Genomic DNA, 115,343 nt, shown 5'->3' with positions numbered 1-115,343 from the left:
GCAGATTCATAGAGCGGTTCAAAGTCACGGCCATTTTTCAGATTGCGAAACCCTTCTTTGATGGCTTTATCTGTAACAGATGAAATCCATAATCTCTTTATTGGTTTTTTGACATGCGCTTTTTCAAGAATCCATCTTGCTACAAGCTCGCCTTCGCGGCCGGCATCCGTCGCAATGACGATTTCACCGACATCGGGACGGCTGAGCTGATTTTTCACAGCCTGAAATTGTTTACCTGTTTTCTTGATCACCACAAGCTTCAACGGCTCTGGCACAATTGGCAGATCTTCTAAACGCCATGATTGATACTCATTTCCGTAGCCTTCAGGATCCGCTAATGTAACCAGGTGACCGAGCGCCCACGTAACAATGTGGCTTTCTCCTTCAAAAAATCCATTTCCTTTTTTAGTGCAGTTTAATACCCGTGCTATGTCTCGTCCTACAGACGGTTTTTCAGCTAAAACAACAGTTTTTTTCATTCCACAATTCCTTTCCGTCGCTCATACGCTAATGGTATCATTATAGCAGATTCTACTTACTCTTTCAGTGGAGCAAAACGAACAGCCATCCCTCGAAATTGGAAGGATGGCTGTTGAAAAAGTATAAACTGTCCTTATGAGGATGCTGATTTGAATCCTTTAGGGCACTTATTTATTCATACGAATACTTATAGAGATTGAATAGAAAATGTTTTCGGGCAGCTGCAGAGAAACGTTTTTAAAGCTTATGCAAAACTGGTCTAGCACTCCATTACTTGCTATTAAACTCAGCTGATCCAATATTTGCAGACGCTGTTTTTTTCCGTTTCCCAGAGAAAATTTTATAAATGACAAAGCCTACTACAGCCGTATTAATCGGAAATTGATATTGCAAATAAAGCTCACTTAAGTATCTTCCATGCGGACCCAAAGCATAATCTACAAATGTTTCTACCATACGATCACCCTAACTTTCTATTTCGTTTCTAAAAGCTTATCACGTGACTCAATTGATCATCAAGGAGGAATAAAAGCCCTTGGAACAAAGCCTTTTATTCCTCACTAGATTTGATCAAATCACCATTCATTAGTTAAAAACCGCAAAGAATTTGTATATCACATAGTTAATCAAGTTTCCACCCTGGTCAAGACTTGATACAAGGTTTGTTCCTTCAGGCATATTGAATTGGCCATTAACTGCCATCTCTGTATGAATAACTGCCAGATCTGTAGCCATGTATAGTGTCAATGCAATTAATACTGTACCAACAATTACCGAGTGAACAATATTTCCTCTTGCAGCACCTACGATAAATGCCACAATAAATGGAATGGTTGCTAAGTCACCGAATGGAAGTACATTGTTTCCAGGAAGGAAGACTGCTAGAGCGACTGTAATTGGTACTAAAATTAAAGCGGTAGAGATAACAGATGGATGTCCAATTGCTACTGCAGCATCAAGCCCAATGTAGATATCCCGATCCCCAAATCTCTTCTTTAAAAACTCACGTGCTGATTCTGAAACAGGTGTTAATCCTTCCATAAGGATTTTTACCATCCTTGGCATCAAGACCATAACGGCGGCCATTGCCATACCAATTTGGATTACTTCCCCTGCTGAATACCCCGCCAGCAAGCCTAGGGCGGCTCCAAGGAATAGTCCCATAAAGATGGATTCTCCAAAAACACCTAATCTTCTTTGAATGGTTTCCGGATCCGCATTCCAATCCTTTACTACTGGTACTTTTTGAAGAAGCTTTACAAATGGAATACCAAGCACTGCATAGGATACTGTACTTCCAGTTGCGATCGAGATACCCGGTAAATCAAAGAAATCTCTTAACATAGGGGCTGTCCAGTCAGCTATTTTCAAACAAGCAATTTGGAAAATGACTGCAGCGATTAAACCTTGAATCATGCTTCCGGAAAGCGTATAAACAATAGCTCCAGTAAAAGTAAAATGCCAAAAATTCCAAATATCTACGTTCATTGTTTTAGTCGTTCTCGTTACAAGCATGATGACGTTAACTAATAATGCTAAAGGAATAATAAAAGCCGCGATTGGAGAAGCCCAAGACATCGCCGCAGCCCCTGGCCAGCCAACATCAATCACATTTAGTTCAATCCCAAAGCGGTCAACCATGCCGTTTGCCGCTGGTCCTAAGTTACTTACAAGCAAATCTACAACTAAGAAGATCCCGACAAATGCAACACCAATGATTAATCCTGATCGAAAAGCTTTTCCAGGTTTTTGTCCAAATCCAATACCGATTAGAAATATTGCAACCGGTAAAATAACTGTAGGACCTAAAGCTAAAAAGGCTTGAAGAAATTCAACCATTCTATCCATAACAGACTCCCCGCTCTCCATTACTATCTATTTATGAAAATATTTCTCGATTCCCTCCTCATAACAGCTGGAATCGAGAACATTTTCTTTCCATACAGATGTTGTTGTTCAAATAAATCACTTTATTTTTTTAGTTCCTCTAAAATTTTCGCTTCTACTTCTTCCTGACCAATTCCTGTAAGAAATGCTCTCGCATTAATAACAGGGAATGAATATTCTTTTTGTACAATGGTGGTTGTAACCAATAGGTCCGCAGTGTCTTCATAAGAAGGAACCTCTGTAATTTTACATTGAATCAGGTTTGCATCAATCCCATTTTCTTTACACATTTTTTCAAGTGCTAAGTTAACAATTGTAGAAGTAGCAATACCAGCACCACAAGCAACCAATATTTGTTTTTTCATAATATTTACATCCCCTTTAAATTATTGTGTTTTTAATTTTGCATTAAGCAGGTTTTTTACTTTTGCTTTAGAATCCTCATTTGCCAGGAATTGCAATGTATCTTCATCTTGAAAGATTTGCATCAGCTTTTGAAGAAGCTCCAATTGTGAATGTGCTTGCTCCATCGCCAGCATAAAGACTAGTTTGACGGGAGTTGTAGCACTTTCTTCACCCATAATTCCAAAATCAACTGTATTTTTTAATATCCCGACACTGATCGCTTTTTTGTTCACATGCTCAATATCAGTATGCGGGATTGCGACCGAATAGCCTTTTGTCGGCAGGCCTGTTGCATAATTCTTCTCCCTTTCAATAACGGCCTCAATATAGCTTTCTTTAACAAAACCTTTATTAACTAAATTTCTCGCCATTACTTCTAAAACTTCCGCTTTACTGTCCACGTCTATTTCTCTTAATATGAGTGTTTCATCAAGATACATGTTGCTCTTCCCTCCTTGCGCTCCCTATCATAACGGCTTGATAAATTTTTTTCTTCACTTTTTGATAAAGTTAATATATTACTTCCTTGAATTAATAATAACACCTAAAACCCTCATAATGTATGCGTTTTCATCCCCATTCATTGATTGTCAATTGTACAACATTGTGATGAAAAAATAATGATTACAACAACAAAAAACACTTTGCCGATTTCGGAAAAGTGTTTTTAAAAATGAATAATTTTAGAAAAATAATCGTTTTTTATGATTCTATAATAACCTTAATCTCATTTCCAGCCATTACGGCCTCAAAGCCCTGACGCCAGTCTTCTAATGGCACAACCTTTGTAATCATTTTATCTATATCGATTTTCTGATCTTCTAATAGCTTCAATGCTGTATGCCATGAGCTTGGTTTTTGAGAACGTGTGCCGATATAGTTAATCTCTCTCTGGATGATGGATTCTTGATCTAAAGGATTCATTTTATTTGCAAAAATACCCACTTGTACAAATGTTCCTTTTTTCTTAACGAGCGGCAATCCCTGGTTAAGAGCCGGGACTGCACCTGAGCATTCAAATACTTTATCAACACCATATCCGTTTGTATGCTTCAATACAACCTCTTGCAGATCTTCCTGCAATACATCGACAATCACATCTGCTCCGATAGATTTGGCTAATTCTAAACGTTCCCTATCCTTTGTAATCCCTGCCAAAATCACAAATGCGCCTTGAGCCTTTGCAACCTGACATTGCAGCAATCCAATAGGACCCGGGCCAAAGATAAGGACCTTGTCATCTTTATTAATTGTTGTTTTTTCCAATCCTGCATGAACACAGCAAGCAAGCGGTTCTGTTAAGGCAGCTGCTTTAAGGCTGATTTTATCTGACAGGACGTGTACACTTTCTTCACGGGACACCACATATTCTGCCATGCTCCCATTCACCTGTGTCCCAATTCCTTTGCGGTTTGAACAGAGATTATAGTCCTTTTCCATGCAATATTCACATTCACCGCATGTTGTAAAGGTTGTTTCACTCGTCACTCTATCTCCGACCTTAACATTCTTCACATGTTCTCCTACTTCTGTCACCACTCCAGAAAACTCATGCCCAAGCACAACAGGGGTTTTTGCGTTTCTATACTCACCTGTGAATGTATGAATATCCGTTCCGCAAATACCGGTAAAAGCAACCTTTATTTTAACGTGATCACCTTGTACTTCCGGTTCTTCCATTGTTTGCAATGACATATTGTCATGACCAGGCGCTGCTTTCATAACTGCTTTCATCTTATTCACTCCTCATTCGGTAGTATTAATACTTTTCCATACTTTTCTTCACGATTGATCATCATGTCAAACGCTTTCTGTGTGTCTTCCAGCTTGAATCGATGAGAAATTAGTTCCTTTAGCTTGATTCGGCCATTCTTAATAAATTCAATGCTTTTGGTCCATTCTTCCCCTGGAAACGGTGCAGAATAGGAGTTCCAAAATCCTTTTAACGTTAGTTCTCTTCTGAAAATATTTTCAAAAGCCTTTTCTGATAGATGTACGTCCGAATAAGCAATTCCTAAATAACCTATTTTTCCTTGCTTACGTGTAATCAACAGGCATTGCTCTTGCGTAATTTTAGATCCTGCACATTCAAAAGCAATGTCTACTCCCATCCCATTTGTATATTCATTGATCTTTTCGAGTAAATCCTCATTAAGCGGATTAATTGTCCTTTCACAGCCCATTGCTCGTGCATCTGCGAGTTTTTCATCTGATAGATCGATTGCGATTATTTCTTTTGCTCCAGCAATTTTCAACCACTGAATGGTTAACATCCCGATTGTACCGACGCCAAATACTGCCGCTACATCTCCAACACGGGGATGTATATTTAATACGCCGTGCAGCGCAACCGCAAGCGGTTCAATCATTGCTGCTTCTTCAAACTCCATATCACCAATTGGCAGGACATTGGAGGATTCAATATTCACATACTCCGCAAAACCCCCAAAAGACTTTGAACCAACCATTCCGTGATCTTCACAAAGCGAAAATTGACCACGCTTACAATATTCACAGTCGTTGCATGGAAGGAAAGGAATCGCGACAACCCGATCACCAATTGCTGCATTGGTCACATTTTTCCCTTTCTCGACAATGTAACCAGAGAACTCATGGCCCATTACCGCAGGCAGCGGGTACTTCCATTTGCCCGTCATTTTGTGCGTGTCTGAACCGCAAATTCCTGTTGCTATTACTTTTATTTTCACTTCATCATCCTGACACGGAGCGATGTCAATTTCTTCATAAATAAAATGATTTTCTGAATGTAAAACTGCCGCTTTCATAGGATCGACCTCCTTTTGACTGCAGAGATTATCAACATTTTCTGAGTCTTTTTTGATTCTGCAACTATGTGTGTCCCCCGATAACATTACTTATAGTAGGAATAAATACCTATTTATTATATATAGATATAAAAGCTACTTAATTCCTAAGGCATATTTCCCTTTGAGATGATCAAGAATTTTTTGATCCAGCTCTTCCATCCCGATTCCTGTTATATATGGAGTCGCTCTTAAAGCTGGAATGTGATAAGTTGTTGGTAGAATCGTAGTGGACACGATTAGATCGGCACGGTCTTGAAGTGAGGAGATTTCCGTAATTTTGCATTGAAAAACCTCTGCCTGTACTCCATTTTCCTTCACTAAATTCTCTACTCTCTCACATACGACGGTTGATGTGGCAATACCTGCACCGCAGGCTACAAGAATGGTCTTTTTCATCATGATCTTCCTCCCTTTTTTAGATGGCTGCTGCTTGATTAAAAATAGAATGAATGTCTTCACTGGTTTTTGCTTTTGACATGTGCTCAAGACTCTCTTGGTTTTGAAGAACCTGCATTAATTTTTGTAAAACGGTTAATTGACTGTGAGGCTGATTCAACCCCAGCATGAACACGATACTTACCTCCACTTTTTGTGCGGCATCATCCATCAGAGAAAATAACACAGGTTTTTCGAGCGTGATGACCCCAATAAATTGTTTATAGACATATTCTGCATCTGTATGAGGAATCGCGACATTCATGCTTGCCATATTCAATCCAGTAGGAAAGGCTGCTTCCCTCTCTTTTATTTTTTCAAAAAAGAATTCGCTCACATACCCGCGTGCGTAAGCTTCTTTATACATCACTTCAAAACTTGTCCATAGCTTTCACAATGAACGTTCAGCATGATCAGCTCATCTTTTAAAAACTGATTTAGTGGCATTCTTGTTCCTCCGCTCTTATTCGTTTAGCGTAATTATTTGGAATGCGATTGAATCACACCACAGATTTCCTTTGTGTCACCCATATGAATAATTTTGTTTAATACCTCATTCATATCAGAGAATTTCATTAGCTGAAGCAAAGCATTCAAGTGCCGACTTTTATCAACCGCTGCGATCACAACGATAAAATGCACTTTTTGATCCTCATTAAATGGAAGACCCTCTTTTATTTTAAGTAGGCTCATCCCTACTTCATTGACTCCGTCCTCTGGGCCTGCATGAGGAATCGCTATATTCATACGCAGAACCATATGTGGTGCCATTTCAGGATGCTGACGATGCATCGCTGCTACATAATTTTCAGTAATAACACCTTTTTTTAAAAGCGGTTCAGCAGCAATGTTAATAGCATTCTGCCAATTTTTTACACGGTCTTTAAGAATAATGGTCTCCGGCGTGATTAAATCTGATAAAATGAAATCTTTTTTATTCTTTACTTCACTTGATACCTGGAATGAAAAATAATCCTGCAATGATTTTGCCAGCGCCTGCTTTTCTTCTATCTTCGCGTGTTTTTCAATGACATTCATCAGTTGTTCAATATTTACAACCGAAGAATTTAATCCAAATATCCCTTGCATGACACGTTGTCTCAATTGCATTTTTTCAAAATCAGAAATAAATTGATCAACGATAAATAGATGTTTATCTGTCTGCACTGGGACTGGAGAGAAAACAATGTCAAAGTCCAGCTTTAACTGTTCAAACTCTCGGATCGAAAATGCTTGGTAGAAGTAAAACTCCGGAAACAAATCCCGCAGTGTGTTTTCCATCAATCTAGAGATCGAAACACCATTCGGACAAACAACAGCAGCTCTTTTTTTCAGTTGAATGGTTTCCCCGCTATTGATTAAATGGCCGCCTATAAAAATAGTGATAAACTTTATTTCACTTTCAGGTATTTCACATCCGATATATTCTTCAAAAGGTTTGATCGAATCCTTTACAATATAATGGATGGCTTCAAATTCCTCGCTTACTTTTTCAAGAACTGTATAATTTGTTGTCAACGAATACTTGATTCTGTAATAGGCCGGTTTCATATGCAGCACCAGCTTTTCAAGCAATGATTTTCTTTCTTTAAACAAAATCAATGCTTTTTTCTCAAACAGATCCAAGCTTTCCTCTAATGCTTTTTTCAATTGCGGCAGTTCTCGATCCGTTAAAAATTGTGATGAAAATACATTTGAAGTGAGAAGCTGAAGTGTAATAAATAAACGCTCTTCTTTAGGAATGTTTTTTATATCCTGAATAAGAATCTCAGCGGCTTCATACTCCTTTGTATCCGATAATGCTTCGTAATCAATATGATAGGAGTCTGTAATCAGGTTGCCTTTCTTAATTCTTTTTAATAGTGCCGCCATGATATATGGCAAAATTCTGATTCTTTCATCGATAAACTTGAGATGCAGTCTAGTTTCTACATCTTCCATCTGTCGCTTTAGTTTTTTGATATCAGCAGTTGATATTCGCGCCAGCCTTTGAATATAGGCTTCACCCTGATAAATATCAAAAATTTTACGCAGGACTTCTACCAATAGCCTTCTTTTATTCCATTCATTCCCCACAATGTCATAGCCGTGAATTCTGGAATACACAATTTCCAGCTGATACGTGCTGACGATCGAATGGGCGAATTTCATATCGCGAAGAATCGTATTTTTACTAACCTCCAATGCACTTGAAAAATGAACGAGGGACAATTCTTCCTCACTGCTCAGCAGCATCAAAATGATAAGCTCTGCCCGTTCTTTTTCAGAAGGAATGTAGTTGGCAGTGACAGCCCCATCAATTTTTTCTGCAAACAAATCAATTAATAGCGGACTAACAATAAATTTCCCTCCATTGGTCCTCTTAATAAGAGGGTAATTATTGTCAGCTAGCCAGTCATTTATTTTCGTAAAGCTGTAGCTAATCTGTCTTCTAGACAAATGATATTTGTTTTCTAGCTCTTTATTGGAGATTTCAGGATTATTCAAAACTCCCTTTAGTATTAAATTGCTTCGTTCATCTAAATACATAGGTCGTTTCCCCCTTGCTTACTTCTTATTTTAACAGTTGAAAGAGCATAATGATTACGCTTTCAAACACAATTGTTGCGTATAGATTGTTCAACTTGATGATTATTTCAAATGACTACATACATGAGTTGGAGTCAATATTTCTCACCCTGCCGCATTTCTGCTTAGAAGGTCTGGTCTTTATCTATTTTTATAAAAAATGAGTTCTTTTATCTTATATTGATAGATTATCACTCTTTTACAATTTTTTAACTGCACGTATTCCATTTATTCGATAGCCTCTATTAAACTTGCCTGTTGATTTCCGCTTCAGGCGTTCGCTTCGCGCCTCTATGGGGCTCCCCTTGACTCGCTTACCCGCAGAAGTCTCACGTATCCGCTCATCAACATCGTGCAAAAATCAACAATGATCTTTAACATAGCATTTCGATAAACAAAAACAACCGAGATTTACATCCCAGTTGTTCATTGATCCGTTCATTACTCAATCCTTTTGATTATTCTTAAAGAAATCTTCCCTGCTCATCTCTTTTTTTAATACTTCTTTTACTGGACGCTCGACTTTTTCGATGTCAGCAGACGTGTGGATAACTACTGGGCGCTTGGCTGGTGCTAATGCTTTTTCTACCATTGCAAGTGCCACCTGCTCCGCTCGAATGGCACGATAGGATTTTAAAGGCCCTACCATGGCCCAGCCAATTGCACTTGCGATCTTTCCTCCGATCGTTTCGCCTAAACGAAACTCCTTGCGATCCCCAAGTAAAATGGACGGGCGAAAAATTTGGAGACGTGGGAGCTCAATCTCCTTTAACTGTTCTTCCATCAATCCTTTGATTCGATTATAAAAGATGGGTGAGGACGGATCTGCTCCCATAGCTGATACAACAAGAAACTGCCTCACATTATTTTTCTTTGCAATAGAAGCGAACTGAAGCGGATAGTCAAGGTCAACCAGACGAAATCCTTCTTTGGATTTCGCCTTTTTCATCGTGGTTCCTAAACAGCAAAACACATCATCAACGAGACCGATATGTGCGCCTTCCAGATAATCAAAATCGATTTGTCGCACTTGAATTTTGGGATGATTAAACTCAAAGGCCCTTCTTGTGACAACAATAATCGATGCGTATTCCACTCTTTCACACAGCTCTTTTACTACCTGCTGTCCTACTAAGCCTGTAGCACCTATAACGAACGCGGTGCGCATTTGCATATGTTTCTCTCCTCATTAAAAAATTCCAATTATGTTCAACGTGAGCGCTTCATAAGTCATTCCTTATACCGTTAAAAGAAGTCAAAAAATGCTGTCCCCCCGGCTGGTAATCGTTTTTCTAATTGATCCACGGCTTCTGGGTTTGCATGCAGCAGTTCTATTTCATGCAATGTCCTCGGATGTATATATCCAACCATCATGGAAGAAAAATGCTGGATCCCAACCGAAATAATCTCTTCTGAAACAAACGAATCTTCCAGTTTTTCAACACTTCCATTTTGAAGAATCTTAAATATTCCATTATTCCAAGGAGCCAGCTCGTCCTGCACCTTAAAGGTCAAACCTGATGCATCTCCTTGGAAGGGATATTGTAATAAAAACGCCTGAACATCCACCACCCTGCCCATAAAATAAGGGGTTGTTGTCTGCTCACTTTTAGGCTGTTTCATAAGGAACGGCAGCGGCTCTTGCTCATCCAGTCTTATTTTGACCATATCTATCATTGAATCGTGCTGGCATATGAAATTCCATAACCCTTTTCTTGCCTCTTGATTAAGCGCGACAAACTCATTCACTGTTAACCTCTTATTTTCTATTTCATAAGTTAAATAACCCGTTGCTTTCCCGCTTGGATCTTTATAGGTAGCGAACGAATCCTCCTGGCCTCCATATGTTTTTTTCCACCAATAATCAGTGCGTTCAAGCATCCCACTTCTCTTAAATCGAAACTGGTCGTAGACCGCATTTGTTTGTTCAAGATGATCCCCGATTCGATGCCTGCTAATTTCTCCTTGCACCGATTCCATAAAGTGCATATCATTTGATCTTATCTTTATTTCTTTATATCCAGATACAATCTCCCAGCCCATACGGCGGTAAAAATCCACTGAAAACGGATGAAGATAACTAATGGTCTCACCGTTCTTTTTCATTTCCTTCAAAGCATGAACAATAAGGCTTTTCGCTTCTTTATTCCTTCTGTATTCAGGATAGGTTGCAACACCTGCAATTCCACCCATTTTAAAATCCGCACCTGCGATTTTTATATGAAAATGTAATAGATGCAGCTTAGAGTGAAGCTTCTCTCCGTCGAAAATTCCCCATACATCCTGTTGATTAAACGCTTCTTTCATTCCATCCAGCATGTCTTCAGCCGGGATATATTGAAATGCATAGCTTGAAAGAGCTAAGCTTTTTTCAAAGTCAGCTACTGTTAATAAACGGATTTCTGTCATGACGATTTCCTTTCTTCTATCGTATACTCACTCACTATCATTATCGGATCATAATGACTATGTTGTTAGCATTCGCTTAACATCCCCCTGTATTAAATCGGTTTTTCGTATCTCCTCTAAACTGCACGTTTTAAAAAAGACGCCCCCGAAAAGGGCGTCTTTTATCTATTATTGATCCATTATACTTACACTTACTTTTACATCAAGGGTATGTTTTCCACCGCGGTAAACACCTTGCAGCGGACTTACATCCGCATAATCTCGTCCAACACATACACGAATATGATTATCCAGAGACTCCACATTATTGGTAGGATCGAGACCAACCCATCCAATTCCAGGCACCATGACTTCAACCCATGCATGAGTAGCCGAGTCACCTACTAAAGCCGAATTTTCTCCAACATAGAGATAGCCGCTTACATACCTGGCTGGGATTCCTCTGGCTCTAAGGACACCAATCATTACGTGGGCGTAATCCTGACATACGCCCCTTCTCCCTTCGATTGATTCTGTTGCTTTCGTATTCACATCTGTCGCATTCGGATCATATGAAAATACCTCGTGGATATACTTCATTAAATCCATTGAGAATTTTACTGGATTTTCCGTATTACCAATCTCGCGCACAATATGCTCTACTTGATAGGGTTCAATATACGTATATGCTGTTTGATTTAAAGAAGCTAAATAATGTCTTCTAAATAGGTCTGAATGAAAGATTGATTGCATTTCAGGAGAATAGTCAATCTGTTCAATAAAAGGACTTTTTTGGATACTGACAACAGAAGTAGTCTTCACTTCAAGGGATTGGTGAATTTCAGCAATGAAAAAAGTTTCAACAGAGTTTCCCCATAAATCAGTAGATTCTTTTGCAAGAGAAACAGGGCTGATATCAGCACGATAGGAGATCAGTCGCTGGCACTCATCGGTTCTCGGCTTTAGGCGAATATTATTCATACTCTGGTCAACAAGCGTTTCATAATGGAAGGTGTTTATGTGTTCAATTTTATATTTCATATAACTCTCACGTCCTCGCTGATTGTCAGTAGCAAATTTTATCTTTCTCGTAAAATGATTCTTTCAAGGAACATGTGCAGGCTCAATGAGATAATACGTCTCAGAAAACACAAGACCGATTTTATTGCATTGATCCTGAAAGTCATCCAGGAACTTGCTAATCCCTTCAATCGGAAGTGCTTGCAGCTTTATTTCATCAAACTCATCCATTAAACGATCCAAGGCAGCATACATCCTCCATGAGTAATGAGACACCTTCCCCCCTTCAAGTGCTATGAGTCCTTCCCTCACATGATCCATGCAGTACTGAATGGATCTCGGGAAATCGGAATCAGCAATTAAAAAAGTAAGTACATCTTTAGGATCCATACGCGGCTGATATTGTTTTAAGTACTCATCATACCCATTTAGCAGCTGGAGTGCTGAACGCCAGTAATAATAGTTTTCCCCGTAGACACGGAGGCTCTCTTCTTTTGATTTATCACTTAATACATTTAAAATTCGTGTTGTTTTTTCGGCACGTTCAAGCCATTTTCCGATTTTTATAAAACGGTATGGAACCCCTCGAGACATAGAGGATTCAATCACGCCTTGAGAAGTTAAAGAAGCAATTTTCACCCGTTGTATAAAATCATGAATATCCCTTAGCGACCCCTCCGGAATTCTCAAGCTATTGCTTTCCAGGTATAGATCGTTCCATACTTCGAAAAGATCAGTCGGAATAATATCACGAGTGGTTCTAGCATTCTCTCTCGCCATTTTTATACAGCTTAAAATAGAACTGCTATTAGACTCGGAAAACGCTAAATAATGGATGATATTATTCATATTAAATTGATCATACTGATTGTTAAAATCCTGCAGTGAACCGCAAATTTCGATTACGGGTTCCCAATCATACTTTGCCAATGATTCTCCAGAGGAGGCCTCAAGCATTTGGATCAGCTGTACACCAAGAACACGCGCATTATTTTCAGCCCGCTCAATATTTCGTGACATCCAATATAGGGAATCTGCTACTCTGCTTAACATTTAGAGCTCTCCTCCTTTCTTTAGCACCCACGTATCTTTTCCGCCGCCGCCCTGAGAAGAATTGACAACAAGGGAGCCTTCTTTGAGCGCAACCCGGGACAATCCCCCTGGCAGTACATTCGTTTCCTTCCCTCTCATAACAAATACACGCAGATCAACATGGCACGGGTAGAAGCGCCCTTCTTGAAAAGCAGGTGCACGGGATAGCTGGATGGTTGGCTGCGCTATATATTGGTGCGGATTTTCTTCAATTTTCCCTCTAAATACCGCCAATTCTTCTTCAGATGCATGAGGGCCAATGAGCATGTCATATCCTCCCGAAGCACCTACATTTTTTATAACAAGCTGATCCAGATGCTCCAAGACCCATCTGCGCTGCTCTTCTTCCCGAAGAAAGTAGGTGTCTACATTTGGAATAATCGGTTCTTCATTTAAATAATAGCGAATCATCTCAGGTACATACGCATACATCGCCTTATCATCCGCTACTCCATTTCCAATCCCGTTTAAAATGGCCACGTTGCCTTTTCGGTAAGCATCAAGCAGGCCTGGAACACCAAGTGCTGAGTCAGAATTGAATACTTCTGGATCCAAAAAGTCATCATCAACACGACGGTATATGATATCGACTCGCTGCATGCCGCGAATTGTTTTCATATAAACAACGCCATTTCGGACGTGTAGGTCTCTCCCCTCCACTAATTCAATTCCCATTTGCTGAGCTAAAAACACATGGTCATAATACGCCGAGTTATACATCCCCGGCGTGAGAAGCACAGCCCTTGGCTCTCCTTCACATCTTTTCGGTGAGTGAGAAAGAACAGCTTCATTGAGATTAGATAATTGATGCTCTAAGGAATGGATTCTCTGTCTGTTAAAAAACTCTGGGTAGACCTGCCTCATCACATAACGGTTCTGATATACGTAAGACATGCCTGAAGGATTGCGAAGATTATCTTCCAGCACTCGGTACGTTCCCTGCTGATCCCGAATCAAATCAATGCCTGCTAAAAATATATGATTGTTTAACGGTATATTGATTCCGCCAACTTGCTTTCGGTAATAGTGTAGATTATGTTCGACCAATTCTCTCGGTACAACACCATCCTGTAAAATCTCCTGCTCTTTATATATGTCTTCAAGAAATAAATTAAGTGCCTCAACACGTTGCTTCATTCCTTTTTCGATCATGCTCCATTCATCCGGCGGAACAATGATTGGTATAAAGTCAAACGGCATCGTACGCTCTGTACCAACATTATCGTTATAGACAGTAAATGTAATCCCTTGCCGTAAAAAGCTTAACTGCGCTGTTTCATGCTTTTCTCTAAGCTCTTCTTCGGTAAATTGGTTCATCATGTCATGAAAAGCTTGATAATGCGCTCTTGTAGTACCGTTTTCTTGAAGCATTTCATCAAAAAAGTGCGTAGATTGATACGGTTTAAACATGCATGGAGAACCCCCTTTCAATATGAATCTATTTATTCGACATTGATAGATTGAATTCCTCTTAATATTCTGAAATCTGTTCTTTATCATATACCCACAACAAACAGATATATGTTATAGAGAACAATCAATTTTTGCATTGCCTCTCTATTTTCGCTAAACTTATGACTAGTAGACGTACGATTAGGGGGAATAAATGGTGAAAAATTATACAGAAGAGCGAATCAATGAGCTTAAGCTAGAGTATATCCGAACACAAGGAGATCTTGAAAAGCTAGAATCAGTGGGCGGAGATATAAAGGCAGCCGAGAAAAAGCTGGCTGCGATTGAAAAGGAGCTTCAGGAATTAAGAGAGTAATAGGTTCAGTAAAAAATTCACCGTGGAAATGATTTCTTGGTGAATTTTTTGTTTCGATCCCAAGAAAGCGGCTTTCAAGGCTTCATTTGGCATTTGAAAATCATTTGTGTGCAAAACCTATAAACTTATGGGCCTTCATCATAGATTTATGTGCCTAAATCAGCCATTTGTGTCTCTTTCTAGTTCCTTTCTAGACAGAAAACGCAATCATAACCAAAACTTATACGATCAGCCGTTTCCGCCTGCTGAGATAGGATATGATGGAAAATATTTTACGACAGAAAGCAGGTGTTCTATCCATATGACCGTACCTTTCAATGAGCCCGTTTTAATTTTCGGTTTATCCATCATTATTTTTCTTATTTCACCTATTATAATGAGTAAATTGAGACTACCGGGAATTATTGGTCCCATAGTTGCTGGTGTTATTATAGGTCCAAACGGGGTCGGCTTGCTGGAGCGCGGAGAAACCATTCAAATGCTTGGAATGGTTGGGCTGCTCTTTATTATCTTTATCGCAGGCTTGGAATTAGATATTGATGGGTTTAAAAAATATCGCAGCCGCAGTATTTCATTTGGACTCCTGTCTTTTAGTATTCCAATGGCGTTAGGTGTGGCCGTTGGATTCTATCTTGATTTCGGATTGGCTGCCTCTATTTTACTGGGTTCTATTCTTGGATCGCATACGCTGCTTGCCTATCCAATCGCTTCGCGGCTCGGCGTTGCCAAAAACAAGGCCGTCACCACTGCAATCGGTGGAACACTTATGACAGATTCTTTAGCGATGTTGATTTTAGCCGCTGTTGCAGGTGTAGCTGTTGGAGATGTAAGCATTGGTTTTTGGGCCAGGCTCATTATTTCTACGATTGTATTTGCCGTCATTGTCCTTGTAGGAACTCCTTATCTTGCAAAATGGTTTTTCAGGAATTCCAACAATGAAGGACAAATTGAGTTTAATTTCGTGCTGACGGTTTTGTTTGTTGCAGGAAGTCTGGCGCTGCTTGCAGGACTGCAGCCAATCATAGGCGCCTTTCTATCTGGATTAGCACTCAACCGCTATATTTATGACCATGGTCCATTAATGAACCGTATTCGCTTTATTGGAAACGCACTGTTTATCCCATTCTTCTTATTATCAGTTGGGATGTTAATGGACCTCTCCATTTTATTAACAGATCCTACAGCGTGGATCTTTACACTGCTTGTCATGGTGTCCCTGCTTGTTGGGAAAGGTCTGGCGAGTTTTATTACGAGTCGAATCTATGGTTATAACGCGATTGAAAATCGTGTAATTATCGGCTTAACCATCCCCCAGGCCGCTGGAACTTTAGCCGCAACCCTCGTCGGCTTTGACCTTGGCTTGCTTGACCAGACGGCAGTAAATGGATTTATTGTTATGATTCTTGTTACCTGTGTGCTTGGTCCCTATTTGACCGAGAAATATGGACGTCGTTTAGCAGAAAATGAGGATATCGAAATTCAAGATATTGATGATCGCCCGGAACGAATTTTAATACCGTTGGCGAACCCAAGCACGACGGAAGATTTACTTGGATTAAGCTTTATCGTAAGACAGGCAAAGGCGTCGCTTGAGCCCATTTATCCGCTGAGCGTTGTTCAAAAGGATGTTAAATCGGTTGAAGGAAAAGTAGCATCAGCTGAAAAAATGCTCACACAAGCAATTGCTTATTCGGCTGGTGCAAACATTCCTGCACGCTCGCTAATTAAAGTAGATCGCAATATTGGAAGCGGGATTGAACGGGCCGTTACCGAAGAGCGGATTACAACCATTATCGCCGGGTGGAATGGTGAACGTTCAGCAAAAACAAGACTTTTCGGGGGAATTATTGATAATTTTCTGGACCATACGAGTGAGCGGGCCATGATTGCAAAGATCGGCCATCCGCTAAATACAACCGATCGAATTGTCTTAATCATTCCTAACGGTTCACGCCACAAACCAGGTTTTCTCGACGCAATACGCATCGTAAAAGGGATCGCCGTTCAGCTCAATGCCGCCCTTGAATGCCTCGTAGTGAATGGAAATGCAGGACGCTACAAAAAAATCTTTGCTGGCATAAAACCGAGTGTAACAACCTACATGCATCGACTTGACTCCTGGGAGGAGCTTTATGAAAAGCCTGTTGGTTCACTAAAACAAAATGACTTAGTCATCGTAATGAGTGCACGAAAAGGGACGATTGCTTGGCATCCTCAGCTTGAAAGAGTACCAAGAAAGCTGGCAAAAGCAAATCCAGAAAGCTTTATTATTTTTTACCCTACTGAAGCCGGAGAACCGGATCAAAGGGGAACGAAAGGCATTGATGTACCAAACAGTGTTCTTTTCAAACGTGATTACGATCAATAATTCATACAAAAGCCGCAAACAGATAAACTGTTTGCGGCTTTTGCCAGGCTGTTGAAATTTAAAAACCGTGCCGGCCCATTCCTTCGCTATCCGCGGACAAACGTTCGAGCCTCCTCGTGTAGAAGATTGCTGCACTGCGGAGTCTCTCTCGATCGTTTTTCCGAGGAGGTCTCGGGGATGAGCCGGCACTTTATTTCTCTTCCTCCTTACGAATATTCAATAGAACAAATCAGGAACACAATAGAAAGAAATAGAAAGGAACGATCCATCATGATGGGACAATCTCAAAACGCCCGTCACAATCGTCAAATGGTTTCCATTGATCAACTAGTGCCAATCGATCACTTACTTCGCTCTGTCGATTCCTGCATTGATTTTTCCTTTATTAATCAGACCGTTTCTCCTAAAAAGAGAAGGAAAGGTGACATCATAATCAAGATGTGTGCTCGATCATCATTCGATCCCACACTTCAATTCGCTTTCAGGCGACAATTATCTTACATAAGTTAGAAATTCAACACTCCAATGCTACAATTTCTACTTTAATTCGATCTGGGTCTTCCGCAAATAATGCGTAATGTTCTGATCCGCCTGCATACGGGAAGCGGTCTTCATAAAGCAATCGAATTCCTTTTTGCTTCATTCTTTTTGCTAAATTGTCTACTTGTTCTTTAGATTGTGCATGAAAGGCAAGATGATTTAATCCAACTCGCTTACGGTGATAATTAGGTTCGTCAAAACCGTCTTCTACTGGAACAAACACAATATATACATCACCATGTTTATAGCTAATTCCCCGATCCCACTCCTGATAAACCGTGTAATTAAGCTCATTCAGCAGCCAGCTCCAAAAGCTTTTAGATTTTTCAAGATTAGATACATAGAGCTCTATATGATGAATCATGTAACGACCTCTCTTCCCTGCTATTCAAGTTATCCTCGGCAAGAATTTCCTCATCTATCCATTCATCTTCGCTTCTCTTAGCTTTGCGGAAACCGGAGTCTTTTGAAACAGGGTCGAACGGTCTCGCAAGACAAAGAACAGAGAAAGCATAAATGCCAGCAGATCCGCAATGGGAAACGCAATCCAAACCCCAGCCAGCCCAAAAAATGACGGCAGAATCAAAACTAATGGAATTAAAAACAGCAGCTGTCTTGCCATTGAAAGAATAAAAGATATTTTTGCCTTCCCTAAAGCTTGATACAAACCGCCTGATACCATCTGGAATCCGAGAATAGGCGCTGCGAGGAAAATCCAGCGCATGGCTTCCTCTCCTCCATCAACGACCGCTGCATCAGTTGAAAAAATGGCCATCATTGCTGCAGGGAAAATCATTACTACAGTCCATACAAAAATGGCCAACATGGTTGAAACAACAATACCAAGCTTTAACGTATCACTCACTCGATGATATAGCTTGGCACCGAAATTGTAACCGATGATCGGCTGCATTCCTTGAACAATACCGAACATGGGCATGATGGCAAACATCATAATGCGGTTTATAATTCCAAATATTGCGACGGCATAGTCTCCCCCATGGACGATAAGCATCCAGTTGACCGCAATAAACATGATGCTTCCAGCTACCTGTCTGACAAACGTTGAAGAGCCAATTCCTACAATTTCTTTGACTACTTTCCAATTCGGCATTACCCCAATCCATCTAAACGTTAGAGAGCTTTTCCCTGTTTTAAAGTAGAAGAAAATCCACGCAGCTCCTATTGCTTGTGAAATAACCGTTGCAATGGCGGCTCCGCTTACCCCCATATCCAGCCAAAAGATAAAAATGGGATTTAGAATAATATTTATTCCTGCTGAAACAATCATCGTCAGCATGGCCACTTTCGCATTCCCTTCTGACCGTATAATATTATTTGCGGCCATCATAAATGCTTGAAAGAGAGATCCGTATAAAATGATGGATACATAGTCTCGCGCATATGGCAATACGTTTTCAGTTGCACCGAATGTAATTAAAATGGGATCTAAAAAGGTTAACGCGAGGGCTGCCATGATAATACTTAAAAAACCGACCAGCCAGATTACGTGACCAAATACTTCATTTGCATCATGCAGTTTACCTGCACCAAGACGCCTTGAAATTATGGAAGCCCCGCCTATCCCAATGGCAGCCGCAAAAGCGGTAACGATAAGCTGCAATGGAAACGCAATAGACAAAGCCGCAACAGCCAGCGTGCCGACTCCTCTTGCAATGAAAAAGGTATCAGCAATATTGTAAAAAGCCATGACAAACATTCCAATGAAAGCTGGAACAGAAAAGCGAACCATTAATTTTGGAATTCTTTCCGCACCAAGCTGACTACTTTGCTGTTTCAATCATCCCTCACCTCTTCCTTTTCCCTGATAGCCTTTATTGCATTCGTCGCCATTCTCTTTAGCAGTCGAATGGTCATTTCTCTTTCCTCATCCGTAAAATCAACGGTTAACGCTGCGGTCCACTCATCAAGAATAGAGCGGATTAACGGTTCCATTTTTTTTGCTTTATCTGTAAGACAAACGAGATGCGAACGGCGGTCACTTGCATGAGGCTTTCTCGTTACATAGCCTTCAACCTCAAGCTTTCTTACTGCTCTAGCCGTTGTCGTTTTATCAATGGACAGCGTATTAGCCATTTGATCCTGTGTTTGCTGGTCAAGATGGAATAAAACCATTAAAAACTTCACTTGTCCTTGCCCTAACCCATATTCATCAAATATTTTGCTAAGATGCATATATCCATAGCGATGTACGGTCGATACCCAGCGACCGACAGATCCTGTTGTATTTTCATTCACACTGGAGTCCTCCTTCAATTCCGGAACACTTTTTCTAGCTCTAAGTATAATAAAAAGTAGTTGCAAACACAACTTTACAACTTCCGAAACATCTACCGCTTTATAATTCTTTCAATGAACACAATAATTCACTGCACTTTTCCTCTTCAGTTAGTTATGACGGTAAACATGAGTGTAAATAGTCCTTCCCATTAAAAAGAAAGCAGAAGATCCTTTCCTCTTTCTGTCACTTTTTGTTGCTCATGTGCTATGATAAATAGATAAGAAAAAGCAGAGAATCGGCGTTGATGATTCTCTGCTTTTTCGTTTGTACATCAAACAAGCCATCTTCAGTAGAAAAAATTCCTACTAGGAGGAAGCTTTAAAATGACGTATGATGGAAAAAGATCTTTTAATATCGGAGGAATAGAAAAAAATGAGTGTATTAAATGTAGAGAATCTTGGGCATACGTTCGGTGATCGTACGCTTTTCAGGGATGTTTCTTTTCGATTGCTGCCAGGTGAACATATTGGATTAGTCGGCGCAAATGGTGTCGGAAAGTCCACAATGATGAATATTTTAACAGGTGAATTGATTCATGATGAAGGAAAGGTTGAATGGCTGCCAAATACTCATTACGGCTATTTGGACCAGCATACAAGACTAACTCCTGGAAAGACCATGCGTGACACGCTTCGCGATGCGTTCTTGCCTTTATTTAAGAAGGAAGAAGAATTAAATGAAATCATAGCAAAAATGGCCGATGCAACACCGGAAGAGCTTGAACAGCTGCTTGAAGATATGGCAAATATTCAAGATGCGCTGGATGCAGGTGATTTTTATACGTTAGATATGAAAGTAGAAGAGGTAGCTAGAGGTCTCGGTCTTGATGCAATCGGACTTGAGCGTGACGTTGCATCGCTCAGCGGCGGTCAGCGTACTAAAGTGTTACTTGCCAAGCTGTTATTAGAAAAGCCTAAGGTTTTGCTTTTAGATGAGCCGACTAACTATCTGGATGTCGAGCATATCCACTGGCTTTCCATGTATTTAAAGGACTACCCGCATGCATTTTTGCTGATTTCACACGATACCTCCTTTATGAATGGCGTCGTGGATATCATTCTTCATCTCGAATTTGCTAAAATGAATCGCTACACCGCGACCTATGATAAGTTTTTAGAGCTTGCTGAGCTGAACAAAAATCAGTATCTCCAGGCTTATGAAAAGCAGCAGGAGTTCATTAAAAAACAAGAAGATTTCATTGCCAAAAACAAGGCACGCTACTCCACAACAGGTCGAGCAAAAAGCCGTCAAAAGCAGCTTGACCGGATTGAACGGATCGACCGTCCTGATACCGCTGTAAAGCCTACCTTTGACTTTAAAGAATCTCGCGGAAGCAGCCGTTATGTCGCAGAGGCGGAAAATCTCGAAATTGGCTATGATCAGCCTCTCTTGCCAAAGCTCAACATAACGATTGAACGCGGTCAAAAAATAGCGATTGTCGGCTATAACGGCGTTGGAAAATCGACATTGCTCAAAACAATTATGGGTAAAATTGATCCGCTTGGAGGAAAAGTGATCCTTGGAGATTTCCTCTTCCCTTCTTATTTCGAGCAGGAGATGAAAGCTAAGCCAATCACACCGATCGATGATGTGTGGAATGAGTTTCCGTCTATGGATCAGCACCAGGTACGTGCAGCACTCGCACGATGCGGACTAAAAAATGAGCATATATCCCGTCCAATGAATCAGCTGAGCGGTGGTGAACAAGCAAAGGTTCGCTTATGCAAGCTTATGATGTATGAAAGCAACTGGCTGCTATTTGATGAGCCGACCAATCACCTTGATGTAACAGCAAAAGAAGAGTTAAAACGTGCCATGAAAGCATATAAGGGAACGATTGTGCTTGTTTGTCACGAACCTGAATTCTACGAAGATTGGGCAACCACGATTTGGAACGTTGAAGAGTGGTCAAACGATTATCAAAACACCAAGTAATTTTCACATAAAAAAACTGACGCGAAAGCTCACACTCCCTCTTAAAACTTTCCACTTGAGAAATGTGCAGCTTTTGAGTCGGCTTTTTTTATGATCGTAATGATCAACAACTGGGATTGTAATAGTAAAACAGCTGCCTTTCCCTATTTCACTTTCTACTTCTATTTCTCCTCGCAACGCCTTAACAAATTGTACCGAGTCCAGTTCCTTTGTCTCGTGCCGTATAAAATGGTGTGCCCAGTCTTTCAATTTGTTCATGATTTATTCCAAAACCCGCGTCTTTAACTTTAATCACAGCTTTCTCATTCTCTCTATGTAACCTGATGATAATATTCCCACCCTGCGGCATCGCTTCAATGCTAATTTGATGATGTTAATTAAACATTGATGGAGCTTCTCACCTTCTCCACCAATATAAATTTCCTCTTCTTTTTCTATTTTGGTATATACATTGTTTATCACAGCGAAAGGGTTTACAAACTTCAAAATATAACCAATTTCCTTGTTTAACTCTAGTATTTCTGAATTTTCTAGAGAAGGCTTAGGTAAGATAATTCGTAATGGTCCGTTCAGCTCGATCTAGCTCTTAAAGAGAAAAACTGATATAAAAGTTCTTTTTCTCCTCTGTAAGGTCTAGGTCCCTTAATAATTGTATAAGCCCCTTTGTAACCGTTAGAGGATTTCTTATTTTAGGCGATATACTTGCAGCAATTTCACTCACGGTTTTTAGTTTTTCAAGCTTTCTTACTTGTATATTAGGCGATATTTCTCTTCTTGCTTTTTCAATAAAACTAACAAATAAGATGACACCGGTAGATTGAGCAATCGAAAAAATGATTAAAAAAGCCATATAGCGCATGTCCATGATCTCCGGGAAGAACAAGAAAATCACAACCATCATATAAAACACACCAAGTAATGAAGCAAGGATAGCAAGATGGACTCTTTTATTTATTTTAACGACATTATTAAATTTAGGGATAATATACCATAATGATATAAGCAGTAAAAGCCAGTCATAAAGACTAGCTTTTCCATCATTAAGAATGATCCGTAAGTCGATAAGTTTCACCAGGCTCCAATCGAATGATGCGATCTCTTTTCTCCCCTGCTGCTATGTATAGACGCTCTAACAATTCTTCACTTTCTCTATGTGAAAGCGAGGGGTGATCGAATAAAATCGGAAAAAGACGGGCAGCTCCACTATCAGAGAATATTGCCCAAGCTTCTTCAGGTGTACAATGAACGAAGCCGCTTCCTCCAATTGGTATGACCGCAACCTCCTTCTTTCCTAGAAAACGCAATTGCTTATACGAAGATACATAAGCAGAATCGCCTGCATACCAGACTCGCTTTTTACCTTTTCGGACTAAAAACCCACAATATCCAAACCGCTCATCCCATGGAAACGGACCTTCGCGATGTTCCACTTTAACACCTGTTACAGTTAGATCATCTCTGAGCTGGTGCTTTTCGCGTATGGATAATTCTTTGATTTCGCTATCCTTTATCTCGTCTAGTAAACGGCTTGCATTTTCCACAGTAATAATCGTCGTTGAAGGACCGGCCAGCTTATTCAGCAGTGCTGAATCCAACTCTGGTATGTAGCCATGCGATAAAAGGATAAGATCTAGATCTCCTATCTCTTTTTCAGACAGTACTGGACGAATATTAATGATAGAGCCATCTCGCTGTTCATGAGTCGATTTAGAAAGATTGGGATCTGTAATGATCCTCACACCGTTCAAATTCATTAAGACGGTTGACTGACCGAGCCATGAAAATGTAATATCCTCTTCCGACCATTCATGAGGCTTAGGCTTATGCACTGGTTCTAATTCCTGCTGTTTTCGTTTAATGACGTGACTGCTGTAATGGGCAGCTGCGGCGAGAAGAATGCCTCCGCTCAACCATGCGATTGCTTTGAGTAAAGAAATAATTCCTTTCAAGTATTGCCACCCCCTTCTCTCTTTCTATCATTCTGAAAGAATTGAGTTTCACCAAAAATATCAAAGATTTACAGCCTTCCCCCCACCTTATTGCTCACTCGCCTTTTTAATCACTTCACTCAGAACTTTTACGCCAATGACGCAATCGTCAAGCGTGGTCCATTCCTCTGGACTATGGCTTTTCCCGTTTACGCTTGGCACAAAAATCATACCGGCATGCGTGTATTTTCCGATATTCATCGCATCATGTCCTGCTCCGCTGTGAAGCTTCATGGAGCCAACCTTAACTTGTTCAGCTGCTTCTTGAATCCAGCTTTGAATATGATCAGGGACAAGCATTGGATCAACGGTCACACCGTCCTTCACTGACACTGTGAGTCCACGTTTCTCGGCAATTTCATGCGCTTTTTTCGTGATTTCTTCTACTAATCGATCACGTGCTGATGCGTCGATATCCCGGACATCCACATCCGCTTCCACGTGACCGGAAATCACATTTGTTCCGTTAGGTGTCACGACCATGCGCCCCACTGTTGCAACAGCTGTTTCACTAAAGAGCGCTGGAAGCTTTTCGATTTCTGTAATCCATTCAGCCGCGGCAGCGACACTGTCCTTACGGCTATTCATAGGGGTATTTCCTGCGTGGTCCGTACTGCCGTGGAAGGTAAATGTACGCCAGGAAGGACCTGCAATGCCCGTTACAACACCGATTTTCTTTTGCTGCTGCTCCAGTTTTTTCCCTTGTTCTATGTGGAGCTCGAGAAAGCATTCAATGGTTTTAGGATCACGATAGCAAGATGCAGCCTCTTTTGGAAGATATCCCTCTTTCTCCATCGCATCGTACATACTTATTCCATTATCATCGACAAATTGATGCAAGGATTCAGCCGTGATTTCTCCCATTAACGCTCTGCTCCCAAATAAACCGTTGAAAAACCTTGTTCCTTCTTCATCACGAAAGACCACGACTTCAACCGATCGTTTCGGTTTATAGCCTGAAGCTTTTAATGCTTTGACAGCGAGCAAGCTGCTAATACAGCCAAGTGGTCCATCAAAGGCACCGCCATGTGGAACAGAATCCAAGTGCGATCCTGTTAGCACAATCGGAAGCGAAGGATCCTCACCCTCCCATCGTCCAAAAAGATTTCCTACGGCATCCTCATGAACATCCAGTCCCAATTCTTTAAGCCACTCTTTAAAGCGGTTATGTGCCAGAATTTCTTGTTCTCCAAAAGGAGGACGTGAAAACCCCCCGGATTCCTGCTGACCAAACTCATTAACGAGAGCCAGCTTTTCTGCTACTTCCTTTGCATCAATAAAAGGATACGACAACTCCTCATTCATTGATGCCATTAAACGATCACGCGAAAAAATGTTTTTCATGACGACAGCTCCGATCTCACTCATAGTAATGGTATTAAGCCTTTCCCTGCTTACCCGCTTTTTCAAACAATTTAATAATAGAAGCCGTGACAACAGCTACTCCATTCCCTATCGCTTGAAGATTAAATTTCATATTAGGATGATGAAGCCCTGGCTCCAAATCTGTTCCCAGCCCGATCATCGTTGCTTGAAGATTTGGTTTTTCCTTTGGATAAAAATGAAAATCCTCTCCTCCCGGAGTAACGGGTGATGCTGCGAGTGATTTTTCTCCTAAAACGTCTTTTATTGCGCTTCCAACAATGGTTTCCATCAACCGATTGGGCTTTGCCGCTGCCATTTGTGCACCAATATTTATATGTACAGTCGCTCCATTTGCCTCACCTCCAGATTGAACAGCTTTTATCACTCGCTCAACCAGCCAATCCATCGCTTCATTGGTCTGAGCCCTCATATCAATACTGAATTCGGCTTCATCCGGTATAATATTGATGCTATCTCCTCCAGCTCTTACTTGTGTGACCTTCGCTGAGCTTGGTACGGTAGGATCTACTTTGACGGCATTGACTGCTGCAATAATCGCACCAAGAGAGTCCACCACATTAATCCCTTGGTTAGGCCTTGCTCCATGCGCCTGCAGCCCTTTGATTGTTCCTTTTAACATCGCAGCAGCTCCATGATAAATGGCCGGCGATACTTCATTAAATCTCAGCTCATTTATGGGACGGACATGGATTCCGAGCAAATAATCAATGTCCTCGATTACCCCATTTTTAATAAGTGCTTTTGCACCATTTCCAGATTCTTCAGCAGGCTGAAAAATCACTTTGAAGCAGCCATTCTCCGGCTGAAAATTAATCTCTTTCAAGCATCGAATTGTATTAAGTGCAATGGTCATATGTGCATCATGTCCACAGGAGTGATTAGCTTTCCACTCACCATTCACATTTTGCCATAACGCATCCATGTCAGTACGCAAAGCAATGGTCGGACCAGCTTCAGAAACCCCCTTCCACGTTACCACAATGCCATAATGACCCTCAAATGTCTCATAGGAAACCCCGATTTTGTCCAACTGACTGCATAGAAAGTTTCTAGTATTTTCTTCTTTCCAGCTAACCTCTGCCAGCTCATGAAGCGACGCATAGGTATCCAACAGAAGCTGATTATTTTTCTTTACCCAATCGTTAATCTTTTTCATACGATCACATATCCCTTTCTCATCTAAAGTGCTTATGTATGCGTTCACTACTCTTCAAGTAAGTTGAAAATCTCCTTGAAGAATGTCTGTTTATTTTATCATTCATATTTCGATAATAGGCACTATTCTATGTTTTTAATCATTTTTTGTTCCATTTATTTTATAAGACAAAAACATTTTTATTCTCTCGTATGTTCGGTATGCTAAAAGAATGACCGGCAGATAGGAGAACGTAGAATGAACCGAACATCAGATTGGTGGTTAGGTGTTTTATTTACTGCCTTTATAGCATTTTTAGGCTATGGAGCAGCATTAATTCCAGGAGTAAATTTTTTAGGGCCGATGGCGTGTGCAATTTTTATCGCCATTCTTTTTCGTCAGATTTTTGACTATCCTGAAAAATGGAGAAGAGGAATCGAATTTTCAACGAAAACATTACTGCGCCTGGCGATCGTGTTATATGGCCTTCGATTAAGCATGGATACCGTATTCGAAGACGGCCTTTCACTATTAGTTTTTGGTGTGCTTAGTATCGTTTTATCAATCGTATTAATGATTTTTCTAGGTAAATGGTGGAAAGCTGATCCATCCATTTCATTATTGACAGGAGTAGGCATCGGCGTGTGCGGTGCTGCAGCGATCGCAGCGATTGCACCTATTGTGAAAGCAAAGGATGAAGACACCGCGCTCAGCGTTGCTATTATCGCATTGATCGGGACTGTTTTTGCGGTCATTTATACGATTATTCAGCCGATCATGCCACTCACCGATTCACAATACAGTGTATGGACTGGACTCAGCTTACACGAGCTTGCGAATGTTGTTCTTGCCGGTGCTGCTGCAGGTGATGAAGCATTGGCACTCGCTCTTCTTGCAAAACTGGGCCGGGTATTATTGTTAATCCCGCTGAGTTTTATTTTTATCTTATGGATGAAAAACAAACACTCAAGTAATGCTGATTCAAACATCTCTTTCCCTTGGTTTTTGCTTGGATTTATTGGTATGAGTTTAATTGGGAGCTATGTAATAGACGAGGTCATTTTTGTTCCTGCAGCTGTCCTTGACAGCATCACGGCTTTTTCTAGCTTTATTTTAACAATGGCTATGGTCGGTCTCGGTTTAAATATAAGCCTGGCTGATTTGCGAAAGCGGGCGTGGAAGCCATTTTTACTCGCGATTGCCGTATCTATCTTTCTTTCGATTATAATGTTCGGCGCTGTAAAACTGATGAATATTTGATTCATAATGTCCTCCCTTTTTCTCCATACTAAGGAAATCCCGAATTAAGAAAATTGGAGGCAACGAAATGAATGATCAAAATGAACAAAAATCGTATTGGCTATCGGCTGACTCAGAGCCAGAATATCCTCCTTTGGAAGAAAGTCACGAGACAGATGTTGTCATAGTCGGAGGCGGGATTACAGGCATCACCGCTGCCTACATATTATGCAAGCAAGGAGTCCGCGTCACCGTTGTGGATGCAAGTCAAACTCTTTCTGGCACAACAGGCCATACAACAGCCAAAATCACCGCGCAGCACGGTGTTATTTATGACGAGCTAATCCAGCATTTTGGCGCTGAACGAGCTCGGCATTTTTATGAGTATAACCAACAGGCCGTTGATTGGATTCGCACCACTATTCAAGAAGAACAATGGGATTGTGACTTTGAGACGCAGGACGCTTGGATTTATGCGGAATCGGACGCATCGGTTCCACAGCTAGAGAATGAGATAAAAGCATACGAACAATTAAAGATCCCTTATCGTATTGAAAAATCACTCCCTTTTTCGATTCAAAGCGAAGGGTCGCTTGTAATGGAAAATCAAGGCCAGTTTCACCCAGTAAAGTATTTAAAAGCGATGATGGGCAGGATTACAGCAATGGGCGGCAAGATTCATGAAAATACGAAAGCCATCGATATTCACGAGGGAACAAATATTCAGGTGACGTTAGAGAAGGGACATGTATTAACGTGCCAGCATGTCATTGTAGCCAGCCACTTTCCGTTTTATGACGGGCTTGGATTGTATTTTGCCAAGATGAAACCAGAACGATCTTATTTAATCGCGGGACCCTGGCAAGGAAATAATACCGGTGGAATGTACATATCAATAGGGCAGCCGGTTCGTTCTATTCGTTTTTTTACAATGAATGGAACAAAAGGCATTCTTGTCGGAGGGGAGCAGCATGCAACGGGGCAAGGAAAGCCCATGCATCTTCATTTTGAAGCGCTGCGCGAGTTTGCAAAAGAAAATTTAAGTGCCGCCGCAGACTTTACCTATCAATGGTCTGCGCAGGATTATACAACACTTGATAAGCTTCCTTATATTGGCTCCATCACCAATCGGCATTCAAGAATTTTAGTTGCTACAGGTTATCGAAAATGGGGAATGTCTCAAGGCACCATGGCAGCTCAAATATTAAGCAACCGCATCATTGGAAAATCCGAGCATAAGTCATCTCTATTTGATCCTAGCCGTTTCCATCCTGACCCCGCCATTAAAAAGGCCATCTCCATTAATGCTGATGTGGCGAAGCATTTAGTAAAAGGAAAACTTGAAATGCCCAGCATCAATCTGGAAGACCTTCCAAGCGGGGAAGGTGCACATGTCAGCTGGAATGGGCAAACAATCGGCGCCTATCGTGACGACAAGGGGAAAATCTGTGCTGTAGATATCACCTGTACGCATCTAGGCTGCTCGGTAAATTGGAATAAAGCGGAGAAATCATGGGACTGTCCATGTCACGGCTCTCGTTTTACTGTGGAAGGAGAAATCCTTGAAGGTCCAGCCATGAAGCCGCTTGCTGTTATTCAAACAGAGCCTGCTGACCAATAAAAAGAAGGCTGATGTTATGCTATTGAAAGGTCCTCCGATCAACGGAACTCTTTTCTTTGCATTCGTCAGCCTCTTTTCTATTTTCCAAGCTCTTTTACTTTATCTGTACAGCTCTCCATCGCACTTATGATTGCCCCGCGGAATTGCTCCTTTTCAAGAGTGGAAACCGCTGCAATCGTCGCCCCTCCCGGAGAACAAACCTGATCTTTTAAAACTCCAGGATGAAGACCAGTATCAAGCACCATTTTAGCCGCACCTAAAACGGCCTGCGCTGCCAATTTATATGCCTGATCACGCTTTAACCCTTGTTTTACTCCCCCGTCCGCCATTGCTTCAATCATCATATAGACATAGGCAGGCGATGATCCGCTGATTGAAGGAATCGCATCCATCAAAGACTCAGGAATCACTTCTACCTCTCCAAATGTTTGAAATAGTCGTTTTATCTCCTCAGCTTCTCGCTCCGTCACTTGGTCATTTGTACACATCGCACTCATGCCTGCTCCTGCCAATGAAGGAGTATTAGGCATTGTGCGTACAACCTTTACGCTGCGGCCAAACATCTTCTCAATTTTTTCTGTCGTTATACCTGCTGCAATTGTCACAATAATGTCGCCCTCTTGAATGAAATCTTTTATTTCATCGATCACTTCGGTATGTAAATTAGGTGCAACGGCCAGAAAAAGAATAGATGCTTTCTTTGCGGCCTCAATATTTTGTTCAAAAGGCTTTATCCCGTATTCACGCGCTGCCTTCTCTCTTGTTTCAGCTGTTTTTGACGTAATGACAATGCTTGACGGCTGAACAACGTTCGAACGAATCATCCCGGCAATCATCGCTTGAGCCATTTTTCCACAGCCAATAAATCCTATCTTCTTTTCCATCTAAAAAGCCTCCTGAATTGTTGTCTTTGACCAAATCATATAAGAATTTGGTTAGAAAAGCGATGGAAAACTTTGAAGAGAACAAAAATTTTATACACAATAAATAAACCGCAAAGAAGCCTTAACTTCTATGCGGACATAAAAACCTACCTTCTTTTTGATCTTGTCAGCATCCAGGCTATACCACCGCCAACGATTAAAATGGTTATAATGATCGTGACAAGCGACATACTAAAAAACGGCAGTTCCTCCATAAAATCCTCTCCTTTAAATATCTAAGCCATTCCCTTTTCCTTTAAAAATAAAACCTTGACAGATCTCCAACTTCTATATGTGTAATTTCCTTCCTTATCAAGGATAATATTCATCCTTTTCCATGAAAATTATTTTTTCCTTATTTATAAGGATATACCTATTTCACACTCGTTTTGAACGATTAACCAAAACAGGTGAATAAAATGACCAGTTCCAAGGAGGAACTGGTCATTTATGATTTATTTCTGTTCATCTCTGTTATCTCTGTTCGCTAAAAACATTTCCAATTCCTTTATATATCAATGGTTCGTGGATGCTTTAGTTCGTTGAAGGGGTCAGGCCCCTTCAACGAACTAAAGGATTTACACGTTAAATTTTGCAATCTCACTTTGCAGTTCTTGAGCAAGTCTGCTTAGAGAGTCAGCTGATGCTGTTATTTCTTCCATGGATGCCAGCTGTTCTTGCGCCGCAGCTGCTACTCCTTGTGTATTCATTGAGATGTCGGCTGAGGTTTGTGTAACTTGGTCCACAGATACGGTTAGCTGTTCTGTGGTTGCCGATATTTCCCTCGTTGCAGCTGATACTTCCTGCACTTGTTCAGTTACCTTTTGAATGGAACGTAAAATATTTTGGAATGCTGCTCCTGCTTGGTTAACGATAGCTGTTCCAGACTCAACCTCTTCTGTTCCTTTGTTCATTTCATTAACTGCTTTATAGGTGTTCTCTTGAATATTTTGAATTAATGCAGCAATCTGCTCTGAGGATTTCTGGGATTCCTCCGCAAGCTTCCTTACTTCATCTGCCACTACCGCAAAACCTTTCCATGTTCTCCAGCTCTTGCCGCCTCTATTGCTGCATTTAGCGCAAGAAGATTGGTTTGATTTGCAATATCACTGATGACTTGAACAATTTGTCCAATCTGTTTTGAATTTTCCCCTAAACTTTGAATAACAACAGCAGTTTCCTTTACGGAATTATTTACTCCCTGCATTTGACGAATAGTTTGATCAATGACCAGATTCCCCTGTTCAGCTTCTTTCAGTACCTCTTGCGTTGATTCAGAAACCGCCACAACAGACTCAGCCATTTGCTGTAGACCGACAGCACTTTCATCCATCACTCGCTTATTTTCTTCCATGCTTCTAATTTGCCCATCAGCCGCACCTGATATATCCTGTACAGCTTCAGCTACTTGATTTGCTGATTGAGAGGATTGTTCTGAAGCAGCAGACAGTTCCTCCGAGGACGCTGCAACCTGCTCAGCGCCCTCGTTCACTTTTCGGATCAATTCCCTCAAGTTTTGTTTCATTTGATTAAATGATAACGCCATTGCTCCGATTTCATCTTTGTTTTTCACTTGAACATCTTGTATCGAAAGGTTTCCATCCGCAATTTGTTCAGCTGCTTCAGCAACTTCTATAACTGGTTTTGAAATGATGCGGCTAATGTAAAGAGCGATGGCAACTCCGATTAATAAGGCAATAATTGAAACGATGAGAATAAAATTTCGTGCTTCTGCTGCTTGTGCAGTCGTATCAATATTTCCTTGATCCAATTCTGCCTGATTATATTCTTCTAATTCTATCGCTTTTTCAGAGAATTGAGCAGTGAGAGGAACGATCACATTCGCAAAAAGCTGATTATAACCATCTGTGTTTCCTTCAGCCTGGTAGACGATGATTTGTTCTGCAGCTTCATTATATTCAGCTTGAAATCCTTTTAATTCGTCCAGCATCTCTTTTGCAGGACCGCTTTCAGTAAGAGTTCCGAGCTCTTCAGCAGCTGCATAGTATTGCTCGCTCGCACTTTTATAGCTTTGCAATGCTGAATCAGCACCTGTCGTCACATATCCTCTAAGATGTCTGGATTCCTCTGACACCTGATATTTCATTTCTTTTGCAAGCAGTACTTTTGCTGCCTGCTCTTCCACTAATTCTGTGTACGAAGAGTTAATGGATTGGATTTGTACGATACTAAATGCTGTGATGATCCCTAAAAGGAAAAGTACGCCAAAAAAACCGCTAAATAATTTTTTTCTAATATTCACACCGTATTACCTCCAGTGACATTTTCATATATAGTTTGATAAAACTATTCCCTATATAGAGAATATATTACTATTCTGATATACTTATCAAGCAAAATTTATTATGGTACTTTATATTGAGTTTACATTTTTAAAATAATATAAAAGACCTATTTATTATAGAATATAATTATTATTTTCAATTATCAATTTCTACGCCTCGTTTATAAACATCATACCTATTACCTTTTTCTTTATATTGCTCACAAAAAACCTGAGCCCTTCAAAGAAAAGAGCCCAGGTTATAGTAATCGAACGTATTGTTGTCAATTTGTTTCTGTCAGTTTCGGAATATGTCCCATCTTATTAAGCTCCTGCTCTAGGAATTTAGCCAACTCAAGCATGCCGTATATTCCATACTTCGCTTCTGCATCCGCGTTATAGTTTGTATTCGTATTGATATCGTACGTATAAACCGTACCTTCTGCATCACGAATAAATTCAATTCCTGCAACAGAGATTTCATTTGCTGCTAAAAAGGACTCAAATTGAGCAATGATTGGATCCTCAAAGTTTTCTACGACTTGAAATTTGGGCTTTTCTTCTGCTTCTTCGCCGACCGGGCAATATACATCTCCTATCTGGCAAACGTCAGCAGGGCATAGCTCAAACCCTTCTGACGTATCCACTCGAACAGCATAAACAAACCTCCCGCCGACAAACTCACATCTTGTAATGTATGGTTCAGGCGCCTGAATGTATTGCTGAATTAATGTAATGCCGTCAACAGGCAGTTCAAAATCCTCTCCGTTCACATACTCTTTTACCCCTTCAATCGAATGAAAAAGCTGAACGCCAAGTCCTTTACCTGCACGGTTATGTTTTGTAATAAACGATTTCTCACCAAGCTTTTCTGCTGCTTCAATTATTTGTTTTCTGCCTACAGCTGCTATGGTTTTAGGTGTCTTAATTCCATGGGCGTTCAATGCCATATATTGATTTACTTTACTGACTTCAAGTCTTAATGCCCTGCTGCCGTTATGGACTCTTCTTCCGTGACGCTCAAGCCACGCGAGCACCGACTCAGTTAATTCTGGTGCATAACGATGACCCCGTGTATGGGAAGAAGCACTCATACGGCTGTAAAAAACTCCTTCAGGCGGTTCCTCTGTAAGATCCACAATCCCCTCATCCAAATGCCATGTTTCAAAAGGAACACCAATTTCCTCAAAACGCTTTGTCAAATGAACCGTCCATTCATCATTTTCATGCAGTATATACACTTTTCCCATCTTAAAAAACGCCTCCTTTTTAATTTTGTGCTATTGATCGATTGGCAAGCTCTCGTTTTTTCTCAACAAGCGGCATTACTTTCTTTGAGAATCGCTCCATTTCTTCCAGCTGAGGTGAAAATTGCAGCAGCAATAGATCAAGCCCGGCTTTTTCAAAGGCGACGATGCGATCTGCAATCTGTTCTGGTGTACCGATCAAGTTGGGTCTCAAGCCTCTGTTAGATACGGAATAATCCATTAGCTTTACCTGCTGCTCCAGTTGCGATTTGCTGACAAAATCGTTGTATCCTGCATAGCCGCTTCCTTCTTTCACATCCGTGATTCGTGTAAGTTCTTTCTGCACTTCCTCTTCTGTATCGCGGCAGATGATATAGGCAGCCATCCCGAATGAACGGAATGGTTCTTTTTTTGCCGAAGCACGACGCTGTTTCATATCGTTGATTTTGATTTCGATTTCTTCTAGCGTTCCGCCGTGCATCACATACGCGTCGCAATGCTCCACAATGGTTTCTTTTCCACGCGGGCTTTCTCCGCCTGCATAAAGAATGGGATTTGGACGCTGCACTGGCTTCGGTTCAAGCTTCGTACCTTCCAGATCATAGAATTTACCGTTATAATTGAATGTCTCTTCTGTCCAAAGACCTTTTAGCACCTGCAAAAATTCTTCCGTTCGATCATATCGTTCATCATGCTCTGTAAAAATTCCTCCGTACTGCTTCGCTTCTTCCGCCCACCAAGCAGACACAACATTAAGCGTAAATCTACCATTACTGATTTGATCAATATTGGCAGCCATTTTTGCCGCAATTGCCGGGTTATGAAAGCCCGGACGAACCGCCGTCATAATTTCAATTTTATCTGTAACTGCGGCTAGCGCAGCGGCAGTCGACCATGCTTCTAGTGAATCCCGTTCAGGACCCTTAATATCATTTAAATAAAGCTCCGCAATCAATGTTGTATCGTAACCCCATTGCTCTGCTGATTGAACGACTTTTTTTGCGTAATCAAAGGTTGGGGGCATGTACTCTTCTTCAACATTGCGCAGCCATCCTCCAAAAATGGGAAGCCAAAATCCATATTTCATTATACAATTCCTCCATTTCCAAATAACAAAAAAACTTCTCCTAAGATAGAAGAAGTTAAGCTTTAGGGGCTTCTATCTTATCTCTCAGGAAACAAACAAGCTCCCGCTGGATGTAGCACCTTTCTGACAAACGTCAGCGGCTGCCGGGCTTCATAGGGCCATTCCCTCCACCACTCTTGATAAGAAATGATTTACTTATTAAATTAATCCTATAACAGCAGTAGGTTATTCGTCAACTTCCGCTTGAAGCATTATGATTTATTGCATAATTATGGTGCCTGAAAATAAAAAGCATGCTGAAAATAAATAAGATGTTTTATGTATTGTCATTCGTGAAATATTTTTTAAAAAAAGCACAAAATAGATGGGGATTCTTGAAAAAGGAGAATTCTAAGAGTAAAGTAAGGAGAAATAAACTAATTGGTTGACCGTATTTACGAGAATAAAAACTTACATAACACCTAAGACAACGAAAGCCCTACCTCTCTTTCGTCCTTACGGCTCCTCGACCGTGCCAGTGTGAATCAGACATTACTACAATAAATGGATAACCATTTATGAGTATCTGGATTTTGGGCTGAAAGGGTTCAATTACTGAAACCAATAGTTAAGAAGTAAAACATGGAATGGTCCTTTGATACGCAGAAAATAGTGGATGCCGCTGATTCATGCAGGAGCGCATGGCGACATGCTTAGAGGTTTAGTTACCTATAGACGGTGTCAAACGAACTTTTACTGCTCTGTGACCTCACTCATTAGCGAGTCAACATCATTCAGGCCTATAAACGCCAGACCTTTTATTAAATTTAGATTGGATATTGAGAACCAATCAATACTCTCGTAAATCGATCAACCTTTATTGTAACTCACTACCCTTTTTTTGTCAAGTCTGTATGATTTGTATAAATTGAAAATCATTTTTTAGGAGGGATCATTGATGCAAAATACCATTAATGACTATTTAGCAAGTAACCGAGAAAAACATTTAAAGGAACTAACAGAATGGCTATCCATTCCAAGTATCAGCTCACTCTCAGCGCATAAAGAGGATACAATAAAGGGTGCTGAATGGCTTGCACAAGCTTTAAAAGATATAGGGATGGAAAACGTGGAGCTTTACCCGACAAAAGGTCATCCCGTCGTGTATGCTGACTGGCTCCATGCTGAAGGAAAGCCTACAGTTTTAATTTATGGCCATTATGATGTTCAACCGGTTGACCCGCTGCATCTTTGGGAAACTCCTCCTTTTGTGCCGACTGTTCGAGAGGATAAAATCTATGCTCGGGGGGCTACGGACGACAAGGGACAATCCTTTATGCACCTTAAAGCAATCGAAGCCATCATGCAGACTCAAGGAGAGCTTCCTGTTAATGTGAAATTTTTAATTGAAGGGGAAGAAGAAATCGGGAGTGTTCATCTTCCTGAATTCGTTGAAAAGAATCAAGAGCTGCTTGCTTCTGACGTCATTTTGATTTCAGATACCGGGATGCAGGAAAAAGGAAAGCCTGCTATTTGCTACGGGCTGCGCGGACTTGCAGGTGTCCAAATAGACGTAAAAGGAGCAAAGGGTGATCTTCATTCTGGTCTATACGGAGGTGGTGTGCAAAATGCCATTCATGCTCTAGTGCAGTTGCTTGACTCCTTCCGGGACGAGAATGGGGTCATTCAGGTAGACCGGTTTTATGAGAAGGTCGAGCCAATTACAGATGAGGAAAAGAAAGCATATGAGGCATTAAACTTTTCAGAGGATGAACTAAAGAAAGAGCTTGCTGTATCTGAATTGTTCGGTGAAGAAGGCTTTAGCTATCTTGAACGGACATGGGTTCGCCCGACATTAGAGGTTAACGGTGTATGGGGAGGCTTCCAAGGGGAAGGAATCAAAACCGTTTTGCCGAACGAAGCCCATGCAAAAATTACTTGCCGCCTTGTTCCCCATCAGGACCCTGATGAAATCGTAATGCTGCTGACAAAACATATTCATGCGCATATGCCAGCAGGCGTCGAAGTAACGGTTACGCCTTTCGATAAGGGTGCTCCTTATGTAACTCCTTATGATCACCCTGCTATTCAAGCTGCTGGCCGATCATATGAAAAAGTGTATGGCGTGCCGACAGCATATACTCGAGGAGGCGGCTCGATTCCAATTGTTGCTACCTTTGATCAAATTCTGAAAAAGCCAATTGTATTAATGGGATTCGGTCTTCCAGGTGAGAATTTCCATGCACCGAATGAACATTTCCACTTAGAGAATTTTGACCAAGGACTCCGTGTGATTGCAGACTATTTATATGAAATTGTTCAATCACTTGATTAAAAGCATTTAAATAACAGTCTGAGAGCCGCTTGTGAAAGCGGCTCTCAGACTGTTGCATTATTTATTTTTTTCTTACTGCTCGTGCAATTATTACGAGCAAGAACACAACAATGATTGCACCTATAAGTGCAGGGAATATATAAAATCCGCCTAATTGAGGACCCCAAGCGCCAAGGAGTAAGCCCCCTAACCAAGCCCCAACAATCCCCGCTACGATATTTCCTATAATTCCACCCGGAACATCCTTACCAATAATAATACCGGCTAACCAGCCTATAAGTCCGCCCACAATTAATGCAATAATAAGTCCCATAAATGACCCTCCTATATGATTGTTATATCATTCACTTTCCCTCTAAACATTAGTGCTTAAACTATATTTTGAAAATAAAAAACAATCTTTTGATTTCATCGAATGAAGTTCATGATTGCATTAATCTATTGCTGGCAATCACACGATACAGCGTACTAATTGGTTTATTTTCCTGTTCCCATTCTTCTGTAATCACAACTGGAATTTCAAATGTTTTTTCCATTTTTATCATTAACTCCGCATAAGATTCATCCAGGTGATTACCTGATGTAACACGGGCATATAGCTCCTCAAATTCATCCAAAAATGCTTCAATTTTCATTCTATTGCTTCCTTTCTTTTGCATGCTAATAAGCAAGCCATTCTCTCTTTGATATTCTATTCCCATATAACATTCAATTTAAAACCTAACTGTACATATTGGTTCTATTTTCTTTTTCATATAAAATTGATTGATTTTTCAGTATAAATCAACATATCGAAGTTCGTCTTTTTATGTCAATTACTTGTGAATCAAACCTTCTTCAGCTATGATATAAGCAAATTTAATGGAAGAGGATGATAGCAATGGCTGATAAGAAAAAAAGCGAGGAATTGCTGGATAAAGCGGTTAAAACGGTTAAAAGCGATTCAGACGAAGAAAAGACAGCTGTAGAAAAAACAGTTGAAGAATTGCGTGAATACAATGAAGAAAATGAAGAAAAAGAAAAGGATAAATAGTAAAATAAGCCGCTGGATTCACGATGCAACGGCTTTACTTGTATGAGCTATTTTATTTTCTTGAAATCCACAACACAACATCCGATTTTGTTTGCTTGATTATCAAAACTACTTCCTATGAAAAGGACAAAAAGCCCCAGTATGCACCGGGGCTTTAATTGAATTGAAATTATTGCCTTACATTATAATGTCTCACGGTAACCCGTGTCTGCCTTAACCTTAACCTCAGCATATTTTTTAGTATCTTCTTGCTTACTAGACACTAATGTCCCAATTACAGCTCCTATAAAGCCAAGCGGGACAGAAACAAGCGCTGGATTCGTTAATGGGAAGATTGGATCGCCGGTAATCATGGCCGTTCCTTCAGGGCTAAATACATTCGGACTTAAAATAACGAGAATGAGAGATGAAATAAGCCCCGTTAACATACCAGCCATTGCTCCTGTTGTATTAAACTTCTTCCAATAAATTGTGAAAATAATAACTGGTAAATTAGCACTTGCCGCTACACAGAAAGCTAAAGAAACAAGGAAAGCAACGTTTAGATTTTGTGCAAATAGAGCAAGTAAAATTGAAAATATTGATACTCCAAGAGAAGCATAACGCGCTGCAAGCATTTGCTCTTTCTCTGTAATTTTTCCTTTTTTAATGATTTGTCCGTAAATATCATGCGCGAAGGCTGAAGCCCCTGACAGTACGAGCCCTGCAACTACCGCCAAAATCGTCGCAAAAGCAACAGCTGCTACAAAGGAAAATAATAGGTCTCCTCCTAATACTTGAGCGAGTAAAGGAGCGGCCATATTCCCTGCAGGATTCTCACTAATAATCGCTTCTCTGCCAACAAAAGCTGCTGCTCCAAAGCCTAAGAAAATGGTCAATACATAGAAAATGCCAACAATCCATGTCGCCCACATTACTGAACTTCGAGCGGTTTTTGCATCTCTAACTGTGAAAAATCGCATTAAAATATGAGGTAGTCCAGCCGTTCCAAGTACGAGCGCAATCATAAGCGAAATCGTATCCAGCCCAACCGTGTATCTCGCACCCGGATTCAAATAATCTGCTCCAAGCGGTGTTGCCGACTGCATCTCGCTAAACATTTGAAATAAATTAAAATCAAAGCGAGAAAATACCAGGAAGGAAATAATGACGGTTCCTACCATTAATAGCACAGCTTTAATGATTTGAACCCAGCTAGTTGCGGTCATCCCGCCGAATATTACATAAATCGTCATCATAATACCAACAAGTAAAACGGCCATCCAATACTCAATTCCAAAAAGTAATTGAATTAATGCTCCGGCCCCAACAAGCTGTGCGATCATATAGAAAATAACAATGGTAATGGAACTAAGTGCGGCAGTGCCGCGAACCTTCTTGGCCTGAAAACGTGCATTGATCATATCCGCCAGCGTATATTTTCCAAGGTTGCGCAGCGGCTCGGCTACAATAAACAACACAACAAGATAGGCAACAAGATATCCAATACTAAAAAAGAAACCATCAAAGCCAAATAATGCAATTGCACCTGCGATCCCTAAAAAAGATGCTGCTGATAAATAATCCCCAGCAATGGCAAGTCCATTTTGCCAGCCAGTCAGCCCTCCTCCCGCTGTATAAAACTCACTAGCGGTATTCGTTCGTTTTGCAGCGAAGTACGTTATGGCAAGCGTTATCCCCACTATGATCAAAAACAAACTAATGACGGTTGCATTCATAGATCCTGACCTCCCTCAACCCCATTTTCTTTCAATACTTCTTCTGCCATTTTGTCAAAAACAGCAGCTCTTTTCATATAAATAGTTACTAATACCCATGTCATAATAAATAATGAAAGCGCATACAACCAAGTCCATGAAATAACCCCGATTGCTGGAGTATTTAAGAACGTTGTGTAAGAGGTTAAAATAGGAAATAGTAGATAAAGACTGAAAAAGATGATGACAGATGGTACAAGAAAACGTTTTTTAGCTTTTGTTAGCTCAAGATACTTACTGCTTCTAGCAATTTTTTCAAAATCTTGGACTTTCTGCTGTTTCTGCGAACTCTTCTGAACCCTATTCGTCATACTTCCACCCCACTTCAGTAATCTTATCCAAAAAATCTGAATAAATAAAATTTAAGCCACTCTCGGTTGAATGTCAATTCATTTCTAAATTAACTTAATAGTTTTTCAATTTCCTGGACAATCTTACATTTTAATTCGCCCCTAAATTAATAGGCTAATAGACTATATTAGTCTATTTTAATAGTTCTCATGCATTATATTATCTCCTTTTTTTGAATAAAAGAAAGAAAAAAACGCTAGCTAGTACAAAGGATCTTTTGAATAGGATTAATCTCAGCTCAAACACTGTTTTATTTTTCTATTTTCAAACTACCTATTGGCTGTCACCACCATCAGCCTATGGCCATACAATATGGCGATTGCAAAGAAGGGGTGAACTGGAAATGAATGGTCAACCACAGCAAGCTGTACAGTTAAGGAGTGCATTTGATCCTTATGTTTATCAAACGTTAATGTCGGTCGTTGGCAAAAACATAGTCGTACAAACAACTAAAAATCCTATTCAAGGGCTTTTAAGCAAGGTAACGCCTGATCACATCGTCATTGAGATTAACCGAACTCCTTTCTTTATTCGTATCCAGGAGATTGTCTGGGTCTCTCCTTCGTAAACAGCAATTGATGAAACATATTCTCCCCCGTTCTATCATACAAATAGCCAGAAGCGATCAAACGTTTATTTTTTATTGAACGTTGGAGGGGGAGAATTTATGTTTAAACGAGTGAACAAACTGCTAATCGAGCTCCCTGCACCTGAGTATGGTGATGCCAATGCTGCTGCCGCCGTACAGGAGCTGCTTGGCGGAAAGTTTGGAGAAATGTCGACACTAAATAACTATATGTACCAGTCGTTTAATTTTCGTCAAAAAAATAAACTTAAACCCTTCTATGACCTGGTTGCGAGTATTACTGCCGAGGAATTCGGCCATGTTGAGCTTGTCTCAAACACCATTAACCTGCTTCAAAAGGGTACAACCTTCACAGCTGAACCGGATTTGACACCGCTTCAAAATGCGAAAAATAAGCGGAACACCTATGCTTTTTTAGCTAACGCTCAGACTTCGCTTGCTGGCGATTCCATGGGAAATCCTTGGCGGGGGGATTACGTGTTTTCAAGCGGAAATTTAGTGTTGGACCTTATGCATAACTTCTTCCTTGAATGTGGTGCGAGGACACATAAAATGCGCGTATATGAAATGACTGACCACCCAACTGCACGGGAGCTGATCGGCTACTTGCTTGTTCGCGGAGGTACACATGTCCTCGCCTACGCAAAAGCAATAGAAATGGCTACCGGTGTTGATTTAACAAAGATGCTTCCTGTACCAAGCTTGGATAATCGTGTTTTTGATCATGCGAGAAAATACGAAGACCAAGGCGTCGGAAATGTCTTATTCACGTGGAATGATGCGGGAGATTATCAAGATATCCGCGCAATCTGGAAAGGTACCAACCCAAGCAGCGGTCAGCCGCTTGTTGTACAGGACGGTACTCCACAGGGAGCACCCATTCCAGAGCTTGACGACCTTCCTGAAGAATTTGCACCAGGCATCGGCCGTGATGAATATGAACAGATCGCTCGCCGTTTGATGGAGAAAATGTGAAGTAAGAGCTTACTACTAATAGGATCTGCGATTTGGTCGATATCTTCAAAAACGCTCAGATCGTTATCTGAGCGTTTTTGGTCATCGTTTATATAATTCGCTGAATTCATACTGCGGCAGCTTAATTCTAAATGTTGTCCCCATCGGACTGCTTTCATGCACACTGATCTCACCACGGTGTTCAAAAATAATTTTTCTTACAAACGGAAGCCCAACACCCATCCCATTGCTCTTAGAGGAAATAAAAGGATCAAAAATTTCTTCCCAATTTTTTGCCTGTATACCGTGGCCGGTATCGATAATATCAATATAAATTTGATCAGCCAGTATAATTGTCTCAATCTTAATACTTCTTGCTTCTTTCTCTTCAGTAATTGATTCACAGCTATTTTTAATTAAATTTATAAATACTTGCTTCAAGAAGGTTTCACTAACATAAGCCTTTAGCGGCTTATATTTTTTTTCAAAAAAAAGATCTATCCTTTTCTCTTTTACCATTTCTGACACGATATCGATTGCACCATCAATTACTGTATTTAAATCAACCATTTTAAAATCTACTGAATTTCTATTAATATAGACAGCATAGTTTCGAGTTAAATCCTCTAGCTGCTTTGATGCCTTTTGAATCATTTGTACCATATGGGTACTCTCTGTTGTCAATGGTGTTGATTGAGGCAGCATTTTGGAGTAAGCCTTAATAATTTGCAAATTATTATTAACCTCATGAATTAAACTAGTCGTTAGCTCACCAGTATAATCTAGCTTTTTTTGGCGCTCCGTTAACCGATTGTAATTAATCGTCATTAATGTATTCATTTTGACAAAAGAAAAGATAATAATAGATGAAAAAATAATTACCCCAACACTGCTTATGATCGCACCTGTACCAGGGATGAAATTCATAAAACCTGTGATAAACAACAGAAAAGAACATAAAGAAAAAGCACCTAGAAATTCTTTTAAATAAACATTTTGAATCCCTCGGGAGATAAAATAAATAATGATTAATAAGAAAACAAAACTGCTGGTATGGAGTAAATAAAGATAATGCAGATCCCCATAAATCGGAAAGTACAAGCTAGTATCGGAGTAATAAACCTTGACTTCCTTTAATCCTTACTATGCCAAGCTTTGTCCAGTTAATAAAGTAAATGACCACACTTCCGATTCCAAACAACCACAGAAATTTACGGTTAAATAACGATAAAAGGATTCTATAATAAGCAGCGTTTTTAAAATTTGGTGAATGTCTATGTATAATAAGGTAAGCAATATAAAATGTAACAGGTACGATAAATGTAGGCCCCCTTCGGAAGAACTGAAATAATTGTAAAATCAGATCAATAGAGATCATATCCTTTAAATATAGGACGCCAATGTCAATTTGCCAAAGACTAATCAGCAGCATAAAAAGCAATAACGTAACGCCTAATTCCGATCCTCTGTAAATTCTCAATACATTTATCGCTAATACAATAGGGATTAATCCTATCGCAATAATTAATAGTGAAATAATCAAATTTATTCAATCCTTTTTATCCTGTTAGTGTGCATTATGTTTTGCCCTAAATACATAATGACTATATCGGTGCTATTAACCGTTTTATAAAAGTAATCTACAAGGTGCAGCTAAACTACTTTGATTTTACTTTTAACCGTTTTAAACTCCACTCCATCGCTTTATTAAAATAATGATTGATCTGCTTAATGAGATCGTATCACGTTTTTTAATTATTGGCTTTATTAAACGTGTCTGTTGATTGCAGCATGAAGGCGATCGCTTTCCGCAACGCGGGCGGTGAGCCTTCTCGGTGCAGACGCGGAGGGCACTGAAAGAGTAAGGTTTTCAAAAACAGCGAAAAATCAATCCCCACTTTATCTCTCTTTTTTCAAAAAAATGTAGTGGTTATATCCCATAATCAATCGTAAAATCAATGTTATTTTGGGAATTGATTTTACGAGTTTAAAAATGAGCGACTTTTTCAGCAGCCTAGCAGACGCACCTGTGGGGTCTCACCTGTCCCGCTTCCGCCTGCAGGAGTCTTGCGCCTTCCGCTACTACAAATCAACGAAGTGCAAAATCAACAATGGACTTTAATAAAGCTTAATTATTAGAACCATTTACTCCTATGCTCTTTTTTTCATTTTCCATGGTATGATTAAGCCAACCTATACAATAATGATTAAGAAAGTGAGGCTACAATATGAATGGACAGCAGCGAAGCAATATTCGTCCGGGACTTGAAGTCGATATCGTACTAAAACAGGATCAGAGAAGCGGCAAGCTTACACGTGGAATTGTGAAGGATCTTTTAACAAAATCACCGAATCATCCACATGGGATTAAAGTTCGCTTAGAGGATGGACAAGTAGGTCGAGTGAAAAATATACATACTTAAAAAACAGCTGGCTTTTGCTTGTAAGAAAGCGAAGGCTAGCTGTTTTGTATTTACTATTTAACGATCGTTTTCACCATTCTGGCGGCAACAATTGCCGGTAAAGCGGAGATGTGAATCGGTCATCTATTAGCAGCAGTGTTCCATGGTCTGTCTCAGAACGTATTAATCTCCCTCCTGCCTGAAGCACCTTATTAATACCTGGAAATACATACGCATAGTTGTAGCCATTTACCCCTTGCTCCTGAAAGTATTTTTTCATTTGCTCACGCTCCACACTGAGCTGCGGAAGACCTACTCCAACGATCGCAACACCCGTCAGCCGTTTTCCCGGAAGATCCACCCCCTCGGAAAACATTCCACCCATAACAGCAAATCCTATGACCCTATTTTCAGCCGCCTCAGAGAAACTGGTAATATACTCCTCCCTCTCCTCTTCTGTCATGAGTTGTTTTTGAACCATCATTTTCATTCCGTCACCCGGCATGATCTGTTTCCATCGATCCATTGCTCTATCCATATAATAAAAGGATGGAAAAAATACAAGGAAGTTTCCAGCCTGCTCTTTTATCTCTTTTTCTAATGTGTAAAGAATGGTATCCAACGTTCTCTCACGGTCCCTGTACTTCGTTGAAATCGGATAGGTTTTCACATCCAATTGTTCACGGTGAAAGGGTGATGGAATCGTCAAAACATAATCATCGGCTTCTCCACCCAGCAATCTTCTTACATAAGGAAGAGGCGATAGTGTAGCAGAAAAAAAGATGCTTGCTTTATAGCTTTTTGTTGTACTTTTGACAAATGCTGACGGGTCCATGCAGACAATTTTCAGCATGACATCCTGATTTCTTTTTTCAATCAAGCAATAAAACTGTTCATCCATTAACTCGGCCACTTTCAGCATTTGCTGCGTTGAAAAATAGAGATTGATCAGCGTTTCATCCGTTTCTTCTCTTCCTTGGGCGATAACTCTTTCAGCCTCAGAATAAAAATCGTTCAATGCTTCTATGATTTCCTGAGGCATCTCCTTCAGAATCACATATTCATCGTTTTCACACATTTTTTTACAAGCCAAAAATGCTTTATTTACGCGTTTTGCAGCTTGAACAAGCGTCAAATGCGCCCCCTTAGACAATACTAGAAACGGTGATTTCCATAGAACAGCTGAGTACATCTCGCGCGCACGATCGACCAGGTTGTGGGCTTCATCGACAAGCAATACTGTTGAATGCTTTTGTTCCCCCATGATTCGTTTTCTCGCGACTCTCGGATCGAATACATAGTTGTAATCTCCGATCATGGCGTCCGCTATATAGGAAAGGTCCATTGAATATTCAAACGGACAAACACGATGCTTTTTGGCATACGTTTCTATGACACCGCGCGTCATCATCGTTTCATTACTAAGAATATCTAGTACTGCCCCATTGATGCGATCAAAATGGCCATCAGCATATTCACAATAGCTCTTTTGACAGATCGTTTGCTCCTTGAAGCAAATTTTATCCTTTGCCGTCATCGTTACCGAAGACAAATGCAGTCCCGTTTCATTCATTAGATTCAATGCTTGTTCTGCTGCAGTTCTTGTAATCGTTTTAGCCGTAGAATAGATTAGATGACTCGCAGCCCTTTCCCCCATAGATTTAACCGTTGGAAAAATTGTGGAGATTGTTTTTCCAATTCCTGTAGGTGCTTGTACAAAAAGCGTTGATTTCTTATTAATCGTTTTATACACAGCACCAGCCAGGTTTCGCTGTCCTTGCCGAAAGTGGTCAAATGGAAAGTTTAATTGTTTAATCGATTCATTTCGCTTGTGTTGATGCCGCTCCAATAATAAGGCAAACGGGGCATAATGCTGAATCATTTCTTCTACTTCTTTTTGGAGAGCTGCGCGGTCATATGTTTCTACAAATCGCTTTATTTCTTTTGTAGAGGATTGAACATAAGTGATTTGCACATTGATTTGATCAAGTGAACGGTCTTCTGTCACGATCCATGCATAAACGACTGCTTGAGCGACGTGAACCTTAGAAGGATCTGTCACCTCATCTAACAGCTGCGATGTCGATTTAATCTCATCAATGATTACTTGTCCATCAACAGATAAGATCCCGTCGCAGCGTCCTTCAAGCAAAAAGACATACCCGTCCACTTCCATTTCCCGAGACAGAGGCACTTCTTTTTGATTCTGTACTTCATATTTACGTTGAATTTCCTGATGAATTCGGACTCCTTCCGTCATAGCCGTCTGACTTCCGATACGCGCATCAATGCTTCCTGCACGATACACGTACTCCGCCAATCGTCTTGCAGAAATTTTTATAACCTCTGTCACAGCCATCCCTTCCTATCTACTTTGCTCCTTTTATTTTAACCCTTTTGACAGGAAAAAACAGGTACCTTGTCAGGTAACCTCCTGTTAGTCATTTTGTGAAAGGCTTCGAGCACGAGTCGAATTCGAACAGAAAATGTACAAGACTATTCACTAGTTAACATAAAAAGCGCAGAAGCCTTCTCCACTCCATTAATGACAATGGACAGGCGATGTTCTCCCGGATAATGCACTCGAGTTGTCAGGTTTCTAAAGGATAATTTTCGCTCGAATGTTCTAGTCCCTTCTTTAAGAAATGTATCTGTAATTTTAAACAGCTTTTTCGACGTCTTCCCATTCGCCTTTACGTAATCAACAGCGAATTCTATTCGCAATTTCCCATTCAGCGCTTGCCGGCTTATGGTAAATTGAAAAGTAAGATTTTCTCCAATTCTTAACTGTGAACGATCTAATGACAGTGTCACATCCACTGATGCCTCTCCATAGTAACCAAATAAAGCGAGGATTTCTGGATCAGCTTTTCGCAACAGTCCTCTCACTGCATGACGTATGATCCAGTCTGTCTCTTCATGACGGCCATACCATTTTGCAGCAATCTCCTTAACAACAGCGGGGTGATCTTTGGAAATATCATTTAGGTTGTTGGCAACACTTCTTCTAACATACAGAGACGGATCCTCTTTAAGCGCTTCTAAAATAGGCAAAATGGATGAAGCTTCTTTCTGAAAGGATTTTAACGCTTGTCCCCATGGCAATCGAGGACGGCAGCCTTCACTTGCTAAACGTCTGACATGCTCACTTTCATGCATTGTCCATTGGTGCATTTGTTTCATCATGCGTTCAGGATCGCGTTCAATAAATGGACGAACCGCAAACTCAGCACTGCACGCATGAGTCAAGCAGGCAAAGGCCTCCATCGATACATCCCAATCCTCATCCAGTCCAAATACTTCAACTATATCAGGTAAAAACAAGTATGCAAGTCCGCTGAAATGAGGGGTGATTTTGCATAATAGATCGATCATTTCATTATATTTGGAAGGCAAAAATGGACGAAGTGTGATCGTCACATGCCGCATCCGTTCCTTAAGTTCTTTTTGTTCCCATTCATCATTTAATACTTGAGCAATAAACGCTTCTGTTTGAAAAACCGGGTATTCTTTTTGAACTGCTTCGGAAAATCCTCTCAGCATATGTTCGTTGAAAAGCTCTTTTAAAGGGGACGCCATTTTCCATTCTCCTCATCATTCATTTTTTCAAATAAGATTCCGTTAAACCTATCTGTTGATTTCCGCTTCAGGCGCTCGCTTTCCGCGGGCGAGGACTCCCTTTGACTCGCTTCTCTAAGCAGGAGCCTCACACATCTGCTCCAATCAACATCATGCCAAAATCAACCATTCCCTTTCAAATAGCCTTTTATAAAAACTGAGCAAAAAATCCACAACCCCGTTATAGAGTGTGGATTTCGATCACAATTATTTCTTTTTCACAAATAGCACTTTTAAATAATCGCCTTCTGGGAAAGCTGAAGTCGTTTTAAAATCTTCTGGAAGTGAATAGCTTTCAAGTATTTCATAGCGTAAGCCTTTTTCTTTGAAGCCTTCGTCAATAAAACGCTCGAATTTTTTCATATTGAATGAAGCAGCGTTTGTTGAAGCAACAATGATTCCTTTATCTTCTGTCACATCAATAGCTCGCTTCATTAAATCCTTATAATCCTTGGCCGCACTGAACGTATGCTTTTTGGAACGTGCAAAGCTAGGTGGATCCATCACGACCAGATCAAATTTAAGTTTATTTTTGACTGCATAATCAAAATAACGAAAAACATCGCGGACGAGGATATCTTGAGCCTCATAATCAATTCCATTCATGCTGAATTGTTCGATTGTTTTTGCCACACTTCTATTTGCCAGGTCTACACTCGTCGTTTTGACCGCTCCGCCTAATGCCGCAAAAACGGAGAAGGCCCCCGTATAGGAAAAGGTGTTGAGTACATTTTTCCCTTCTGCATAACGATCTCTGATGGCTTTCCTGACATCTCGCTGGTCAAGAAATACCCCCACCATTGCTCCGTCATTCAAGTAGATCGCAAAGCTTGCTCCATTTTCTTTAACAATCAATGGGAAGTCAGGTTTTTCACCGCGAACAAAATCGTCGTCTGCTACGTACTGACCCTTCGTATCAAATCGTTTTTTCTCATAAATACTCTTATAGTCAGCTAACTCTTCAAAAGCATTTAATATCTCTTCGCGAAACGCATAAATCCCTTCACTATACCACGTAAACAAATAGTGATCATCAAAGAAATCAATCGTCAATCCCCCGATGCCGTCTCCTTCTCCGTTAAATACACGGAAAGCAGTCGTATCCGCTTTAGCGAACCACAGATTCCTGCGGCCAAGGGCAGCGCGGAGGCGATTGGAAAATAATCGCTGATCCACCTGTTCTTCAGAATCCCAGGTTAACAGCCAGCCCACACCTTTATTTTGACTGCCTTGAAAGCCTCTTGCTAAGAATCTTCCACGTTCGTCGGCTGCAACAAGGACTTCCCCTTCTTTTTCTAATTGTTCAGGATTTACAAGCATATCCTTTGTTAATAACGGATAGCCACCAAGAATTTTTTCAACAAATCTTTTCTTTATTTTCACATTCACCATACATCGATCTCTCCTCAATGGATTACAGCTTTTCGGCAATATCCATATGCAATACTCCCATCATACCCGACCCGGCAGCACCATACAATCCAATCATTCACCAGCGGGGAAAAACCGTATCATTTCAAAAATGCAGGCAGCTATTTGCCTTCCGTATTTTTTTCAATATATTTCTTAAGATTACTTAAATGCAAAAGTTCTTCTTTCGCAATCATTCGAACAATCATCCCTTTAAACAAGGTTCTCGCTAGTCCTCTTGTTTTAATGTCTCCATTAAATGTTACATGCGTCTCATTCCCTTGAGGTGTAAATTCATAGCGAAACGAAATTTGCACACCATTTTGATCACTCAGCACCGCATAGGATGTGTTCGGTATATACTCTATTACTTCCAATGTAGTTTGAACTCTTCTGTTCCCCACATTGCGTATTTCATTATATTGAGTTCCCTTGCCTACGGGACCCTCGGTAATTTTTTCAGTTTTCTCAACATGATCCATAATTTCAGGAGCTCGCTCCATATCGGTTGTCCAGGCAAATACAGTCTCAATTGGACGCTCAATAATTATATGTTGATTTAATGCACCCATGTAAACCTCTCCTCTCACGCTAAATCATTTATTCATTTACAAGTATACGTTTTTCTCCCTTTTATTTCTGCATCCAAGCTGTAATGAATAGATGATAATCGCTCAAACTAACTTGAGTGCTCGTGCATATGCTTCGACCATTAATCTTAGCTAATGGCCTATTGATACAGACAAGTTTTTCCTTTAAAGTAAAAGGTGTAATAGGCTATTATTTGTCATTATAACGAGAAGGGGTTGTTTTGAAGGAATTATGAAGAAAATTGTTAAGCTTTTACTCGCTTCTGCTGTGTTGCTCATGTTACTTGGAATGGTCCGTGGTGAGTATAGGCAAAAGCAAACAGAAATTCAAAGTGAACTTCAGCGCTTAAATCCCAGAACGAATTCAGACATCACCTACCTCGATTTTTTAACCTATCGAGTTTTGCAAAATAATCATGCCAATATCGCCATGCTTGGAAGCAGCGTCACAAAGGGTGTTGGAGCAAGCTCTCCTGAGTTTAGCTGGCGCGCTCTGCTGCAAAAAGAAATTCGTCAAGCAAGCAGGCCCCTTCAGCACATAACGATAGCCAATCATGGGCATTCCGGCTATTCATCGGTTATGCTGCTTCGAAATGATATCCTATTTAACGTCATAAAAGGGAAACCGGACTTACTCATTTTGGAGACATCCGTGATCAATAACTACCGCCAGTCGGTCTCCCTTGAGGATACGAAATCCTCTCTTGAACAGCTGTATTCGACCTTCACACGACAGATCCCTGGTGTTGAAATTCTTTTTATTTCTCCTAATCCTATTTTAAAAAACAATCTTAATTCCTCTGGGCTAAACAGCCTTGGATTGACCTTTGAGGATTATGTAGATTTTACAGAACAGATCTCCCGTGAAAATGCGTGGAACTACTTTGACACACATGGGCAAATTTCAAAGGAACTGGGCAACAGAAATTTCGAGGTTAAGGATGCTCTCAGCGATATGATTCACCCAAACGATCTCGGCTATCAGATATGGGCGGATAAACTACTATCAGAAAGCTTAAAAAAACCTATTTCCACCCATCATTAATCATTATTTCCGACCCACCTGCTCGAAAAGAAGCAGGTGATTTTTTTTACTATTATTATCTCAGAGCCTCCATACTGTTCTTATTTGTCCTAACATCGTATGCTAATGAATAGATTTGAAGGCTTTATTCAGGAATTGGAGGAATGACAGAGTGGTAAACGTTAAAAAACGCACATTGGGACAAACGAGCCTAAAGCTTTCTCCACTCGGGCTCGGCTGCTGGCAATTTAGTAATGGAAAAGGACTCGTAGGCGGTTATTGGACAGCCATGGACGAGTCCGTCATTAAAGAAATTGTTCAAACCTCTCTGGACGGGGGAATCAACTGGTTTGATACAGCAGAAGTTTACGGAAAAGGACAGTCTGAAAAAAATTTGGCCCATACACTTGATCAGCTGGCAATCTCCCCGGAGGATGCACGAATCGCAACAAAATGGTGGCCTCTGTTCCGAAGTGCCAGCTCCATTACAAACACCATTGAAGAAAGAATGGAATCATTAAACCAGCGCCCCATCGACCTGTATCAAGTTCATCAGCCATTTTCTATTTCTTCCGTTAAAAAAGAAATGGACAACATGGTCAAGCTTGTTGAAAAAAAAGCAATTGCTCATATCGGAGTGAGTAATTTCAACGCCAAAGCAATGACACAAGCTCATACCAGATTGCAGGAGTATGGTTTACATCTGGCATCCAACCAAGTAAAGTACAGTCTGTTAGACCGTCGAATTGAAAAGAATGGTGTAGTAGACGCTGCGAAAAAGCTTGGCATCTCCCTAATCGCCTATTCTCCTCTCGAACAAGGGATTTTAAGCGGGAAATTTCATAAAAACCCTTCATTAATTCAACAAGCCAGCGGAGTTCGAAAGTATTTAGGAAAATTCCAAGAAAAAGGGCTGGCAAAATCCTACCCGCTAATTGAAAAACTTGAAGAACTGGCAGAAAAATATGAAGCAAGTGCAAGCCAGGTTGCGCTAAACTGGCTGATTCATTATCACGGTGATACAATTTTCGCCATACCGGGTGCTTCTAAGTCTCAACATGCCAAGGAAAATATCGGAGCGATGACATTTAAGCTAACAAGAGAAGAGCTTGAAGAAGTCTCCCGTATTTCCTGGGAAATTGTCGGATAACACATAAAAAGGATGCGTGCGGAAATTGCACGCATCCTTTTTGACAGATCTTTTCATGTTTTCATTACTATTTTCGGCCATTCAAAAGTGCTGTCTCTGTTATCTCTTCATCAAAAAAAGAATACAAAAATCCCCATATCCTTCCTCCTTCAGTTTTTCTTTCGGAATAAACCGGAGTGCAGCAGAGTTTATGCAATAACGTAAACCTGAAGGACCTGGTCCGTCTTCAAATACATGTCCTAAATGCGAATCTGCCTCTCTGCTTCTCACTTCTCTGCGCGTATGTCTTGTAGAAAGGTCCCACTGCTCTCTTACCATGGAATCCGTGATTGGTTTTGTAAAGGATGGCCAGCCGCATCCTGCATCATATTGATCTCTAGAGCTGAATAACGGTTCTCCCGATACGACATCAACATAAATTCCTTCTTCTTTGTTATCCCAATAGGCATTATCAAACGGTGGTTCCGTCCCATTTTCCTGCGTCACGAAATATTGTATCTCTGTCAGGATGCCCTTCAGCTTTGTTCGATCCTTTGGCCAAAAATTCCGCTGAAATTCCGCCCTGCCTGAACCACGATAATAGAGGGCATATCGAAAGCTATTTTTTAAATCAAAATCCTGATGATAGCTTTCCGCTGGATAAAATGGGACCGCTTCTTTAACCTTCGTAATAATCGGCTTTGAGAATCGTCTGCTCTTAGCCAGCTTTTCTCTGGAAGCAACCGCTTGCTGCTTCTGTTCATTTGAATGGGTGAAAATAATGGAACGGTACGCTGGTCCACGATCACTGAACTGACCTTCAGGATCTGTTGGATCTGTAAGTGGCCAGTACCAATCTAACAATTGCTCATAGGAGACAACAGATGGATCGAATGTAATTTGGACGGCTTCCACATGGCCAGTTTCACCTGTACGAACGGAAGCGTATGCTGGGTTTGGCTCATCTCCTCCTGTATAGCCGCTTACTGCACTTTGAATACCGTCCATTTCTGCAAATGGGCGGACAAGACACCAAAAACAGCCGCCTGCAAATGTTGCCTTCTCCCATTTAGGTGATGTCGCTTCTATACTCAACAGGCTTCCTCCTTTATATAAGGACGATTTTCCCCAAATAAAATATCCATTATATTCATTTGTCATTTTTATCTATTTTACCATTCCTACATTTCCTCAGGTGCTTCCATTCCAAGAAGACGCAAGCTCTCTTTAATCACAATGGATACAGCGTGGACCAACGCTAGACGCTGCGCTTTTTCTTCTTCCTTCACGCCTTGTAAGATGCTCGTATGGGCGTAGTAATGGTTAAAGTCCTGGGATAGGTCAATCACGTATTTTGCAACCTTCGATGGATCCCATTCCTTAACTGCCTTCTCCACTTCTTCAGGAAATGCAGCCAGCTGTTTCACCACCGCTCTTTCATCTTTTCCAAATGTAGTAAATGACGTCGGATATTCTTGATTCCATGCAGCTTTTCTCAAAATGGAGCATGCTCTTGCATGTGTGTATTGTACATATGGTCCTGTTTCACCTTCAAATCTCAGCATATCCTCCAATGAGAATTCGATGTCATTTTGACGGAACACCTTGAGATCGTGAAAAAGAACGGCTCCTACACCAACTTGTTTAGCTACCTGCTTTCGGTTATGCAGGGAAGGATTTTTCTCCATTATGGCATTATGCGCCATTTGAATCGATTGCTCCAATACTTCCTCTAAAAGAACAACTTTCCCTTTTCTGGTAGACATTTTCTTTCCGTCCTTAAGAATCATGCCGAATGGAATATGAACAAGATCATTTGCCCAAGGCACACCAAGCTTATTTAATACAGCAATGAGCTGTTTAAAGTGAAGTGTCTGTTCATTTCCTACTACGTAGAGCGATACCGCAAATGCATAGTGATCCTGACGATAAAAAGCGGCAGCCAAGTCACGTGTTGCATAAAGCGTAGCTCCGTCGGATTTCATAATTAAGCATGGAGGCAGACCTTCATCATCCAGCCTTACAACCTTTGCACCTTCCGATTCCTCCAGCAGATCTGCGTTCTTTAGCATCTCAACGACCGCTCTCATTTTGTCATTGTAAAAGGCTTCTCCATGATAGGAATCAAAAGAGATCCCCATTAAATTATAAACGCGGGAAAAAGCCTCAAGCGATACCTCTCTAAACCACTTCCAAAGAGCAACTGCCTCTGTATCTCCATCCTCTAAACACTTAAACCACTGTCTTCCTTCTTTTTCAAGGGATTCGTCAATTTCTGCTTGCTGATGAAAATAGACATACAGCTGATGAAGCTCACGAATCGGATCCTGTCTTACTTTATTCTCTTCTCCCCAGCGCTTATAGGCCGTAATGAGTTTTCCAAATTGCGTGCCCCAATCGCCTAGGTGATTGATTCTGATAGGAGTGTATCCATTTTTTTCGAGCATGTTCGCAATGGCATTTCCTATTACCGTTGAGCGCAAGTGTCCCATAGAAAATGGCTTTGCAATATTAGGGGAGGACAGGTCAATCGTAATGGCACGTCCCTGCCCGGCATCACTGTCTCCATAATGGTTTCCTTGCGTGATAATCTCTGTTATGACGTTTTCGGCAATCGTTAGGATATCGAGGAAGAAATTCACGTATCCTCCCACCGCTTCAACCTTTATTACACCTTCACAGGTAAAACCTGAAGCTATTTGAGCGGCAATTTGATTAGGAGCAAGCTTCATCGTACGCGCAAATCGAAAGCATGGTAAGGCGAGGTCTCCCTGCTCAGCATGCTTGGGCTGCTCAATCAGTAATTCGATCTCGTTGATGGTGATCTCACTATTCACCATTTTATTTATGGTTGAAGCGATCCTTGTGATCATGGTTACATTCCCCCCTTTTTCCATAAAAAAACACCCGTCTCCTGCTGCTATGCAGGAGACGGGTGTTTAGGCCCGCGGTACCACTCCAATTGCATTCATCAGCAAAAAATGATGAATACCAACTCTAAGCAAATAACGGACGCTTTATCCGGTGACGCCTACTCCATTCGTTCAGCGTACATCTCGCAAGTGCGTTTCAGACAAAGCTGCTGCACCAGGCTTTCACCATCCCCGGCTCGCTTTTTGCATGTACTTTGCCATACTCTCTTGTTCATCGATCGTAAAAGTATAATTTTTACTTATTATACGGAGCATTCATTCAATACGCAACCAATAATTTAATTGGGTATCGTCTTTTCATCCATCATAAAAACGTCAATATTGCATGTTTTATATTGAAGGGATCTAGAATGCTTTTGTCAAATGGAGTTTAATAAAGTGGCAATTCCAGGAAGGGACAGTGATAAATATGAGCAGCTTTTGGAGGAAATGGCGTTTCCTGCTCTTTTATTAGGAGGTGTAGGAATCTCAGAGCTTGGTGATTTTATATACTGTTTCTAGATCACCCTTGTCTCTTTCTGCAATTAAGGAAGACACAATAACTGTCTACTCCTTTGGCAAAAAAACCCCTATTTTTATGCTCATACTCGGTCTATATTTAGGTACATTGATGACAACCTTTGCAACGGATACCCAGGAGGCCGTTTTTACACAAAGTGTCGTTGGACTTTCAGAAGTTCAATACAGCTTGCTCATAAGTATTACAGGCATTGGAGCAATTACAGCGGCTACGACGATCGCCTTTTTTTCAAAAAAGCTTTCCATTCGTTTTTTATTTGGAAGCGGACTGCTGATGACCGCAGCAGGATATTTACTATACTCGTTTGGAACTTCGTTTTCGATGATTGCCGCCGGCTTCGTGATCCTTGGCTTCTTTAATTCCTTTGCTAACACGGGATAGACAACCTTTTATCAGCAGCATGTACCCATTAAGATCATGGGAAGAGTAACAAGCTTTTACGGCTTGGTTCAAAGCGCCGGACAAATTCTGTTCGTTTTGCTTGCCGGGTTCCTTGGCGATATTTTTCCGCTTAGAATGACGATTATTTCACTTGCTCTATTAAACCTGTTTTCCATTATGGTTTTGATCTGGGTCATGATGCATAAGCGTCATCAAGCTTTATTTCTTGAGGCTGAGAGGGCACAGAAGAAATCTGCATAGGTCTTAATATATGTTTCTCATCCAATAACAAATCAGAGCAGCTAAAAGCACCTTTTCGTCTCTTGTTAAATCCTTTCCAACCTTCACAAGTTGATTGGTTGTCTGATCATTTTTAAAGGGCTCCGCCATTGCGTAGTCAAAAAAACCATGACGGTAGGATGCAAAAAAACGGTCATTCTCATCCGTCAGATTGAAATCACCAGCCATGCTGCTTGTCGAAGCCTCCAAAATCACCTCTCGATTGGCATTCATTAATACACCCTTTGCCTTAATTAATGACTTGTAGCGCTGTTCCTCATAAAAACCTACTGTTACACCATGCTCATTACGAATTTCAAGCGTAGTCATTTTATGGGATTTCTTCGCTCGATAAGCCGTCACTGGTCTTCCATGTGAATCAAAAATTCCATGTGCAACCGAAAAAAATTGTTCCGATCGATTAATAATGGCTCCAGCGAAATACATCCATCTAGGCACATTCACTGGCCTTAACGAGCCTATGTACTCTCCACAATGATTCACAAACTTAAATTCATTAAAAAAACCTGAATCTCTTTTTAAAATCCATTCATTCTCATCAAGAACGGACCTTCCTTCTTTCTCTGCCGCTCCTTCTGCAAGCAGTATATTTTTTGCTTTGCTGCTATAATGGAGGTATGGAGTAAGGAGCATCATCATAAACGGAGCAAACAGATTAAGCACCCACTTCGCTTGAACGATCAGCGCAATCGCTAAAACGGCCACGGCAATAGCAGCACCTATGATTAAAGAGCGTCTAGCCCTCTGTTGGTATACTTCTTTAATCTGGCTCCCCCCCCTCTGTTGGTATACTTCTTTAATCTGGCTCCCCCCCTCTGCCTTCTATACGATTTTTCACTCACTAAAGTTTCAATAAATCACTCTTTTTTCAAACGGTAAGAAAAAATATGCTGAGGCCCATGTTTCCCGATATATTGTTCTCCCGTATCGATAAATCCTGCTTTTTCATACACTCTCTGCGCGTGTTTGTTTTGCAGATTCACTCCTAATACAATCCGGGAGACAGCGGGATCATTGCTGCGTACAAATTCAACAACTTCCTGCATAGCCATCGTTGCATAGCCCTTTCCCTGTTCGTGATAATCAATCGAAAAGGCTCTCAATAATATTGCATTTGGATCCTTTGTGTAGGGGCGCGGTCCATCCCCTTTATGCAGCACAAAAAAGCCTACTGCCCCTTCATTCGATTCCACAACCATAGGCAGCCTTGCCGGATCGATTTTGCAGGCCTCCAGCGCCTCTTTCGGGTGGGCAGTAAAGGCTGCTTGTTCAGGCGGAAGCATGAAATTTTCCACGGATTTTCTATGAAGCTCTCCATTATATTTTTTTAGATTGATCATACGAATGACATCCCTTCTATGTATTCTATCGATTTGACCTAGCTCTCATAAGCAACGCTGCGAGCATTCTTCCTCGGTTTCTTTGTCGCTATATAGACACCAAAAAAGATAATCATCAAGCCTATAGCAAGATTTGCACTTATTGATTCATTCAGCAGAACCGATCCCCAAATCATGGCTGTGATCGGAACTAAATAGGTGACTGTAGTGGCAAATTCAGGACTGCCCTTTGTAAGCATGTAATAAAACAATAGATGAGCAATGCCTGAACCAAAGCAGCCTAACCCAATTACGGAAAGGATAAATAAAGGATCAAACGTGCCTGTTAAATGAATAGGTCCTGAAAACCATATTCCAACCAATCCCACTATCCCTCCTACGACCAAGGAATAGATTGTGATCAAAAGCACGCCAGCGTCCTTCACGTATTTTCTCGTATATTGAGATGCAAAGCCGTAGCATAGAGCTGCCAAAATCATGGTCCCCACCCCTACAAAGCCATGACTAAACAGCTGACTCACACTAAATTCCATCAGCACTAAAATCCCGGCAAAGCCAATGATAATACCTCCCCACTGTCTGCGTGACAGTTCGATCGAAAAAAATAAAAAACCGATCAATCCGGTACAAATGGGTGTAAGGGCATTAAGTACTGCTGCTGTATTGCTGTTGATTTGCGTCTCACTTAAAGCAATGAGTCCCCAGGGCAGGCCTGCATTAAAAATACCAACAAGGATCAGCGCTTTCCAAGGAATCGGCCGTCTTATTTGCTTCCGCTTCACCCAAAGAATCGGCAGTAAAATTAAGGCTCCTGCCATACACCTCAAAAAGACCGTTCCCCAAACCCCGGCCGGCTCCACCAGCCATTTAATAAAAACAAAGGATAAGCCCCAAATTAAACTTAAAGCAATTAGTGCTCCATATAAACGCGACATATATACTTCCCTCCAGCTAGCGGTCTCTATGATGAATCTTTTAACGCTATAGATCAATTGCCATTGTTGGTAAGGAACTAGCAAATAAAAAAGCTCCCAAAAGGAGCCAAATGGCCATTATTCCGTAAGGTTGCTCCCATATGAGCAGGATATTTTAAGCCAAAGTTAAGCATTATTGTAAATAGTAATTCTCTCTTCAGCAGTGAAAATCTCTTTATATTATCCGCTTTATTCCAGTAGATATTTCTTTTCGGACACTTTTATGGCCTCTTTAAACGTTTACTGAAAATAAAAGAGCTTCTGTGTAATTGTTTTATTCATTCACTTATTGCTCGAACATTATCATAATACTGTAATTCTCATCAATCGATCTAAAAAGCAATTTCTTGTCGCAAATGACAAGAAATTGCTTTTTATCTGTTAACTTAGTCAATGTTAACAATGAATCCATCAACACAGCCGTTCGGAACTTATCAGTGAAAGTCCCTCTATAAATATAGGTTCACTTCTTACTGCCTTTTCATGCGATAGCCAACTCTTTCTACCCTTTCAAGCATATTGCTTACGCCTAAACTCGTAAGTCGATGACGGACGCGCCTAATATATACATTTAACATATGGTCATCTATTTCAATTCCATTTTCTTGAATAGAGTCGATTAAGCTTGCCCTGCTTGTTACTTGCTCCCCCCGGGTAATCAGTATTTCAAGCAATGCCGCTTCGTTTTTTGACAGTTTTTCACTTCTATTATCAAAATACAGCTCTGATCGCTTCGCAAAGAGTTTTAAACCTTTAAATTGGATTAATTTTTCATGCTCATTCTTGGAGCCGTAAGCTTTAGTCAATTGATCTCTTAACGCTGTGGTTAATATCTCTGTTGAAAACGGTTGTACAAGTGTATCACTATTTTCACGCTTTTGAGCCGTTTCATGGTTTGTTCTGCTACCTTCGTCTCCATTTAAATAAATCACCGGGCATTGAGAATACGCTCTAATCTGACGGCACCAATAATAGCCATCAAAAAAAGGAAGATCCACGTCGAGCAAGACTAAGTCTGGCTTTTCTTCAATAAAAAGCTCCAGAATACGCTCAAAGTCTGTAACAGGAATAGGCTCGTACCCAATCCCTCTAACTCTTTCAGTCAGTTTTGTGCGAAGATCAGCATTGTCCTCAACAATCATGATCCGCTGCATAAAGATCCCTCCCTTGTTTCCCTCTAACCCCTTTGATCCTTTCACATTTTACTTGTATTCTTTTCTCTTTCTTCGTTGTTGAATGAGCAAGTTTTTTCTTTCTATATAAACATTGATCCTTTCACTCGTCGTTAGACATCGTTATAAAAGGTCTCGTAAGAAGGCTGCAGTTTCGTAGGGTACCTAGGGACAACTATCAAATCATATTGATAATAGGTCTCTGTTTAACGGAATTCATCTATCTTCACCACTGCTTTTGGATGGCAGTCAGTCATGATATCGGCACAAATCAACTTGCATTCATCTGCAAGAATGTATCCTTCTATTGTCTCGTATTATAGCGGCTATGTCAAAGCGAGCTGCAAATAGCTTGGTCTTTACGCTTGTAAACACGACTAAAAATAAACATCATTTTGTTAGCGCTATCAATTATTTGCTTTGTTACAAGGTTACTTTTATTTTACTACATATTTGTGATAATTTATATGAGTGATCGTTCATTTTTCCTGAATTTATTATATTTATCTTCTTTTACCATGCTTCAACTTATTGAAGAAAGTTTTGGGTAATTTATTGAAAATATTTCTGTTCATTTAAAATGCACTGTGATCTAGCAGGCTGCCGGAAGGACTTCAGAAAAGTGTAGCTGAACATATAATAAAGACAATTTCACCACTTGAGTTGAAGCAGAATACAATATGTCACGCTTGAACGCCATACAATCCGAGCGGTTTTTTACAAGCTGGGATAGATGCAATTGAAGATCCAGGGGAAGGAAGCTGACGAAACTCCAGTCGATGCATTGTTATTAAAACTTTTAATACTTCACAATAACTGGTTTTATTTTGGAGCTAATACGATCTCAGCTCTTTGTATTTTTCAATAAAAGCTTTAGGATCCTCTTTGACCTTATAAGGAAAAAGCCCTTTTACAGTATGAACGTAGAGAAAACCGTATCCTTTATTAATGGATTTAAATGACACATCAAGCACTTCATTTAAATAAAATAGCTGGGATTGATCCGCAATGCGGTTTTCATATAAAACAATCTCATGCTTAGATTCGATAATATGCTGTTCTTCCCAGGAGATTTGACGGGTAATGATTATATAGGAGTGGGTTGCGATTGGCTTCATGAGGGACCTCCTTAAAAGTAATTAAATTTTCGTATCTTAATGCTATAGAGAAAATGGTGGCGATGCAAGTAAATCGACGTGATAAAAAACAGCGAGTTCTTTTTTGAACTCGCTGTTTTCATCTGATTTTATGACCGATCTATATTAAGTGGTTAACAGCTGCCGCAGCTCCATAAGACGCTTTCTCTCTTCTTCATCTTGAATGGCTTCCTCCAGCAAAGCAATTAGTCCGGCAACGACCATCCATTGAACAGGTTCGTTTCTCAGCTGTTCTTCAATCGTTCTGCTAATTTCAAAAAGACGCGGTTCTTCTTCAGACTCAACCATTTGCATAACTTGTCTAAGTTCATTCTGTACTCTTTCATGCAGCGGTAAATTGGTTTGGATAAGCTCCCTCAATTCTTCTTCTTCCATCAAAGCACCATGATGTTCAATTGATTCCACTAGCTTATCCATATGGTCGAGCAGCAAACCAGGTACTTTTTTATAGGGGATTTTTACCCCTTCAATGATAATCAGCATAATATATTCCTTCGTCATACCACCGAGCATAATCGTTGCATCCCACAGCTGACTCAGGCTTAGATGCGGATACATAAGCTTCAATTGATTCATATACCATTGAATACTTTCTCTCCGAATTTTTATCAAAAATTGATCCAGCTCATCACTAATATTTAGCATTTGCTCCTGCATAAGTACTCGAATAAAATCCTTGTGATTCAAAAACTCTTCAAATTGCATAAGAAGCTGAAGTTCAAAACGTTTTTTTGGGCTTAGCTCTTCATTTTGATCGACTTCTTTTATTTTTCTGTCCATCTCTTCATAATAATAATGAAAAATTGAAATAACCAATTCTTCCTTCGATTTAAAATAATGATAAAAAGAACCCTTAGACATTTCACTCGCTTCCACAATATCTTGCACAGACGTCGTATGATAGCCTTTTTCTGCGAACAGACTCATCGCATTTTTTATAAAATGTTTTTTGCGCTCATTCATTGCTTCGTCCCCTTAATTATTGTATCTCTATTGTCGCACATGATACAAAGTTAGAGCAAGAATTATTAGACCACCAAGTCAACATAAATACCGACTATTTAGTTTTAAAAACATTTATACATACTTGTTGATTTAAAAGCATTATTTGTTTATTATATAAACGAACCGACTAGACGGTCTATTCTTAAGGAGGACTCTGATGAATCGTATTATTTCATTTTCTTTAAACAACAAACTAGCCATCTGGCTACTGACAATTATCGTTACCGTAGCCGGGATGTATTCTGGCCTCAATATGAAGCTTGAAACATTGCCAAGCATTAGTACACCAGTGATTACCGTTACAACGGTCTATCCTGGCGCTGCCCCAGAGGAAGTAGTAGAGGATGTAACGAGTCCAATCGAACTCGTTTTACAAAACCAAAGCGGTGTGCAAAATATTAGCTCGAGTTCATTCGCTAATGTCTCTTCTGTTCAGATTGAATACAGCTACAGTACAGACATGGACCAAGCACTTGAGGATGCAAAAATAGCTGTAGATGGCGTTTCACTTCCTGACAACGCACAGTCTCCTGATCTATCAAGACTTAGTTTTGATGCGTTCCCTGTATTTTCATTAAGTCTTTCTGCAGAAGGTTCTAGCCTGACAGAACTTACGGAGCTTGTTGAAGGGGAAATTGTTCCTTCACTTGAGGGAATTGAAGGTGTATCAAACGTTGGAATCTCAGGCCAGCAGCTAGAACAAATTGTTTTAACGTTTGACGAAGATCGATTAGCTGAAACAGGTCTTACCCAACAAACTGTTGAGCAGATCATTCAAGGGGCAAGTGTGGAATTCCCGCTTGGACTCTTTACCTTTACAGATGAACAAAAAGCCGTTGTCATTAACGGAAATATTTCCAATATCGAACAACTAGAAAATTTACAGATTCCAATTATGCCAACTGGTGCAGGCGACCCTGCTGGAGCATCTGACCAACCAGCAAGTACTCCTGCACAGAATGGATTGCCAACGATTACTTTAGGCGAGATTGCTTCACTTGAACTGGTTGGAGAAGCGGAATCCATTTCTAGGACAAATGGCGTTGAGTCCATCGGCGTCCAAATTACAAAAGCACCTGAAGCCAATACAGTTGATGTAGTCAATAGCTCCAAAGAAATGCTTGATGAGCTCGCTGCTTCAGAAAACTTCGAATGGACACCCGTTTTTGACCAAGGTGCGCCAATTGAACAATCTGTTAAGACGATGCTTGAAAAGGCCATTATTGGTGCAGGCTTTGCTGTACTGATTATTCTTCTTTTCTTGCGCAATATTAAATCGACGATCATCTCGGTTATATCGATTCCACTGTCATTGTTAATGGCTGTTCTATTATTAAATCAATTAGGGCTTACGTTAAATATTATGACACTAGGAGCCATGACCGTTGCCATCGGCCGTGTTGTTGATGATTCCATTGTCGTCATTGAAAATATATTTAGACGTATGGCCAAAACAAACGAAACACTAACAGGTAAAGAACTCATTAAATCAGCAACAAAAGAAATGTTTGTACCAATTATGTCTTCAACAATCGTAACGATCGCGGTTTTCTTACCTCTTGGGCTTGTTGAGGGACCGGTTGGAGAACTCTTCTTGCCATTTGCTTTAACTGTTGTGTTTGCGCTTCTTGCTTCCTTGCTTGTATCGATTACTATCGTACCAATGATGGCTCACTGGCTATTTAAAAAAGGAATTGGCGAAAAGCATCATGATAAACCTAGCAAATTAGCAAACTGGTACCAATCCGTACTGAAATGGACGTTAAACCATAAGCTCGTAACCTTCGGAGGATCTGTACTTCTCCTTGTCGGAAGCTTTGCTTTAGTCCCGCTCATCGGCGTAAGCTTCATTCCTGCCGAAGAAGAAAAAATGGCCATTGTTACCTACAATCCATCTCCTGGTGAAACGGAGTCACAGGTGGAAGAAGTCGTCTCAGATGCAGAAACGTACTTCTTAAATCAAGAGGATGTTGAAATGGTTCAATTCTCTCTTGGCGGAGAAAATCCAATGAATCCTGGAGCACAAAACCAGGCATTATTCTATGTTGGTTATGATGATGAAACAGAAAATTTCCAACAAGTAAAAGAACAGATTATTGTCGATCTCCAGGCTCAGTCAGAACAAGGTGAATGGGTATCACAAGACTTTAGCTCAACTGGTGCGAGCAACGCCATTTCTGTCAATGTATACGGAGAGACACTTGACGAAATTACACCAATGATTGAAGAAATCGAGGCAATCTTCCAGGATAACGAGGACCTAACCAATGTAGGAACGAGTATCGAAGAATCCTACAATCAATATACATTCGTAGCGAATCAAGAAAGACTTGGTGAACTCGGCTTATCAGCTGCTCAAATTGGTATGGCCTTGTCACAAAACGGACAATCAGATCCGATTACAACCATTGAGCAAGACGGCAAAAAACTGGATGTTGTAATCCAAGTCGAAACAAGTGAATATGCAACAATAGATGATATGACAAGTGAGACCATCATAACCCCACTTGGAATACCCGTTGAAATCAACGAACTGATCTCCGTTGAAGAAGGTGAATCATCTAACACAATCATTAAACGGAACGGGAGCACATACGCGAGCGTCAATGGTCAAGTAACCTCCGATGACATCGGAGCAGTCCAGCAAACTCTTCAATCAGCAATTGATGATATTGAAAATCCGAACAACCTAGAGATTTCCTTTGGCGGCGTTACGGAACAAATCAATGACTCGTTTACACAACTTGGACTTGCCATGCTTGTTGCCATTGCTGTTGTATATCTTGTCCTAGTTATTACATTTGGCGGAGGCTTAGCGCCGCTTGCCATCCTGTTCTCCCTTCCATTCACGATTGTAGGTGGATTGGTTGCTCTATGGATTGGCGGAGAAACGTTAAGCGTATCTGCCCTAATTGGGGCATTGATGCTAATTGGAATCGTTGTTACAAACGCAATCGTTTTGATTGATCGTGTGATCCAAAAGGAAAAAGAAGGTCTTTCTGTTCGTAACGCCTTGCTTGAAGCAGGTGCGACAAGACTTCGTCCAATTCTGATGACAGCCCTTGCGACAATCGGGGCACTAGTTCCGCTTGCCATTGATTCAGGCGGAGGCGCGTTGATCTCTAGAGGTCTAGGTCTAACAGTAATTGGTGGTTTGACGAGCTCCACGTTACTCACGCTCGTGATTGTACCGATTGTTTACGAATTCTTTATGAATATAAAAGCTCGTTTTACAAAAAAAGAACAAAAGAACAGCTAAACGTTTATCCCCTCTAAATTAGAGGGGATTTTTTGTGAAGATAAGAACACTGATTTTCTTTAAAAATAGCTATGTTATAGTCCATGTCGATTTTTGCATGACGTTGATTGGAACGAGTGTGCGAGATTCCTGAGGGCTGAAGCGGGACAAGTGAGACGCAAGCAGGTGCGTCTGCGATCTGGGAGGCTCACCGCCTGTGTGCTGCAATCAACAGGCTAGGCTAATAGAGTCTTTCAAATAAGCATACATTATTCACCTCACATTGATTTCATTTCTGACAATTCTTTCACTGTATAGAAAACAAATAAAAAGTTATTTTAGTTATTTATAAAAATACTGTTGATTTTATTTTTATACATACTTATAATGTTCCTAAATTACTTGTTCGATTTAGTAAAATGTTAATTTGAGGTGATCGTAGTGAAAGTAGGTATTATAGGGGCTTCAGGATATGGCGGACTTGAACTTGTACGACTGCTCCATACACATCCCGAGGTGGAGTCAGTCGAACTGTTCACATCGTCAGAAGAAGGAACGGTTTATTCTCATAAATATACACACTTATACAATATAATGGATCAGCCGCTCCGGCGAATCAATGCGGAAGAAATGAGCTCACTAGACGTTGTTTTTTCCAGTGCTCCTGCTGGTGTTGCAAGTACTCTATTACCGCCGCTCATTGGTAAAGGACCCCGTATCATTGATCTATCAGGTGATTTCCGCCTAAAGGATGAGGAGCTATACAGGAATTGGTATCAAAAAGATCCTGCTCCTGGAAAGTACCTGCAGGAAAGTGTATACGGGCTAACTGAATGGAACCGGTCAGCTATTGAAAAAGCCACACTGATCGCAAACCCTGGCTGCTACCCGACAGCTGTCCTGTTATCCCTGCTCCCGCTTCTGCGCGATCAGCTGATTGATGGCAGCCAGCTTATTATTGACGCTAAGAGCGGTGTCTCCGGTGCTGGAAATACGCCAAGCCAGATGACACACTTTAGTGAAACAAACGAAAATATTTCTATTTACAAAGTAAATAAGCATCAGCATATTCCGGAAATCGAGCAAGGTTTCCAGCTATTTGCCAAAGAACAGTCCCCGATCACCTTCAGTACACATCTTGTGCCGATGACACGGGGAATTATTGCAACAAGCTACGCTAGACTCGAAGATGGAGTCAGCCAAGAAAAGCTAATCGAATGTTTAACAGAAACATACAATGAAAGCCCATTCGTCCGAATCATCCCTGCTTCGCAGAAATTCGGCACAAAGCAGGTTTCCGGTTCAAATTACTGCGATATTCAAGTATATGCAGATTCTCGTACAAACCGTGTAACGGTAGTTTCTGTAATTGATAATCTTGTAAAAGGCGCAGCGGGCCAGGCCATTCAGAATATGAATGTTCAATTTGGATTGAAAGAGACGACTGGATTAACACAAGTACCAGCTTTTATTTAGAACAAGGAGGAGTAGCATGACTACCCTATATCCATCGATCAAACGAATTTCCGGAAACAATATCGCTTCCCCTATCGGATTCAGTGCTGCAGGTATTCACTGCGGTATTAAACATAAAAAAAGTGACCTTGCCATTCTGGTAAGTGATGTTCCTGCTAACGCAGCGGGTGTATACACAACAAACGTCGTTCAAGCTGCTCCTCTTCTTGTTACAAAGCAAAGCCTTGCTGAAACAGGAAAAATGCAGGCGATTATCGTAAATTCAGGAAACGCCAATGCTTGTACAGGAAAAAAAGGACTTGAAGATGCCAAAACGATGCAAGCCAATGCAGCCGACAAGCTAGGAATTGCACATAACTTAGTTGGAGTGGCTTCTACCGGCGTTATTGGAGAAAAACTGCCAATCGATAAAATTGTTAACGGCATTTCAAAATTAGAGCCTACAAGTGGACTGAAAGGCTCTATTGATTTTTCTCAATCCATTTTAACAACCGATACAGTTTCAAAAAACACAGCCTACAGCGTCACAATCGATGGCCAAACGGTCACGATTGCCGGTACAGCAAAAGGGTCAGGTATGATTCACCCAAACATGGCCACGATGCTTGGGTTTGTTACGACAGATGCTGCGATTGGATCAGATGATTTGCACAGTGCCTTATCATCCGTTGTAGATCGTACCTTTAATTCCATCACGGTTGATGGAGATACCTCTACAAATGACATGGTTCTCGTAATGGCAAACGGACTTGCAGGCAACAACACGCTTGTACCGAACCATCCTGACTGGGATGTTTTCGTACAAACACTGCTGTTAGTCTGTGAGGATCTTGGGAAGATGATCGCAAAAGACGGCGAAGGTGCAACAAAGCTAATTGAAACGGAAGTAACAGGCGCGATTTCAGATTCAGAAGCAAGAATGATCGCAAAAACAGTCGTTGGCTCCCCTCTTGTGAAGACAGCTGTTTTCGGCTGTGACGCAAACTGGGGACGTATTCTTGCAGCTGTCGGGTACAGCGGAGCAACCCTTGATCCGGATAAGATTAAAATACAAATCGGTACCACTACTGTTGTATCAGACGGTGAACCTGTTGATTTTTCAGAAGATGAACTAATTGAGTATTTAAAACAGCCTGAAATAAAGATAAAAGTTAACCTGCAGGAAGGTGCAGGAAAAGGGCTCGCTTGGGGGTGCGACTTAACCTATGATTACGTCCAAATCAATGCAAGCTACCGTACGTAATGGTGACACGTCCCCTTCTGTTATCGTCATTAAGCTAGGCGGAAGTATTTTAGAAGGTCTTAACGAAGATTTTTATCGCCAGCTTAAAAAACTTCAGCAGGAAGGATACGCTCTTGCAATCGTTCATGGAGGCGGACCAGCGATTAATCGCGAACTTAAAAAGCGGCAGGTGCCAACATCAACAAAGGACGGCATCCGAATAACGAGCAAAGAAGCGGTCTCCATTGTGCAATCTACATTAGTCGGTCTTGTAAATCCTTTTCTTGTCCACCAGCTCAACTCAGCAGGCATTAAAGCGATTGGTCTAAGCGGATATGACGGCGGATTGCTATCCTGCACATACCTAAACGAGGAGATGTACGGATCGGTTGGCCAAATTAACGAGGTCAACACAGACTTGCTCCATCAGTTCTTTTCAGCTGGCTTCGTTCCTGTCATTTCTTGTATCGGTGTTACAGACAACGGCGAGCCGTTGAATATTAATGCCGATACTGTAGCCGGCAAGGTGGCCCATGCATTGGATGCAAAAAGTCTACTATTCGTTACAGATACACCAGGGATCAAATTAAATGAACAGCCGCAAGAGCTTATGACGCCTGAAGACGTTTCTCAATCGATCGCATCTGGTGCAATCTACGGAGGCATGATCCCAAAGGTTGAAGCAGCTCTCAGCTGTCTCAATGACGGAATTCCATCCGTTCAAATTGTCGGGCATCAATTAACTGGCACAAACATTACGCATGTGGAGGTGTTCAAATGAGCTCATTATTTCAAAACTATCAGCGCCGCTCGTTAAACCTGGTTAAGGGGAATGGAACCGTAGTAGAGGATGATAAGGGCCGTGAATATCTCGATTTTACAAGCGGCATCGCTGTTGTCAGTCTTGGCCATTCAAACCCAGCCATCTTAAAAGCACTGAAAGAGCAAAGTGAAAAGCTATGGCACGTCTCAAATCTTTTTGAGAGTCCTGCACAGGAACAGCTGGCATCCTCATTAACGGCTGAAACACCGTTTGAACATGCCTTCTTTTGCAACAGCGGCGCAGAGGCAAATGAAGCTGCGATTAAACTAGCAAGAAAATTTACCGGCAAAAACACCATTATCACCTTTAATCACTCCTTCCACGGACGTACGTTTGGAGCAATGTCCGCTACAGGACAGGACAAAATCAAGCAAGGCTTTGGCCCAATGCTTGAATCGTTTCGTATTATTCCTTACAACGATCCAATGGCATTGCAGGATGCGGTAGATCATGATGTAGCTGCCATTATGCTTGAAGTCATTCAAGGCGAAGGCGGAGTCAATCAAATCGATGAAGAATTTGCAGCTCAAATTGCGCAAGTATGCAAGGAGCAGGATATTCTTTTAATTGTCGATGAAGTACAAACCGGGATTGGACGTACCGCAAAAAAATATGCCTTTGAACATACCGTTCTTAAGCCGGATATTATGACACTGGCAAAAGCTCTGGGAAATGGCTTCCCGATTGGCGCGATGCTTGGAGCACAGAAGCTGTTTAATTCTTTCGGTCCCGGAAGCCACGGAACAACATTCGGCGGAAATCCGTTGGCAGTGAGTGTTGCACAAGCCGTCATTGATCAAATCTTTGACCCATCCTTTTTACAGCAGGTTGAGGAAAAAGGAGCCTATCTTACACAGCAGCTTCAAGTACAGCTTGGCTCATCGGAAAACATAAAAGAAATTCGTGGAAAAGGCTTAATCATTGGGATTGAATGCCGCAAAGGAGCAGCTGAACTTATTCAAGAAGCAGAAAATGCTGGCTTGCTTATTGTACCAGCTGGACCAAATGTGCTGCGTCTCCTCCCTCCTCTTACGGTTTCAAAAGAGGAAATTGATCAAGCTGTAGCTATATTATCAAGCCTTGTTCATCAATCCGTATCAATCGACTCCTGAAAAAGGAGTAATTTTTCTATTTCAAATGAATAAAATTACTTTATTATTAATATTTATACAAGAAAGTAGGAGTTGCTATGAAAGGTGTCCTATCCTTATCAAACGGTCAGACATTTACCGGTACATGGAAAGGCACTGTCACACAGGATGTGCAGGGGGAAATTGTCTTTTTTACCGGAATGACGGGCTATGAAGAAGTACTGACTGACCCCTCCTATCACGGTCAAATCGTTGTTTTTTCATACCCGCTTATCGGACATTACGGCATACAGACTGACCATTTAGAATCAAAGAAAATTCAAGCGGCAGGCGTCATTGTTGCCGAAGCATACGATGGATATGTTGAAAAAGGAGCAATTCCACTTTTAACATACATCGCCGAACAAGGGATTCCATTAATAAGCGGAGTCGATACTCGTTCACTTATCCAAGCGATTCGTGAAGACGGTACGATGCAAGCTGTTATGAGTTTAGAAGGAAAGCCCCTGCCAGCATGGGAACCAATCAGCACATTCCTTGTTCCAGAGGTTACAGCCACGACTGTTGAAACATTGGGTGATGGACCGGTGCATATTGGATTGATTGATTTTGGCTATAAGCATTCGATTCTTCAAGCCCTTCTTGATCGCGGGTGTAAAGTCAGCGTTGTGCCATATACGCTTGAAACGGAGGAACTAGACTCCCTCGGGCTTGACGGTCTTCTTTTTTCGAACGGACCTGGGGATCCAAAATCGCTAACAAGCTATCTTGAACGCTATAAGGACTGGACCGAGCGCTATCCTTCTCTTGGCATTTGCTTGGGGCATCAGCTTCTTGCGTTAGCTTATGGTGCAACAACAACCAAATTATCCTTCGGTCATCGTGGAGCAAATCATCCTGTCATGAACACGAAGACAAATAAAGTTAGTATGAGTTCACAAAATCATAGCTATGTAGTGGAGAAAACGAGCTTAGCTTCTACTCCCCTATCTGTCTTATATAAAAACGTAAACGATTCAAGCATTGAAGGACTTTATCATCCAGAGCTGCCTATTATCACCGTTCAGTTTCACCCTGAAGCAGCCCCTGGACCAGCAGAGCATCATGAAGTCTTTACAACGTTTCTTTTTCCTATCCAACAGCTAAAGAAGGTGTCATCTCATGCCTAAGCAAACTAATATAAAAAAAGTGCTTGTCATTGGCTCTGGAGCCATTGTGATCGGGCAAGCAGCTGAATTTGACTATTCTGGGACACAAGCTTGTGTTTCATTAAAAGAAGAGGGCATTCAAGTTGTTCTCGTCAATAATAATCCAGCCACAATTATGACCGACCAATCGATGGCTGATACGGTTTATTTTGAGCCTCTTACTGTTAAGAGCCTTACCTCAATTATCGAGAAGGAACGTCCTGACGGGCTTCTTGCTACAGTTGGCGGTCAAACCGGGCTTAACCTGGCTATGGCCCTTTCTGACGAGGGGATTCTTACCCAATACAATGTTAAGCTTTTGGGAACGAATATTGATTCGATTCGCCAGGCCGAGGACCGTGATGCCTTTCGTGCGCTGATGCAGGAGCTGAATGAGCCTGTACCAGAGAGCGACATTATTTATTCTGTCGAGAAAGCCCTAGCCTTTGCATCACAGACGGGCTATCCTTTAATCGTGCGACCTGCGTATACACTCGGAGGGTTTGGCGGAGGCATTGCGCCTGACGAGGCAACATATGTCAGTCTTGTTAAGCAAGGTCTTAGCGCAAGTCCAATTAACCAATGTCTTGTAGAAAAGAGCATAGCTGGCTATAAGGAATTAGAATACGAGGTTATGCGCGATGCTTACGGTACATGCATTACGATTTGCAATATGGAAAACATGGACCCAGTTGGCATACACACCGGTGATTCAATCGTTGTTGCTCCAAGCCAAACATTAAATGACAAGGAATACCACATGCTTCGTACTGCTTCCATTAAAATTATTGAAGCACTCGGAATCGTTGGAGGCTGTAATATTCAGTTTGCCCTGCATCCTGAGACATCAGACTATTTCCTGATTGAAGTAAATCCAAGGGTTAGCCGCTCATCTGCCCTTGCCTCAAAAGCAACAGGCTATCCGATTGCCAAAATCGCAGCGAAACTTGCGATTGGCTATGCGCTTTATGAACTAAAAAATCCTGTGACTGGCACTACTTATGCGTCCTTTGAACCAGCACTTGATTATGTCACCGTTAAGATCCCAAGATGGCCTTTTGATAAATTCCCTGAAGCAAACCGTATTCTTGGAACTCAAATGAAGGCTACGGGTGAAGTAATGGCGATTGAACGAAGCATGGAATCCGCTTTTCAAAAAGCAATTCGCTCACTTGATATCAAAGTAAACGGGCTTCGTCTGCCAGCTCTATCTTCTTATTCACTGGCTGAGCTTTATGAGCTTGTCCAAAAAGCAGATGACCGCAGACTGTTTGTATTATTTGAACTTTTCCACCGCGGTGAAGAGCTTATGACGCTGCACGAGATGACCGGTATTTCACCTTATTTTCTCACGGTGCTTGCACACCTTACAACAACCAAGAAACAGCTCAGTGAGCTTACTTGGACAGAGGTAACAAAAGAAAAACTGCATGAAGCCAAGCGTTTAGGCTTTAGCGATAAGGATTTAGCTGTACTCTGGAGCATTCCTGAGCAGCATGTTCATAAACAGCGCAAGGAATGGGGCATCGTTCCGGTCTACCGTATGGTTGATACATGTGCTGCTGAATTTGAAGCACAAACGAACTATTACTACTCGACTTGGAATGGAACATCTGATAAAAAACAATCGAGCAATAAGAAAAAAGTCGCCGTGATCGGTTCTGGTCCAATCAGAATTGGCCAGGGGATTGAATTTGATTACTGCTGCGTTCACAGCGTGATGGCTGCTCAATCTCTGGGCTACGAAGCCATTTTAATCAACAACAACCCTGAAACGGTAAGTACAGATTATGAGATTGCAGATTCTCTTTATTTCGAACCGTTAACAGCAGAAGATATTTTAAACGTATTGGAATTCGAGGGAATCGATCAGGTGCTTGTTCAGTTCGGCGGGCAAACTTCGATCAACGTGGCAAAGTCGCTGGAAGAAGCCGGTATAAAGATTCTAGGTTCTTCTTCCGATATTCTTGATCAAATGGAGGATCGCGATCGCTTTTACTCCTTCCTTCACAAGGTCGGATTGCCTGTTATTCCGGGCTTCACAGCTTATCAGCAAGCCGAAGTGATTCAAACCGCCGGAGAAATCGGCTATCCTGTCCTTCTTCGTCCATCTTATGTGATTGGCGGAAGTGGAATGGTGATTCTTACAAGCGAGCAGGAGCTTGAAGCGTATATCGAAACATCAACGATTGAATACCCTGTATTGGTTGATCGATTTATTCACGGGAAAGAAGTCGAGGTTGATGTGTTATCAGACGGAACGAATGTGTGGATTTCAGCTATTTTCGAGCATATTGAAGGCACCGGCGTTCATTCTGGTGACAGCATCTCGATCACACCGCCAATCGCACTTTCCGAAAGCATGATTGAACGTGTCAAAGAAGTTACCACCCACATTGCACAAAATATGGACTATGTAGGCTTGTTCAATATTCAGTTTGTATGTCAGCAGGACCAACTGTTTGTCATTGAAATCAACCCTCGTGCTTCTAGAACGGCACCAATCAGCAGCAAGGTAACGAATGTGCCGCTCGTACAGCATGCTACAGCACTTTCTCTTGGTGTTCCATTCGCATCATTAGACATTAAAGGTCACTATAATCAGCAGCCATACACAACGGTAAAGGCGCCTGTCTTCTCCAACATAAAGCTGCCTGATTTATCACCGGTGCTCTCTCCAGTAATGACTTCCACTGGAGAAGTGATCGGCGTTCACGAAGATCCTGCAGTAGCCATGCATCAAGCTTTAGTCGGTGCAAGCCAGGCATTACCCGATATTTGGCATAATCAAGGCAGCATCTTTATTGATCAAAACTCTGTCGCACAAATCGATCTTAAATCGTGGGAAAAACATGGCTTCAGCATTTTCACATCCGCTGATCATGAATTTGAAGCCTGGATGACCCAGCCAGCTAAACAAATCTATATCAACCTTCAGCCTGACTCAGAAGCAATGCAAGCGAAACAAGCAGCTATTAATCGTCTGCATGTTTGGACACGTCTAGAAACGGTTGAAGCGTATCAAGGGACTATCGGGCAAGAGGTCCCCTTATATACAAAAGGAGTGTTAACTTAATCATGACCACTCAACCCCTGATTCCAACGAGTTCTCAAAAGGATCTGCTATCCCTAAAGGATTATACATCCAATGAGATTCTAGATATTTTAAATCTTGCAGTTGAACTAAAAAAGCCTGAGAATCGTCACCTCCCTCTTCTTGAGGGAAAGATTCTCGGCATGATTTTCGAAAAATCTTCTACTAGAACCCGCGTATCCTTTGAGGCAGGCATGCTCCAGCTCGGCGGGCATGCCATGTATTTAAGCACACGTGATATTCAAATGGGACGCGGCGAAACGATCGCTGACACTGCTCGCGTGCTTTCAGGCTACCTTGATGGCATAATGATTCGTACATTTGAGCAATCATTGGTAGAGGAATTAGCGGAAAATAGTACAATTCCCGTCATTAACGGGTTGACCGATGACTACCATCCTTGTCAGGTACTTGCTGATTTGCTCACGATTCTTGAGCATTTTGGTTCCTTTAAAGGACGTAAGCTGACCTATATCGGAGACGGCAACAACATGGCTCACTCTCTAATGATCGGAGCAGCAAAGGTCGGAATGGACTGCACGATTGCAGCCCCTGCTGCTTATTTCCCAAAACAAGAAATGGTTTTACTTTCACAAGAAATCGCAAAAGAAACCGGAGCTGTTATTGAAGTCGTTGAAGATCCAATTGCAGCTATTACTAATAGTGATATTATCTATACAGACGTTTGGGCAAGCATGGGGCAGGAAGAAGAAGCATTAGAGAGAATGAAGCATTTTCAATCATATCAGGTTAATGAAGAACTCGTTTCTCACGCAAAAGATAATTTTATCTTTATGCACTGCCTCCCTGCTCACCGCGAAGAGGAAGTAACAACTGAAATCCTTGAAGGACCGCATTCAGTTGTCTTCCAAGAAGCTGAAAACCGCCTTCACGCGCAAAAAGCGCTGCTCGTTACACTGATGAAATCATAAAAAATCGCCGGGGATCAGTTCCTCGGTGATTTTTTATGTATATAACGGGATGTGTTGTAGTGATCTTTGATTTTACAGGCCGTGCTCTTGGATTTACAAGCCGTCCTTGACCATTTACAGGCCGTGCTCCAACATTTGCAAGCCGTCAGCAACATTTGCAAGCCGATCTCCTTTCAAGACGCTAAACTGTGGTATACTAAGCCAAAACGAAATAATTTTTGGAGGCATTATGCTTACTTTTGAAGAAAAATTAGCTATTATCGAGTCTTTTCCTGAGCTGACTCGAAATGATGTATCATTAGGACGCGTGAATTTTCACTATCAAGAAAGCTCATCAGATAAAAAGAACGTTGTCTATCATCTTCATCCTAACGGAAACGGCTTTGTATTCACTGCATTTTTACATGAATACGAGACCGATAATAAAGGAATGGTAAACATACGCGAGTATAATGAAGAAGAGCTGCGTACACTCATTTCAAAATCCATTCGCTCATTAGCACCGAAAAAACATTTAAACACAGGGATGATTGTCGACGCTGAAGAAGAAACGTGGACTAACCGGGACAACCAAACATTAACCCTTATTCAAGAGGATGATATGTGGAGTGTGTATGCTGGACTGAATCTAGATGGTGTCTTCACCACCTATAACGAAGCATGCTCCTATTTAGAAGAAGAAGGCTTTAAGCGTGTATAAAAAATGAGCTTGTCACATGGCTGACAAGCTCACTTTTTATTTTATAAGCGATCTTTGTTTCTAAATACACGCTCTTCTTCTATCAGTCTGCGATCTTCATCCACGTCGTTCCCATGATCTGGGTCCAGAGCACGCGATGTGCGAACTTGTTGACTGTCGTCTCCTTTCGGATGAGGATGTAAATCATGGTTATGGCTATTCGGATTATCTTCATGCTCACTGTGATGCACTTCTTCCTGCTCTTGTCCACCGGATTGTGCAGTCACAGAATGACGATCTGAATGATGCGGCGCCTCTCCTTCCTGATCAGGTCGAATAGAATTTCTTGGCGTTCCTGCGTCTACTGCATCACCTGACTGTTTTATCACTCGTTCCTCATTATTCATTTCTGATGTATCATTGCGGCCAATAGAATCAGAAGCAGTTTTTTTACTGTCCGAGTCCTTTAACAGATGATCATGACGGTCCACCTGTTCCGCACTGCCATTGCCGTACGCTGTATCATAATCATCTTTATTAAATAGACCATTAGGCTGTGGATCGTTATCGTTGTAATGATCGCTGCCAAAGCGCTCTTTATCCGTCTCAAGCGGTTCATGTTTAGAGATTAATGCTTCATCCTGATCGGCAACAGCAACGCCTTGTCTAGTGGAATAGGAATCCATGGTTCCATTCACTTCCCTTTCTCGGTCAATAGCAGAATCACTATACTCGCTATCTGCATATAACAGGATTGCTCCATTTTGCACTTCATCATAGTAGCGTGCTGTATCCTCTTTGTCGAGACCCATCCGGTCAAATGCTTCACGTACAGGTGTATCACCAGTCACAAACGCCTTGAATTTATCCATCCAGTTCCCTTCCGCCGACTCTGTTTCTACATCCGTACGTGCACTCACCATTGAAAGCTCATCTTTGTGGCGAGCCATAACATATATATCATTTTCATCATAACCATTTAATTTCAACTCTTCTATTTTTTGCAGCACTTGCTCTTCAGACTGGAAGGTTTCAACATGTTTAGTGGTCATTTCACGATTCCTCCTTGGTTTATCTTGAATTTTTGCCGCTATAGCTTATTACGTAAATACCCCTCTTTTGCTAAAATAAAACAGATAATTAAAAACAGGAGAATATATCCATTACAAAAAAAGAGACCTGCATAAGCAGATCTCCGTGCTATCTTACATAGATTGAAATTTTTAAGCTTCTATTTCTCGCTTATTAAACTCTGTATTAATCTGATTATTACTCAACATTTCTCAAAATATTATTTGAAAGATATTTATTGAGAAATAACCTCCAACTCAACCGGAATAAAGTCTTCCACTTCTTCTCCGTCCAGTACTTGTTTAGCGGTTTCAACTGCATTCATTCCGATGATTTCAGGTTTTTGTGCGATGGTCGCATTCATGTTTCCAGCCTCTACAGCTGCCACAGCATCGTCTGTAGCATCAAAGCCTACAATCATGACATCATCTCGACCAGCTGACTGCAATGCTTCAAGTGCACCTAAAGCCATTTCGTCATTATGGGCAAATACTGCTTGGAATTCAACACCGCTCTGGAGGATATTTTCCATAACACTCAAACCTTCCGCACGATCAAAGTTAGCTGTTTGCTTGGCTACGACTTCAATATCACTGGCACTAATGGCTTCATTAAAGCCTTCTCCGCGCTCACGTGCAGCTGATGAGCCCGCAATTCCCTCCAATTCTACAATACTGCCTGAGCCTCCAAGCTCTTCAATAATAAACTCTCCTGCAAGCTTACCGCCTTCAATATTATCTGAAGCAATATGTGTTATGATCTCTCCACTATCTGCATTACGGTCTACAGTAATAACTGGAATATCTGCATTGTTTGCTGACTCGATGGCTGAAGACACCGCAGCCGAATCTGTCGGATTAACTAGTAAAATTGATACTCCCTGTTGAATTAAGTCTTCCATATCACTCGCCTGTTTAGCAGGATCATCCTGTGCGTCTACTACCGTCAGTGCCATGCCAAGTTCATCCGCTTTTTCTTGGGCTCCATCTGCCAAGGTAACAAAAAAAGGATTATTTAAGGTTGAAATTGAGAAGCCGATTTTCTGTGCTGTTTCTTCTGTGTTATCTCCATTATCGTCTGAATTATCATCCGTTGAACCTGGAGACTCCATTGAACATGCTGCTAATACGACTGATAGTACAAGTAACAACGTCCATTTCCACAAGCTTTTCATTTGTTACACTCCCCTTTTATATGTTTTATGTCATGCAGCCTTTTTCCGATCGAGTATCACTGCGAGCAGAATCACGCCGCCTTTGACCACTTGTTGATAAAACGATGAAACATTTAATAAATTTAAACCATTATTTAATACGCCAATAATTAGCACTCCTATAAATGTTCCGAAGATCCAGCCTCGTCCACCCGTGAGACTTGTGCCTCCCAGCACTACTGCTGCAATTGCATCAAGCTCATACGCTGTACCAGCTGTCGGCTGAGCGGAGTTTAAGCGAGAAGTTAAAATAATTCCCGCCATAACACTTAGCATGCCCGTCAATGTGTAAACCCCGATTTTGATTCGATCCACTCGAAGGCCCGCCAATCGGGAAGCTTCCTCGTTTCCACCCACTGAATAGACGCCTCGGCCGAATGTTGTCTTTTTTAACAAAAACCATAAAAATGCGAATGCTCCAAACATCGTAATAACCGGAACCGGAATACCAAGAAAATATCCTTTCCCGATTAGTTGAAACGCATAGCCATCTGAAAGCCCTGTAACGGGTCTTCCTTCTGTATAAACAAGAGTAAGTCCGCGATAGATTGTCATCGTAGCAAGAGTTGCTATAAATGGTGCTACCCTTCCTTTTGTGATAACAACACCATTAAATGCACCCATAGCTGCACCAGCCAGCAAACCAACCATCATTGCAAGAATAGGGTCTATTCCTGAAGTCATTGCACCGGCTGTTAGCGCTGCTCCGAGTGCCAGCATGGAACCAACAGATAAATCAATTCCTCCTGTCAAAATAACAAAAGTCATTCCAAATGCAATCAGCGCATTTATAGAGACCTGTCTTAAGATGTTTAAAATATTATTAAGATCTAAAAAGCTAGGACTTAAAAACGCCAACACAACTGTGATTAAAATGAGACCAAAAAATGGTCCAAGCTTTTGAATTAAGCTAGAATTTTTCATTCTTTTCCGCCTCCTGTCGCAGCAGTCATTATTGCTTCCTGCGTTGCTTCTGCAATCTCCATCTCTGCAGTAATTTTCCCCTCATGCATAACGAGAATCCGGTCTGACATCCCTAGGATTTCTGGAAGTTCAGAGGAAACCATAAGAATTGAAACGCCTCTCTTCGTAAGTTCATTCATGATTTCGTAAATCTCTTTTTTCGCCCCAACATCCACACCCCTGGTTGGTTCATCAAGAATTAATACCTTTGGTTCTGTGGCTAACCATTTTCCAATGACAATTTTTTGTTGATTGCCTCCACTCAATGCCTTTACTGGCTGTTCCATGCCAGACGTTTTAATACGAAGACGCCCAATTAATTCTTGAGCAGACTGCTGTTCTTTATTTCTGTCTAAAATGCTCCACCTTGACAATCCTTTTAGCTTTGCTGTAGAAAGATTCTCACGTACAGATTGGTTTAAAATAAGCCCTTGGCCTTTGCGATCCTCTGTTACAAATGCAAATCCTGCATTAATAGCCTTTTTCGGATCCTGCCCTTTTATAATCTTGCCATCAAGCGAAATATCACCTGATATTCTTTTGTCCGCACCGAATAATGCTCTCATAAGCTCAGTTCGTCCTGCACCCATTAAACCCGCTACTCCTAAGATTTCACCTTCCCGAAGTATGAAGCTAGCATCACGGATACCCGTTTTTGTCGAAAGTCCTTTTATAATCAGTCGATCTGATCCAGGTTTGACACTTCTCTCTGGAAACTGCTCACCTAATTCACGGCCGACCATCATTTTAACCACTTCATGAAAATTGGTATCTGAAATAAGTCTTGTTCCGATTGACGCTCCATCACGCAGCACAGTTATTCGATCACACATTTTAAAAATCTCGTCCATCCGATGAGAGATGTACACAATGGCAACACCACGATCCCGCAAGCCATTCATCACATTAAAGAGTACTTCGATTTCCTTGTTTGTAAGTGCAGCAGTCGGTTCGTCCATAATGAGCACATCACTTTTAGAGGAAATTGCACGTGCAATTTCGATCATTTGCTGTTGTCCAACCGAGCATTCGGCGGCTGGTTTTTGCGGGTCCAAATTAATACCTAATTCCATTAACCAAGCTTCCGTTTGCTTGTTCATCTCCTTGTTTTTTAGTACGCCAAACTTCCCGTATGTTTTCTCTTTTCCGAGAAAAAAGTTCTCAGCAACCGTTAAATCCGGGATTATATTTAATTCTTGATGAATTACGTTTAATCCAGCCAGCTCTGCTTCTTTTGGATTTTTAAAAACGGTCTCTTTTCCTTTATAGAAAATTGCACCTGCATCTTTTTCGTGAATACCTGTCAATAGCTTCATCATCGTAGATTTTCCAGCTCCGTTTTCACCCATTAATGCATGGATCTCACCTGGAATTAAGTCAAACGTAACCCCTTTTAAGACCTGTACGCCAAAAAAGGATTTTTGGATATCTTTCATGATTACAATTGGTTCTGTCATGAAAAGATCACTCCCGCATGCAGAATTATATTTGCGTATGGCGTAGACTCCCCTGTCCGTACGACGACACGCGCTTCTTTTGTTAGTTTTTTAAACTTCTCGTGACTGACGGTATCGATTTCGGTAAATTGGTGACTGACTTCGTTATATAGAGCTTTATTATTACTGTTCATTTCATCAGCGATTGTTACTTTTTCAATAACCATTTCTTCAATAAATAACGCTAATATATCTTTAAAGCACGGGACACCGACCGTGATCGCAAGATCGATTTTAGGAATATCTTTTGGAATAGGAAGTCCACAGTCTGCGATTACCACTGTATCTGTATGACCGAGATCTGCTAGTATTTTAGCTATCTCACTATTTAAAGGCCCCTTTTTTTTCATTGTTATTCCTCGCCTTCTAAGAATCTACTTAATTGTTCTCTTATTGGCATGCCGCCTTGCGCTCCAAAAGCCGTCACTGAAAGACTTGCTGCTGCTACCGCCTGTTCAATCGCTTTGGAGAGTGAAAGACCTGTATCCAATCCAACTGCGAGAGCACCATTGAACGTATCCCCTGCACCGGTTGTGTCGATAACCTTAACAGTTGGAGCAGAAACAAGCTTTCGTTGTCCATTCTCAAAATAAGAGGCACCTTTTGCACCTTCTGTTACGATCATTTTTTCTTCATAATTCGGATGAAAATGTTTGTCTCTACGAATTTGTTCGGCCTCATGTTCGTTTGGTGTGACATAGTCAAGTGAATCCCACCAGCTTGCAGGGATCGGATAGAAGGGTGCGGGATTCAACAAAATTTTCACACCTTCCTCTCTTGCTATCTCAATCGCTTTTTCAATTGCAGGAAATGGGATTTCCAATTGCAGAAGGACGATTTTACTTTTCGAGATGACGTCTTTTGCCTGTTCGATTACTTCTACTGTCATTGCTTCATTCGCACCCGGTACGATCAAAATAACATTGTCCCCTTCGGCAATCGTAATCGATGCTGTCCCAGTGCTCTTATGTGTAACCGGTTTCACATTAGAGGTGATGATATTCTCCTTATTCAAGTGCTGAATGTAACGCTTTCCAAAATCATCTTCCCCTACTCGGCCAATGAATTGAATATCGCCCCCAAGTCGGGCAGCGGAAACCGCCTGATTTGCTCCTTTTCCTCCAAAGACAGTTTGAAAGGAGGAGCCTCGAAGCGTCTCTCCTTTTTTCGGAAATCGTTCAACAGATGTAACTAAATCCATATTTATGCTTCCAATTATGGTTATCATATGGGCTTCCCCCTCTATTTAACAGAGTTGCGTTTTTTTATATTCACAGGTAAAATATGATGTTCAACTTCAAGATCCTGTTCATGAATTCGTGCTAATAAGAGCTCCGCTGCTTTTCTCCCCATTTCATAGATCGGCTGCTGCATCGTTGTTAGCTCAGGGGTGACCGTTTCTCCCCACTCAATCCCGTCAAAGCCCATTATTGAAAGCTGCTTAGGTACTTGGATACCTAATTTATGCGCCGCTTTCAAGGCCCCTATTGCCATCACATCATTACCAGCAAATAGCCCATCAATATTCGGGTGCTCCGATAATAAATGCATCGTTTTAATCATCGCTTGTTCAAGCTCGTAGTTCCCCTGCTGAAGTAAAACAGGAAGGTTTTTCTCTTTCATAACATTTAAATAAGCTTTCTTTCTTTCTTGAGCCGTATATATATAATTCGGACCTTCTAGGTGAGCAATATTCTTGCATCCTCTTGAAAACATAAACTCAAGCGCTTCTACCGCTCCTGTATAATTATCGATTACTACGGACGAGATACGTGAATCTATATGCCGATCCAAAGCGATAACAGGTACATTCAAAAGGTGCAGATGCTCCCAGTGAAGCGTATTAGAAGCAATGATAAATCCATCTATGTACTTTGAAGTCATTCCTTCGATATATTCAATCTCATGGTTAAGATTTTCATCACTGTTAAATAGAATCGTCGTGTAGCCTGCCGGGTACATTACATCCTCGACCGCTCTCACAAGCTGAGGAAAAAAAGGATTTGTAATATCAGGAATCAAAAAACCAATCGTCTTTGAAGTCTTTTTGAATAAACTTCTTGCTACGTTATTGGGCTTATACTGCAAGATTTCAATTGCTTTCTCCACTTTCTTCCTTGTATCTTCATGCACGTAGCCTTTTTCATTTAATACACGCGATACAGTGGCCACTGACACACCTGATTTTCTCGCAACATCCCGTATCGTCGCCACACTTCTTGCCCCTTCCATTTATATAAATTGTTTAAAACTAGATCTATAAATGTTTTATTTTTAATATGTAACCGGTTACATAATTGTGAAAAAATTAAGCATTCTATCCAATTAAGATTTATAATCTGCTTTTCTCACTATTTTTGTAACCGGTTACAAACATTCTACAAGGTTCTTTTAAAAGTGTCAACAGCTAATCGATTATAATTAATTCTCCATAACACTAAAAAACCAGCCGCATAGCTACAGCTGGTTTTACTCATTTTTACCCGTTAATCGTTCAGATCATTCGGATGCGGGCCTTTTCGCTCGTTCCGATCTAAGTCATTAATGCTCGTCATTTCGTCATCTGTTAGCTCAAAATCAAAAACATCAAAGTTTTCTTCGATTCTTGAAGGTGTCACTGATTTTGGAATAACAATGGAGTGACGGTCTAAATGCCAGCGAATGACAACTTGCGCCGGTGTTTTGCCATACTTTTCAGCAATATTCTTGATGGTATCATCATTTAGCACATCTCCACCCTGCATAAGCGGGCTCCAAGCTTCAAGGAAAATCTCATTTTCATCACAGAAGGTTTTCAGTTCATGCTGTCCAAGATACGGATGGCATTCCACTTGGTTCAGCACAGGCTTCACGCTGCACTCATCCAACAAGCGCTGTAAATGCACGATTTCAAAGTTACATACTCCAATAGCACGAACTTTTCCATCTTCATACAGTTTCTCCAGTGCTTTATAGGTTTCTACATACGTGTCTTTTTTTGGAGTAGGCCAATGAATCAAATATAAATCTACATAATCAAGCTCAAGTCTCTCAAGACTTTCTTCGAATGCTTTAATAGTAGATTCATACCCTTGATCCTCGTTCCAAACCTTTGTTGTAATGAAAAGCTCTTCACGCGGGACACCCGCCGCTTTAATTCCTTTTCCAACACCGCGTTCGTTTTTATAAATTGCCGCTGTATCAATAGAGCGATAGCCGACTTCAATCGCTTTTTTCACGGAATCCGTTGCTACTTCATCTTCCACCTGCCAAACTCCAAGGCCGATTTGAGGCATTTTCACACCATTATTTAACGTTACTGTTTTCATTTTTTGGCTCCTCTCGAATAAAAGCATATTAAACGAATACCTCTAGAAACTATGCTCGGAAATCATACTTATTATAAATGACCGAAAATATGGAAATCAAATATTTTGCACTTTCAAAATTTACGTCCAATAGCGAATAGCTTTTGCGACACCATCATTGATATTTGTATCAGTTATCCAATCAGCTGATTCCTTCACAATAGGCTGAGCATTACCCATTGCCACACCAACGCCTGATAATTGAATCATCGCCAGGTCGTTTAAGCTGTCTCCCACCGCCATCACTTGATCCATTGAAAGCCCGAGTCGTTTACACACTTTTTGAATAGCTGCTGCTTTGTTAATGCCTGCTGCGTTAACCTCAATATTGGTTGGACTTGAGTTCGTTACTTCAAGCACTTTATTTTCCTTAAGCTCTTTCAGAATCACTCCCCGTACATCATCATCCTCTATATCAAAACCGAATTTCAGCCATTCATGCTCATTAATGTTATCCGGGAACGTAGTATTGGAATTCCAAACCGCACCGACTGTCGACGCCCAAAACAAGGTTTTATGCTTTTGTGAAAGTCCCCACATTAGCTCAATATGCTTTGTATCTACAATTGTACGATCGATTATATTTAATTGATCATCCCAAATCTCACTGCCGTTTACTGTAATTAAATAGGTCGATAAGCGAAGTGAATCCGCAATGTCCTTGCAGTGAGCCAACGGGCGTCCCGTACTAATAATGACTGTAATCCCTTTATCCTGTGCTTCTTTAATGGCGAGCCGATTTTGTTCAGAAATCGTATGATCATCATTCAGCAGTGTACCATCCATATCTAATGCAATAAGCTTTATCGTTTGAGTTTTCATTAAAACGAAGTTTCCTCCTTTGTACATTTGCTTCGATCATGCAAATATTACCTGCCCATCATTATACGCAGAAAAAACGATTTCTTACAATCATTGAAGGTTTCACTACTCCATACACATTCTCTCTATAAATATTCTTTTCACAAAAGGAAGGAAATCACAGACCTCTGTCAAATATGTATAGTATCAGTGATAAGCTATGTGTGAGGGGGAAGATGACATTGCGATTAAAACGCCCGGTAAAGCATGGTTTGTACATAATTGGCGCCGCCATTACTGCCATTATAGTCATTAATGGTTATTTCTCATCACCTTCTTATCAGAGTGAAGCACTTCATACGTACCTTGAAAAGGAAATAGCCTGGAAAAATCATAATGGTGTGATTACAGATGCTTTCAAAATCTACGGGTCAACAGATGACGAGCTCTATTTATGGTATTTATTTGAAGAGTGGGATGTAGACAACCAGACGGTGAAGTCGGCAGCTTCACTTCCCCTCATCATCGAATTAAATAATAGAGGTGAAGCAATCGGTCACAAAATTCCTGAAGATGGTGCGCTCTATCCAGAAAGTATGAAGGAATTGTTCCCCTTCCATGTGTCCGTCAGAATGCCAAAGAACGGTGCACCTTCATCTATCGTGCAAGCTGTTAAAATGCAGCAAGAAGACTTGTCCAGAGAAGAGGATATAGAATGAATTATGATTGATTGATTCAGCTGATCGTTGTCACTGGAGGATTGCTCGTACTTATAAGTTATTTTTATCAGCCGTTGTTTTGGATCGGTCCCTCCCTTCTCTTCCTTGCCGTGCTTGTCTTCATATTCGCTGTTTCCGGACTAGCACAGAAATGGTTTTATGTGATAATCGGTATGATTTTATTTGGCGTTATTTTTCTGCTATGATGAGTGAAAGCGATTAACTATTTTTGTTTTAAGCATGAACTTAATAAAACTATTAACCTTGCAATGATGATGAATTCATTTTTTCACCCAGCAAGGCAATCGGTTGCGCAAAACAAAAAAGGAGTGGTACAAATGAACGTTACAGTATGGAATGAATACAGACATGAAAAGCTGCATCAAGAGGTACGCGATATTTACCCTGAAGGGATACACGGCGCGTTGGCATCCATGCTTCAGACACAGGAATTTATAGTTAGAACAGCAACATTAGATGAGCCTGAGCATGGCTTATCTGAAAATCGATTATCTTCAACAGACGTTCTTCTCTGGTGGGGTCACATCGCCCATGATGAAGTGGAGGATGCGATTGTTGAACGTGTGAAAAAGCGGGTTTTAGAAGGGATGGGGCTTATTGTCCTTCACTCCGGTCATTTTTCAAAAATCTTTAAAGCATTAATGGGAACCTCCTGTGATCTAAAATGGCGTGAAGCTGGCGAAAAAGAACGCTTATGGGTGATTGATCCAAGCCATCCAATTGCCGATGGTCTTCCGGAATATATTGAGCTCGAACAAGAGGAAATGTATGGAGAGCATTTTGACATCCCAGCTCCTGACGAATTGGTCTTCTTAAGCTGGTTTGAAGGCGGCGAAGTATTTAGAAGCGGTGCTGCCTATAAAAGAGGAAATGGGAAAATCTTTTACTTCCGGCCAGGTCATGAAACCTACCCAACCTACTACAATGAACAAATCCAAAGAGTGATTCAAAATGCTGTCCGCTGGGCCGCACCCACCACTCGAGAGTACCCGGTTTACGGAAATGCACAACCATTAGAAAAGCTCTCTGCTAATAAAGCTTAAACGATTTTTTTAATAATCTTATCCAATTTCGAATGGGCAGGTGATTTCAATGACAAAATTACGAATCGGATTAATTGGAGCTGGAGGCATTGCAACAACGAGACATCTCCCCTCCTTTCAAACATGGCATGAGATTGCAGAGGTAACCGCTGTTTGCGACGTGAACGAGGAGCGGGCATCATCTGTGGCTAAAGAATTCTCGATTCCTTTTCATACAACGCAATTTGAGGAATTGTTCGAACACGTGGATGCCGTTACCATTTGCACGCCAAATAAATTTCATGCAGAAATTGCAATTGCTGCTTTACAAGCCGGTAAACACGTGATGTGTGAAAAGCCGATGGCGATGACGGCAATAGAATGCCAGGACATGATTGACGCTGCCGAAAAAGCGGACAGAGTTCTTTTGATTGCTTATCATTTCCGTTACACAAAAGAAGCACGGGCAGCAAAGCGGTTTATCCAGGAAGGTGAAATTGGACGTCCTCTTGTCTCCCGTGCACAAGCAATCCGACGCCGTAAAGTTCCTGGATGGGGTGTTTTTACAAACAAGGAGCTCCAGGGCGGTGGGAGCCTGATCGATTTTGGCTGCCATTTTCTCGATTTGGCTTTATATTTAATGGACTTTCCCGAAATTGCCGAGGTTTCTGGCGGGACTTATAACGAATTAAGCCGTCAAGCTGAGATTGTTAACCAGTGGGGATACTTTGACCCCTCCACCTTTGAGGTAGATGATCACGCAACAGCCTATATAAAATTTAAAGATGGGTCCACGCTATTATTTGAGACCTCATGGGCAGCTAATTTAGCTGATGACCAGGAGACGGTAAGCGTGTCGGGCACACAAGGCGGAATTGACATCTTCCCTCTTAAACTCTATCAAGCTAAATACGGCATGCTTCTAGACCAGGAGCCATATTGGATTTCCGACGAAGAGGATCCAGGTATTCCGCAAGCGTTAAATTTTATTGAAAGCTGCCAAGGACGACAGTCCCTCGTTGTAAAGCCTCAAGAAGCGATGATAGTTTCAAAGGTAATAGAAGCAATTTATAAAAGCAGTGAGACAGGCAAGGCTGTTTCTTTTGTATAAAAAAGACGATTCAGCGTGAGTGCTGGATCGTCTTTTTAACCAATATTAACAATGAAGCTAGTTAGTAATCGGACGAAAGCTATTATTCGCTCGGTTATTAGAAAGAATAAATAATTTAGTCATTTGATTTTTTCTTTTTACGACCAGTTGAATGCTGAATCTCTTTAATCGCATCACGGGTTGCATCTAAGTACTTAATCGTTGATTCATATTGTTTGGATGCGACCGACATGAAAAGGATATCGATAACATGAAGCTGGGCGAGTCTTGAAGAGGTTGCACCACTGCGGAAATTCGCTTCTTTCGTTGGCGATGTGAACAAAGAAATATCAGCCATTTCTGAAATCGTAGACTGCCCATATCTTGTTAAGCTAATCGTCGTGACGCCTTTCTCCTTCGCTAGCTCCAAAATTTTCACCACTTCGGATGTCTCTCCAGAAAAGGATATGCCCATAACCACATCGCCTGATTTAGCATTAGCGACAACTGTAGCACCCATGTGGGGATCTGTAAAAGCAGTAGATGTTTTATTAATTCGTAAAAATTTTTGCTGGGCATCCATTGCTGGAATGGCTGATGCCCCTACCCCAAAGAAATGAATCGAATGGGCATTTTTTATCTTTTCTACCGCACGCAGCATTTTATCACTATCCAATAACTCTGCCGTCTCTAACAGAGTTTGAACTGCTAAATCTGTTACTTTATCAATGGTTGTTTCCACAGGTTCATTAGGTTCTATATCACGCGTTCCCACTTCTTTTTTTCTTCCCAAATCACCATTGATACGCAGTTTTAAATCCTGGAATCCCTTTAGCTTTAAGGATTTGCACAATCTCGTAACAGCCGCACTGCTTGTCTTGCTTTTTTCACCTAATTCTGAGATGGTCATTCTCACAGTTTTCTCGGGATTTCCCAAAATATAGTCCGCAATTTTCTGTTCAGATGGAGGAAGCTCCTGTTTCATTTCTTCCAGTAAAACTAAACCTCCGCTAGAAATCCCCATGGTCAACCCTTCCTTTCATTTAGCTATGTTGAATACAATAAATAGGATTTGCGTTTCTCTTTAAATTCCTTTGACGCCTTCTCGACTCTATCTAAATATGGACTTATTTCGCCTTGTAGAATAGCATTTCGAAGTTTATCTGAGCCACTGATTAAGTCGAACATGGGATGACGAGAAAGATCAGATCGTAAAAAAACAATATGATCCAAATATAAATCATAAATCGTTTTGACCAAATAAACACCAGTCTTCCATGACTCCAGTTCTGATGGGCTAGTGACGTGAAGCTGAATCCCTTGGCAGGTTTCATCTTTATATTTTTGGTACGTTGGTTTAAACGAAATGGCTCTTGCTTTTACTCCCGGCAGGCCAATGGCATTAAAAGTCTGCTGCAGCTGTCCCCCATCGATAAAAGGTGCTCCTACGATTTCGAATGGCTGAGTGGTTCCTCGACCTTCAGATACGTTCATGCCTTCGATTAAACACGTCCCTGTGTATAAAAGCATCATATGGTAATTAGTTGTGTTTGGAGAAGGCGGTATCCACGGTAAACCGGTATCCATCACCGACATTTGCCGTCTCCACCCTTCCATCTTAACCACAGTTAGTGTGCAATGAATATTAAATTCTTCATTAAAATACTTTGCAAGCTCTCCCACTGTCATTCCATGACGATTGGGGATGGGATAAAGCCCGACAAAAGAACGAAAATTTTCTTCGACGAGATTTCCTTCTACTACCTCACCGCCGATCGGATTTGGCCGGTCAAGTACGATTATTTCTTTATCATGTTTTGCGCACGCTTGCATCATGTAAGCCATCGTGTAAATGTATGTATAGTAGCGTGCGCCAATATCCTGCAAATCAAACAAAATAACATCAAACGTTGACATCATCTCATCTTTCGGTTTTTTTGTATCACCATATAAGCTATAGACAGGTAAGCCTGTTTCACGATGGATTGAATTAGATAATTTTTCTCCTTCTTTTGCTACAGCCGTAATCCCATGCTCAGGGGCGAACAACACGGTCAAATTGATGCGCGGATCTTCATGCAGCAGCTGAATCGTTGTAATAAGTCTGCTATTCGTACCTGTTTGATTTGTAATTAGCCCCACTCGCTTACCAGCGTATTGATCCGCACAGGTAGATAAAAACATCTCGATGCCAAGTTTTACAGCTGCACTCATCCTGCATTCACTCCTTCTACGGTAACAGGTAAAACGCCTCCAAGCTTCATATCACCCGTCAATGATCCGATTACTGTTTCATAAGTCATTTCTGTATATTCATATGTACATATCACTTGATGTGCCTTGTATAAAAGTGCTGCATCATATGGGTTCCGCAGTACAACCGCATCTACTTTTGGATGTCCCTCTAACAATGCCTCCAGCATTTGCTGCTGACGTATATCGGTATGTGCATTTAACGTCAACACAATGATCCGGTCGAATTTTTCACTTTCGCTAACGACACACTCTATATCTTCCTTTTGAATAGGCGTCTTTAGTTCAAGCCCCATTGTTAATGGATGATCCTTTTTCAATAAATGTACGAATGCTTCTGTTGAATACCTTCTATCTTCTACAATGGACGTATATTTGTTTTCCGGGAAAATGATCAGTATTCGTTCATCTTTATTCAATTTTTTTGTCACACTGCTGCCAAGTAATGTAATCCCTTGGTTGTATATGCTTTTCATTTGTGTTCGGTGCTCACTAGATCCTACATAAGCCGGAAGTTCATCTACCTCAAAAATCTCATCAAATGATGAATATTTCTTCGCCATCTCAGCTATACGCTGAATCGATTGCTGGATTCGGCTATGAGAAATTTCCCCCTCTTCTACTGCTTTTACAACGTGTTCAATTGCTTCTTTTTGTATGTGATATGAATGCGATATCATGACAAAATCTATACCAGCTTTGATTGCCTCAACTGCTCCCGCTACCGTACCGATACCATTTTTTACCGCTTCCATTTCCATACAATCCGTCGTGACCACTCCATTAAATCCAAGTTTTTCACGAAGCAACTCGGTTACAACCGCTTTGGAAAATGTTGCTGGTTTATTTAGAGTCTTTTCTAATGCCGGAAAATACACATGAGCGGTCATTATAGCATCTGCACCAGATTCAATGCATTGTTTAAACGGGACTAGCTCGATTTGATGGAGTCTTTCTAAGTCATGTGATATGACCGGTAAATCCAAATGAGAGTCGACACTCGTATCTCCGTGCCCCGGAAAGTGTTTTAAGGTTGTCTGTACACCCCCAGCCTGCATTCCTTTCATTGATTGCTCAACGAAGCTTGCCACTTGACTCGCATCTTCTCCATATGAACGTACACCGATCACTGGATTTCGGGGATTATTATTGATATCTGCAACAGGGGCTAAATTCCAATTGATCCCAAGAGCCTTTAATTCCTTTCCTGTTAAAAAGCCAGCCTTATATGCATACTGCGGGTTATTAGTTGCACCAATCAGCATCGAGCCAGGAACAATCGTAGTTCCTTCACTTAAACGTCTAACCGCGCCATTTTCTTGATCAGTGCAGATCAGCAATGGATGATCATATCCCGCTGACTTCGCTTCTCTTTGCAGGGAATGAGTTAGCTTGAGAAGTTCTTCTGGGGTACCGATATTCCGTCCAAATAAGATAACCGCTCCGACATGGTACGTGTGAATCATATCTATTATTTCAGGTGTCGCTTGAGTACCATCAAAACCAACGACAAATAGGCGACCAATTCTTTGCTTCAAATTCATGAAACTCCCCCTTCTTCAACTGTATTGATGGATGCATGAAAGTTTGAAACGAATTCAATTTTGGGCATTTCGTTTAAATAATGCAGTGCAGCGATGGCAGAACCTCCAGCGGGATCGATCCGAGGGAATTGAAAATCAAATGCATACCCCTTGGACAAAAATAAGGCTTTTAAGGACGAAACCACTAACGGAGAATGTTGAATAAATCCGCCCGTTAAAATCACTTTCTGATGAACCGCATTGCCAAACAATTTTTTGTGCAACGTCATAATAGAAAGCGCAAGATCCTCTGCGGCTTCAGACAAAATATGATTCGCTACTTCATCTTTTTGTTCAGCTGCTAGTAAAACAACCGGAGATAAACTGGCAATAACAGTCTTCGAATTGTCGGAACGATAAATAGCGGAGATAAGCTCGGGAACTTCTGTTATCGAAAATCGTTCAATCAGCAGCTTGGTTAAGAGCGTCGCTTTTCCACGTCCATCATAAGCCTGCATAACAGCAGAAAGGGCTTTCACTGAAATGTGATATCCACTTCCCTGATCATCAAAAAGATATCCCCAGCCACCTACTCGTTCACATTCCCCTTCTTTGTTCAATCCGTATGTAATAGCGCCCGTTCCTGCTATTTGTAAGATACCTGGTTTACCAAGCGTCCCTGCGTACAGTGCATTAATAGCATCAATATCAACCCAGATCGGAAACCGTCCCTCTGTCAAATCAAAGAAGATTTTCTTCAAATGGGATCTGCTAACAGCATCACCTGCACCCGACATTCCAGCAAACCCCGCTTTTACTTGCTTATATTCATTGGGAGCTTGCAGCTGAAGCCCAACCAAAATGCACTGTAAAGTTGTTTTCAATTGTTCAGATGGAACAGCAGTCGGGTTACTCGGGCCAGCTTTGGAAACGGCATAAACCTTCCCTGTTTCATCGAGCAGCACCGCTTTTGTTTTCGTTCCACCACCGTCAATTCCGATGACATATGGCATATTCACACCTCTTGTATATGTAATAAAAGCCAGACCCTTCACACAAGTCTGGCAAAGAGTTCTGGCATCTTAGCGCTCCTTATTCAGGGCGTGACGTACGAATCCATGTGAATAAGCTAACTTCTGTTCGGCTTCTTCACGAGCGGCTCCTAAAAAATGCATAACAAGCGCAGTTTTCACTTTAAGATTTGCTTGCTCAAGTAAAAGCTCGGACTCTTCTAAGCTTAGGTTAGTAATGGTTGAAATCATTTGTTTTGCGCGTTCTTTTAATTTGTAATTACTTACATTTAAATCAATCATTAAGTTTTCATATGTTTTACCAAGTTGAATCATTGAAGCAGTTGAAATCATATTTAAAATCATTTTTTGTGCAGTTGCAGCTTTTAGACGTGTTGAGCCAGTTAAGACTTCTGGACCTGTCACTGCCTCAATAGCCACTTCTGCACAAGAACTAATCACCGCGTTTTTATTATTTGAAATGGCGACGGTTTTTGCTCCTATTTCCTTTGCATAAAGCAATCCGCCCAATACATAAGGTGTACGGCCGCTTGCAGCAATTCCAACAACAGTATCTTTGGGACTCAGTACGATCTTTCTTAAATCCTCCGCCCCTTGTTGCTCCTTATCTTCAGCACCTTCTATAGCAGTCTTAAAAGCGGATTCGCCGCCAGCCACAACCGCCTGAACAACGTCTGGAGATGTACTAAATGTTGGAGGACACTCCACTGCATCCATGATCCCCATTCTTCCGGATGTACCAGCACCTATATAGATCAGCCTTCCGCCATTTTTTATAGTGTCAACAGCTAATTCAACCGCTTTTTCAACTGAATCCAATACGAGATTAACAGCTTGAGCGACGGTGTGATCTTCTTTATTCATCAAGAGAACAATTTCTTTTGCACTTAATTGGTCAAGTTCCGTTGAATGTTCATTCCTTCTTTCTGTTTGCAGTTCGGAGATCAAATTTTTTGACACCACCTTAAATCACGCTCCTCTATATGCGTAGCGTACTGTTTGAATATGTTGTTTGTTCTTTCTCTTTTTTCTCTTGTTCCTTGCTAAAGCCATTCATGACATTAAGAGCACTTGTCCGAATTAAAAGCGAGATTATGCCGACATAGAGCAGAAAAAAACCAATAAAAGTTACTGCCAATAGGGCTGTAATTGAGATTACCTGGATAAAAAATATGATCGTATACCACGGATACTTCAGAAAATATCGAATCGATTGATTCATCGCTTTCATTGTTTTCGATCCATGCACAGCAATGAGTGTAAGTGAATACATTTGGGTAAGTAAAAACATGACACAAAGATAGGTTTGAAAAACACTAAAAATGAAAAGAGCATAGCTTGAATCTACTGACTGGTAATACCACCAAGTAGATAAAGGTATTAGCACCGCTAAAGAAATGAAAAAAGATAGTAACAAGCTTTTTCGATAAAGAGTAAAAAAGCCTTTCCAAAATAACTTAATGGTGTTTTTTTCATGATTCAATCGGCGATTTATTGCGTATACCGCTGCAGCTGACGCAGGAATGGCAATAAACGCTAAATAGACGAATGCTGTTTGAAGCGGTAAAATGATGATTGCCGGCACGATCAGAATCGACCACATTATACTGACCAGCACTACCTCCACGATATTGACGTATACTAGGCTCCCTGATTTAAGCAATACATGACTTACAGAATTCATCTTGACGTCCTCCTTAAGGTTGCTGCTATATTAACCAATCCGCATTTGAGTCTGAGGATCAAAGAGCGTCATTTTCTCCATATTGATGTAAAGCTGGTGTTTCTTAAATACCTCCATATGGTAATCAGAGCTGATCTTTCCAACAATTGTTTCCTCGCCAATCCCAAAATAGACTAAGAACTCTGAACCTAAATGCTCGACAATCTTTATCACAGGTTCGATTACGTTCTGTGCTGGCGCGTCAGGTAAATGCTCGATATTTATGACATCCTCTGGGCGAATACCAAGAACAACTTCTTTTCCTTGATACTCCGCATACTTAAGCAATTTGTCTTCTGGGACAACTAATGCATGCTCAACGGTTTGAACGATGTTACCGTCTAGTCTGCCTCTGACAAAATTCATAGGAGGAGAGCCGATAAATCCAGCAACAAACATATTTTTAGGATTTTTATACAGCTCTTCTGGCGTATCGATTTGTTGAATTTCCCCTTGATTCATTACGACAATACGCGTGCCAAGTGTCATTGCTTCAACTTGGTCATGTGTCACATATACAATTGTGGCTCCCAATCGTTTATGTAATTCAGATAGTTCCATCCTCATTTGCACACGCAGCTTCGCATCCAAATTACTAAGAGGCTCGTCAAACAGAAAAACTTTAGGATTACGCACAATGGCACGTCCAACGGCGACCCGCTGACGTTGCCCTCCACTTAGTTCACGAGGTTTTCGATCTAGTAAATTTTCTAAACTTAAAATTTGAGCAGCTTCACTTACTTTTTTCTCGATCTCTTCCTTTGGTCGTTTTAAGTTTTTCAAACCAAACGACATATTCTCACGAATGGTCATATGCGGATACAAAGCGTAATCCTGGAATACCATTGCAATGTCACGATCTTTTGGATGAGCTTTATTAACCGTTCTGTCCCCGATATAGATATCACCAGACGTTTGTCGTTCTAAACCGGCAATCATACGCAGCGACGTCGTTTTACCACAACCTGAAGGACCTACGAATACCATGAACTCTTTATCTTCTATCGTAAAAGTAGCATCATTCACTGCTGTGAACTTGCCTTTATTATCATCCTCGAATTCTTTCGACACATTTACAAATCGAACTTCAGACATAAAGTCACCCTCCTAACCCTTCACTGCACCAATCGTGATGCCTTTAAGGAAATACTTTTGTAATGCCAAAAATACGATAAACATTGGAATGGCTGTTAGTACGGCACCTGCCATCATCGCTCCGTAATCGGCAGTATATTGATATCTAAAACTAGTTAATCCTACCTGAAGCGTACGCATTTCGTTTGAACTTGTTACTAGGAATGGCCAAAAGAAGTTATTCCAATTTGCAACAAACGTAAAAATACCGAGTACGGCTAAACCTGGTTTTGCCATAGGTAATATGACCTTCCAAAAAATCTTTGGTTCTGAACAAGCATCAATTCGAGCTGCGTCAATTAATGTTGATGGCAGCGAGGCCATGAACTGACGTGCAAGAAAAATATTGGCTGTTGTAACGAGTGTTGGAATAACTAGCGCTAAATACGTATCCGCCATTTGAAATGTATTAACAATCAAAATGTAAAGCGGAATAAGCGTGATTTGACCTGGAATCATCATTGAACCAAGAAGGATCCAGAAAATCGTATTACGTCCAGGAAACTTAAGCTTCGCAAACGCATATCCGGCCAGTGAAGCTAAAACGACATTCGAAATGGTTAAAATGGTAGACACAATCACACTATTTAAAAACCAGCGTGCAAAGCCGCCCACATCGAATACACGTCTGTACGCATCAAGCGTAGGCTGATCCGGTATTAGCTGAGGAGGCACTTGAGTAATAGAAGTCGTATCCTTTATTGAGGAAATAAACATCCAAATAAGCGGTACAAACGTTAAAATCGCCCAGATCGTAAGTACTATGTAGATAACAGATAGCCCGACTATTTTAAATATTTTTCGTTGTTTATCTTTTTTCTCATCCAATTGAAGTTGGATTTGTTGGTGGTTTGTCGCCATACTGCACCTCCTAGTACTCAATATCTGAAGACATGAATTTGAATTGAATCACTGAAATGATAATGATGATGAAGCCTAAAACAAATGATTCTGCAGCTGCAAGTCCAAATTCGAACGATAGAAAGGCATGTTCATAGATCAAATAAGCAACTGTTGTTGTCGCTAAATTTGGTCCGCCCATCGTCATAACATATGCCTGTTCAAACACTTGGAATGAAGCGATGACTCCCATAACTAATAAATATAGAGTAGTAGGCTTTAACAGCGGCCATGTAATATTTTTTAACTTTGACCACCAGCTCGCTGAATCAATATCCGCCGCTTCGTACAAGGATTTAGGAATTCCCCCCATAGCAGCCAAGTAAAGTAAAATACCTGCACCATGTGCCCCGAGATAGGTCATGAGAATGAGCGAAAAAAGTGCTGTATCAGGATTTGCCAGCCACATCACCGAGTCAAGTCCAAGGAAATCGAACACAGCGTTGAGTAAACCAGCTCCAGTTGGATCAAAAATCCACAGCCAAATGAGGGACATCGTAATACCTGATGTAACACCAGGCAAATAGAAAGCCGCTTTAAAAAATGTTTGTGATTTATTATTTAATGGAAAAATCATTAATGCTAGAAAAAGTGTAATTAAAATGTTAACCGGCACAGTAGCCACTGTATAAATCAATGTATTTTTCATGGCCTTCCAAAATACAGGACTGTCCATCAAGCTTCTGTAATTATCTAAGCCGATCCATTCAGATCCAAGTACACTGTACTTTTGAAAGCTGTAGATAAATGCCATTACAAGCGGGTAAACCGTAAACAAAACAAATAGAATAACAGGTACTAAGATAAACGCATAACACCAGCCGTAGTCTTTAAAAAACTGCACGGTATTTTCCCAAGTAAATCTCTTTTTATTCATTTTAGATGAATGGTGGGATGCAAGCATGCACTCATCTCCTTTCAGGCTTTTTGCACATTGTTCTAAGAAGAGAACCCAGACCTCACGGCGAGGCCTGGGTTCTAGCAGCTTATTCTAATCCTAAGCCGTCAGCATATTCTTCCCAAGCTTTAACCGTTTCTTCAGGAGATGCATTTCCAATAATGAAAGATTGATAATTTGGCGTAATGGACTCAGTTCTTAATTTCCCTACATTCGGAGCAAGCTCCTCAGACAATTTTGCAGCTGGCGTTAACGTCGTAATGTAGCGTTGGATAAACTGACCATTTGGCGTATCAAGTCTTAGCTCTTCTTGGTACATTTCTTGACCCGACTGACGGGAAGGCGGGATAGATAGTGTTGCACCTAATTTACCTGATTCAGTACTTGTTAATTTCAATAATAGCTTTGCTGCGTTTTCAGTATGCTCTTCCCCTTTATCATCCTTTTGTTTAAATAACATCAAACCACCCGCGCCTCCGAATGCATTTTCTTTTTCCCCTTCATTGTGAGGAAGCGGAAGCAAAACGAAATCTATTTTTTCTCCTTCGATTTTACCTGCATCAATTTCCGCGTTACGGTTTTCATTTTCACCAATTTTATAAGGACCTGTTCGACCATAAACCATCCCTTGGCCATTGTTAAACATCTCGTCCGCTTTCGCTGGATCAATACCGCCTGTTTCTGCCGGCATAATGCCATCTTTACGGAGCTTTTCTAAAAATGAAAGTGTTTCGAGTGCTTTATCACCTGTAAACATGAATTTACCATCTTCAGTAACCATGTTGCGAACACCGTTTTGCATCATTAACTGTGTGAATGTTTCTTCATTTTGTCCTTGTGTGATGAAACCATAGACTTGTTGCCCATCAACTGTTTTTGTTCCAGCCTTTGCGATTTCATAAAATTCATCCCATGTCCAGCCCTCTTGCTGAACTTTCTCTACATCCACACCAGCTTCTTCTAGCATTGCACGGTTCCCGCCCCATGTATGAACAGAGATATAGTGAGGGAATCCCCAAAGCTCGTCTTCGTAGGTATACATTTGCTCACCAAAATCATTTAGATCCTCTAAATCTTCATCCGTTACATAATCACTGATTGGCACTGCCAACCCTGTATTTACATATTTTTCATCAAATAAACTAAAGAATATATCAGGGGGATTTCCTGAGTTAAGAGCAGCAGTAAATTTATTCCCGCCCTCAGCCCAAGATAGAATTTCATGCTTTACTGTAACCCCTGGATTTTCCTCTTCATACTCTGCAATTAAATCTTTTAAATCGTCTTCATACGACTGTTGTCCTGTTTCTTCATTAGCTTGATAATGTGGATATGTCCATACCGTTACTTCTTGTTCGCTGGCATTGCTTTCACTTTCGCCTCCGCTTTCACTTCCGCTTTCCTCACCTTGACAGGCAGCCAGTACAATTGCAAAAATCATCATGAGTGCAAATAAACCAAATTTCTTCATCCCAATCCCCCATTTCTTTTTCTTGTTCAGAACCGATAACTTTTCTATATTATGTAAATCATGATGCTCCCTAAATTATCTTAATTGATTTGAAAATCCCCCCTCTCAAGCCGGTTAATTCGAGAGGTATAGAGTTTTTTTGACATCGTGACATATTTCTTCCAAGGTTTAAAACCAAGCTTTTCATAAAATGGTACAAGTTCTGTCCAATCAATCACAATATGATCCATCTTTCTCTTCATTAGCTCATTAGCAGCGGACTTTACAAGGTCTAGCCCAACTTGCTGCCCCCGTATTTCAGGTGAAATCCCGAGTGGACCAATCCCACCAAGTGAACCTTTCAAGAGCGGTGACCAATAGATATTTTGAGGGATGATGGAAAACTTCCCATCATTTATACGGCAAAAGCCTTTAAGCTGACCATCCTTGAACAATCCAATAAAATCTCTTCCATTTCCCGTCGCTTGGACGTAGGCTTCTGCTTCGTAATGCCAGCGGCCTGGAAACACCGTTTTCAGAAAAGCAAGGAGACTGATAAGATCATTCTCTGTTAAAACACGAAATTCCAACTGTTCGTTTTTTTCGTTATGCAGCTTATATAAAGATTGATTGAAAACATTTTTTGTGAGATCTGTTACAATCGTTTCTTGCTGGTATCCTTTATGTTCAAACCAGCTGATTGTATTTTTATCATTTGCAGGAACGCCTGGGAAATAATGATAGACATCTCTCCCCAGCTGGATTTCATTGATATCCTTTTTCTTTAATTCAGCTTCAGCATACAATAGCAGCTCAGAGCCTATCATTTCATTTCGATGATGTTTATCAACAAGCAATGCCTGAATCCAAGCGATAGTAGAATTCATCTCAGCACTTAGTGGATCCTTTAAAAGCTTTGCTGCAACAAAGCCGACTAATTCATCTTTTTGAAATGCGCCCAGAGAGGCATCTTGGAGTAGGTTAATTTCATGGCTTGTGTTTTGTTCCCATAATGCTTCACGCATAGGGAAAGACTCACCCAAATTACTATTCCATAAAGAAACCACAACATTTACTGGAATCTTATGTAATGGACGAAACTCCATTCGACCCCTCCATTCAAATGAATACCTAAACAAAATCCAATGATCAGCATAAAAAAAGAGAACTAGCTGCATGTGAAATTAATTATCAAAAAACATATTATATTCTGATTATAGTTTTTTAAAAAAAAATATCAATACTTTATTAAAGTTTTGTAAATTTATTTTTAATTCCGAATCAGGCATTTTGATTTTATTATAAAAAAAGAGGCCCGCCTGATGCTAATCTGGGATTGATTATCATCAGGCGGGCCATTTCGTTTTTCTAAATCCAGTCATTTACCAGCAAAACAGTTTAAAGCTATTCACAGTCATAAAATGGACCATAGCTCTACACTTCTTTCATCTGCTATCACATGCCATGAATATGTATAATCCTCATAACATGATCAAATAAATAGTATTTTCCCAATCTATCATGAATCTTGAAAACCATCGTAAGATATACAAGCAAGAAAAATAGAAGCCTTTCCTGTACTTGGCTCAACTACAAGGGAAGACCCAGCGTATGCGCTCATTATGGGAAATAGAAATTATCGAAATTCATGAATTTTTTGAGGAATGGTTTCAAGGTACCCTGCCAGACACCCCGGAAGTATTTGAAAGATTAGAAGGCATCTTACATAGCGGCTGACTCCAAGCGGTCATCACGTTGACCGCGGCAATATGATTCGGGCGATGCGGAGACAATACGGCCGGCACGATTATGTAAGGTTTACAATTGATGAAATGGAGAGGCATCATGAAGATGAAAAGATGGTTGTCGTAACGTTTAAAGAGCATCACGATGATGGAGAAAATATTACACATTGTTTTTCAAGCACCGTTTTAATCAAATCCCCTTTTCAGCCGAACGGTTTGGAGTGGCTTCACGTTCACAAAACTAGGACATCCATGTAAAAAGCATCGACTACCTCGTTATTAAAAGGGAGCCGATGCTTTTTCTGCATATATTTTCTTTAGTGCTTCTGCAACGCCATGCTCATCATTTCGCAGTGTAATTTCATCTGCAATATGCTGAATCTCGGGACGCGCATTTCCCATGGCCACACGTTTGCCTGCAATAGCCATCATTGAAAAATCATTCATACTGTCGCCAATCGCCATCGTTTCATGCAACGGTATATTGAAGTTGGATGCAAGCCTTGTTAACGCATGTCCTTTTGAAGCCTGGCTATGCTCGAGCTCAAAGTTATGATGAGCGGACGTAACTAACGTTAAATCATCTCTTCCTTTAAATTTCTCCCAACCTTTATTCAGCTTTTCCTGATGAAAAGAAAATGCGAGAATATTAAAGATATCGATGGAAGCTGGCTCCAGTTCCTTCGGAGAAGAGATAAATGAGAAACCGGATTGGCTGTATTGCTTGGCTGCCGCTTCTTCAAGGGTTGCTCGATCAACATCTTCATTCGCACTTTTCACTCGGTCCATTTCAATTTCCAGAAGCTCACGTCCCTTTTGAGGCGTGTAAATGGCTTCATTACTGAAGACTTCGTAATAATAACCTTCCTCTTCCAGCCACGCAATCGCCTGAAGAGCCGTCTCTTTATCAATTGGCACCGAGGAAAACAGCTTGCCGTCCGGGCTGTGGATTGTTGCACCATTTGCTGCAATAATCCACGTTGAAATCTCTGTATCCTTAAAAATTTCCTGCACATCAAAATGTGCTCTCCCTGTTGCAATTACAACTTCTATTCCAGCTTTTTGCGCTTGCTTAATCGCTGTTTTGTTTTCATCACTAATTTCATTCTGGCTATTTAAAAGCGTTCCATCCAAATCAATGGCAATTAATTTAATCATCTATTTCGTCCTCCTCCGTAACGATCAGTTCTACATTGTATGCTGATAACATTTCAATAAAAGAATCTGGGGGAATTTGATCGGTGATCAGCATATCCACATCCTTTAGCGTGGCGAATTGAAAAAAATCGGTTACACCAAATTTGGAATGGTCGGCCAGTACAATGACCTGCTCCGCCTGTTTCATCATTTGCTGTTTCACAATACCGTCCTCAACATGGGCTATCGTCAATCCGTTTTCCGAAATCCCAACCACCCCGATAAATGCTTTCTCTACATGGTAATGAGACAAGCGTTCAACGACAGAAGCCCCGTAAAGAAAACGATGCTCCTTCTCAAGCTCTCCTCCCATTAAATGAATGCGGAGAGTCGAATGCTGCGAAAGGATATCAGCCTGGTTGATTGAATTTGTGATGACCGTACATTCAACCACATCCAAAAATTCAGCTGCAGCCTGAACCGTCGTTGATGCATCAAGGATCACACGTTCCCCCTTCGAAATAAGAGAAGCTGCTTTTTGACCAATTTTCTTCTTTTCTTCCGACACCGTTGTCAAACGGTACTGATAATTTTTAACTTCATGCCTCTTTGAAGATAAAATGGCTCCTCCTCTTGTTCGAATGATTGCTCTTTGCTCCTCAAGCTTTACAAGATCACGTCTGGCAGTATCGCGCGACACATCAAACAATGAGCATATTTCATCGATGGAAATTCGTTTATGCAAAGAGAGATGCTCAACAATTTGCCGTAAGCGCTCGTCTTGGTACATCGTTTTAGGATTACCTCCTTAAAAGCTGTCTATTTTGCATAAATTAAGTAAAATAAATCATATTTTTAATTATTTTAAGTTTTTTCATTAAAAAATGCAAGTAGATATCTATTTATAGTTATATTAAATCCATTATTGATTGTTGCACGGTGTTGAAAGGTGCGGAAGACGCGATACTTCTGCGGGATGAAGCGAGACAAGTGAGAACCCACAGGTGCGGCTGAGATCTGCAAGGTTCACCGCCCCGCAGAAAGCGAACGCCTGAAGTGAAAATCAACAGGCAAAGAAGTTAAATTGGTATAGACAACTATACATTAAGGTGATACGCTAGTTTACAGAATTTATTAAAATAAAAGGGGTGGAAATGATGCTGAATTTTTTACAAAAGATCGGTAAATCACTAATGTTTCCGATTGCCACGCTACCAGCTGCTGCTTTGCTTGTACGTATAGGGTATGAAGATATGCTGGACATACCATTTATGACTGCCGCCGGGAACGGAATTTTAAGCAATCTTGCCTTAATTTTTGCAATTGGTATTGCGATGGGCTTTGCACATGATAATAGCGGAGCTGCGGCCATGTCTGGAGCGATTGGCTATTTAGTGCTAACAAGTGGAATTACAGCTATTAATGATTCCATTAGTATGGGTGTTTTTGCGGGAATCATTGCAGGGGTTGTAGCAGGACTTCTCTACAATCGTTTTTATGCGATTAAACTGCCGGACTGGCTTGCCTTTTTCGGGGGAAAACGATTTGTTCCTATCATTACATCGGCGGCAATGGTGCTTCTCGCTGCTCTATTCGGCTACACATGGGCACCTGTTCAAAGTGGAATAGATGCCATAGGTGAGTGGATACTTAATGCTGGTGCGATTGGCGTTGGAGCTTACGGCTTCTTTAACCGACTTCTGATTCCTGTTGGATTGCACCATGTGATCAACACAATGATCTGGTTCGATTTTGGAACCTTTATTAATGCACAAGGGGAAACTGTCAGAGGAGAAATTAACCGCTTCTTGAATGGCGATCCAAATGCAGGAGCTTTTCTTGCAGGTTTCTTCCCTGTTATGATGTTTGGTTTGCCAGCAGCCTGCTTAGCAATGTATGTTACTGCGAAAAAAGAAAGAAAAGCTGCAGTTGGCGGCTTTTTTATCAGTATTGCCCTTACCGCCTTCCTTACAGGGGTAACGGAGCCAATTGAATTCACATTTATGTTTTTGTCCCCTCTTCTTTATGTCGTCCATGCACTTTTAACAGGGGCTTCAATGATGATTGCTTTTGCCTTTGATGCAAAACATGGCTTCGGCTTTTCAGCTGGCGTGATCGATTTTATTTTAAATTACAATCTAGCGCAAAATCCGATTACGCTGATCTTCATCGGACTAGGAATGGGTGCTGTTTATTTTATCATTTTTTACTTCCTTATCATTAAGCTCGACCTGAAAACACCTGGTCGTGAAGATGAGAGTGAGCTTGCCGAAAACAATGTAAGTTCATCCGCTGCAAGCGGGGATGGCTATGATGTGAGAGCATACCATACGATTGAAGCACTCGGAGGTACAGAAAACATTCAATCAATCGACTATTGTACGACTCGTTTACGTCTGCAAGTTCAAAATGCCGATCTAGCAGATGAAAAAGCACTTAAACGGCACGGTGCACGTGGAATGATGAGAATCAGCAAAACAAATTTGCAAGTCATTATTGGGACCAATGTAGAATTCTTAGCTGATGCGATGAAAACACGCGTGCAAAACGGAAACCCTGAGCCAGCAGCCCTATCATCAGCACCAGCTGAAAAAACTGTATCCATTGCAAAACAGCTGGATGAGGACGAGTTTATGATGCCGATTGAAGGAAAAATTATTCCGCTTGATCAAGTACCTGATGAAGTGTTTGCTCAAGGAATGATGGGACAAGGCTTTGGCATTGAACCATCAGGCGATACATTTGTTTCCCCTGTAAACGGAAAAGTCATAAGCCTCTTCCCTACCAAACATGCGATTGGCATTGAAACGGACACAGGGATTGAATTATTAATTCATATTGGTCTTGATACCGTAAAGCTTGAAGGACAAGGCTTTGAAACACTTGTCAAGGAAGGACAGCTTGTTCAGCAAGGAACTCCATTAATCAAAGTTGACCTTGCCTATATTAAAGAACATGCCCCTTCCATCGTCACACCGGTTATTTTTACAAATCTTGTTCAAGAAAAAGTACATTTACTTAAAACAGACCAGCAGCCGCTTGGCCAAACTGCAATAGTTACCTTTAAATAAAGATAAATGTCACGGAGAGAATAAGCTCTCTCCCTAATCCGTTGAAAGGAGAGTGAATAATGCTGGATCATTCAATGAAGATTTCCAATGTCAAGATTATATTAGAAGATGGGATATCTTTGCAGGGAGATTTGTTTATTCAAAACGGGAAAATACAAGAAATTGCTGAAAAGCTGGAGCAAAAGGCCGACCTCGTACTCGACGGCACCGGAAAAAACTGGACGCTTGTACCCGGCTTTATTGATCTTCATATTCACGGTGCTGCAGGACATGATGTGATGGATGCAACCAAAGAAGCATTGGCTGGAATGGCTCAGACTCTTCCAAAAGAAGGGACAACAAGCTTTCTTGCCACCACTATCACCCAATCCAAAGAAGCCATCACGAAAGCATTGATGATGGCGGGTCATTATATGAACGAACAGCCAGATCATGGGCAGGCTGAAATACTCGGCATACACCTTGAAGGTCCTTTTATTTCAAGCAAAAAAGCCGGAGCTCAGCCTCTAGAGCATATTATTGCACCAAATGCCGTACTTTTCGATCAATGGCAAAAAGCGAGTGGTGAAAAGATAAGACTTGTAACGGCTGCTCCCGAAACAGACGGTGGACAAGCCTTTTTCAAATACGCAGCAGATCAGCATGTCGTCGCTTCGATCGGTCATTCAAACGCGACAAGTGCTGAAGTGAAAGAAGCGATTAATCAAGGCGCCCGTCATATCACTCATCTCTTCAACCAAATGAGCGGGCTTCATCATCGTGAGCCAGGCGTGGTTGGGGCTGCATTTTTACACAATGAACTGATAATTGAAATGATTGTTGATTTCGTTCATATCCATCCAGAAGCAGTAAAGCTTGCGTATTCAATAAAAGGAGCGGACCGAACCATCCTTATAACAGATGCGATGCGGGCAAAAGGACTTCCTGACGGTACCTATGATTTGGGCGGCCAGGAGGTGTTCGTTGCTGGTAATGAAGCAAGGCTCAAGGACGGCACGCTTGCTGGCAGTATTTTAACCTTTCAGGATGCGATTAAGAATATGAAATCACAAACGAATTTATCCATGGAAGAGCTTGTGAAAATCACTTCCTCCAATGCAGCCAAACAAATTGGTGTATATGACCGTAAAGGTAGTATTACTGTCGGCAAGGATGCTGATCTCGTTTTGCTCGATCAAAAATGGACCGTGCAGCATACCATTTGCAGAGGCAAAATCAGCTACCAAAAGGAGGAGCTTTTCCAATGAACATTATCGTAGCCGATCATTATGAAGCACTGAGCAAAGAAGCCGCCAAAATCATTGAGGAGCAGCTTCAAACAAAACTCGGTTCCGTTCTGGGTTTGGCAACTGGCAGCACTCCTCTTGGTTTATATGAGGAGTTGATTCAAGGCCACCGTGAAAGAGATGTGTCCTACAAGCATGTTCATACGTTGAATCTGGATGAATATGTTGGATTAGACAAACATCACCCTCAAAGCTATCATGTTTTCATGAACAAACGTTTGTTTAATCATATAAATATCCCTTTGAAACAGACCCATATCCCTAGTGGTGACGCCTCTTCCCTGCTAGATGAATGCAAGCGATATGAATTAGTGATTGACGAGGTCGGACCTCCGGATATACAAGTGTTGGGGATTGGTCAAAATGGACATATTGGCTTTAATGAACCTGGAAGCTCATTTGCAGGAATTACTCATATAACTGAGCTTGCCCATTCTACAAGAGAAGCAAATGCCCGTTTTTTCTCTTCCCCTGAGGACGTCCCCACTCACGCCATTACGATGGGAATCAAATCTATTTTAAAAAGCAAGCATATTTTATTGCTCGCTTCAGGTGCCAAAAAAGCAGCGGCGATCCAACGACTTCTTACAGGAGAAGCAAATGAGGCATTTCCCGCTTCCGCTTTATACGGACACCCGAATGTCACCTTAATTGTGGATAAAGAGGCATATAAAGAAATGGAATAATAAAGAAAGTTGGAAGACTCATGGTAGATAAACAATCACCGTTACCAATGTATTACCAAATCGAGGAAGACATTAAGCTTCGTATCAAGCAAGATGAATTCTCTTCAGGAGATTCCATACCATCCGAGCGTGAGCTTTCAGAAATGTATGGCGTCAGCCGCATGACTGTTCGTCAAGCCGTATTAAATTTAGTAAGCAGCGGCTTATTGTATCGTGAAAAAGGCCGAGGAACTTTTGTTGCTGAGCACAAAATTGAACAGCCTTTGTTAGGAATGACCAGCTTTACAGAGGATATGAAGGCAAGAGGAATGGAGCCTAGCAGTAAGCTTTTAAGCTTTACGACCGCTCCTTCTTCATCAGATATTGCACGCAAGCTTTCTCTGAATGAATCAGATGAGGTATACATCGTACAACGAATTAGATATGCTGATGCCAAACCAATGGCGATTGAAAAGACCTATATTCCAATTAAGCTTTTCCCAGAGTTGAATGAGGCAATCCTTCAAGGTTCTTTTTACTCCTTTGTCGAAGGAGTAAAGAAACAAACAATTGGCCGTGCAACTCAAGGAATTGAAGCGGCTAACGCAACTGAGGATGAAGCAGAGCTTTTGCATATTTCAGTTCCTTCTGCTGTATTATTGATTGAACGTCTCAGCTATTTACAAAATGGGGTTCCCTTTGAAGTCGTTCAATCCATCTACCGCGCAGATCGCTATAAATTTATTAGCAATATTTCAAGACAATAGGAGCTGAGATCTAACGTATGGAAGGATATTTAGCAAAGGTTCAAGCACTGCTTACTGAAGTCGAAATAAAAGAGACTGAAACCATTCAAAAGGTCATTGAGGAGATTTCAAACCGCATTCAGCGAGGCGGTATCGTCCAGCTTTTCGGTTGCGGCCATTCCCATCTTTTAGCAGAAGAGCCTTATTACCGTGCGGGCGGACTTGTCCCTGTAAAACCGATTGCTGTTGAGCCTCTTATGCTTCATAACGGTGCAGTACAATCATCTGTAAACGAAAAGGATCCTGATTTTAGCTCGTCCTTCCTTCACAGTCTGGATATTCGTAAAGAAGATGCTGTCATTGTGATATCCACGTCCGGCCGAAACCCGGTACCCATTGATGTAGCGCTTGCTGCCCGTAATCACAATGCCTTTGTGGTTGGTCTTCTTTCTCTTGCTTATAAAGATCAGCCTTCAAAGCATTTTTCAGGCAAACGGCTTGAGGATGTCGTAACTGTTACAGTCGATAACCACGTTCCAGTTGGTGATGCCATTCTATCCAGGGAAGGAGTCGCTCAGTCATTTGGTCCGGCTTCGTCTGTTATAGGCAGTGCGATTTTGCACACCATTTTTAGCGGGGTCATTGATACGCTTCACAAGGAAGGGGTTACTCCGCCTATTTTTCTCAGTGGAAATATTGATGGGAGCAGCCAACACAACGAAGAATTAATTCAAAAATACCGACATCGAATTGATTTTTAGTCCGGGCCGAATATGCTCGGGCTGGTTTTATGAACATTTTTAAGTACTTAATATTGGGATGTAAAGTTACAATAAAGTTGTTTAATTTTATTCTCCGAACACACAAAAAACCGTTCAAAATAGAACGGTGTAATAAATTATACGATGTATAATTTTAACCATCAATACACTTCCCCTCAAAATAAATAACAATAAAGTTGTTTAAAAAGAAAAACTTCTTCCACAATCGCCACCCGATAGTTTAAGTACATTTATTCACAAATATTCTAACTTGCCCATTCAGTTCAACAGGAAAAAAACTGCCCAAGAAGTGGTAATAGATCTTAATGTGACATTCCTGTTAGCTGAAAATACTGAAACCTTAGATGTTAAGTCTCTTATGTAATTCCTTTAAGCTATACAAACTAAATTCCCTAACATCCCTATTTTTACTTTGGGAAAGTTCATTCAATACATCCAGTAAATAATCATCTTCAATAATTCCTTTATTCTCACCTTCAGCACAGCATGATAAAAAAAGAAGTAAATTAAAATGAACTTTTGCCTTTTCGTGCTTTCTCATTTTTTCAACCATATATCGAATTAATTCGTTATTTGTTGAAAGGATTTTCACAAAAACCCGGTCTACTTCAGCTGGCTTTCCTTTTAGTATTACGTGATCAATTTTGGAGTAATAATCCTTTATTTGTTGTCGGGTTAGCGAAGTATCATCAAAAGGACCCACTTCCAGTTCTTTAATTTCTTCTACTAGGCCATTAATAAATTCTTCAAAGTCTTTCGCTAATTTTATCTCTTGGTTTGCTTCAACATCTATAAAAGTAATAATTGGATTTTTTCTGCGTCTATAATCCAAACAAATAAATGTAGGAGGTTCTGCTGAAATGATAACTAACTTTTTACTTCGTATACCCCATTCTTTACGCAAATAGATTGTGTCGATTAATCCAGAGTCTTCACCTATTCCGTATAACTCATTAACATATACGGAATTATTGGCCCAACTATTAGGGATAGTTGTAGGATAGTATTTCTTGACCAAATAGAATCCATTTCTTTTCTTCATTACGTTAATATATAATTCCGGCAAATCAACCTGTAGTTCTCGTTGAACTTTTTGAAGTGTTTCTTCATTGAGTTCACCTATAAAATTATCATCTAATTCATCATCCCATAGCTGCAATCCACACCACTCCTTTGAAATACTAATACTCAAGGCAATATTATCATCATTTTTGAATAGAAGGTATAGATTATACGAATACTGCTTCGTTTAGCCAGATTTCTAAAGCTAACCTGCTCCGTTAGTTCAATAAGCAAAAAAGCCACCTCACTGGCAGCTCTGAATCTTCAACTAACGCACCCTTTCATAAATAAAAGCGCGATTCTTTACTAAAGAATCGCGCCCGTCACTTCAATAAGAAATACGATTTTCCTTTATGTAGTAAATGCATCCTTGGTAAAAACAGCAAACGTACTTTTATTTTTTATATAAAAGCTTAAACCTTTCACAAACAACAGGAGTTTTATAATCAAAATCTATACTTATATTTTCAAATTCTTTTTTAAAGAAGGTTTCATGAACGTCACGCCAATAACTTAATGTACGGTCACCTTCCCCTTCCAGATATGCGTGTTCTTCGGTAACTTCATCAAAAGGAATCACTTCTACTTGTGTAGTCTCTGCTATTGCAACAGCTTTTCCATCACCATCAAGAATAATATTTATAAGACCAGAAAACGGTAATTCCTCTTTTTCAAGTTCATATAAAGTATAATTTGATGCAGTTGCTGTCTTTTTTCCTTCTAACACTAACTTTGCAAGCTCATCAGCCATTTCCTTTGAATCTCCAAATGACCAAGCTACATACTCTTTCGGTGCATTTGGGTTAATTACCCGATAGTCCTCCCACATTTGAACAATAGAATCATTACTCATATATTTCAACTACTTTCTATTATATAAAATTTTTAACACATGTATTGTATATCTTTGTTCAACTATCAACCGCCCCGTTAGTTTAAGTATAACTCTTCAAAATCTCACTTAATTCTAACATAAATATCCAATTCTGTTTAAAAAATTATTCCACAGTCTGGCCCTTTAATGGAGTATCGCGTCTGATATTTTTATCGACTTAATTGTAAATTAAACATCTTTATTGTCACTAAACTAAACACGGGAGAGGGAAGATACTTTTCTTTCTACTCATTTCAGGACTTCCCATAAAAAATAGCTTGGATTGTTTTCCAAGCCTATTTGCGTCTGTGTAAGACTATTCTCCTTCTCCACCCTCACTTCAACCTATCCGATGCGCGGTTATAAATGTAACAGTTCATTTTTCAAAGTGATCTATCCTGGGAATAAGGTGTAAAGTTTCGGATTTGAACCGATGACTTTTCCCCAAAGTCTACCTAAGGTGACTATTCACTTTAAAGTAGGTGCATCCGCTATATGCTAAAGCTACCTTCATAGCCCTTAAATATGTATGCAATAAATCTTCTATTCTAGAGCAAATCGACCTGCCAATTCGCTTGTTTGATTTTCGTATCTAATACTCGGTATCCCTTTGAAATATCGTCAATCTCTTTCTATAATGCACGAACATTTACAGTTGATATATTACGAATTTCAAATAAGCTATAGCGATTTTCCACACCGGATGCATTTTCGACAAGCGTTTGAAGCTTTTGTCTTTTTTGCATGAGGAGGTCTCGTTTTGCCAGCGCATCAGAAAGCATTCTGTATGGCGCAAGCTCAGATGTCGCATTCATTTTTTGGTTTTTTGCAAATAGTTTTTCAAGCTTCTCAAACAGCCGTTTCATCTCTATGAGAAGTTCCGTTGGATCCTCGGGCGGTTCATTTCCTTCCTGAAAAATTGCTGAGCGCATAAGCCGATCATCCATTTGTGCCAGTCTTTTTTGCAAATCAGCTCGTTCAAGCAATGCCTCAGCTAGTTTCATACTTTTAGCCTCCAATCCTCTATGGACTTTTTATTATAGCAAATAAGCGGAAAATTTTGTCATTATCACATTGAAAATTGGATCAAAAAGAAACTATATCCTGCTCGACAATTAAAATACGCCCAACAGCGTCACACTGTTGAGCGTATTCTATAATAATTCAAGATTTAGCAGCATCTAATTCCATAATCAGCTGTTCAAGTGCAATTATTGCGTTTACTACGTCCTGCTGTGTTACTTTTCTCGGCAAAAGATGGATCGATTCTTCCACTGCAACGGAAAGCTTAGCAATCATTTGAAGTGTCTCTTCTTCTTTTACTGACACACCGATTTCCTTAAGAGTTCTTGGCAGTCCAATTTGTCGGTAATATGTGTTTAATTGAGCGACTTCATTGGATCTTCCCTCAAGAATGAGCTGAACTAATATTCCGTATGCAACCTTGTAGCCGTGCAAATGTCCATGCGTACCGTCTGCTGCCGTTAAGCCATTATGAATCGAGTGTGCACCGGCAACTCGGCCATACACATCTCCAAAGCCGCCAACCATACCGCCCGCCATAATGATTGTTTCAGCTACTTTTGTATAGCTTGATGTAAGACACACTTCCGCAGCATCGCGAATGGCATCTTTACCTTCTTTGAACAAAACATCTCTGCAAAGCTCGGCTGCAAAAAGACAGCTGCTTAGTGCGATTGTTTTCTCCGGAAGCAGTTCCATTTGAACTCTCGCCTCGTACCATTTGGCAAGTGTGTCACCAATCCCTGCAATAAAATAGCGAAGCGGAGCCTGTATCAGGAGAGCCGTATCAACGATGACAATACTTGCTGCCTGCTTAAGCACATCAAAATGTGCAAAAGCACCCTTTTCGTCATAAACGACACTGATCGGCGTCCAGGCTGCACAAGTAGATGGGAGCGTTGGAACTAAAGCTACAGGAAGTGAAGCCTGATCACCAACCGATTTGACAAGATCAAGTACCTTGCCTCCCCCGACTGCAACGATGCAGTCAACATTCCTGTTTAATGCCTCTGATTTGATGCGGGCAATCTCTTGATCCGTATTTTCACCACCGTACTGAACAAGTTGAGTTGTCATCCCTTCAAATTTTGGCCAAAGAGGAAGGGCGGCTCGCCAGGATTTTTCACCTGTCACAATAAGAATCTTCTTCCATTCCCGCTCGTTAAGCAGGGATGGAAGATGGACAAGAGCACCCTTTTCACCAATATAGTTTTGCGGTGCTCCCCTAACCACTAAGGGAGCTTTTGTCTGCAGCTGATCCTGCTGCTTTATGTCTTGGACCACTGGACTCATGCCCCCCTTATATGATTTTTACACTTCTTAACGATTTTCCATCCACTCTGGTTTTCCGAAGCCTTGGAATTCAGCATCAATGATTTCTTCGAATCCAGCAGATTCTACTATTTCAATGATATCTTTTGAAAGCTGTGTTTCTTCTTCTCCTCCTTTAACAACAACACGGTTGCGGTATTCATCCGGCATATTTTCAAGCACAAGTGCATCCAGCAAATCCATGTCAGAAGCTAGTGCAAAGTTCCCAGGAACAGCAGCTAGATCTACTTGTTCTACAGAACGTGGGAGCTGAGCAGCTTCAATTGGCACGAACTGAAGATTTTTTACATTCTCAACGATATCATTTTCAGAAACGGTTAATGGGCTTACATTTTCATCTAGTTTAATAAGACCTTCATCTTCAAGAATCAAGAATGCTCGTGCAGCATTCGTAGGATCATTTGGAATCGCAATTTCAGCGCCATCTGCAATTTCATCCATAGAAGCAAAAACATTTGAATAAATCCCCATTGGTGCTGTTGGGACAACAATTAGATCAGAAAGTTCCATATTGTTCTCCTTTGCAAAATTCTCCATATACACTTTGTGCTGGAATAGGTTCGCTTGAATATCACCATTATCAAGAGCACGGTTTGGTACGATATAATCGCTAAATTCTACAACTTCTACTGTATAGCCTTTTTCTTCGAGACCAGGTTTAATCGCTTTTGTCACCATATCAGCATAAGGACCTGAAGTTGCCCCGATTTTTACTTCTTTCGTTTCTTCTGCTTCAGGCGCTGCTGATTCGCTTGAATCTGAAGTCGAATCATCACTTCCTCCGCATGCAGCTAAAATAGCCATTAATCCAAATACTAATACAAACAACCATTGCTTTTTCATTCTTTGTTTCCTCCTATTTCTTATCTTTTATCTACAATTTTGGAGAAAATATCTCCAGCTAATTGTATAACCTGCACAAGCAGGACTAGCACAATAATGGTAGTAAACATGATGGTATTATCGTAACGGTAATAGCCATAACGAATTGCCAGGTCGCCTACACCGCCTCCGCCAACGATTCCAGCCATTGCAGAGTAAGCAATTAAACTGATCAATGTGAGCGTCGCACCTTGAATAATGCCTGGCCTCGCTTCCGGCAGCAGCACCTCTCGAATAATCATCCAAGGTGTTGCCCCTACTGCAATGGCAGCTTCAATGACTCCCTTATCAATTTCACGAATAGATGTCTCAACCACCCTCGCAAAAAACGGGATGGCAGCGACAGAAAGCGCTACAGATGCTGCCGTTGGTCCAATGGTTGTTCCTACAAGCCAATTGGTAAACGGAATTAGCGCCACAAGTAAGATAATAAATGGCACAGATCGAACTAAGTTAACGATAAAGCCAACCACATTCTTTACAAGAATTTGTTCAAGGAACAAGCCGCGATCCGTCACGAATAATAGAATGCCAAGCGGCAGCCCAACAATAATGGATACTGTAAGAGAGATCCCTACCATGTAGAGCGTTTCAAAAAATGCTTTGTTCAGCTCCGGCAGTATGCTGACAATATGATCAAGCGGCATCTCGAATCACCTCCACTTGCTCCGTTCGTTTTTCTAAATAGCTGATGGCATCTGCAACAGCAGATGAACTGCCTTGAAGTTCCATAATAAAAATGCCAAGAGGAATATCCTGAATATACTCAATTTTACCGTGCAGGAAATTTCCTTTCACATTAAATTGCTGCAGCATATCAGAGATCACTCCCTCACCTGCCACCGCTCCCTTAAATTGGATCTTTACAATGGTGCCTGCGCAGTGCTCCACAATCGCGGCTGGAAGATCAAACTGAAGAACACTAGATATAAAATGCTTCGTCAGCTCTTCCTGAGGATGGGCAAATACTTCATATACAGGTCCTTCTTCAACAAATTTTCCATCCTGCATAACAGCCACCCGGTCGCATATCTCTTTTACAACCTCCATCTCGTGGGTAATTAGTACAATCGTGATCCCAAGTTCTTTGTTGATTTTTTTCAATAGCTTTAGAATCGACTTTGTTGTACTCGGGTCAAGCGCGGATGTAGCTTCATCACAAAGCAGTACAGACGGGTTATTAGCCAGGGCTCTCGCAATCCCAACCCGCTGCTTTTGCCCTCCGCTTAGCTGCGCTGGATAGACTTCCGCTTTATCAGCCAGTCCTACCATTTCAAGCAGCTCATGCACCCGATCATTTATTTCTTTTCTTGGATGGTTTGCTGCTTTTAAAGCAAAGGCAATATTTTCTGCAACCGTTTTAGCACTAATTAAATAAAAATGCTGAAAAATCATTCCGATCTTCAGCCTGGCAGCTCGAAGCTCTTGTTTTGACAGCGACGTCAAACCGACTCCGTCTATGTAAATCTCACCGTTGCTTGGTGTTTCTAATAAATTCAGACAACGAATGAAGGAGCTTTTACCTGCACCGGAATAACCGACGATTCCGAATACCTCCCCTTTTTCAATCGTTACATTGACGTGATCAACGCCAATGATTATTCCCTTTTTTGTCTTATATTCTTTTACAAGATTCTCTACTCGAATCATAGCGTCCCCTCTCTCACCCAAACCCTCAACATGTCCTTTTACAATCAAAAAAGCCCCTTTCATTTTGAAAGAGGCATCAAATCATCACTGGTATGAATGGTTCGACTTATCTTTCAGAATGAAATCATCCTGTAGGAAGTAGCACCTTTCCCCACTGGGCGGTTGCTGGACGTCATCGGGCCTATCCCTCGGTCACTCTCGATAAGTAAATAGTCTTAAATTTTTTTAATTTACATTTGCTTATTTTCCAATAAAATAGTCAGACTGTCAAGACTATTGATTTAAAAAAGTCAGTATATTTTATAAAGTTGATCGATTTTTAATATTTAGTATAAATATGCGATTAATTATATGATTTATGAACCGATAAAAGCAATAAGTATTAAATTGTATTTTAACATACAAAGGGTGGTAGTGGATGTCAAAGAAAAAGAAATTGAAGTTAGGTACAAAGATTAATTTAATTGTAGTCAGTATCATTGTATTTTTATCAAGCACTTTAGCTATTGCAGCCATTTGGCAGATTAATGACGGAATCAAAACATTTGCCGTTGAAAAGGCAAGAGGAGATCTTGATTTAAGCTATCGCTACATCGACAACAAATATCCTGGGGACTGGGAGATCAGAGATGGTCATTTATATAAAGGCTCGACTTTGTTAAATGAAAATTACGAGGTCGTTGATAATATTGGAAGCGACACAGGAGATACCGTAACCATTTTCCAAATGGATACTCGAATTGCAACGAATGTGATGGTTGATGGCGAACGCGCTATTGGAACAACCGTTTCGGATGAAGTAGCAGAGGTCGTTT

Annotated in this window: 108 protein-coding genes, 2 pseudogenes, 2 riboswitches and 1 other annotated feature (2 of these 113 only partly in view); of the genes and pseudogenes, 36 read left to right on the top strand and 74 right to left on the bottom strand. The window is 40.9% G+C overall.

All coding sequences use genetic code 11. The features are described 5' to 3' along the window. The 15 genes from KP78_RS05210 to KP78_RS05140 all read right to left on the bottom strand — a co-directional run. Window positions 1–479: the beginning of a DNA topoisomerase III gene (locus KP78_RS05210; protein WP_041086883.1), read on the bottom strand. 1,708 nt of this gene lie to the left of the window's left edge; 479 of the gene's 2,187 nt are visible here — the first part of the coding sequence; the start codon lies at window positions 477–479; the stop codon falls past the left edge of the window. Window positions 480–750: 271 nt separating this feature from the next. Further along, a complete protein-coding gene (locus KP78_RS05205; RefSeq protein WP_041086881.1) occupies window positions 751–936 on the bottom strand; it encodes a hypothetical protein in 186 nt (61 codons plus the stop codon). Window positions 937–1,065: 129 nt separating this feature from the next. Next, complete coding sequence (locus tag KP78_RS05200; RefSeq protein WP_041087541.1) at window positions 1,066–2,328, bottom strand: PTS galactitol transporter subunit IIC; 1,263 nt, start codon at window positions 2,326–2,328, stop codon at window positions 1,066–1,068. Between the two features lie 122 nt (window positions 2,329–2,450). Then, window positions 2,451–2,732 (bottom strand): PTS sugar transporter subunit IIB, encoded by a 282-nt coding sequence (locus tag KP78_RS05195; RefSeq protein WP_041086880.1) that lies wholly within the window; start codon window positions 2,730–2,732, stop codon window positions 2,451–2,453. 21 nt (window positions 2,733–2,753) lie between these two features. Next, window positions 2,754–3,212, bottom strand: coding sequence for a PTS sugar transporter subunit IIA (locus KP78_RS05190; protein ID WP_041086879.1), 459 nt, complete (start codon window positions 3,210–3,212; stop codon window positions 2,754–2,756). A gap of 262 nt (window positions 3,213–3,474) precedes the next feature. Next, window positions 3,475–4,506 (bottom strand): zinc-binding dehydrogenase, encoded by a 1,032-nt coding sequence (locus tag KP78_RS05185; protein ID WP_041086877.1) that lies wholly within the window; start codon window positions 4,504–4,506, stop codon window positions 3,475–3,477. A gap of 5 nt (window positions 4,507–4,511) precedes the next feature. Next, a complete protein-coding gene (locus KP78_RS05180; RefSeq protein WP_041086875.1) occupies window positions 4,512–5,558 on the bottom strand; it encodes a galactitol-1-phosphate 5-dehydrogenase in 1,047 nt (348 codons plus the stop codon). Between the two features lie 135 nt (window positions 5,559–5,693). After that, window positions 5,694–5,999 (bottom strand): PTS sugar transporter subunit IIB, encoded by a 306-nt coding sequence (locus KP78_RS05175; protein WP_106388532.1) that lies wholly within the window; start codon window positions 5,997–5,999, stop codon window positions 5,694–5,696. A 16-nt stretch (window positions 6,000–6,015) separates the two neighbouring features. Beyond that, window positions 6,016–6,372: a PTS sugar transporter subunit IIA gene (locus KP78_RS05170; protein WP_235420840.1), complete on the bottom strand. Its 357-nt coding sequence runs from the start codon at window positions 6,370–6,372 to the stop codon at window positions 6,016–6,018. Window positions 6,373–6,515: 143 nt separating this feature from the next. Beyond that, complete coding sequence (locus KP78_RS05165) at window positions 6,516–8,564, bottom strand: BglG family transcription antiterminator (protein WP_041086873.1); 2,049 nt, start codon at window positions 8,562–8,564, stop codon at window positions 6,516–6,518. A gap of 484 nt (window positions 8,565–9,048) precedes the next feature. Further along, a complete protein-coding gene (locus tag KP78_RS05160) occupies window positions 9,049–9,777 on the bottom strand; it encodes an NAD(P)H-binding protein (RefSeq protein WP_052474608.1) in 729 nt (242 codons plus the stop codon). 71 nt (window positions 9,778–9,848) lie between these two features. Next, window positions 9,849–11,012, bottom strand: a complete 1,164-nt coding sequence (locus KP78_RS05155) for a GNAT family N-acetyltransferase (RefSeq protein ID WP_041086871.1) — start codon at window positions 11,010–11,012, stop codon at window positions 9,849–9,851. Window positions 11,013–11,180: 168 nt separating this feature from the next. Then, window positions 11,181–12,032, bottom strand: coding sequence for a transglutaminase family protein (locus KP78_RS05150; protein ID WP_041086869.1), 852 nt, complete (start codon window positions 12,030–12,032; stop codon window positions 11,181–11,183). Window positions 12,033–12,095: 63 nt separating this feature from the next. Next, complete coding sequence (locus tag KP78_RS05145) at window positions 12,096–13,064, bottom strand: alpha-E domain-containing protein (RefSeq protein WP_041086867.1); 969 nt, start codon at window positions 13,062–13,064, stop codon at window positions 12,096–12,098. Beyond that, window positions 13,065–14,513 carry a circularly permuted type 2 ATP-grasp protein gene (locus tag KP78_RS05140; RefSeq protein ID WP_041086866.1) on the bottom strand — a complete coding sequence of 483 codons (1,449 nt, stop codon included), beginning with the start codon at window positions 14,511–14,513 and terminating at the stop codon, window positions 13,065–13,067. A 199-nt stretch (window positions 14,514–14,712) separates the two neighbouring features. Here KP78_RS05140 and KP78_RS20275 point away from each other — a divergent pair, with 199 nt between their 5' ends. Further along, window positions 14,713–14,871 (top strand): SE1832 family protein, encoded by a 159-nt coding sequence (locus KP78_RS20275; RefSeq protein WP_162835566.1) that lies wholly within the window; start codon window positions 14,713–14,715, stop codon window positions 14,869–14,871. A 301-nt stretch (window positions 14,872–15,172) separates the two neighbouring features. Continuing rightward, on the top strand, window positions 15,173–17,239 hold the full coding sequence (locus KP78_RS05135) for a cation:proton antiporter (protein WP_041086864.1): 2,067 nt from the start codon (window positions 15,173–15,175) through the stop codon (window positions 17,237–17,239). 514 nt (window positions 17,240–17,753) lie between these two features. Here the strand turns inward: KP78_RS05135 and KP78_RS05125 are convergent. From KP78_RS05125 to KP78_RS05115, 3 genes are read right to left on the bottom strand one after another with little or no spacing between them, the layout of a single operon-like run. Next, window positions 17,754–18,143: a VOC family protein gene (locus tag KP78_RS05125; RefSeq protein WP_041086861.1), complete on the bottom strand. Its 390-nt coding sequence runs from the start codon at window positions 18,141–18,143 to the stop codon at window positions 17,754–17,756. Between the two features lie 54 nt (window positions 18,144–18,197). Continuing rightward, complete coding sequence (locus KP78_RS05120; protein ID WP_041086859.1) at window positions 18,198–19,580, bottom strand: MATE family efflux transporter; 1,383 nt, start codon at window positions 19,578–19,580, stop codon at window positions 18,198–18,200. Then, a complete protein-coding gene (locus KP78_RS05115; protein ID WP_041086857.1) occupies window positions 19,577–20,038 on the bottom strand; it encodes a MarR family winged helix-turn-helix transcriptional regulator in 462 nt (153 codons plus the stop codon). The genes KP78_RS05120 and KP78_RS05115 overlap by 4 nt, the downstream gene beginning before the upstream one ends. Window positions 20,039–20,453: 415 nt before the next feature. Here KP78_RS05115 and KP78_RS05110 point away from each other — a divergent pair, with 415 nt between their 5' ends. Then, window positions 20,454–22,016: an ABC-F family ATP-binding cassette domain-containing protein gene (locus tag KP78_RS05110; protein WP_041086855.1), complete on the top strand. Its 1,563-nt coding sequence runs from the start codon at window positions 20,454–20,456 to the stop codon at window positions 22,014–22,016. A 181-nt stretch (window positions 22,017–22,197) separates the two neighbouring features. On the opposite strand, the gene KP78_RS21165 is transcribed toward KP78_RS05110, so the two are convergent. The 5 genes from KP78_RS21165 to KP78_RS05085 all read right to left on the bottom strand — a co-directional run bounded on the left by KP78_RS21165 (window position 22,198) and on the right by KP78_RS05085 (window position 26,594). After that, a complete protein-coding gene (locus KP78_RS21165) occupies window positions 22,198–22,365 on the bottom strand; it encodes an ATP-binding protein (protein WP_084219728.1) in 168 nt (55 codons plus the stop codon). 237 nt (window positions 22,366–22,602) lie between these two features. Next, window positions 22,603–23,088: a sensor histidine kinase gene (locus KP78_RS20560; RefSeq protein WP_041086851.1), complete on the bottom strand. Its 486-nt coding sequence runs from the start codon at window positions 23,086–23,088 to the stop codon at window positions 22,603–22,605. After that, entirely contained in the window at window positions 23,057–23,965 is a 909-nt protein-coding gene (locus tag KP78_RS05095) for an MBL fold metallo-hydrolase (protein WP_041086849.1), read from the bottom strand. The genes KP78_RS20560 and KP78_RS05095 overlap by 32 nt, the downstream gene beginning before the upstream one ends. An 87-nt stretch (window positions 23,966–24,052) precedes the next feature. Continuing rightward, window positions 24,053–25,372 (bottom strand): Zn-dependent hydrolase, encoded by a 1,320-nt coding sequence (locus KP78_RS05090; protein ID WP_235420839.1) that lies wholly within the window; start codon window positions 25,370–25,372, stop codon window positions 24,053–24,055. A gap of 10 nt (window positions 25,373–25,382) precedes the next feature. Continuing rightward, window positions 25,383–26,594 (bottom strand): M20 peptidase aminoacylase family protein, encoded by a 1,212-nt coding sequence (locus KP78_RS05085; protein ID WP_235420838.1) that lies wholly within the window; start codon window positions 26,592–26,594, stop codon window positions 25,383–25,385. Between the two features lie 189 nt (window positions 26,595–26,783). Between KP78_RS05085 and KP78_RS05080 the strand changes: the two genes are divergently transcribed. Together KP78_RS05080 and KP78_RS05075 are read left to right on the top strand one after the other, a co-directional pair. Further along, window positions 26,784–27,785: a YeiH family protein gene (locus KP78_RS05080; RefSeq protein WP_041086847.1), complete on the top strand. Its 1,002-nt coding sequence runs from the start codon at window positions 26,784–26,786 to the stop codon at window positions 27,783–27,785. Window positions 27,786–27,852: 67 nt separating this feature from the next. Beyond that, the gene (locus tag KP78_RS05075) at window positions 27,853–29,385 is read left to right on the top strand and encodes an FAD-dependent oxidoreductase (protein ID WP_041086845.1); all 1,533 of its coding nucleotides are present in this window, start codon (window positions 27,853–27,855) and stop codon (window positions 29,383–29,385) included. A 77-nt stretch (window positions 29,386–29,462) separates the two neighbouring features. Here the strand turns inward: KP78_RS05075 and proC are convergent, their stop codons facing one another. From proC to KP78_RS05055, 4 genes and pseudogenes are all read right to left on the bottom strand, one after another. Continuing rightward, a complete protein-coding gene (gene proC, locus KP78_RS05070; protein ID WP_041086843.1) occupies window positions 29,463–30,269 on the bottom strand; it encodes a pyrroline-5-carboxylate reductase in 807 nt (268 codons plus the stop codon). 617 nt (window positions 30,270–30,886) lie between these two features. Further along, window positions 30,887–32,571 (bottom strand): annotated as a pseudogene (locus KP78_RS05065) (methyl-accepting chemotaxis protein). Between the two features lie 305 nt (window positions 32,572–32,876). Continuing rightward, a complete protein-coding gene (locus KP78_RS05060) occupies window positions 32,877–33,842 on the bottom strand; it encodes an ATP-grasp domain-containing protein (RefSeq protein ID WP_041086841.1) in 966 nt (321 codons plus the stop codon). Between the two features lie 19 nt (window positions 33,843–33,861). Continuing rightward, window positions 33,862–34,926: an LLM class flavin-dependent oxidoreductase gene (locus KP78_RS05055; RefSeq protein ID WP_041086838.1), complete on the bottom strand. Its 1,065-nt coding sequence runs from the start codon at window positions 34,924–34,926 to the stop codon at window positions 33,862–33,864. A 74-nt stretch (window positions 34,927–35,000) separates the two neighbouring features. Then, window positions 35,001–35,112: riboswitch (SAM riboswitch) on the bottom strand. A gap of 751 nt (window positions 35,113–35,863) precedes the next feature. On the opposite strand from KP78_RS05055, the gene KP78_RS05050 reads away from it, so the two are divergent. Continuing rightward, entirely contained in the window at window positions 35,864–37,240 is a 1,377-nt protein-coding gene (locus KP78_RS05050; protein WP_041086837.1) for a dipeptidase, read from the top strand. A 61-nt stretch (window positions 37,241–37,301) separates the two neighbouring features. On the opposite strand, the gene KP78_RS05045 is transcribed toward KP78_RS05050, so the two are convergent. Together KP78_RS05045 and KP78_RS05040 are read right to left on the bottom strand one after the other, a co-directional pair. Continuing rightward, window positions 37,302–37,553, bottom strand: coding sequence for a GlsB/YeaQ/YmgE family stress response membrane protein (locus KP78_RS05045; RefSeq protein ID WP_041086835.1), 252 nt, complete (start codon window positions 37,551–37,553; stop codon window positions 37,302–37,304). 109 nt (window positions 37,554–37,662) lie between these two features. Then, window positions 37,663–37,875 carry a hypothetical protein gene (locus KP78_RS05040; RefSeq protein WP_041086833.1) on the bottom strand — a complete coding sequence of 71 codons (213 nt, stop codon included), beginning with the start codon at window positions 37,873–37,875 and terminating at the stop codon, window positions 37,663–37,665. Between the two features lie 245 nt (window positions 37,876–38,120). Between KP78_RS05040 and KP78_RS19950 the strand changes: the two genes are divergently transcribed. Further along, window positions 38,121–38,273: a hypothetical protein gene (locus KP78_RS19950; protein WP_157841447.1), complete on the top strand. Its 153-nt coding sequence runs from the start codon at window positions 38,121–38,123 to the stop codon at window positions 38,271–38,273. A 182-nt stretch (window positions 38,274–38,455) separates the two neighbouring features. On the opposite strand, the gene KP78_RS05035 is transcribed toward KP78_RS19950, so the two are convergent. Both KP78_RS05035 and KP78_RS05030 read right to left on the bottom strand, forming a co-directional pair. After that, window positions 38,456–39,991: a solute symporter family protein gene (locus KP78_RS05035; RefSeq protein ID WP_041086831.1), complete on the bottom strand. Its 1,536-nt coding sequence runs from the start codon at window positions 39,989–39,991 to the stop codon at window positions 38,456–38,458. Beyond that, window positions 39,988–40,341: a DUF485 domain-containing protein gene (locus tag KP78_RS05030; protein WP_041086830.1), complete on the bottom strand. Its 354-nt coding sequence runs from the start codon at window positions 40,339–40,341 to the stop codon at window positions 39,988–39,990. The genes KP78_RS05035 and KP78_RS05030 overlap by 4 nt, the downstream gene beginning before the upstream one ends. A 383-nt stretch (window positions 40,342–40,724) precedes the next feature. On the opposite strand from KP78_RS05030, the gene KP78_RS05025 reads away from it, so the two are divergent. Beyond that, window positions 40,725–40,949 carry a YuzF family protein gene (locus KP78_RS05025; protein WP_041086828.1) on the top strand — a complete coding sequence of 75 codons (225 nt, stop codon included), beginning with the start codon at window positions 40,725–40,727 and terminating at the stop codon, window positions 40,947–40,949. 99 nt (window positions 40,950–41,048) lie between these two features. Further along, window positions 41,049–41,942: a manganese catalase family protein gene (locus tag KP78_RS05020; protein WP_041086826.1), complete on the top strand. Its 894-nt coding sequence runs from the start codon at window positions 41,049–41,051 to the stop codon at window positions 41,940–41,942. Between the two features lie 81 nt (window positions 41,943–42,023). On the opposite strand, the gene KP78_RS05015 is transcribed toward KP78_RS05020, so the two are convergent. Next, the gene (locus KP78_RS05015; RefSeq protein WP_157841446.1) at window positions 42,024–42,866 is read right to left on the bottom strand and encodes a sensor histidine kinase; all 843 of its coding nucleotides are present in this window, start codon (window positions 42,864–42,866) and stop codon (window positions 42,024–42,026) included. Window positions 42,867–43,023: 157 nt separating this feature from the next. Then, the gene (locus tag KP78_RS18515) at window positions 43,024–43,464 is read right to left on the bottom strand and encodes a hypothetical protein (protein WP_052474599.1); all 441 of its coding nucleotides are present in this window, start codon (window positions 43,462–43,464) and stop codon (window positions 43,024–43,026) included. Window positions 43,465–44,149: 685 nt separating this feature from the next. Here KP78_RS18515 and KP78_RS05010 point away from each other — a divergent pair. After that, window positions 44,150–44,344 carry a YwbE family protein gene (locus tag KP78_RS05010; RefSeq protein WP_041086824.1) on the top strand — a complete coding sequence of 65 codons (195 nt, stop codon included), beginning with the start codon at window positions 44,150–44,152 and terminating at the stop codon, window positions 44,342–44,344. Between the two features lie 70 nt (window positions 44,345–44,414). Here the strand turns inward: KP78_RS05010 and KP78_RS05005 are convergent, their stop codons facing one another. The 4 genes from KP78_RS05005 to KP78_RS04990 all read right to left on the bottom strand — a co-directional run bounded on the left by KP78_RS05005 (window position 44,415) and on the right by KP78_RS04990 (window position 49,923). Next, window positions 44,415–46,676, bottom strand: coding sequence for a helicase C-terminal domain-containing protein (locus tag KP78_RS05005; RefSeq protein WP_106388531.1), 2,262 nt, complete (start codon window positions 46,674–46,676; stop codon window positions 44,415–44,417). A gap of 143 nt (window positions 46,677–46,819) precedes the next feature. Further along, window positions 46,820–47,902 (bottom strand): DNA alkylation repair protein, encoded by a 1,083-nt coding sequence (locus KP78_RS05000; protein ID WP_041086820.1) that lies wholly within the window; start codon window positions 47,900–47,902, stop codon window positions 46,820–46,822. A gap of 246 nt (window positions 47,903–48,148) precedes the next feature. Beyond that, window positions 48,149–49,333 (bottom strand): class I SAM-dependent rRNA methyltransferase, encoded by a 1,185-nt coding sequence (locus KP78_RS04995; protein WP_041086818.1) that lies wholly within the window; start codon window positions 49,331–49,333, stop codon window positions 48,149–48,151. 140 nt (window positions 49,334–49,473) lie between these two features. Further along, on the bottom strand, window positions 49,474–49,923 hold the full coding sequence (locus tag KP78_RS04990; RefSeq protein WP_041086816.1) for an SRPBCC family protein: 450 nt from the start codon (window positions 49,921–49,923) through the stop codon (window positions 49,474–49,476). 250 nt (window positions 49,924–50,173) lie between these two features. Between KP78_RS04990 and KP78_RS04985 the strand changes: the two genes are divergently transcribed. After that, entirely contained in the window at window positions 50,174–50,986 is an 813-nt protein-coding gene (locus tag KP78_RS04985; protein WP_052474597.1) for an SGNH/GDSL hydrolase family protein, read from the top strand. 151 nt (window positions 50,987–51,137) lie between these two features. Continuing rightward, window positions 51,138–52,115, top strand: a complete 978-nt coding sequence (locus tag KP78_RS04980; RefSeq protein WP_041086814.1) for an aldo/keto reductase — start codon at window positions 51,138–51,140, stop codon at window positions 52,113–52,115. A gap of 99 nt (window positions 52,116–52,214) precedes the next feature. Here the strand turns inward: KP78_RS04980 and msrB are convergent, their stop codons facing one another. Next, complete coding sequence (gene msrB / locus KP78_RS04975; RefSeq protein ID WP_041087530.1) at window positions 52,215–53,183, bottom strand: peptide-methionine (R)-S-oxide reductase MsrB; 969 nt, start codon at window positions 53,181–53,183, stop codon at window positions 52,215–52,217. Between the two features lie 92 nt (window positions 53,184–53,275). Next, window positions 53,276–54,967, bottom strand: a complete 1,692-nt coding sequence (gene argS / locus KP78_RS04970) for an arginine--tRNA ligase (protein ID WP_041087529.1) — start codon at window positions 54,965–54,967, stop codon at window positions 53,276–53,278. A gap of 51 nt (window positions 54,968–55,018) precedes the next feature. Further along, window positions 55,019–55,251: a binding site (T-box leader), on the bottom strand. 139 nt (window positions 55,252–55,390) lie between these two features. Here argS and KP78_RS20555 point away from each other — a divergent pair. The 3 genes from KP78_RS20555 to KP78_RS19940 are packed head-to-tail and all read left to right on the top strand — an operon-like array spanning window position 55,391 to window position 56,189. Beyond that, entirely contained in the window at window positions 55,391–55,528 is a 138-nt protein-coding gene (locus KP78_RS20555) for a hypothetical protein (protein ID WP_157841445.1), read from the top strand. Beyond that, a complete protein-coding gene (locus tag KP78_RS04965) occupies window positions 55,503–55,928 on the top strand; it encodes an MFS transporter (RefSeq protein ID WP_131272591.1) in 426 nt (141 codons plus the stop codon). Before KP78_RS20555 ends, KP78_RS04965 begins: the two co-directional genes overlap by 26 nt. 36 nt (window positions 55,929–55,964) lie before the next feature. Beyond that, the gene (locus KP78_RS19940; RefSeq protein WP_052474594.1) at window positions 55,965–56,189 is read left to right on the top strand and encodes a hypothetical protein; all 225 of its coding nucleotides are present in this window, start codon (window positions 55,965–55,967) and stop codon (window positions 56,187–56,189) included. Between the two features lie 3 nt (window positions 56,190–56,192). Here KP78_RS19940 and KP78_RS04960 read toward each other — a convergent pair whose 3' ends face one another. The 6 genes from KP78_RS04960 to KP78_RS04935 form a co-directional block, all read right to left on the bottom strand. Beyond that, window positions 56,193–56,933 carry a hypothetical protein gene (locus KP78_RS04960; protein WP_041086812.1) on the bottom strand — a complete coding sequence of 247 codons (741 nt, stop codon included), beginning with the start codon at window positions 56,931–56,933 and terminating at the stop codon, window positions 56,193–56,195. 152 nt (window positions 56,934–57,085) lie between these two features. Next, complete coding sequence (locus KP78_RS04955; RefSeq protein WP_041086810.1) at window positions 57,086–57,568, bottom strand: GNAT family N-acetyltransferase; 483 nt, start codon at window positions 57,566–57,568, stop codon at window positions 57,086–57,088. Window positions 57,569–57,606: 38 nt separating this feature from the next. Beyond that, on the bottom strand, window positions 57,607–58,503 hold the full coding sequence (locus tag KP78_RS04950; protein WP_041086808.1) for a DMT family transporter: 897 nt from the start codon (window positions 58,501–58,503) through the stop codon (window positions 57,607–57,609). Window positions 58,504–59,012: 509 nt separating this feature from the next. After that, window positions 59,013–59,696 (bottom strand): response regulator transcription factor, encoded by a 684-nt coding sequence (locus tag KP78_RS04945; RefSeq protein WP_041086806.1) that lies wholly within the window; start codon window positions 59,694–59,696, stop codon window positions 59,013–59,015. Window positions 59,697–60,547: 851 nt separating this feature from the next. Then, window positions 60,548–60,832, bottom strand: a complete 285-nt coding sequence (locus KP78_RS04940) for a hypothetical protein (protein ID WP_041086805.1) — start codon at window positions 60,830–60,832, stop codon at window positions 60,548–60,550. Between the two features lie 144 nt (window positions 60,833–60,976). After that, a complete protein-coding gene (locus KP78_RS04935; RefSeq protein ID WP_052474592.1) occupies window positions 60,977–61,834 on the bottom strand; it encodes a TetR/AcrR family transcriptional regulator in 858 nt (285 codons plus the stop codon). Window positions 61,835–62,033: 199 nt separating this feature from the next. On the opposite strand from KP78_RS04935, the gene KP78_RS04930 reads away from it, so the two are divergent. From KP78_RS04930 to KP78_RS04890, 9 genes are all read left to right on the top strand, one after another. Further along, window positions 62,034–65,135 (top strand): efflux RND transporter permease subunit, encoded by a 3,102-nt coding sequence (locus KP78_RS04930; RefSeq protein ID WP_041086803.1) that lies wholly within the window; start codon window positions 62,034–62,036, stop codon window positions 65,133–65,135. Between the two features lie 420 nt (window positions 65,136–65,555). Next, window positions 65,556–66,590, top strand: coding sequence for an N-acetyl-gamma-glutamyl-phosphate reductase (gene argC, locus KP78_RS04925; RefSeq protein WP_041086802.1), 1,035 nt, complete (start codon window positions 65,556–65,558; stop codon window positions 66,588–66,590). A 16-nt stretch (window positions 66,591–66,606) separates the two neighbouring features. Further along, window positions 66,607–67,833 (top strand): bifunctional glutamate N-acetyltransferase/amino-acid acetyltransferase ArgJ, encoded by a 1,227-nt coding sequence (gene argJ / locus KP78_RS04920; protein WP_041086800.1) that lies wholly within the window; start codon window positions 66,607–66,609, stop codon window positions 67,831–67,833. After that, on the top strand, window positions 67,814–68,593 hold the full coding sequence (argB, locus tag KP78_RS04915; protein ID WP_052474672.1) for an acetylglutamate kinase: 780 nt from the start codon (window positions 67,814–67,816) through the stop codon (window positions 68,591–68,593). Before argJ ends, argB begins: the two co-directional genes overlap by 20 nt. Further along, a complete protein-coding gene (locus KP78_RS04910; protein WP_041086799.1) occupies window positions 68,590–69,747 on the top strand; it encodes an acetylornithine transaminase in 1,158 nt (385 codons plus the stop codon). Before argB ends, KP78_RS04910 begins: the two co-directional genes overlap by 4 nt. A gap of 77 nt (window positions 69,748–69,824) precedes the next feature. After that, entirely contained in the window at window positions 69,825–70,895 is a 1,071-nt protein-coding gene (locus KP78_RS04905) for a carbamoyl phosphate synthase small subunit (RefSeq protein ID WP_041086797.1), read from the top strand. Next, entirely contained in the window at window positions 70,888–73,989 is a 3,102-nt protein-coding gene (locus tag KP78_RS04900; RefSeq protein WP_041086795.1) for a carbamoyl phosphate synthase large subunit, read from the top strand. Before KP78_RS04905 ends, KP78_RS04900 begins: the two co-directional genes overlap by 8 nt. Window positions 73,990–73,991: 2 nt before the next feature. Further along, window positions 73,992–74,939, top strand: a complete 948-nt coding sequence (gene argF / locus KP78_RS04895) for an ornithine carbamoyltransferase (protein WP_041086793.1) — start codon at window positions 73,992–73,994, stop codon at window positions 74,937–74,939. A gap of 229 nt (window positions 74,940–75,168) precedes the next feature. Then, window positions 75,169–75,639 (top strand): hypothetical protein, encoded by a 471-nt coding sequence (locus KP78_RS04890; RefSeq protein WP_041086791.1) that lies wholly within the window; start codon window positions 75,169–75,171, stop codon window positions 75,637–75,639. A 41-nt stretch (window positions 75,640–75,680) separates the two neighbouring features. Here KP78_RS04890 and KP78_RS18505 read toward each other — a convergent pair whose 3' ends face one another. The 9 genes from KP78_RS18505 to KP78_RS04845 all read right to left on the bottom strand — a co-directional run bounded on the left by KP78_RS18505 (window position 75,681) and on the right by KP78_RS04845 (window position 84,530). Then, window positions 75,681–76,670, bottom strand: coding sequence for a YflT domain-containing protein (locus tag KP78_RS18505; protein ID WP_052474590.1), 990 nt, complete (start codon window positions 76,668–76,670; stop codon window positions 75,681–75,683). A gap of 254 nt (window positions 76,671–76,924) precedes the next feature. After that, on the bottom strand, window positions 76,925–77,863 hold the full coding sequence (gene rbsB, locus KP78_RS04880; RefSeq protein ID WP_041086790.1) for a ribose ABC transporter substrate-binding protein RbsB: 939 nt from the start codon (window positions 77,861–77,863) through the stop codon (window positions 76,925–76,927). Window positions 77,864–77,893: 30 nt separating this feature from the next. Next, window positions 77,894–78,826: an ABC transporter permease subunit gene (locus KP78_RS04875; protein WP_041086789.1), complete on the bottom strand. Its 933-nt coding sequence runs from the start codon at window positions 78,824–78,826 to the stop codon at window positions 77,894–77,896. After that, entirely contained in the window at window positions 78,823–80,322 is a 1,500-nt protein-coding gene (locus KP78_RS04870) for a sugar ABC transporter ATP-binding protein (RefSeq protein WP_041086787.1), read from the bottom strand. The genes KP78_RS04875 and KP78_RS04870 overlap by 4 nt, the downstream gene beginning before the upstream one ends. After that, on the bottom strand, window positions 80,319–80,711 hold the full coding sequence (gene rbsD, locus KP78_RS04865) for a D-ribose pyranase (RefSeq protein WP_041086785.1): 393 nt from the start codon (window positions 80,709–80,711) through the stop codon (window positions 80,319–80,321). The genes KP78_RS04870 and rbsD overlap by 4 nt, the downstream gene beginning before the upstream one ends. A 2-nt stretch (window positions 80,712–80,713) precedes the next feature. Further along, on the bottom strand, window positions 80,714–81,589 hold the full coding sequence (gene rbsK / locus KP78_RS04860; protein WP_041086783.1) for a ribokinase: 876 nt from the start codon (window positions 81,587–81,589) through the stop codon (window positions 80,714–80,716). A 14-nt stretch (window positions 81,590–81,603) separates the two neighbouring features. Continuing rightward, a complete protein-coding gene (locus KP78_RS04855; RefSeq protein ID WP_041086781.1) occupies window positions 81,604–82,575 on the bottom strand; it encodes a LacI family DNA-binding transcriptional regulator in 972 nt (323 codons plus the stop codon). A 272-nt stretch (window positions 82,576–82,847) separates the two neighbouring features. Further along, window positions 82,848–83,669 (bottom strand): aldo/keto reductase, encoded by an 822-nt coding sequence (locus KP78_RS04850; protein ID WP_041086779.1) that lies wholly within the window; start codon window positions 83,667–83,669, stop codon window positions 82,848–82,850. Between the two features lie 120 nt (window positions 83,670–83,789). Then, window positions 83,790–84,530 (bottom strand): Cof-type HAD-IIB family hydrolase, encoded by a 741-nt coding sequence (locus tag KP78_RS04845; RefSeq protein WP_041086777.1) that lies wholly within the window; start codon window positions 84,528–84,530, stop codon window positions 83,790–83,792. Window positions 84,531–84,745: 215 nt separating this feature from the next. On the opposite strand from KP78_RS04845, the gene KP78_RS04840 reads away from it, so the two are divergent. From KP78_RS04840 to KP78_RS04825, 4 genes are all read left to right on the top strand, one after another. Beyond that, complete coding sequence (locus tag KP78_RS04840) at window positions 84,746–85,228, top strand: hypothetical protein (protein ID WP_131272590.1); 483 nt, start codon at window positions 84,746–84,748, stop codon at window positions 85,226–85,228. A gap of 11 nt (window positions 85,229–85,239) precedes the next feature. After that, complete coding sequence (locus tag KP78_RS20550) at window positions 85,240–85,434, top strand: hypothetical protein (RefSeq protein ID WP_041086773.1); 195 nt, start codon at window positions 85,240–85,242, stop codon at window positions 85,432–85,434. A 132-nt stretch (window positions 85,435–85,566) separates the two neighbouring features. After that, window positions 85,567–86,292, top strand: coding sequence for a ThuA domain-containing protein (locus KP78_RS04830; RefSeq protein WP_041086771.1), 726 nt, complete (start codon window positions 85,567–85,569; stop codon window positions 86,290–86,292). 49 nt (window positions 86,293–86,341) lie between these two features. Next, complete coding sequence (locus KP78_RS04825; protein ID WP_041086770.1) at window positions 86,342–87,382, top strand: Gfo/Idh/MocA family protein; 1,041 nt, start codon at window positions 86,342–86,344, stop codon at window positions 87,380–87,382. 115 nt (window positions 87,383–87,497) lie between these two features. On the opposite strand, the gene KP78_RS04820 is transcribed toward KP78_RS04825, so the two are convergent. The 11 genes from KP78_RS04820 to KP78_RS04770 form a co-directional block, all read right to left on the bottom strand. Next, window positions 87,498–88,385 (bottom strand): MurR/RpiR family transcriptional regulator, encoded by an 888-nt coding sequence (locus tag KP78_RS04820; RefSeq protein WP_041086768.1) that lies wholly within the window; start codon window positions 88,383–88,385, stop codon window positions 87,498–87,500. A gap of 23 nt (window positions 88,386–88,408) precedes the next feature. Next, window positions 88,409–89,575 (bottom strand): exo-beta-N-acetylmuramidase NamZ family protein, encoded by a 1,167-nt coding sequence (locus KP78_RS04815; protein ID WP_041086766.1) that lies wholly within the window; start codon window positions 89,573–89,575, stop codon window positions 88,409–88,411. Continuing rightward, the gene (gene nagZ / locus KP78_RS04810; protein ID WP_041086764.1) at window positions 89,572–91,158 is read right to left on the bottom strand and encodes a beta-N-acetylhexosaminidase; all 1,587 of its coding nucleotides are present in this window, start codon (window positions 91,156–91,158) and stop codon (window positions 89,572–89,574) included. The genes KP78_RS04815 and nagZ overlap by 4 nt, the downstream gene beginning before the upstream one ends. Continuing rightward, window positions 91,155–92,150 (bottom strand): N-acetylglucosamine kinase, encoded by a 996-nt coding sequence (locus KP78_RS04805; protein WP_041086762.1) that lies wholly within the window; start codon window positions 92,148–92,150, stop codon window positions 91,155–91,157. Before KP78_RS04805 ends, nagZ begins: the two co-directional genes overlap by 4 nt. Window positions 92,151–92,219: 69 nt before the next feature. Beyond that, complete coding sequence (murQ, locus tag KP78_RS04800) at window positions 92,220–93,128, bottom strand: N-acetylmuramic acid 6-phosphate etherase (RefSeq protein WP_235420836.1); 909 nt, start codon at window positions 93,126–93,128, stop codon at window positions 92,220–92,222. 19 nt (window positions 93,129–93,147) lie between these two features. Continuing rightward, window positions 93,148–93,852 (bottom strand): hypothetical protein, encoded by a 705-nt coding sequence (locus tag KP78_RS18500; protein WP_052474587.1) that lies wholly within the window; start codon window positions 93,850–93,852, stop codon window positions 93,148–93,150. Between the two features lie 30 nt (window positions 93,853–93,882). Beyond that, a complete protein-coding gene (locus KP78_RS04790; RefSeq protein WP_041086760.1) occupies window positions 93,883–94,986 on the bottom strand; it encodes an ABC transporter ATP-binding protein in 1,104 nt (367 codons plus the stop codon). 12 nt (window positions 94,987–94,998) lie between these two features. Next, window positions 94,999–95,886, bottom strand: a complete 888-nt coding sequence (locus tag KP78_RS04785) for a carbohydrate ABC transporter permease (RefSeq protein ID WP_084219723.1) — start codon at window positions 95,884–95,886, stop codon at window positions 94,999–95,001. Between the two features lie 10 nt (window positions 95,887–95,896). Next, window positions 95,897–96,802 carry a carbohydrate ABC transporter permease gene (locus KP78_RS04780; protein WP_052474670.1) on the bottom strand — a complete coding sequence of 302 codons (906 nt, stop codon included), beginning with the start codon at window positions 96,800–96,802 and terminating at the stop codon, window positions 95,897–95,899. Window positions 96,803–96,911: 109 nt separating this feature from the next. Next, window positions 96,912–98,294 carry an ABC transporter substrate-binding protein gene (locus tag KP78_RS04775; RefSeq protein WP_041086758.1) on the bottom strand — a complete coding sequence of 461 codons (1,383 nt, stop codon included), beginning with the start codon at window positions 98,292–98,294 and terminating at the stop codon, window positions 96,912–96,914. A gap of 80 nt (window positions 98,295–98,374) precedes the next feature. Further along, window positions 98,375–99,379, bottom strand: a complete 1,005-nt coding sequence (locus KP78_RS04770; protein WP_041086757.1) for a GNAT family N-acetyltransferase — start codon at window positions 99,377–99,379, stop codon at window positions 98,375–98,377. A gap of 505 nt (window positions 99,380–99,884) precedes the next feature. Between KP78_RS04770 and KP78_RS20930 the strand changes: the two genes are divergently transcribed. After that, on the top strand, window positions 99,885–100,010 hold the full coding sequence (locus tag KP78_RS20930; protein WP_268747504.1) for a hypothetical protein: 126 nt from the start codon (window positions 99,885–99,887) through the stop codon (window positions 100,008–100,010). Then, window positions 100,007–100,276 (top strand): hypothetical protein, encoded by a 270-nt coding sequence (locus KP78_RS19690; RefSeq protein WP_479691200.1) that lies wholly within the window; start codon window positions 100,007–100,009, stop codon window positions 100,274–100,276. Before KP78_RS20930 ends, KP78_RS19690 begins: the two co-directional genes overlap by 4 nt. A gap of 21 nt (window positions 100,277–100,297) precedes the next feature. Here the strand turns inward: KP78_RS19690 and KP78_RS04765 are convergent, their stop codons facing one another. After that, complete coding sequence (locus tag KP78_RS04765) at window positions 100,298–101,173, bottom strand: Cof-type HAD-IIB family hydrolase (RefSeq protein ID WP_041087506.1); 876 nt, start codon at window positions 101,171–101,173, stop codon at window positions 100,298–100,300. After that, complete coding sequence (locus tag KP78_RS04760; RefSeq protein WP_041086756.1) at window positions 101,169–101,945, bottom strand: DeoR/GlpR family DNA-binding transcription regulator; 777 nt, start codon at window positions 101,943–101,945, stop codon at window positions 101,169–101,171. Before KP78_RS04760 ends, KP78_RS04765 begins: the two co-directional genes overlap by 5 nt. 367 nt (window positions 101,946–102,312) lie before the next feature. Between KP78_RS04760 and nagE the strand changes: the two genes are divergently transcribed. Genes nagE through KP78_RS04735 form a run of 5 tightly spaced genes read left to right on the top strand, consistent with a single transcriptional unit; the run spans window position 102,313 to window position 107,684 of the window. Further along, entirely contained in the window at window positions 102,313–104,226 is a 1,914-nt protein-coding gene (gene nagE / locus KP78_RS04755; RefSeq protein ID WP_041086755.1) for an N-acetylglucosamine-specific PTS transporter subunit IIBC, read from the top strand. Between the two features lie 59 nt (window positions 104,227–104,285). After that, window positions 104,286–105,473, top strand: coding sequence for an N-acetylglucosamine-6-phosphate deacetylase (gene nagA / locus KP78_RS04750; protein ID WP_041086753.1), 1,188 nt, complete (start codon window positions 104,286–104,288; stop codon window positions 105,471–105,473). Continuing rightward, the gene (gene nagB / locus KP78_RS04745) at window positions 105,470–106,198 is read left to right on the top strand and encodes a glucosamine-6-phosphate deaminase (RefSeq protein ID WP_041086751.1); all 729 of its coding nucleotides are present in this window, start codon (window positions 105,470–105,472) and stop codon (window positions 106,196–106,198) included. The genes nagA and nagB overlap by 4 nt, the downstream gene beginning before the upstream one ends. A 20-nt stretch (window positions 106,199–106,218) precedes the next feature. Further along, complete coding sequence (locus KP78_RS04740; RefSeq protein WP_041086749.1) at window positions 106,219–106,944, top strand: GntR family transcriptional regulator; 726 nt, start codon at window positions 106,219–106,221, stop codon at window positions 106,942–106,944. A 17-nt stretch (window positions 106,945–106,961) separates the two neighbouring features. After that, window positions 106,962–107,684: an SIS domain-containing protein gene (locus KP78_RS04735; protein WP_052474586.1), complete on the top strand. Its 723-nt coding sequence runs from the start codon at window positions 106,962–106,964 to the stop codon at window positions 107,682–107,684. A gap of 361 nt (window positions 107,685–108,045) precedes the next feature. On the opposite strand, the gene KP78_RS18495 is transcribed toward KP78_RS04735, so the two are convergent. The 7 genes and pseudogenes from KP78_RS18495 to KP78_RS04700 all read right to left on the bottom strand — a co-directional run bounded on the left by KP78_RS18495 (window position 108,046) and on the right by KP78_RS04700 (window position 114,528). Continuing rightward, the gene (locus KP78_RS18495) at window positions 108,046–108,864 is read right to left on the bottom strand and encodes an SMI1/KNR4 family protein (protein ID WP_052474584.1); all 819 of its coding nucleotides are present in this window, start codon (window positions 108,862–108,864) and stop codon (window positions 108,046–108,048) included. Between the two features lie 297 nt (window positions 108,865–109,161). After that, the gene (locus tag KP78_RS04725) at window positions 109,162–109,620 is read right to left on the bottom strand and encodes an ASCH domain-containing protein (protein ID WP_041086747.1); all 459 of its coding nucleotides are present in this window, start codon (window positions 109,618–109,620) and stop codon (window positions 109,162–109,164) included. Between the two features lie 569 nt (window positions 109,621–110,189). Continuing rightward, window positions 110,190–110,645 (bottom strand): annotated as a pseudogene (locus KP78_RS04720) (DIP1984 family protein). 160 nt (window positions 110,646–110,805) lie between these two features. Further along, window positions 110,806–111,948: an iron-containing alcohol dehydrogenase family protein gene (locus KP78_RS04715; protein WP_052474580.1), complete on the bottom strand. Its 1,143-nt coding sequence runs from the start codon at window positions 111,946–111,948 to the stop codon at window positions 110,806–110,808. A 36-nt stretch (window positions 111,949–111,984) separates the two neighbouring features. Further along, the gene (locus KP78_RS04710) at window positions 111,985–112,839 is read right to left on the bottom strand and encodes a MetQ/NlpA family ABC transporter substrate-binding protein (RefSeq protein ID WP_041086745.1); all 855 of its coding nucleotides are present in this window, start codon (window positions 112,837–112,839) and stop codon (window positions 111,985–111,987) included. Window positions 112,840–112,859: 20 nt separating this feature from the next. Next, the gene (locus KP78_RS04705; protein ID WP_041086742.1) at window positions 112,860–113,525 is read right to left on the bottom strand and encodes a methionine ABC transporter permease; all 666 of its coding nucleotides are present in this window, start codon (window positions 113,523–113,525) and stop codon (window positions 112,860–112,862) included. Beyond that, complete coding sequence (locus KP78_RS04700; protein ID WP_041087498.1) at window positions 113,515–114,528, bottom strand: methionine ABC transporter ATP-binding protein; 1,014 nt, start codon at window positions 114,526–114,528, stop codon at window positions 113,515–113,517. The genes KP78_RS04705 and KP78_RS04700 overlap by 11 nt, the downstream gene beginning before the upstream one ends. A gap of 103 nt (window positions 114,529–114,631) precedes the next feature. After that, window positions 114,632–114,736, bottom strand: a riboswitch (SAM riboswitch). A 210-nt stretch (window positions 114,737–114,946) separates the two neighbouring features. Here KP78_RS04700 and KP78_RS04695 point away from each other — a divergent pair. Beyond that, on the top strand, window positions 114,947–115,343 hold the start of the coding sequence (locus KP78_RS04695; protein ID WP_041086739.1) for a methyl-accepting chemotaxis protein. Its footprint extends 1,304 nt past the window's final position; 397 of the gene's 1,701 nt are visible here — the first part of the coding sequence; its start codon is at window positions 114,947–114,949; its stop codon lies beyond the right edge, outside the window.

Source organism: Jeotgalibacillus soli, assembly GCF_000829435.1.
GTDB lineage: Bacteria > Bacillota > Bacilli > Bacillales > Jeotgalibacillaceae > Jeotgalibacillus > Jeotgalibacillus soli.
The sequence above is the reverse complement of the archived record's forward strand: the minus strand, read 5'-3'. Positions and strand labels throughout refer to the sequence as shown.

What these genes read in the sequence shown, in the direction of transcription:
- KP78_RS04815 (WP_041086766.1), bottom strand. Translation starts at nt 89,575, where the DNA reads ATGAGTGCAGCTGTAAAACTTGGCATCGAGATGTTTTTATCTACCTGT.
- KP78_RS05150 (WP_041086869.1), bottom strand. Translation starts at nt 12,032, where the DNA reads ATGAAATATAAAATTGAACACATAAACACCTTCCATTATGAAACGCTT.
- KP78_RS05000 (WP_041086820.1), bottom strand. Translation starts at nt 47,902, where the DNA reads ATGGCGTCCCCTTTAAAAGAGCTTTTCAACGAACATATGCTGAGAGGA.
- KP78_RS04780 (WP_052474670.1), bottom strand. Translation starts at nt 96,802, where the DNA reads ATGAATAAAAAGAGATTTACTTGGGAAAATACCGTGCAGTTTTTTAAA.
- nagA (WP_041086753.1), top strand. Translation starts at nt 104,286, where the DNA reads ATGCTGGATCATTCAATGAAGATTTCCAATGTCAAGATTATATTAGAA.
- KP78_RS05055 (WP_041086838.1), bottom strand. Translation starts at nt 34,926, where the DNA reads ATGAAATATGGATTTTGGCTTCCCATTTTTGGAGGATGGCTGCGCAAT.
- KP78_RS05125 (WP_041086861.1), bottom strand. Translation starts at nt 18,143, where the DNA reads ATGATTCATCATATAGAGCTCTATGTATCTAATCTTGAAAAATCTAAA.
- KP78_RS05090 (WP_235420839.1), bottom strand. Translation starts at nt 25,372, where the DNA reads ATGAGTGAGATCGGAGCTGTCGTCATGAAAAACATTTTTTCGCGTGAT.
- KP78_RS04760 (WP_041086756.1), bottom strand. Translation starts at nt 101,945, where the DNA reads ATGTACCAAGACGAGCGCTTACGGCAAATTGTTGAGCATCTCTCTTTG.
- KP78_RS05030 (WP_041086830.1), bottom strand. Translation starts at nt 40,341, where the DNA reads ATGACGAATAGGGTTCAGAAGAGTTCGCAGAAACAGCAGAAAGTCCAA.
- KP78_RS04890 (WP_041086791.1), top strand. Translation starts at nt 75,169, where the DNA reads ATGCTTACTTTTGAAGAAAAATTAGCTATTATCGAGTCTTTTCCTGAG.
- KP78_RS04875 (WP_041086789.1), bottom strand. Translation starts at nt 78,826, where the DNA reads ATGAAAAATTCTAGCTTAATTCAAAAGCTTGGACCATTTTTTGGTCTC.
- KP78_RS04705 (WP_041086742.1), bottom strand. Translation starts at nt 113,525, where the DNA reads ATGCCGCTTGATCATATTGTCAGCATACTGCCGGAGCTGAACAAAGCA.
- nagB (WP_041086751.1), top strand. Translation starts at nt 105,470, where the DNA reads ATGAACATTATCGTAGCCGATCATTATGAAGCACTGAGCAAAGAAGCC.
- KP78_RS05175 (WP_106388532.1), bottom strand. Translation starts at nt 5,999, where the DNA reads ATGATGAAAAAGACCATTCTTGTAGCCTGCGGTGCAGGTATTGCCACA.
- KP78_RS04950 (WP_041086808.1), bottom strand. Translation starts at nt 58,503, where the DNA reads ATGTCGCGTTTATATGGAGCACTAATTGCTTTAAGTTTAATTTGGGGC.
- KP78_RS04805 (WP_041086762.1), bottom strand. Translation starts at nt 92,150, where the DNA reads ATGCCATATGTCATCGGAATTGACGGTGGTGGAACGAAAACAAAAGCG.
- KP78_RS04985 (WP_052474597.1), top strand. Translation starts at nt 50,174, where the DNA reads ATGAAGAAAATTGTTAAGCTTTTACTCGCTTCTGCTGTGTTGCTCATG.
- KP78_RS04700 (WP_041087498.1), bottom strand. Translation starts at nt 114,528, where the DNA reads ATGATTCGAGTAGAGAATCTTGTAAAAGAATATAAGACAAAAAAGGGA.
- KP78_RS04830 (WP_041086771.1), top strand. Translation starts at nt 85,567, where the DNA reads ATGAACGTTACAGTATGGAATGAATACAGACATGAAAAGCTGCATCAA.
- KP78_RS04940 (WP_041086805.1), bottom strand. Translation starts at nt 60,832, where the DNA reads ATGAAGCCAATCGCAACCCACTCCTATATAATCATTACCCGTCAAATC.
- KP78_RS04820 (WP_041086768.1), bottom strand. Translation starts at nt 88,385, where the DNA reads ATGGGGATTTCTAGCGGAGGTTTAGTTTTACTGGAAGAAATGAAACAG.
- KP78_RS04710 (WP_041086745.1), bottom strand. Translation starts at nt 112,839, where the DNA reads ATGAAAAAGCAATGGTTGTTTGTATTAGTATTTGGATTAATGGCTATT.
- argF (WP_041086793.1), top strand. Translation starts at nt 73,992, where the DNA reads ATGACCACTCAACCCCTGATTCCAACGAGTTCTCAAAAGGATCTGCTA.
- KP78_RS04900 (WP_041086795.1), top strand. Translation starts at nt 70,888, where the DNA reads ATGCCTAAGCAAACTAATATAAAAAAAGTGCTTGTCATTGGCTCTGGA.
- KP78_RS05140 (WP_041086866.1), bottom strand. Translation starts at nt 14,513, where the DNA reads ATGTTTAAACCGTATCAATCTACGCACTTTTTTGATGAAATGCTTCAA.
- KP78_RS04840 (WP_131272590.1), top strand. Translation starts at nt 84,746, where the DNA reads ATGACATTGCGATTAAAACGCCCGGTAAAGCATGGTTTGTACATAATT.
- KP78_RS04775 (WP_041086758.1), bottom strand. Translation starts at nt 98,294, where the DNA reads ATGAAGAAATTTGGTTTATTTGCACTCATGATGATTTTTGCAATTGTA.
- argB (WP_052474672.1), top strand. Translation starts at nt 67,814, where the DNA reads ATGCAAGCTACCGTACGTAATGGTGACACGTCCCCTTCTGTTATCGTC.
- KP78_RS05075 (WP_041086845.1), top strand. Translation starts at nt 27,853, where the DNA reads ATGAATGATCAAAATGAACAAAAATCGTATTGGCTATCGGCTGACTCA.
- KP78_RS04725 (WP_041086747.1), bottom strand. Translation starts at nt 109,620, where the DNA reads ATGAGTAATGATTCTATTGTTCAAATGTGGGAGGACTATCGGGTAATT.
- nagE (WP_041086755.1), top strand. Translation starts at nt 102,313, where the DNA reads ATGCTGAATTTTTTACAAAAGATCGGTAAATCACTAATGTTTCCGATT.
- KP78_RS04850 (WP_041086779.1), bottom strand. Translation starts at nt 83,669, where the DNA reads ATGAAAACAGTAACGTTAAATAATGGTGTGAAAATGCCTCAAATCGGC.
- KP78_RS04845 (WP_041086777.1), bottom strand. Translation starts at nt 84,530, where the DNA reads ATGAAAACTCAAACGATAAAGCTTATTGCATTAGATATGGATGGTACA.
- KP78_RS05190 (WP_041086879.1), bottom strand. Translation starts at nt 3,212, where the DNA reads ATGTATCTTGATGAAACACTCATATTAAGAGAAATAGACGTGGACAGT.
- KP78_RS05020 (WP_041086826.1), top strand. Translation starts at nt 41,049, where the DNA reads ATGTTTAAACGAGTGAACAAACTGCTAATCGAGCTCCCTGCACCTGAG.
- rbsB (WP_041086790.1), bottom strand. Translation starts at nt 77,863, where the DNA reads ATGAAAAGCTTGTGGAAATGGACGTTGTTACTTGTACTATCAGTCGTA.
- argS (WP_041087529.1), bottom strand. Translation starts at nt 54,967, where the DNA reads ATGATCACAAGGATCGCTTCAACCATAAATAAAATGGTGAATAGTGAG.
- KP78_RS04785 (WP_084219723.1), bottom strand. Translation starts at nt 95,886, where the DNA reads ATGGCGACAAACCACCAACAAATCCAACTTCAATTGGATGAGAAAAAA.
- KP78_RS05145 (WP_041086867.1), bottom strand. Translation starts at nt 13,064, where the DNA reads ATGTTAAGCAGAGTAGCAGATTCCCTATATTGGATGTCACGAAATATT.
- KP78_RS05160 (WP_052474608.1), bottom strand. Translation starts at nt 9,777, where the DNA reads ATGCAAATGCGCACCGCGTTCGTTATAGGTGCTACAGGCTTAGTAGGA.
- KP78_RS05110 (WP_041086855.1), top strand. Translation starts at nt 20,454, where the DNA reads ATGAGTGTATTAAATGTAGAGAATCTTGGGCATACGTTCGGTGATCGT.
- KP78_RS05080 (WP_041086847.1), top strand. Translation starts at nt 26,784, where the DNA reads ATGAACCGAACATCAGATTGGTGGTTAGGTGTTTTATTTACTGCCTTT.
- KP78_RS05195 (WP_041086880.1), bottom strand. Translation starts at nt 2,732, where the DNA reads ATGAAAAAACAAATATTGGTTGCTTGTGGTGCTGGTATTGCTACTTCT.
- KP78_RS04770 (WP_041086757.1), bottom strand. Translation starts at nt 99,379, where the DNA reads ATGGAGTTTCGTCCATTACATAAGATTCCAGTAAATGTTGTGGTTTCT.
- KP78_RS04735 (WP_052474586.1), top strand. Translation starts at nt 106,962, where the DNA reads ATGGAAGGATATTTAGCAAAGGTTCAAGCACTGCTTACTGAAGTCGAA.
- proC (WP_041086843.1), bottom strand. Translation starts at nt 30,269, where the DNA reads ATGGAAAAGAAGATAGGATTTATTGGCTGTGGAAAAATGGCTCAAGCG.
- rbsD (WP_041086785.1), bottom strand. Translation starts at nt 80,711, where the DNA reads ATGAAAAAAAAGGGGCCTTTAAATAGTGAGATAGCTAAAATACTAGCA.
- KP78_RS04945 (WP_041086806.1), bottom strand. Translation starts at nt 59,696, where the DNA reads ATGCAGCGGATCATGATTGTTGAGGACAATGCTGATCTTCGCACAAAA.
- KP78_RS20930 (WP_268747504.1), top strand. Translation starts at nt 99,885, where the DNA reads ATGCGCTCATTATGGGAAATAGAAATTATCGAAATTCATGAATTTTTT.
- KP78_RS05040 (WP_041086833.1), bottom strand. Translation starts at nt 37,875, where the DNA reads ATGAAAATTGAAGCATTTTTGGATGAATTTGAGGAGCTATATGCCCGT.
- KP78_RS18500 (WP_052474587.1), bottom strand. Translation starts at nt 93,852, where the DNA reads ATGAATTCTGTAAGTCATGTATTGCTTAAATCAGGGAGCCTAGTATAC.
- KP78_RS04995 (WP_041086818.1), bottom strand. Translation starts at nt 49,333, where the DNA reads ATGGTGAATGTGAAAATAAAGAAAAGATTTGTTGAAAAAATTCTTGGT.
- KP78_RS19940 (WP_052474594.1), top strand. Translation starts at nt 55,965, where the DNA reads ATGGGAAGAGTAACAAGCTTTTACGGCTTGGTTCAAAGCGCCGGACAA.
- KP78_RS04790 (WP_041086760.1), bottom strand. Translation starts at nt 94,986, where the DNA reads ATGTCTGAAGTTCGATTTGTAAATGTGTCGAAAGAATTCGAGGATGAT.
- KP78_RS05060 (WP_041086841.1), bottom strand. Translation starts at nt 33,842, where the DNA reads ATGGGAAAAGTGTATATACTGCATGAAAATGATGAATGGACGGTTCAT.
- KP78_RS05200 (WP_041087541.1), bottom strand. Translation starts at nt 2,328, where the DNA reads ATGGATAGAATGGTTGAATTTCTTCAAGCCTTTTTAGCTTTAGGTCCT.
- KP78_RS05185 (WP_041086877.1), bottom strand. Translation starts at nt 4,506, where the DNA reads ATGAAAGCAGTTATGAAAGCAGCGCCTGGTCATGACAATATGTCATTG.
- KP78_RS04955 (WP_041086810.1), bottom strand. Translation starts at nt 57,568, where the DNA reads ATGATCAATCTAAAAAAATATAATGGAGAGCTTCATAGAAAATCCGTG.
- KP78_RS04910 (WP_041086799.1), top strand. Translation starts at nt 68,590, where the DNA reads ATGAGCTCATTATTTCAAAACTATCAGCGCCGCTCGTTAAACCTGGTT.
- KP78_RS04905 (WP_041086797.1), top strand. Translation starts at nt 69,825, where the DNA reads ATGAAAGGTGTCCTATCCTTATCAAACGGTCAGACATTTACCGGTACA.
- KP78_RS05025 (WP_041086828.1), top strand. Translation starts at nt 40,725, where the DNA reads ATGAATGGTCAACCACAGCAAGCTGTACAGTTAAGGAGTGCATTTGAT.
- KP78_RS05155 (WP_041086871.1), bottom strand. Translation starts at nt 11,012, where the DNA reads ATGACAGAAATCCGTTTATTAACAGTAGCTGACTTTGAAAAAAGCTTA.
- KP78_RS04870 (WP_041086787.1), bottom strand. Translation starts at nt 80,322, where the DNA reads ATGACAGAACCAATTGTAATCATGAAAGATATCCAAAAATCCTTTTTT.
- KP78_RS05035 (WP_041086831.1), bottom strand. Translation starts at nt 39,991, where the DNA reads ATGAATGCAACCGTCATTAGTTTGTTTTTGATCATAGTGGGGATAACG.
- KP78_RS05205 (WP_041086881.1), bottom strand. Translation starts at nt 936, where the DNA reads ATGGTAGAAACATTTGTAGATTATGCTTTGGGTCCGCATGGAAGATAC.
- KP78_RS04990 (WP_041086816.1), bottom strand. Translation starts at nt 49,923, where the DNA reads ATGGGTGCATTAAATCAACATATAATTATTGAGCGTCCAATTGAGACT.
- KP78_RS05050 (WP_041086837.1), top strand. Translation starts at nt 35,864, where the DNA reads ATGCAAAATACCATTAATGACTATTTAGCAAGTAACCGAGAAAAACAT.
- KP78_RS04825 (WP_041086770.1), top strand. Translation starts at nt 86,342, where the DNA reads ATGACAAAATTACGAATCGGATTAATTGGAGCTGGAGGCATTGCAACA.
- rbsK (WP_041086783.1), bottom strand. Translation starts at nt 81,589, where the DNA reads ATGATAACCATAATTGGAAGCATAAATATGGATTTAGTTACATCTGTT.
- KP78_RS04930 (WP_041086803.1), top strand. Translation starts at nt 62,034, where the DNA reads ATGAATCGTATTATTTCATTTTCTTTAAACAACAAACTAGCCATCTGG.
- nagZ (WP_041086764.1), bottom strand. Translation starts at nt 91,158, where the DNA reads ATGAATTTGAAGCAAAGAATTGGTCGCCTATTTGTCGTTGGTTTTGAT.
- KP78_RS05165 (WP_041086873.1), bottom strand. Translation starts at nt 8,564, where the DNA reads ATGTATTTAGATGAACGAAGCAATTTAATACTAAAGGGAGTTTTGAAT.
- KP78_RS20555 (WP_157841445.1), top strand. Translation starts at nt 55,391, where the DNA reads ATGGAGTTTAATAAAGTGGCAATTCCAGGAAGGGACAGTGATAAATAT.
- KP78_RS04935 (WP_052474592.1), bottom strand. Translation starts at nt 61,834, where the DNA reads ATGAATGAGCGCAAAAAACATTTTATAAAAAATGCGATGAGTCTGTTC.
- KP78_RS05010 (WP_041086824.1), top strand. Translation starts at nt 44,150, where the DNA reads ATGAATGGACAGCAGCGAAGCAATATTCGTCCGGGACTTGAAGTCGAT.
- KP78_RS05180 (WP_041086875.1), bottom strand. Translation starts at nt 5,558, where the DNA reads ATGAAAGCGGCAGTTTTACATTCAGAAAATCATTTTATTTATGAAGAA.
- KP78_RS04740 (WP_041086749.1), top strand. Translation starts at nt 106,219, where the DNA reads ATGGTAGATAAACAATCACCGTTACCAATGTATTACCAAATCGAGGAA.
- KP78_RS21165 (WP_084219728.1), bottom strand. Translation starts at nt 22,365, where the DNA reads ATGCCGCAGGGTGGGAATATTATCATCAGGTTACATAGAGAGAATGAG.
- argJ (WP_041086800.1), top strand. Translation starts at nt 66,607, where the DNA reads ATGACTACCCTATATCCATCGATCAAACGAATTTCCGGAAACAATATC.
- KP78_RS19950 (WP_157841447.1), top strand. Translation starts at nt 38,121, where the DNA reads ATGGCTGATAAGAAAAAAAGCGAGGAATTGCTGGATAAAGCGGTTAAA.
- KP78_RS05045 (WP_041086835.1), bottom strand. Translation starts at nt 37,553, where the DNA reads ATGGGACTTATTATTGCATTAATTGTGGGCGGACTTATAGGCTGGTTA.
- KP78_RS05135 (WP_041086864.1), top strand. Translation starts at nt 15,173, where the DNA reads ATGACCGTACCTTTCAATGAGCCCGTTTTAATTTTCGGTTTATCCATC.
- KP78_RS18505 (WP_052474590.1), bottom strand. Translation starts at nt 76,670, where the DNA reads ATGACCACTAAACATGTTGAAACCTTCCAGTCTGAAGAGCAAGTGCTG.